The organism is Arthrobacter sp. AOP29-A2-19, assembly GCF_058138025.1.
This window is the reverse complement of the sequence record NZ_CM176894.1, coordinates 561,771-677,113: the sequence shown is the minus strand read 5'-3', so window position 1 is coordinate 677,113 and position 115,343 is coordinate 561,771. Positions and strand designations below refer to the sequence as shown.

At 68.2% G+C, this 115,343-nt stretch carries 95 protein-coding genes and 1 tRNA gene (2 of these 96 cut by a window edge); 24 read left to right on the top strand and 72 right to left on the bottom strand.

Translation table 11 applies throughout. The features are described from left to right. The 4 genes in view from AC3ZJJ_RS03085 to AC3ZJJ_RS03070 are tightly spaced (each overlapping or abutting the next) and all read right to left on the bottom strand, a layout consistent with a single transcriptional unit that may run on beyond the window. On the bottom strand, nt 1-103 hold the beginning of the coding sequence (locus AC3ZJJ_RS03085; RefSeq protein WP_489893796.1) for an LbetaH domain-containing protein. 476 nt of this gene lie to the left of the window's left edge; only the first 103 of its 579 coding nucleotides appear in the window; it begins with the start codon at nt 101-103; its stop codon lies off the left edge, out of view. Then, complete coding sequence (locus AC3ZJJ_RS03080; protein ID WP_489893795.1) at nt 100-1,464, bottom strand: O-antigen ligase family protein; 1,365 nt, start codon at nt 1,462-1,464, stop codon at nt 100-102. Before AC3ZJJ_RS03080 ends, AC3ZJJ_RS03085 begins: the two co-directional genes overlap by 4 nt. Further along, nucleotides 1,454-2,371 carry a glycosyltransferase family 2 protein gene (locus tag AC3ZJJ_RS03075; RefSeq protein ID WP_489893794.1) on the bottom strand — a complete coding sequence of 306 codons (918 nt, stop codon included), beginning with the start codon at nt 2,369-2,371 and terminating at the stop codon, nt 1,454-1,456. The genes AC3ZJJ_RS03080 and AC3ZJJ_RS03075 overlap by 11 nt, the downstream gene beginning before the upstream one ends. Then, nucleotides 2,371-3,549, bottom strand: coding sequence for a glycosyltransferase family 4 protein (locus AC3ZJJ_RS03070; RefSeq protein ID WP_489893793.1), 1,179 nt, complete (start codon nt 3,547-3,549; stop codon nt 2,371-2,373). Before AC3ZJJ_RS03070 ends, AC3ZJJ_RS03075 begins: the two co-directional genes overlap by 1 nt. A gap of 262 nt (nt 3,550-3,811) precedes the next feature. Between AC3ZJJ_RS03070 and AC3ZJJ_RS03065 the strand changes: the two genes are divergently transcribed. Together AC3ZJJ_RS03065 and AC3ZJJ_RS03060 are read left to right on the top strand one after the other, a co-directional pair. Then, nucleotides 3,812-5,233: a tyrosine-protein kinase domain-containing protein gene (locus AC3ZJJ_RS03065; protein ID WP_489893792.1), complete on the top strand. Its 1,422-nt coding sequence runs from the start codon at nt 3,812-3,814 to the stop codon at nt 5,231-5,233. Between the two features lie 38 nt (nt 5,234-5,271). Then, complete coding sequence (locus AC3ZJJ_RS03060) at nt 5,272-6,612, top strand: UDP-glucose dehydrogenase family protein (RefSeq protein WP_489893791.1); 1,341 nt, start codon at nt 5,272-5,274, stop codon at nt 6,610-6,612. Nucleotides 6,613-6,778: 166 nt separating this feature from the next. Here AC3ZJJ_RS03060 and AC3ZJJ_RS03055 read toward each other — a convergent pair whose 3' ends face one another. Continuing rightward, nucleotides 6,779-7,795, bottom strand: coding sequence for a hypothetical protein (locus AC3ZJJ_RS03055; RefSeq protein WP_489893790.1), 1,017 nt, complete (start codon nt 7,793-7,795; stop codon nt 6,779-6,781). A 434-nt stretch (nt 7,796-8,229) separates the two neighbouring features. Between AC3ZJJ_RS03055 and AC3ZJJ_RS03050 the strand changes: the two genes are divergently transcribed. Continuing rightward, nucleotides 8,230-9,723 (top strand): HNH endonuclease signature motif containing protein, encoded by a 1,494-nt coding sequence (locus AC3ZJJ_RS03050; RefSeq protein ID WP_489893789.1) that lies wholly within the window; start codon nt 8,230-8,232, stop codon nt 9,721-9,723. Nucleotides 9,724-9,868: 145 nt separating this feature from the next. Here the strand turns inward: AC3ZJJ_RS03050 and AC3ZJJ_RS03045 are convergent, their stop codons facing one another. The 8 genes from AC3ZJJ_RS03045 to AC3ZJJ_RS03010 form a co-directional block, all read right to left on the bottom strand. Continuing rightward, the gene (locus AC3ZJJ_RS03045) at nt 9,869-17,530 is read right to left on the bottom strand and encodes a malectin domain-containing carbohydrate-binding protein (protein ID WP_489893788.1); all 7,662 of its coding nucleotides are present in this window, start codon (nt 17,528-17,530) and stop codon (nt 9,869-9,871) included. Between the two features lie 147 nt (nt 17,531-17,677). Continuing rightward, nucleotides 17,678-18,847 carry a glycosyltransferase gene (locus tag AC3ZJJ_RS03040; protein ID WP_489893787.1) on the bottom strand — a complete coding sequence of 390 codons (1,170 nt, stop codon included), beginning with the start codon at nt 18,845-18,847 and terminating at the stop codon, nt 17,678-17,680. A 58-nt stretch (nt 18,848-18,905) separates the two neighbouring features. After that, nucleotides 18,906-20,564, bottom strand: a complete 1,659-nt coding sequence (locus AC3ZJJ_RS03035) for a sugar transferase (RefSeq protein WP_489893786.1) — start codon at nt 20,562-20,564, stop codon at nt 18,906-18,908. Between the two features lie 418 nt (nt 20,565-20,982). Next, the gene (locus tag AC3ZJJ_RS03030) at nt 20,983-23,736 is read right to left on the bottom strand and encodes a LuxR C-terminal-related transcriptional regulator (RefSeq protein WP_489893785.1); all 2,754 of its coding nucleotides are present in this window, start codon (nt 23,734-23,736) and stop codon (nt 20,983-20,985) included. Continuing rightward, entirely contained in the window at nt 23,736-26,501 is a 2,766-nt protein-coding gene (locus AC3ZJJ_RS03025) for a LuxR C-terminal-related transcriptional regulator (protein ID WP_489893784.1), read from the bottom strand. Before AC3ZJJ_RS03025 ends, AC3ZJJ_RS03030 begins: the two co-directional genes overlap by 1 nt. A gap of 128 nt (nt 26,502-26,629) precedes the next feature. After that, nucleotides 26,630-29,305, bottom strand: a complete 2,676-nt coding sequence (locus tag AC3ZJJ_RS03020; protein ID WP_489893783.1) for a LuxR C-terminal-related transcriptional regulator — start codon at nt 29,303-29,305, stop codon at nt 26,630-26,632. 9 nt (nt 29,306-29,314) lie between these two features. After that, complete coding sequence (locus tag AC3ZJJ_RS03015; protein WP_489893782.1) at nt 29,315-31,684, bottom strand: helix-turn-helix transcriptional regulator; 2,370 nt, start codon at nt 31,682-31,684, stop codon at nt 29,315-29,317. A gap of 376 nt (nt 31,685-32,060) precedes the next feature. Further along, nucleotides 32,061-32,534: a pyridoxamine 5'-phosphate oxidase family protein gene (locus tag AC3ZJJ_RS03010; RefSeq protein WP_489893781.1), complete on the bottom strand. Its 474-nt coding sequence runs from the start codon at nt 32,532-32,534 to the stop codon at nt 32,061-32,063. A gap of 163 nt (nt 32,535-32,697) precedes the next feature. On the opposite strand from AC3ZJJ_RS03010, the gene AC3ZJJ_RS03005 reads away from it, so the two are divergent. Continuing rightward, nucleotides 32,698-32,949 carry a hypothetical protein gene (locus AC3ZJJ_RS03005; RefSeq protein ID WP_489893780.1) on the top strand — a complete coding sequence of 84 codons (252 nt, stop codon included), beginning with the start codon at nt 32,698-32,700 and terminating at the stop codon, nt 32,947-32,949. A gap of 100 nt (nt 32,950-33,049) precedes the next feature. Here AC3ZJJ_RS03005 and rpsI read toward each other — a convergent pair whose 3' ends face one another. Both rpsI and rplM read right to left on the bottom strand, forming a co-directional pair. Then, nucleotides 33,050-33,550: a 30S ribosomal protein S9 gene (gene rpsI, locus AC3ZJJ_RS03000; RefSeq protein WP_489893779.1), complete on the bottom strand. Its 501-nt coding sequence runs from the start codon at nt 33,548-33,550 to the stop codon at nt 33,050-33,052. Between the two features lie 41 nt (nt 33,551-33,591). Continuing rightward, nucleotides 33,592-34,035, bottom strand: a complete 444-nt coding sequence (rplM, locus tag AC3ZJJ_RS02995) for a 50S ribosomal protein L13 (RefSeq protein ID WP_489893778.1) — start codon at nt 34,033-34,035, stop codon at nt 33,592-33,594. Nucleotides 34,036-34,613: 578 nt separating this feature from the next. On the opposite strand from rplM, the gene AC3ZJJ_RS02990 reads away from it, so the two are divergent. The 9 genes from AC3ZJJ_RS02990 to AC3ZJJ_RS02950 all read left to right on the top strand — a co-directional run bounded on the left by AC3ZJJ_RS02990 (nt 34,614) and on the right by AC3ZJJ_RS02950 (nt 43,641). After that, entirely contained in the window at nt 34,614-34,823 is a 210-nt protein-coding gene (locus AC3ZJJ_RS02990; protein ID WP_489893777.1) for a Flp family type IVb pilin, read from the top strand. A 105-nt stretch (nt 34,824-34,928) separates the two neighbouring features. Further along, complete coding sequence (locus tag AC3ZJJ_RS02985) at nt 34,929-35,312, top strand: TadE family protein (protein WP_489893776.1); 384 nt, start codon at nt 34,929-34,931, stop codon at nt 35,310-35,312. Further along, nucleotides 35,300-36,343, top strand: a complete 1,044-nt coding sequence (locus tag AC3ZJJ_RS02980) for a pilus assembly protein TadG-related protein (protein ID WP_489893775.1) — start codon at nt 35,300-35,302, stop codon at nt 36,341-36,343. The genes AC3ZJJ_RS02985 and AC3ZJJ_RS02980 overlap by 13 nt, the downstream gene beginning before the upstream one ends. Before the next feature lie 81 nt (nt 36,344-36,424). Then, a complete protein-coding gene (gene cpaB, locus AC3ZJJ_RS02975; protein WP_489893774.1) occupies nt 36,425-37,168 on the top strand; it encodes a Flp pilus assembly protein CpaB in 744 nt (247 codons plus the stop codon). Further along, the gene (locus AC3ZJJ_RS02970) at nt 37,165-38,364 is read left to right on the top strand and encodes a CpaE/TadZ family protein (protein WP_489893773.1); all 1,200 of its coding nucleotides are present in this window, start codon (nt 37,165-37,167) and stop codon (nt 38,362-38,364) included. The genes cpaB and AC3ZJJ_RS02970 overlap by 4 nt, the downstream gene beginning before the upstream one ends. Further along, on the top strand, nt 38,361-39,917 hold the full coding sequence (locus AC3ZJJ_RS02965) for a TadA family conjugal transfer-associated ATPase (RefSeq protein ID WP_489893772.1): 1,557 nt from the start codon (nt 38,361-38,363) through the stop codon (nt 39,915-39,917). Before AC3ZJJ_RS02970 ends, AC3ZJJ_RS02965 begins: the two co-directional genes overlap by 4 nt. 11 nt (nt 39,918-39,928) lie before the next feature. Beyond that, a complete protein-coding gene (locus AC3ZJJ_RS02960) occupies nt 39,929-40,867 on the top strand; it encodes a type II secretion system F family protein (protein ID WP_489895655.1) in 939 nt (312 codons plus the stop codon). A 10-nt stretch (nt 40,868-40,877) separates the two neighbouring features. Next, nucleotides 40,878-41,771 carry a type II secretion system F family protein gene (locus AC3ZJJ_RS02955; RefSeq protein ID WP_489893771.1) on the top strand — a complete coding sequence of 298 codons (894 nt, stop codon included), beginning with the start codon at nt 40,878-40,880 and terminating at the stop codon, nt 41,769-41,771. A gap of 277 nt (nt 41,772-42,048) precedes the next feature. Then, entirely contained in the window at nt 42,049-43,641 is a 1,593-nt protein-coding gene (locus AC3ZJJ_RS02950) for an HNH endonuclease signature motif containing protein (RefSeq protein ID WP_489893770.1), read from the top strand. 97 nt (nt 43,642-43,738) lie between these two features. Here the strand turns inward: AC3ZJJ_RS02950 and AC3ZJJ_RS02945 are convergent, their stop codons facing one another. From AC3ZJJ_RS02945 to AC3ZJJ_RS02780, 34 genes are all read right to left on the bottom strand, one after another. After that, on the bottom strand, nt 43,739-45,775 hold the full coding sequence (locus tag AC3ZJJ_RS02945; protein ID WP_489893769.1) for an SH3 domain-containing protein: 2,037 nt from the start codon (nt 45,773-45,775) through the stop codon (nt 43,739-43,741). 242 nt (nt 45,776-46,017) lie between these two features. After that, on the bottom strand, nt 46,018-46,902 hold the full coding sequence (locus AC3ZJJ_RS02940; RefSeq protein ID WP_489893768.1) for a hypothetical protein: 885 nt from the start codon (nt 46,900-46,902) through the stop codon (nt 46,018-46,020). 202 nt (nt 46,903-47,104) lie between these two features. Continuing rightward, nucleotides 47,105-48,058, bottom strand: coding sequence for a tRNA pseudouridine(38-40) synthase TruA (gene truA / locus AC3ZJJ_RS02935; protein ID WP_489893767.1), 954 nt, complete (start codon nt 48,056-48,058; stop codon nt 47,105-47,107). A gap of 162 nt (nt 48,059-48,220) precedes the next feature. After that, nucleotides 48,221-48,772 carry a 50S ribosomal protein L17 gene (gene rplQ / locus AC3ZJJ_RS02930; protein WP_489893766.1) on the bottom strand — a complete coding sequence of 184 codons (552 nt, stop codon included), beginning with the start codon at nt 48,770-48,772 and terminating at the stop codon, nt 48,221-48,223. An 84-nt stretch (nt 48,773-48,856) separates the two neighbouring features. Next, nucleotides 48,857-49,867: a DNA-directed RNA polymerase subunit alpha gene (locus AC3ZJJ_RS02925; RefSeq protein WP_489893765.1), complete on the bottom strand. Its 1,011-nt coding sequence runs from the start codon at nt 49,865-49,867 to the stop codon at nt 48,857-48,859. Nucleotides 49,868-50,035: 168 nt separating this feature from the next. After that, nucleotides 50,036-50,437, bottom strand: a complete 402-nt coding sequence (gene rpsK / locus AC3ZJJ_RS02920) for a 30S ribosomal protein S11 (protein WP_489893764.1) — start codon at nt 50,435-50,437, stop codon at nt 50,036-50,038. Nucleotides 50,438-50,479: 42 nt separating this feature from the next. Beyond that, nucleotides 50,480-50,854, bottom strand: coding sequence for a 30S ribosomal protein S13 (gene rpsM / locus AC3ZJJ_RS02915; RefSeq protein ID WP_373971189.1), 375 nt, complete (start codon nt 50,852-50,854; stop codon nt 50,480-50,482). A gap of 158 nt (nt 50,855-51,012) precedes the next feature. Next, entirely contained in the window at nt 51,013-51,126 is a 114-nt protein-coding gene (gene rpmJ, locus AC3ZJJ_RS02910) for a 50S ribosomal protein L36 (protein ID WP_030148013.1), read from the bottom strand. A gap of 78 nt (nt 51,127-51,204) precedes the next feature. Continuing rightward, nucleotides 51,205-51,426 carry a translation initiation factor IF-1 gene (gene infA / locus AC3ZJJ_RS02905; RefSeq protein ID WP_068731548.1) on the bottom strand — a complete coding sequence of 74 codons (222 nt, stop codon included), beginning with the start codon at nt 51,424-51,426 and terminating at the stop codon, nt 51,205-51,207. A gap of 245 nt (nt 51,427-51,671) precedes the next feature. Beyond that, entirely contained in the window at nt 51,672-52,502 is an 831-nt protein-coding gene (gene map, locus AC3ZJJ_RS02900) for a type I methionyl aminopeptidase (protein ID WP_489893763.1), read from the bottom strand. A gap of 109 nt (nt 52,503-52,611) precedes the next feature. Further along, complete coding sequence (locus AC3ZJJ_RS02895) at nt 52,612-53,205, bottom strand: adenylate kinase (protein WP_489893762.1); 594 nt, start codon at nt 53,203-53,205, stop codon at nt 52,612-52,614. Next, nucleotides 53,202-54,506, bottom strand: a complete 1,305-nt coding sequence (gene secY / locus AC3ZJJ_RS02890; protein WP_489893761.1) for a preprotein translocase subunit SecY — start codon at nt 54,504-54,506, stop codon at nt 53,202-53,204. Before secY ends, AC3ZJJ_RS02895 begins: the two co-directional genes overlap by 4 nt. A 202-nt stretch (nt 54,507-54,708) precedes the next feature. After that, on the bottom strand, nt 54,709-55,164 hold the full coding sequence (rplO, locus tag AC3ZJJ_RS02885) for a 50S ribosomal protein L15 (protein WP_489893760.1): 456 nt from the start codon (nt 55,162-55,164) through the stop codon (nt 54,709-54,711). A 2-nt stretch (nt 55,165-55,166) separates the two neighbouring features. Further along, nucleotides 55,167-55,373 carry a 50S ribosomal protein L30 gene (gene rpmD, locus AC3ZJJ_RS02880; RefSeq protein WP_489893759.1) on the bottom strand — a complete coding sequence of 69 codons (207 nt, stop codon included), beginning with the start codon at nt 55,371-55,373 and terminating at the stop codon, nt 55,167-55,169. A gap of 2 nt (nt 55,374-55,375) precedes the next feature. Further along, nucleotides 55,376-56,110 carry a 30S ribosomal protein S5 gene (gene rpsE / locus AC3ZJJ_RS02875; protein ID WP_489893758.1) on the bottom strand — a complete coding sequence of 245 codons (735 nt, stop codon included), beginning with the start codon at nt 56,108-56,110 and terminating at the stop codon, nt 55,376-55,378. Then, nucleotides 56,107-56,478 carry a 50S ribosomal protein L18 gene (gene rplR / locus AC3ZJJ_RS02870; protein ID WP_489893757.1) on the bottom strand — a complete coding sequence of 124 codons (372 nt, stop codon included), beginning with the start codon at nt 56,476-56,478 and terminating at the stop codon, nt 56,107-56,109. The genes rpsE and rplR overlap by 4 nt, the downstream gene beginning before the upstream one ends. Nucleotides 56,479-56,480: 2 nt before the next feature. Continuing rightward, a complete protein-coding gene (rplF, locus tag AC3ZJJ_RS02865; protein ID WP_489893756.1) occupies nt 56,481-57,017 on the bottom strand; it encodes a 50S ribosomal protein L6 in 537 nt (178 codons plus the stop codon). A gap of 19 nt (nt 57,018-57,036) precedes the next feature. Continuing rightward, nucleotides 57,037-57,435, bottom strand: coding sequence for a 30S ribosomal protein S8 (rpsH, locus tag AC3ZJJ_RS02860; protein ID WP_343900011.1), 399 nt, complete (start codon nt 57,433-57,435; stop codon nt 57,037-57,039). Nucleotides 57,436-57,497: 62 nt separating this feature from the next. Continuing rightward, nucleotides 57,498-58,067 (bottom strand): 50S ribosomal protein L5, encoded by a 570-nt coding sequence (gene rplE / locus AC3ZJJ_RS02855; protein ID WP_489893755.1) that lies wholly within the window; start codon nt 58,065-58,067, stop codon nt 57,498-57,500. Further along, the gene (rplX, locus tag AC3ZJJ_RS02850; RefSeq protein ID WP_489893754.1) at nt 58,067-58,429 is read right to left on the bottom strand and encodes a 50S ribosomal protein L24; all 363 of its coding nucleotides are present in this window, start codon (nt 58,427-58,429) and stop codon (nt 58,067-58,069) included. Before rplX ends, rplE begins: the two co-directional genes overlap by 1 nt. A gap of 2 nt (nt 58,430-58,431) precedes the next feature. Beyond that, on the bottom strand, nt 58,432-58,800 hold the full coding sequence (gene rplN / locus AC3ZJJ_RS02845; RefSeq protein WP_373971202.1) for a 50S ribosomal protein L14: 369 nt from the start codon (nt 58,798-58,800) through the stop codon (nt 58,432-58,434). Nucleotides 58,801-59,138: 338 nt separating this feature from the next. After that, on the bottom strand, nt 59,139-59,429 hold the full coding sequence (gene rpsQ / locus AC3ZJJ_RS02840) for a 30S ribosomal protein S17 (protein WP_435728591.1): 291 nt from the start codon (nt 59,427-59,429) through the stop codon (nt 59,139-59,141). Continuing rightward, a complete protein-coding gene (gene rpmC / locus AC3ZJJ_RS02835; protein ID WP_489893753.1) occupies nt 59,429-59,758 on the bottom strand; it encodes a 50S ribosomal protein L29 in 330 nt (109 codons plus the stop codon). The genes rpsQ and rpmC overlap by 1 nt, the downstream gene beginning before the upstream one ends. 3 nt (nt 59,759-59,761) lie before the next feature. Next, nucleotides 59,762-60,178 carry a 50S ribosomal protein L16 gene (gene rplP, locus AC3ZJJ_RS02830; RefSeq protein WP_435728593.1) on the bottom strand — a complete coding sequence of 139 codons (417 nt, stop codon included), beginning with the start codon at nt 60,176-60,178 and terminating at the stop codon, nt 59,762-59,764. Beyond that, a complete protein-coding gene (gene rpsC, locus AC3ZJJ_RS02825) occupies nt 60,179-61,009 on the bottom strand; it encodes a 30S ribosomal protein S3 (protein WP_489893752.1) in 831 nt (276 codons plus the stop codon). It abuts the gene before it with no gap. 1 nt (nt 61,010) lies between these two features. Beyond that, nucleotides 61,011-61,376 carry a 50S ribosomal protein L22 gene (rplV, locus tag AC3ZJJ_RS02820; RefSeq protein WP_489893751.1) on the bottom strand — a complete coding sequence of 122 codons (366 nt, stop codon included), beginning with the start codon at nt 61,374-61,376 and terminating at the stop codon, nt 61,011-61,013. Between the two features lie 56 nt (nt 61,377-61,432). Further along, nucleotides 61,433-61,714: a 30S ribosomal protein S19 gene (rpsS, locus tag AC3ZJJ_RS02815; RefSeq protein WP_435728596.1), complete on the bottom strand. Its 282-nt coding sequence runs from the start codon at nt 61,712-61,714 to the stop codon at nt 61,433-61,435. Nucleotides 61,715-61,726: 12 nt separating this feature from the next. Further along, nucleotides 61,727-62,566 (bottom strand): 50S ribosomal protein L2, encoded by an 840-nt coding sequence (gene rplB, locus AC3ZJJ_RS02810; protein ID WP_435728597.1) that lies wholly within the window; start codon nt 62,564-62,566, stop codon nt 61,727-61,729. 30 nt (nt 62,567-62,596) lie between these two features. Then, complete coding sequence (gene rplW / locus AC3ZJJ_RS02805; protein ID WP_489893750.1) at nt 62,597-62,902, bottom strand: 50S ribosomal protein L23; 306 nt, start codon at nt 62,900-62,902, stop codon at nt 62,597-62,599. After that, nucleotides 62,899-63,504, bottom strand: coding sequence for a 50S ribosomal protein L4 (rplD, locus tag AC3ZJJ_RS02800; protein ID WP_489893749.1), 606 nt, complete (start codon nt 63,502-63,504; stop codon nt 62,899-62,901). The genes rplW and rplD overlap by 4 nt, the downstream gene beginning before the upstream one ends. A gap of 1 nt (nt 63,505) precedes the next feature. Beyond that, entirely contained in the window at nt 63,506-64,159 is a 654-nt protein-coding gene (rplC, locus tag AC3ZJJ_RS02795) for a 50S ribosomal protein L3 (RefSeq protein WP_489893748.1), read from the bottom strand. An 18-nt stretch (nt 64,160-64,177) separates the two neighbouring features. Further along, nucleotides 64,178-64,486, bottom strand: coding sequence for a 30S ribosomal protein S10 (gene rpsJ / locus AC3ZJJ_RS02790; RefSeq protein ID WP_003803825.1), 309 nt, complete (start codon nt 64,484-64,486; stop codon nt 64,178-64,180). Between the two features lie 390 nt (nt 64,487-64,876). Further along, a complete protein-coding gene (locus tag AC3ZJJ_RS02785) occupies nt 64,877-65,302 on the bottom strand; it encodes a thermonuclease family protein (protein WP_489893747.1) in 426 nt (141 codons plus the stop codon). 185 nt (nt 65,303-65,487) lie between these two features. Beyond that, complete coding sequence (locus AC3ZJJ_RS02780; RefSeq protein ID WP_489893746.1) at nt 65,488-65,622, bottom strand: hypothetical protein; 135 nt, start codon at nt 65,620-65,622, stop codon at nt 65,488-65,490. A 115-nt stretch (nt 65,623-65,737) separates the two neighbouring features. Between AC3ZJJ_RS02780 and AC3ZJJ_RS02775 the strand changes: the two genes are divergently transcribed. Next, entirely contained in the window at nt 65,738-66,118 is a 381-nt protein-coding gene (locus tag AC3ZJJ_RS02775; RefSeq protein WP_489893745.1) for a VOC family protein, read from the top strand. 171 nt (nt 66,119-66,289) lie between these two features. Here AC3ZJJ_RS02775 and AC3ZJJ_RS02770 read toward each other — a convergent pair whose 3' ends face one another. The 8 genes from AC3ZJJ_RS02770 to AC3ZJJ_RS02735 all read right to left on the bottom strand — a co-directional run bounded on the left by AC3ZJJ_RS02770 (nt 66,290) and on the right by AC3ZJJ_RS02735 (nt 90,695). Continuing rightward, nucleotides 66,290-70,549, bottom strand: coding sequence for a hypothetical protein (locus AC3ZJJ_RS02770; RefSeq protein ID WP_489893744.1), 4,260 nt, complete (start codon nt 70,547-70,549; stop codon nt 66,290-66,292). 149 nt (nt 70,550-70,698) lie between these two features. After that, nucleotides 70,699-71,889, bottom strand: coding sequence for an elongation factor Tu (gene tuf / locus AC3ZJJ_RS02765; RefSeq protein ID WP_489893743.1), 1,191 nt, complete (start codon nt 71,887-71,889; stop codon nt 70,699-70,701). Nucleotides 71,890-72,125: 236 nt separating this feature from the next. Beyond that, on the bottom strand, nt 72,126-74,240 hold the full coding sequence (gene fusA / locus AC3ZJJ_RS02760; protein ID WP_489893742.1) for an elongation factor G: 2,115 nt from the start codon (nt 74,238-74,240) through the stop codon (nt 72,126-72,128). Nucleotides 74,241-74,324: 84 nt separating this feature from the next. Further along, nucleotides 74,325-74,795 (bottom strand): 30S ribosomal protein S7, encoded by a 471-nt coding sequence (gene rpsG / locus AC3ZJJ_RS02755; RefSeq protein WP_489893741.1) that lies wholly within the window; start codon nt 74,793-74,795, stop codon nt 74,325-74,327. Beyond that, entirely contained in the window at nt 74,795-75,169 is a 375-nt protein-coding gene (gene rpsL / locus AC3ZJJ_RS02750; protein WP_071894958.1) for a 30S ribosomal protein S12, read from the bottom strand. Before rpsL ends, rpsG begins: the two co-directional genes overlap by 1 nt. A gap of 411 nt (nt 75,170-75,580) precedes the next feature. Continuing rightward, nucleotides 75,581-79,471 carry a DNA-directed RNA polymerase subunit beta' gene (locus tag AC3ZJJ_RS02745; protein ID WP_489893740.1) on the bottom strand — a complete coding sequence of 1,297 codons (3,891 nt, stop codon included), beginning with the start codon at nt 79,469-79,471 and terminating at the stop codon, nt 75,581-75,583. Between the two features lie 137 nt (nt 79,472-79,608). Then, a complete protein-coding gene (gene rpoB, locus AC3ZJJ_RS02740) occupies nt 79,609-83,115 on the bottom strand; it encodes a DNA-directed RNA polymerase subunit beta (protein WP_489893739.1) in 3,507 nt (1,168 codons plus the stop codon). A 377-nt stretch (nt 83,116-83,492) separates the two neighbouring features. Next, entirely contained in the window at nt 83,493-90,695 is a 7,203-nt protein-coding gene (locus tag AC3ZJJ_RS02735) for a prealbumin-like fold domain-containing protein (RefSeq protein WP_489893738.1), read from the bottom strand. A 627-nt stretch (nt 90,696-91,322) separates the two neighbouring features. Here AC3ZJJ_RS02735 and AC3ZJJ_RS02730 point away from each other — a divergent pair. Beyond that, nucleotides 91,323-92,516 carry an acetyl-CoA C-acetyltransferase gene (locus AC3ZJJ_RS02730; RefSeq protein WP_489893737.1) on the top strand — a complete coding sequence of 398 codons (1,194 nt, stop codon included), beginning with the start codon at nt 91,323-91,325 and terminating at the stop codon, nt 92,514-92,516. A gap of 156 nt (nt 92,517-92,672) precedes the next feature. On the opposite strand, the gene AC3ZJJ_RS02725 is transcribed toward AC3ZJJ_RS02730, so the two are convergent. From AC3ZJJ_RS02725 to AC3ZJJ_RS02680, 10 genes are all read right to left on the bottom strand, one after another. After that, nucleotides 92,673-93,809, bottom strand: a complete 1,137-nt coding sequence (locus AC3ZJJ_RS02725; protein ID WP_489893736.1) for an acyltransferase family protein — start codon at nt 93,807-93,809, stop codon at nt 92,673-92,675. Nucleotides 93,810-94,229: 420 nt separating this feature from the next. Continuing rightward, nucleotides 94,230-94,604, bottom strand: a complete 375-nt coding sequence (rplL, locus tag AC3ZJJ_RS02720) for a 50S ribosomal protein L7/L12 (protein WP_489893735.1) — start codon at nt 94,602-94,604, stop codon at nt 94,230-94,232. A gap of 68 nt (nt 94,605-94,672) precedes the next feature. Then, nucleotides 94,673-95,242, bottom strand: a complete 570-nt coding sequence (gene rplJ / locus AC3ZJJ_RS02715) for a 50S ribosomal protein L10 (protein WP_489893734.1) — start codon at nt 95,240-95,242, stop codon at nt 94,673-94,675. A 425-nt stretch (nt 95,243-95,667) separates the two neighbouring features. Then, nucleotides 95,668-96,861, bottom strand: a complete 1,194-nt coding sequence (locus AC3ZJJ_RS02710) for a GNAT family N-acetyltransferase (RefSeq protein ID WP_489893733.1) — start codon at nt 96,859-96,861, stop codon at nt 95,668-95,670. 144 nt (nt 96,862-97,005) lie between these two features. Further along, nucleotides 97,006-98,664: a glycoside hydrolase family 10-like protein gene (locus tag AC3ZJJ_RS02705; protein WP_489893732.1), complete on the bottom strand. Its 1,659-nt coding sequence runs from the start codon at nt 98,662-98,664 to the stop codon at nt 97,006-97,008. Between the two features lie 204 nt (nt 98,665-98,868). After that, the gene (gene rplA / locus AC3ZJJ_RS02700; RefSeq protein WP_489893731.1) at nt 98,869-99,576 is read right to left on the bottom strand and encodes a 50S ribosomal protein L1; all 708 of its coding nucleotides are present in this window, start codon (nt 99,574-99,576) and stop codon (nt 98,869-98,871) included. Between the two features lie 145 nt (nt 99,577-99,721). Next, entirely contained in the window at nt 99,722-100,153 is a 432-nt protein-coding gene (rplK, locus tag AC3ZJJ_RS02695; protein WP_329860632.1) for a 50S ribosomal protein L11, read from the bottom strand. Nucleotides 100,154-100,283: 130 nt separating this feature from the next. Further along, nucleotides 100,284-101,192 (bottom strand): transcription termination/antitermination protein NusG, encoded by a 909-nt coding sequence (nusG, locus tag AC3ZJJ_RS02690; protein ID WP_489893730.1) that lies wholly within the window; start codon nt 101,190-101,192, stop codon nt 100,284-100,286. Between the two features lie 79 nt (nt 101,193-101,271). Further along, nucleotides 101,272-101,538 (bottom strand): preprotein translocase subunit SecE, encoded by a 267-nt coding sequence (gene secE, locus AC3ZJJ_RS02685; protein ID WP_489893729.1) that lies wholly within the window; start codon nt 101,536-101,538, stop codon nt 101,272-101,274. 124 nt (nt 101,539-101,662) lie between these two features. Next, nucleotides 101,663-101,735: transfer RNA gene (locus tag AC3ZJJ_RS02680), tRNA-Trp, on the bottom strand. A gap of 243 nt (nt 101,736-101,978) precedes the next feature. Between AC3ZJJ_RS02680 and AC3ZJJ_RS02675 the strand changes: the two genes are divergently transcribed. Further along, nucleotides 101,979-103,178, top strand: a complete 1,200-nt coding sequence (locus AC3ZJJ_RS02675) for a pyridoxal phosphate-dependent aminotransferase (protein ID WP_489893728.1) — start codon at nt 101,979-101,981, stop codon at nt 103,176-103,178. A 43-nt stretch (nt 103,179-103,221) separates the two neighbouring features. On the opposite strand, the gene AC3ZJJ_RS02670 is transcribed toward AC3ZJJ_RS02675, so the two are convergent. Both AC3ZJJ_RS02670 and AC3ZJJ_RS02665 read right to left on the bottom strand, forming a co-directional pair. Beyond that, entirely contained in the window at nt 103,222-103,872 is a 651-nt protein-coding gene (locus AC3ZJJ_RS02670) for a LuxR C-terminal-related transcriptional regulator (protein ID WP_489893727.1), read from the bottom strand. 9 nt (nt 103,873-103,881) lie between these two features. Next, nucleotides 103,882-105,150: an ATP-binding protein gene (locus AC3ZJJ_RS02665; RefSeq protein WP_489893726.1), complete on the bottom strand. Its 1,269-nt coding sequence runs from the start codon at nt 105,148-105,150 to the stop codon at nt 103,882-103,884. A 125-nt stretch (nt 105,151-105,275) separates the two neighbouring features. Here AC3ZJJ_RS02665 and AC3ZJJ_RS02660 point away from each other — a divergent pair, with 125 nt between their 5' ends. The 5 genes from AC3ZJJ_RS02660 to AC3ZJJ_RS02640 all read left to right on the top strand — a co-directional run bounded on the left by AC3ZJJ_RS02660 (nt 105,276) and on the right by AC3ZJJ_RS02640 (nt 109,474). Then, on the top strand, nt 105,276-106,775 hold the full coding sequence (locus AC3ZJJ_RS02660) for a PspC domain-containing protein (protein WP_489893725.1): 1,500 nt from the start codon (nt 105,276-105,278) through the stop codon (nt 106,773-106,775). Beyond that, nucleotides 106,772-107,086, top strand: a complete 315-nt coding sequence (locus tag AC3ZJJ_RS02655; protein ID WP_489893724.1) for a hypothetical protein — start codon at nt 106,772-106,774, stop codon at nt 107,084-107,086. The genes AC3ZJJ_RS02660 and AC3ZJJ_RS02655 overlap by 4 nt, the downstream gene beginning before the upstream one ends. Before the next feature lie 56 nt (nt 107,087-107,142). Then, nucleotides 107,143-107,388 (top strand): PspC domain-containing protein, encoded by a 246-nt coding sequence (locus AC3ZJJ_RS02650; protein WP_489893723.1) that lies wholly within the window; start codon nt 107,143-107,145, stop codon nt 107,386-107,388. A 154-nt stretch (nt 107,389-107,542) separates the two neighbouring features. Then, nucleotides 107,543-108,571, top strand: a complete 1,029-nt coding sequence (locus AC3ZJJ_RS02645; RefSeq protein ID WP_489893722.1) for a 6-phosphofructokinase — start codon at nt 107,543-107,545, stop codon at nt 108,569-108,571. A 156-nt stretch (nt 108,572-108,727) separates the two neighbouring features. After that, complete coding sequence (locus AC3ZJJ_RS02640; RefSeq protein ID WP_489893721.1) at nt 108,728-109,474, top strand: GNAT family N-acetyltransferase; 747 nt, start codon at nt 108,728-108,730, stop codon at nt 109,472-109,474. A 34-nt stretch (nt 109,475-109,508) separates the two neighbouring features. Here AC3ZJJ_RS02640 and ygfZ read toward each other — a convergent pair whose 3' ends face one another. The 3 genes from ygfZ to AC3ZJJ_RS02625 all read right to left on the bottom strand — a co-directional run bounded on the left by ygfZ (nt 109,509) and on the right by AC3ZJJ_RS02625 (nt 112,163). Then, entirely contained in the window at nt 109,509-110,582 is a 1,074-nt protein-coding gene (ygfZ, locus tag AC3ZJJ_RS02635) for a CAF17-like 4Fe-4S cluster assembly/insertion protein YgfZ (protein ID WP_489893720.1), read from the bottom strand. Next, nucleotides 110,583-111,182, bottom strand: a complete 600-nt coding sequence (locus AC3ZJJ_RS02630; protein WP_489893719.1) for a heme-binding beta-barrel domain-containing protein — start codon at nt 111,180-111,182, stop codon at nt 110,583-110,585. It lies immediately after the preceding gene. A 222-nt stretch (nt 111,183-111,404) separates the two neighbouring features. Further along, nucleotides 111,405-112,163 carry a hypothetical protein gene (locus AC3ZJJ_RS02625; RefSeq protein WP_489893718.1) on the bottom strand — a complete coding sequence of 253 codons (759 nt, stop codon included), beginning with the start codon at nt 112,161-112,163 and terminating at the stop codon, nt 111,405-111,407. Nucleotides 112,164-112,401: 238 nt separating this feature from the next. Here AC3ZJJ_RS02625 and AC3ZJJ_RS02620 point away from each other — a divergent pair, with 238 nt between their 5' ends. The 3 genes from AC3ZJJ_RS02620 to AC3ZJJ_RS02610 all read left to right on the top strand — a co-directional run. Beyond that, nucleotides 112,402-113,100: a winged helix-turn-helix transcriptional regulator gene (locus tag AC3ZJJ_RS02620; protein ID WP_489893717.1), complete on the top strand. Its 699-nt coding sequence runs from the start codon at nt 112,402-112,404 to the stop codon at nt 113,098-113,100. A gap of 40 nt (nt 113,101-113,140) precedes the next feature. Continuing rightward, on the top strand, nt 113,141-114,133 hold the full coding sequence (gene mshD, locus AC3ZJJ_RS02615) for a mycothiol synthase (RefSeq protein ID WP_489893716.1): 993 nt from the start codon (nt 113,141-113,143) through the stop codon (nt 114,131-114,133). Nucleotides 114,134-114,239: 106 nt separating this feature from the next. After that, a protein-coding gene (locus tag AC3ZJJ_RS02610) for an RNA degradosome polyphosphate kinase (RefSeq protein ID WP_489893715.1) crosses the window boundary here: on the top strand, nt 114,240-115,343 show its start. 1,113 nt of this gene lie beyond the right edge of the window; the window shows 1,104 of its 2,217 coding nt (coding positions 1-1,104); the start codon lies at nt 114,240-114,242; its stop codon lies beyond the right edge, outside the window.

Below are 115,343 nucleotides of genomic sequence, written 5' to 3'. Positions count from 1 at the left end.
CGGCGTTACGGTGCCAGTCCTGCCCGAGTCGCCCGGCCACCGTCGTCCGCGTGGACTCGCCCGCCGTTGGTGTCCCGGAACGCACCCCGGATCGCGCCGTCATGGCGACACCCGCCCGGAGTGTGCGCCAGTCGCCGTGCGGCGGCGTCCGTCCCAGCGCGGGACGGCCGGGAGGTCCGGGACGGCGGGGACGGCCGCCGCGCTGCCGCCCGGCGGATCGGCCTCCGGTGTGGTGCGCAGGCGGGCGTAGAGCAGGCCGAACACCACCGCGAGCAGGTACATGGCCGCGGTGTAGTCGGGCAGGTTGGATTCGGCGCCGTTGACGAGCATAAAGGCCACCAGGGCCAACATCAGCGCGCCCTCCCAGCGGCCGCGCGCGGTCCAGCGCGCGATGAACATCAGGATCGGCACGGCGGCGGCCAGGATGACCGCCGCGCCCACAAGCCCGAATTCGACGAGCAGCTCGATCGGCAGGCTGTGCGGCGGGCCGCCCAGCGGCATGACGTAGGTGGAGGTGCTGCCCAGCCCGTAGCCGAGCACGGGGCGCTCCGACCAGAGGTGCAGCAGCCGCTCCCAGTTGATGATGCGCCATTCCAGGCTGTTGGCGCTGGACCCGGTGGCGAGCGCCGCGGCCACATCCATCTCCTCGAACTCGGCGAGCCTCCCCGCGGCGCTGCTCGAGAGGAACGCGAACGTTCCGAGTAGCGCGGTGACAATCAGGACGGCGGCCTTCTGGATGGTCCGCAGCACCGCGGAGAAGAGGAGGAACACGAGCCCGCCCACGGCGAAGGCCAGGACCGCGCCAAGGGTTTGTGTCATGACCAGCCCCACGAGGCTGACGGCCGCGGACACCAGGGCCCACGGCGAGCGCAGCTGCCAGGCCACCACAATGAGCGTCAGGGCGGCGACGGCGAAGAACGCCCCCGCCGGACTCGGGTGGCTGAAGGTGCCCGCGAGGCGGCCGCCCGGGGAGAGCGCGAACTCCTGCCCGGAGACGAACCCGGCGAAGGAGAGGACGCCCGCGGGCAGGACGGCGAGCGCCAGATGGCGCAGGGGGTCGTTACCCCGGCCCCTGCCGAAGCGCGCCGCCAGCACGAACAGGGCCAGCATCGAAACGTACGCGGCGGCCTCGCTCACGGTGGTGGTGGAGAAGCCGGCGATGTCGATGGCCACCCAGCTTCCGAGCGCGAGCACAAACAGGATGGCGCCCACCACCGCGTGCACCGCGGGCCGCAGCGGTGTCCCCGAGGGCACGACCGCGGCGATCATGGCCAGGACGCCCAGCCCTGCGGAAGCGGCCACGAAGGCCGCCGGCCCCGTGCCGGTCGACGTCATGCCGAAATCGGTCAGCGCGCGGAGGGCGACGATGGCAAAGAGCACGGCGCCGGCCGGCACCGCCGGCAACACCAGCAGGACCAGGCCGGCGCAGACGAACACACCCAGTCCGAGCGACTCAACGTCCATCGTGGGTCACCCCTCCGGCCAGGACCGGGATGCCGTGGCGCACCGGTTCGGCGATGCGGACGTACCGCCGGACGAGCGCCCGGTCCAGCGGCGGGAGGCCCTCGGCGTGCGCCCGGACATGCCGCAGGAACTCCGCGACCTCGGCTGCCTCCGGGGCCGTCGCGGTGGGCCGGTGCAGCAGGTGGAAGACCCGAGGGGCCCCGCGCAGCACCTGGCGGCTCAGTTCGGCGTGGGAGTGGGCGGTGGCGGCGTCGCCGGCCGACGCGGCGAAGAAGTCCGGCCGCGCCGTGACCTGGTTCTCGTGACGGCGCAGGACGATGCCGGGCGTGCCGGTGCGGCGGAGCGCATATCCGTCGGCGCTGAGCCGCATCCAGAGGTCGTAGTCCTCGGATGGAACTTCGCGGTAGCCGGAGACGGCGTCCAGCGCCGAGCGGCGGGCCATCATGGTGGAGTGCGCGACCGGATTGCCCACCAGGAGCGCGGCGCGCACCCCGCGGGGCCCGAGCGGAAGCGGGGCCATGGGCCGCAAGCGGCCGGCATCGTTGTGCACCACGGACATAAAGACGGCGTCCGTCCGTGTACGTTCGATGACCGCCGAGGAAACGGCGAAGCGCCACGGCAGGACGACGTCGTCCGCGTCCATGCGTGCCACCAGCTCGCTGTCCGAGGCGCCGAGCAGTGAGTTGAGCGTCCGTGCGACGCCGCCGTTTTGAGGCGCCGCCGTCACCACCAGACGTTTCTCGGCGAAGGCGATCGGCTCGAGGACACGCAGCGTGCCGTCCGTGCTGCCGTCGTCCATCACGCGCAGCTCGGCGTCCGAGGGCAGCGCCCGCAGCGTTGACCGGACGGCTTTCTCCACGGTCGATTCCGAGTTGTAGGCCGGCATCAGCACCGATAGCCGCGGCATCAGCGGGCCCCGTTCTGGACGGGAGCGTTGAAGACGGATTGGACCAGTGTCTCGGCGCGGAGGTGCGCGACGGCGGAGACCGGTCCGTTGCGGTCCAGACCGGTGGCGTCGGCGATGCGCAAGGCCAGCTCGGACGGTTCCCGCCCGCAGGTGTATCCCGTGATGCCGTCGACCACAAGCCCGCCGGTGTCTGAACCGTGGGTGACGACGGCCGGCAGCCCTGCCGCAAGCGCCTCGACCAGGCTGCGCGGATAGCCCTCGTACCCGGGGTGGGACGTCATCAGGAACACCCCCGAGGAACAGGAGATCTCGGCGACCTCGCCCCGCTCCACCCGCCCGCGCAGCGTGATGCCGCTCCGCACGCCCTCGGGCAGGTCCGCCACCAGCGCCTGAACGGCCGGCAGCAACGTGCCGGACCCCAGCATCTCCAGCGTGTAGCCGGCGTCCGGGAACCGTTCGACGAGTTCTGCGTAGGCCGCGATCGCCAGCGCCGGGTCCTTGGGCGCCTCGAGCCGTCCCACCCAGACCAGACGGTGCGCATCGCGTGCCCCGCCCGCGGGGGCCAGGAGCTGCGGATCGAACCACTGGGGCATAAAGCGTGCGGCCCGGTTCCAGCGGGTGGCCTGCTTCGCGTAGTCGGCGTTGAAGACGATCACATCCGCGGAGCCGCGGACCACCCGTTCCTCGAGCTTTCCGTGCAGCGCGCCGGCAAATCTCCAGAAGGAATCTGAGTGGCCGCTGCGCAGGCCGGCCGCCTGCGTGTGGATGAAGTAGGTGACGGGGCGGCGCTTGAGCGTGCCGATCACCAGCGCCGTGTCCATGCGGTGCGCGTCGACGCGGACCGCATCGGGAATCCTTCGCCAGTACCGGGCCGTGCCGGCCAGCACCCGGAGGATGTGCGGCATCCTGCGTCCCGGCGCCGCCGGATCCAGCCGCGCCACAGGAAGGAACCAGAATGGCGTCTCGCCCAGGACGTGCCGTTCCCACCGGCCGAGGCGCCGCTCGGCGGGCCCCTGGCCGCCGTCGACGCCCACCACCGCAACGTCCGTTCCGGACGGCAGGTACTTGAGGATGTCCCGGATGCAACCGTCGATGCCGCCGGGCACGGGACTCACCGGATCGAACTGGTGGACCAGTAGTCTGCCGGTGCGTGCGGCCGGTGGCGCGGTGGTACTCATGTTGGCGTTCCTTCCCCGAGGTGGACGGCATTCCCCTGTTGTGCCGCCTCCCCACCGACACTAGGAAGCCGCGCCGGGACCGGCACGGGTACCCGGCACGCATTCGCACTACTCGCTTTGCCCACCGGGCGGCATCCGGGTACTGGACTCTGGGCTCTGGGGCCAAAATCGCTATCCAGGGCGGGGCACGCTGAACCAAGATGCTCGTATCGGGGGTCCTTGACACGCATGGGGCCGCAACAATCCACACCACTCTTGGAAGGTGATCACCTTGCATCTCAAGGACTATCTACGCATTGCGAGGCGGCGCTGGATCGCCATCGTCGTGTGCGCCCTGTTGGGGCTGGCCGGCGGCGGGGCCGCGGCCATGCTGACCACGCCGGTCTACACGTCGCAGACCCAGCTGTTCGTCGCATCGGGCTCCACCGAGACCATCCTGGAGCGGCAACAAAGCAGCCTGTTCATCCTGTCCCGGACGCACTCCTACGTGGGCATGGCAAGCACCCCCACGGTGCTGCAGCCGGCCATCGCGGAGTTGGGGCTGGACATGACCCCCAGCACGCTGGCCGAGCACGTCAACGCGTCCGTGGACTCCAACACCGTCCTGATCACGCTGGAGGTCACCGACGGCACGCCGCAGGGGGCGGCCGACCTGGCCACGGCGGTCTCGGAGAGCCTCGTGGCCGCCGTCGACGACGTCGAGGGCCTGTCCTCCGACGGCGACCCGCTGGTGTCCCTGACCGTCGTCACCCCCGCGACGCTCCCGGCGCTGCCGTCGCAGCCGAACGTCCCGCTCTCGCTGGGACTCGGCCTGCTGATCGGCCTGGCCGTGGGCATCCTCTCCATCTTCACCGCGGACGCCCTGGACAACCGTGTGCGCGGAAAGAAGGACCTGCTGCAGGTCACCGACGCGCCCGTATTGGGCGGCATCCCGTTCGACCGTGCCGCCACCAGGACTCCCATCCACGCGGCGGACGCGCTCCAAGGGCTCCGGGCGCAGTGCTTCCGCAAGATCCGCACCAACCTGCAGTTCGCGCAGTTCGACCGCCAGGTCAGTTCCGTCCTGGTCACGTCCTCCGTCGCGGACGAGGGCAAGAGCACGACGGCGGCCTCGCTGGCACTGGCGTTGGCGGACGAGGGCCACAGCGTGGTGCTCGTGGACGCCGACCTGCGCCGGCCGAGCATGGCCAAGTTTTTCGGCCTGCCGAACCGGACCGGACTGACCACGGCGCTGATGGGAGAGGAGGGCGTCGACGACCTGCTGCGGCCGCTGCCCGGCAACGCCCACCTGCGCGTCCTGACCACCGGGAAGGTGCCGCCCAACCCCAGCGAACTGCTGGCCAGCCAGGCCATGCGCCGACTGGTGGCCCACCTTGAGTCGGCATTCGACTACGTCGTTATCGACGCGCCTCCGCTGCTGTCGCTGACGGACGCCGCCATCCTGTCCCAGCAGGCCGGTGGCGTGGTGATGGTGGTCGGCAGCGGGCAGGTGCAGGCCGCCGAGCTGGAGGAGTCGATGTCCACGTTGCGGATCGCCAACGCCGAGCTCCTCGGCGTGGTGCTCAACCGGCTGCCGCGGCGCGGCCCGGACGCCGACCGCTACGGCTCGTACTACCTGGCCGAGGCCGCCTCAGCCGCCCCGGCGGCGAGGGCCGCCGAAGCCGACCAGCCCGCCGGCCTGTAGGCCACGGCGTCGGACCATCCGAACAGAAGGACTGACACATGCGTATTTCAGTGATCGGCTGCGGCTACCTCGGTGCCGTCCATGCCGCGAGCATGGCCAAGTTGGGGCACGACGTCGTCGGGATCGACGTCGACCGGCGCAAGATCGACGAGCTCGCCGCGGGCCGGGCGCCGTTTTTCGAGCCGGGACTGCCGGAACTCCTGGCCGAGGCGCAGGACACCGGCCGCCTGCGCTTCACCACGGACTTCGCAGAGGCGGCCTCGGCCGTCGTGCACTTTGTATGCGTGGGGACTCCGCAGCGCAAGGGCGAGTTCGCCGCGGACCTCGGATACGTGGAGGCGGCGTTCGGCGAGCTGGCCTGCCTGCTGAAGCCGGGCGACGTAGTCGTCGGCAAGTCCACTGTCCCCGTGGGGACCGCCGCACGCATGGCCGCGCTGCTGCGCGTCCGGGAGCCGGACGCCGTGCTGGCGTGGAATCCGGAGTTCCTGCGTGAGGGCCACGCCGTCCAGGACACCCTGATGCCGGACAGGTTTGTGTACGGGGTCCCGGACGGTCCCCTCGGCCGGGACGCCGTGGCGGCGCTGGACGAGGTCTATGCGGCCGCGCTTGCCGCGGGCACGCCACGCCTCGTGATGAACCTGGAGACCGCGGAACTGGTGAAGGCCGCCGCGAATTCGTTCCTGGCCACCAAGATCTCCTTCATCAACGCGATGGCGGAAGTCTGCGACGCCGCGGGCGGGGACGTCACGCTGCTGGCCGACGCCATCGGGCTGGACGAGAGGATCGGGCGCAAGTTCCTGAACGCCGGGCTGGGCTTCGGCGGCGGATGCCTGCCGAAGGACATCCGCGCGTTTATGGCGCGCGCCGGCGAGTTGGGGGCGGACCAGGCCCTGACGTTCCTGAAGGAGGTCGACTCCATCAACATGCGCCGGCGCACCCGCGTCGTCGAGATGGCACGCGAGCTGTGCGGGGGGTCGGTGATCGGGCGCAGGATCGCCGTCTTGGGGGCGGCGTTCAAGCCCGAGAGCGACGACGTCAGGGACTCCCCCGCGCTCAACGTCGCCGCGCAGCTCCAGTTGCAGGGCGCCACGGTGACCGTGACGGATCCGGAAGCGCTGGGGAACGCCGCGCGGCGTTTCCCGGAGCTGGGGTTCGAGGCGGATCTGGAGAGCGCGGTGCGCAACGCCCACGCCGTCCTGCTGCTGACGGAGTGGCGCCAGTACCGCGAGCTGGATCCTGTGTGGCTGGCCCAGCGGGTTGATCTGCCACTGATCCTCGACGCGAGGAACGTGCTGGATCCCGAGCGGTGGCGGGACGCGGGATGGACGTACCTCGCGCCGGGGCGGTCCCAGGTCCGTGCCGTGACACGCGTGGGCTGACCGCGGCACCCCGCCTGGCCCGCCGCCCCCGCCCGCCGTCCGTCGCCCGGGCTGCGGCAGGGGCGGGGTTGGGTTGGGTGCCATGGCCGGCCATCGCCCGGGCGGGGGCGGGGGCGGGGGCGGGGTTGGGCTGGGCTGGGTGCCGCGGCCCTCTGATATCCGGCTCCTATCCGGCCGAGACTTCCGGCAAGGGTGCCACCCTGCGGGTGCCGCCGCCCGCGACGTTCGTCTCCGTGTTGTTGGTGACAACGCGCAGCATGTTCTTCAGCTTTCCCCAATCGGCCTTCATTCGGGCGACCGCCGTGGCATTGGACTTGGGCTCCGCATAGATGGCCACGCCGCCTGAACGGTCCAGTACGTGCGCCCCGTAGTTCTGCAGCGCGCGGGCCAGCGCCTTGCCCTCGGGGCTGAGACCCAGCGAGTCGATCTTGACCGAGCCGGGCAGGGCGAACATCGTGCCCATGGGGATCGCACCGGCATACGTGCTGGCCGAGTTGCCGTCCTCGTCGTGCGCAGGCCACACCCCCGTCCCGCCGTTGACGCTCTTGAGCTGGTCGTTGTCGATGGCCATGGCGATGCTGTGTGGGATATTGAGGCTTGCCACTTCGTGGGCGCGGATGAGTCCGTGGAGCTGGCTGACGCCAGCCGCCCTCGTGCCTGCCTTGGTGCCCGTGCCCGTGATGTCGGTAGTCACCAGGTAGCCGGCCGACATGGTCGTGGTGGACGTCCGCTTGAGACCCCACAGTTCATAGGCGGTCTTGCCGTCGGGCTGGACGATCGTCATGTGCCCGTCCGTGCCCGTGGTCGTGGTCGCGCCGGAGGGCACACGCATGGATTGTCGCCAGTTCGCGTTGATGGAGACGGTCACGGTCGGATCACTGGCAGTGGCGCGGTAGACCGGGATCGACCAACTGTCGCGGTTGATGTTTGCGGAATGCTTCTGAAGGGCGACATTCCGCCGATCGGTGGCGGAACCGAAGATCGCGCCCGATCCGACGGAGGTGTTGGAGAATGCGCTGGAGCGGAACGGGTGGTTGAAGGCGATTCGCTTGGCGCTGACGGTGACGGCCGCCGGCACGGATGTGCCGACCTTCGTCGGGGCAGCGGCCGCCGAACCTCCCAGGCCCAAGACAAGCAGGGTTGCGGCGGCGGCCGCGGTGATGGTCGTCGTTTTGGTATTCACTTTTTGTGGCGTCCTTAGTAGTGATGACAAAGTCATCCCCCGGCACCCGGCAGCCCGCCCGGTAGGTCAGTCCGGTCGAGTGCGGCCCCCAGATGCCGAGACAAAGGTAACCGAAGTGGACGGCTTCACCTAGCCGAAGGAACAGCAAAACGGGTGTTGCTTTTGTGACGAGTGTGCTGCATGGGCACGTGGCGTCGATCCGGCTTAGGGTCGGCGCTTGAGTGCGACGCTTCAGGGCGGGGCTGGAGGTGGAGGTCGACGGGTCGGTCGGTTCGGGAACCACGCCTTCGGATGCGTTTCAAGAGAACGGCAACCGGATTGGAGTCACGTCCACGCTCGCGCGTCTTGTCCTCCACATGCCTCGCAAGCTGTCGTTCGTCCACCATCCCGGTTCCGGCCGCTTACTCGAACACACGTTCGATAAGACTGGGGGTATGGACTCCCCGACGCCAGACCACACGACCCAGGGACCGGACTTCCGGTCCCTGCGGGCGCTGGTCCGCGCCGGGATCGACGAGCTCCTCGCCCGCCCCGACAACCGGGACGAGCTCGCCGCGCTGCTCCCGACGATCGAGGACCTGCACCACGAGGTCCAGCGCGCCCAGCTCGTCGCGGCCCAGGCCGCGGACCGGGCGGGCATCGCCCTGATCGGCGCCCCCGGCGCCGGGCCGCGGCGCCCGGAGTACCGGTCCACGGCCGACTACCTCGCCCGGACCCTGCGGATCGGACGGGCCGAGGCCCGCACCCGGCTCGAGGTCGCCACCGCGGTCCTGCCCGCCCGGTCCCTGACCGGGGAGCCCGTCGCGCCCCGCCACCGCGCGGCGGCCGCGGCCCTCGACGCCGGAACCCTGTCGCTGGGCACGGCCGCGCTGCTGGTCCGGGCGCTGGACCGGGTCCGCCCGGCCGCCCGGCAGCTGCCCGGCGGGGGCCACCGCGAACTCGAGGCCATGGAAGCGAACCTCGTCGCCACCGCCGGGCAGGCCGGACCGGAGACCGTGCGCAAGGTCGCCGAGGTCTGGGAGCTGCGCCTGGACCAGGACGGGCGCGAGCCCTCCGAGGAGACCAAAACCCAGCTCCAGGGGCTCTTCGACTGCGGGCGCCGGTTCGGGCTGCGCGCGTTCCGGCTGTTCATGGACGACGCCCAGGCCGAGCGGCTCCTCGCCGCCGTCTCCCCGGCCGCGAACCCCCGCACCGGCCCCCGCCCCGACCCCGCCGCACCCGGCGCCGCCTGCCCCGGAACCGGGCGAGACCTCAACGCGATGACCCTTGACGGGGAGGCGGTCCCGGCCCCCATGGACCCGCGGACGAGGGCGCAGAAGCTCCTCGACGGGCTCGTCGGCGCGCTCGGCGTCGCCCTGTCCACGAACCGGCTGCCCCGCAACGGCGGGAACCGCCCCCAGGTCATGGTCACCATCGACCACCAGACCCTCCTGGACCAGCTCGCCCCCACCGCGGCCGGGCCCTCCGGGGCCGGGCCGACCGGAGCGCGGCGTTCCGAGGCCGTGCACGGCGGGACCATCCACCCGCGGCACGTCCGCCGGATCGCGTGCGACGCGGACCTGATCCCGGTCGTCCTCGGCGGGGACGGGCAGGTGCTCGACGCCGGCCGCGCCGAGCGGCTGTTCACCGAGGACCAGCGCCGGATCCTCTACGCCCGGGACCGCGGCTGCACCGCGCCCGGGTGCGCGGCCCCGGCCGACGGGTGCGAGGCCCACCACGTGTGGTGGTGGTCCCGCGGCGGGCCGACCGACATCGACAACGGGGCGCTCGCTTGCGCGTTCCACCACCACCTCGCGCACGCCGGGGACTGGGAGATCGAGGTGATCCGCGGGGTCCCGTACTGGATCCCGCCGGCCCACGCGGACCCGTCACGGCGCCCGCTGCGCAACACCTACTTCCACCCCGAACCCAGCCACGCCCCCTGCTAACCGGACGCGCCCCGGCACGCCCCTGACCCAGGGCCCGGGACCGCACACGGGCGGGGCGCCGATCCAAACGAACCGGCGCCCCGCCGCCCACTACCTCTTGCTTGCCTACCTGTCGCCCCAACAAGTGCGCCTGCGCTGTCGGACGTTAGGTCGGCGGACCCACGCGAACAACCTCGATGGCGCCGACCGATGCCTCGTCGATCGTGGACCCGAAAGCGAGGTTCAGTTCGCCATCTTCAACAACAACGTCACGGCTCTCGACACGCGCCGCCGCAGTTCCTGCCACCGCTCCGATGTCGAGCCCCGAGACGGCAGCTTTGCCACTCTCGATGTCGACGCTGAACACGCGCTTCCCCGCGCCGCCCGGAGCCCAGGCGAGACTTCCGTGCCAGATTTCCGCAAAGTGAAGCCGAACCCTGTAGGTTCCGGCCGGTACGGGGATCGCGTAGGCGAACGACGCCCCGCTGCGCTCGTCCAGATACAGGGCGTCTGCGTCGGTTCCCGCAATAGCGGTAACTGCGGGGTTCGTGAAGGACTTCCCTCCGGTGCCGAACGTGTCCGCCTGCCATTGAGTCCCCGCGACGACCACCGCGGGACCGCCGGCGTTGATACGGATCGCCTCAGCGTCCGGCTCCTCCGGCTCCGGGTCCGGGTCCGGGACAACCACCGGATCGTCGAGGTTCTCGCCCGTGACGGTGATCCAGTTGACCTTCGTGTTGGTTCCGGTGGGAACCAGCGTCAACCGGCCGTCGGACACGTCCACCGTGACGGCGACGGTCTTGAACGGCTGCGTTGCGCTGGGGACAAACGGCTCCATGGTCGGCTCCCCCTCGACCGAGACCGCGTGTGTGGAGTTGAGGTAGTTGGCGTCCCCGACGGACAATTCCACAGTGTAGGTGCCGTTGGCGAGGGCGCGTTCCCACACCCCGTCGACGACGCCGGCCCTGGTTCCGGCCTGCATGTGCATGGTGGTCTGCAGCAGCGGGTTTCCGGCGGGGTAGGTGATGCCGTTCAGTGCCGAGGCGCGGTAGACCGCGCCTTGGCGGTCCGCCGGGATCCCGCCGACCAGCCATCCGTGGCCGTCGCCATCGAATGCGCCACCGGAGTCGGGGATCCACCCTTCGATGGTCCCGAAGTCGGCCGGCTGGAAGCTGTACTTCGCCACGGGTGCCGTTGCCGGGACCTCGTCCAGGGCCGCGCCCTTGATGGAGACCCAGTTGATCTTCGTGTTGGTGCCCGTGCTGGTCAGCGTCAGCTTCCCGTCGGAGACCGTGACCTGGCGCGACCCCGTCTGGAACGGCGTCGCCCCGGTCGGGACGAAGGACTGGATCACCGGCTGACCCTCGGCCGCGATGCCGTGGACCGAGTCGAGGTAGGCGGAGTCGCCCACCGAGACTCCGACGAGATAGGTGCCGTTGGGCACCGCGTGTTCCCACGTCGCCGAGGCGAGCGCGGCCGTCGGCCCCATGTGGAGGTATCCCTGCAGCAGCGGCTCGTTCAGCGGGTAGTTGATGCCCGCCGTGGCCGCGGCCCGGTGCCTCGCGTAGGCCGTCAGGTTGACGGGCGAACCGCCGGAGAGCCATCCGCTGCCGCGGCCGGCGTCGTAGGGCAACCCGCTGTCCGCGAGCCAGCCCGCCGGCGTCGCGCTGGCCGAGGTCTGGAAGTTGACCTTGACCTGCGCGCCGTCCGTGGGATCGTCGCCCACCGCATCGGGAACCGGCACCACGTCGACGAAGCCGATCTTCGTGTTGGTCCCGCCGACGGCGTCGATGGTCAGGCGGCCGTCGCTCACGGCCACCCGCCCGGTGGCCGACGTCGAGCGCGCAGGGTTCCCGGGAGCCCCGGTGGGGACGAAGCGGCTGATCACCGGCTGGCCCTCGATGTTGATGGAGTGCTCGCCGGGCAGCGCCTGGAACGTTGGTTCGCCGACCCCGACCGTGACGTCGTAGACCCCGTCGGGCAGCGCGAGCTCCCACTTGGCGTAGGTGGAGACCCCGGTGAAGTAGGGGACGTCGGCGGACTGCATGTGCGTCAGCGACAGCTGGCGCACGTCGTAGTCGCCTGCCACCACACGCTCCCGCGCGGCGGTGGACATGTCGGTGGGGTTCCCGATGGCCTGGTTGAGCCAGCCGAAAGCCTGCCCGCCCTGGTCCGCGCCGGCCCGCGGGCCGAAGGCCTGGCCGGAGTCCCGGAGGTAGTTGGGAGCCAGCGCCCCCGCGGCCGTGGTGAAGTCCACCTTGATGGCGCCGGCCGGCTCGCCGTCGCCCGGATCCACGACCTCACCCGCGGGCCGGACGCCGGTCAGCAGGAACAGGTAGTCCTGGTAGTCGCCGTTGCTGGCGTCCTCGAACCCCACGAGGTACGTGTTCGGGATGGGCTGCCCGGCGCGGTCCTTTGCCGGGTAGACGCGCGCCCGGTGTGGCACGCCGCCGGTGTTCAGCCGGTCCTCCGTGAAGCCGAGCCGCTGGAAGGCGTTCGAGTAGTAGTAAAGGCCGAACGCCTCGTCGCCCGGGTCGAATGCGGCCGACGACCCCGCTCCGGTCGGGGGCAGCAGCGACTGGTAGCCGTCGATGTGGATGGAACCGACCTGGTGGCGTTGCGCGGTGGCGCCGTCTCCCGTGTACCAGCCGTAGGGAAGGTTCTCCCGCGGGGCGTACTGCGCCAGCGGCACCATGCCGACCGGTGCGTTGGAGGCGCGGACGAACAGCGGCTCCAGCACCTCCTCGCCCCTCGCACCGGGGTCCGTCCCGCCCGCCAGGACGTTGAAGCCCACGTCGACGCCGTAGCCGAGGACATCGACGACGCTCTGCAGCACGGGCTCGTTGTCTCCCTCGATGCCGTTCATCGTCAGCCCGAACAGGTCCACAGCGATGGATCCTGACCCGGTAGCCAGGACCAGCGACGCCTGCCGCTTGCCCACCGTGTTGCCCGGAGCGAACGCCACCGCGACGGCCGCCGTAGCGCCCGGCTCCAGCACGGCCCCGTTGCCGGAGACCACCCGGAAGTCCGAGGCGTTGGCGCCGGACAGCGTGGCGTCGAGCACCACGGCGCTGGGTCCGGCATTGGTGACGTCCACGGTCTTGCCGGCGCTTGTGGTCTGCTTGACCGCCGAGAAGACCAGCTCGTCGGCGGAGGACTCCAGCGGTGCGGCCTGCTGGCCTTCGGGCACCTTGAGCAGCCACATCTTCTGGTCGCTCCCGGAACGGTCGTACTGGTTGACGTAGAGGTTGCCGGTCCGCGGGTCCTCGACCACCTCGAGGGGGTCGTTGAAGCCGCTGACCCCGTTGATCATCGAATTGTCCACACCGGTGATCCCCACGGAGGTCTGCTGGCCCAGCACGTCCCCTGTCTCCGGATCCACCTCCAGGAAGAGCAGGTCGTTGTTGTTGGAGAAGCGCGTGACGATCAGCCGGCCCTGGAGCTGGCCCCCGAAGGCGTTCGATCCGTACTCGATGGAGCCGTTCGGGGACTTGTTGAACTCGAGGTCCCAGGCGATTCCTTCGTAGTCGGGATCCGCCAGCGTCCCCGCGGGGTACCTGCTGCCGCCCTGGCCCGCCGAGAGCGGCGGGTTGGCGGGGTCGTTGCCCTCGTTGAGCACCCATTCGCAGCGCTCGGGGTTCGGGTGGCCGTAGTAGCCGCCGGCGACGACGTCGAACAGCAGGTCCCGCTGCGTCGGCTGGTTGCCCACGGCCGGCACCGAGCCGCCGGTGTACCCGCGCCGGACGCACTGCTCGGTGACGTCCTGGCCGTTGACCGAGCTGAAGCCCGGGATGCCGCTGGCCGCGAGGCGGGTGTACGTGCCGTTCGCGTTGGCGCGGACGCCGGGGCTGTTGGCCCCGCCCGCGGTGCCGTTCGTGGGCACGTAGAGGTGCCCGTTCGAGTGCCAGACCAGGTCGTACGCGTTCCGGATGCCCGTCGCGTAGAGCTGCAGCGGCGCACCCGGCGCATTCGGGTCGTAGCTGCCGCCGTCGGACGTTTGGACGTTGATCGGGACCCCGGTCGCGATGGCCTGCTGGACGGCCGAGTGAGCGGGGTCGAAGACCAGGACGGCCGCGGTGAGAAGCTTCTCCCCGCGCTGGCCCCACGAGTTGTCGAGGTCCCCGGCGCCTTGGTTGGAGCCCTGGAGGAAATACAGGCGCCCGTCGGGGCCGTACTCGATGGAGTTGGTCAGGTGGTCGGCCTGCGAGCGCGGCAGGCCCTCGAACACGCGGGACTCGGTCTCCAGCGCGGGGCCGCTGAGCAGGCTGATGCCGGAGACCCATTCGCCGGTCTCGTTGAACACGTTGGCGGTCGTGGAGGTGATCCAAAGCCGCGGGTCCTCCGCCGTCGCGTTCTTATCAAAGACCAGGCCAATGATCGCGCGGCCGTAGTGGCCCAGGTCCTCGCGGTTCGTCAGGGTGCCGTCCTCGGCGACCGTAAAGCGGCTGATGCCCTGACCGATCGACGTGGCGTACATCTTCCCGTCCGGACCGAACGCCATGGAGGACCAGTAGAAGCCGTTGGCCTCCGTCTGTTCGACCTTCTCGAAGCCGACGCCGACCAGCGGCGTGTGCTCCTCGGGCGTCTCCTGGACGCCCGCCCCGGTGGTGAAGACGGAGGTGTAGGGAACGAACGGCACGCCGAAGTTGTCCTTGACGCCGGCAGTGACCGTGAACCGGTAGGCGGTGTTCGGCTTCAGGGCCGCGTCGGGTTGGGTGGAGATGACGTCGTTGCCGCCGGAGGTGCCGGTGCTGGAGGGAACCTCGGCCCCGGTCGCGACCTCGTAGAGGTGGACGTTCCCCGGCAGCGTGGTGGGGTTGACCCCCACGCCTGCGTAGGGGATGCGGATGGTGGCGGACACGCCGTCGAGCGGATCGTGGCCGCTGGCGCGGTTCTCGGGGCGCATGGTGTCCACGTGCGGGGCTCGGTCCACGCCGACGACGTCGATGAAGGCCAGCTTGGTGTTGGTTCCGCCCTGCGGCGAGATGGTGAGGGCGCCGTCCCAAACGCCGACGGTGACGGTGGTGGTCCGGTACTCGGTGGCAGCGGTGCCGCGGAAGGACTCGATGCCGGCCGCCGCCTCCACGTTCACCGCGTGCAGCGAGTCGTAGCTGTTGTCGCCCACCGCGACGGTGACCTCGTAGACCCCGTTGGGAACCGCGAGTTCCCAGATTCCCTCGGTCTTCACGCCGCTGGTTCCGGTCGCGTCGCCGTATTGGGCGTGGATGATCGAGTCGAGCCGCTGGTCGATCCCGGCGCGCCCGCGGTCGCGGCCGTTGCCCGCCAGGCTGAGCGGGTTCCCGTCCTGGGTGAGCCAGCCATAGACGTTGTCCGCGCCCTGCCCCGGGCCGGTCCGCGGACCGAACGCTTCTCCCCAGTCCGCAACGTAGCCCGCGGGGACCGCGCCGGTGGAGGTGGTGAAGTCCACCTTGACGTTCACCGTGTTGGGGATGTTGGGAACGGACCAGACCTCGTTGGACGGGCCGGTCTCCTCGCCGAACAGGTCGACGGCGGTGACGACGTAGAAGTAGGTGGTTCCGTTCGTGACCGTTTGATCGACGAACGTGGTCCCGGTGACGAGGCCCTCGCCGGTGAGCAGCTCTCCGGTGTCCAGGACCGTGGGCTGGAGCGAGCGGTGGATGCGATACCCGGCCACGCTGCCCGACGGTGCCCCCCACGAGAGGGCGACTGCCGTGTTGGCCCCGGTGGCCACGAGCTGGGTCGGCGCGTCCACGGCTGCGGTGGCCTCCACCGCGAGCGCGTCGACCTCGGCCGTGTTGGAGAAGTCCGAGATGTTGCCGTCAGCGTCAACGGCGACGACGGCGTAAACGTACGCGGTCCCGGGATCCGCTCCCTGGTCGGTGTAGGAGGAATCGACGGCTCCGAGGAGACCGCTCAGCGGTTCGAGCTCGTCGGCGGAGGAGCCCTCGGGGCCGCGGAAGACGCGGTGGTTGGCGGTGTCCTTCGACGCGCTGGCGTCCCAGCGGAGCTCGACGTTGCCCGCCTTGTCCTCGGCGGCCTTGTTCGCGCCCGCCGTGCCCGAGCCAGCGGTCTCCGCGGGATGCGCCTGCGCGAACAGGTTGGTGGGCGCGACGGGGGCCTCGGCGTCACCGCCCGCGTGTTCGTAGGAGACCCCGGCACGGGCGGTGCCGCCGGCCTGGAAGTACTCGACGACGACGTCGTGTGGTCCGGCCTTGAGGTCCACGGTTGCTTCAACGGAAGCCTGTGTGGGGGCTCCCCACCGGTCGATGACGGGTGCGCCGTCGACCAGGACCCGGATGCCGTCGTCGGCGCTGGCGGCAAACGCGTGTGCCCCGGCCTTCGTGTGGATGGTCTTGCTCCACCGGACGGAATAGGAGGTCGGGCCGACGCCCTCGGGGCCCTCGCCCACCGGATAGTCGTGCACAATGTCCACCTGGCAGTCCTGCTTCACCGGCGCTCCGAGGAGGCCGATGCCAGAGTAGTAGGTGGCGAGCCATTCGCCGGGTCTGCAGACGGGCGCGGCGTTTGGTTTGGTGTTCGGGCTCGCCGGCGCGGGCTTCGCCGGATCGGTGTCCTGCGTTGCGGGTTCCTCCGCGGCGGGCTCCCCCGCCGAGTCTTCCGGCGCGGGCTCCCCGGCAGTGGGGGAATCATCGGCCGGCTCCTCGGTCGCCGGCGCTCCGGTCCCGGGCGCTTCGGTCTCGGGCGCCTGGGTCTCCGGAGCTTCGGTCTCGGGAGCTTCGTTTTCCGGAGCTTCGGTCTCCGGGGCCCCGTTCTCCGGCGATTCTGCCCCTGGTGACGCACTCTCCGGGGCGCCCTCGGAAGGCGCTGCGCCGGCGGGGGTCTCCTCGGCAGGGTTCTCCTCGGCGGGATCTTCCGCGGCGGGCCCCTCCTCCGACGGCGCCCCACCACCGGTGGGGTCCGCCGTCCACGTGAATGCGTCGAAGGAGTACACGGCGGGATCCCCGGCTTCGGGGGCCGTCGCGCCTTCGCCGCCGGCGGCCCCGCCGCGGGCGTCGCCCGATGCGTACACTCCGGCGAGATACGCGGCGCCTGGAGCGTCGGCCACGGACCCAAGGAACGTGTCGGGAAGCTCGATTGCGGGCAGTTCGGTGGGCTTCCCGTCGCCGACCCGGTAGGACCCCGTGGCCCTCATGGTCTCTGGATCGATGTCCAGTGCCAAATGAATGGGTGCGTCGAGGGAGTCTTCCCCCAACTGGTCCGAGGACGGACTCGCGGTCGGGGCCTCTCCGCCGTCCTCGAGTTCAAGACGGACCTCGGGCGCACCCCGATTGGAGCGCCCCACGGCCAGGGTCAGCAGGTTGTCCTCGTCGGCGCCAATCCAGAGTCCCGCCTCGGCACCCACGGCAGAGGGAAGCGGAAGGGCGATCTCCGCCGTTGTGGCGAAGGGCGACGTCGGCCGGGCAAACGCGTAGCCGAGCGCGTTCTCCAGGCTGTCCCCGGCACCTGCGGCCGCCCCCGGGGCGGCCGTGATACGCAGCTGGCCCTCCGCCACGGCCAGCCGTTCCGGAACGTAGGAGCGGTCCTTCGCCGCCCCGGAGGGCAGCGCGAGGCGGAATCCGGTGCCGGTTCCCTCGGCGTCGAGCAAACCGTCGTCGCCCTCGAACTGCAGGTCCACACCGGCGTCGTCCACCGGATCCAACCCGTCCGGCAGCGGCGAATGCGCGCTCGGCCAGGCGGCTGCCCCGGAAGGCGTCCCGGAATGGGTCCCGGCGGCGGCGGCGGGCATCGTCCCGGATGCGACCAGACCTCCCGCAATGACGGCGGCCAGCACGGCCGCCCCCGCGCGCAGGCCAGTCCCGCTTGCTGACTGTGTCGGTGTTCTCATGTCGATCGATCCCCCAGAGTGATGTCGCGGGGCCCGCCCCGCATGTGGTGTGCAGCTGAGTGGGAGCCCCGCGTGGGCGGGGCTCCCGCCATTCCCGGCGGTCAACCGGGAATGGAAATTGGCGGCCAAGAGGCCTCGCGATGCGGGTCAGGACTGCCCGACGCCGGCCCTCCGCCGGTGGTGGACCGGGACCGTGACCGGAGCGTCGCCGGCCGGCGCGTCGCCGGTCGGTTCCGGGCCGGTGCCGGACAGGCGGATGACGGGGTCGTCGCCGGCCGCAGCTTCGACCCGAACCGCGGCGCCTGCGGTCGGCACCGCGGCCGCCGCCATGCCTTCCGCCCGCACAACTCCAGCCCCATCTCCGTCGTCGCGCTTGCGGACGCCGTAGCGGCAGGCCTCCGCGAACTCGCGGCCGGTCGGCCGGCTTAGGTCCAGCTCGATCGCCAGGCCGCGTGACACGATCTCGCGCGCGAGCTGCCCCTGGTGGTCGTCCACGTGCTCGTGCTCCACGGCTGAGCGCACGGCCAGGATGGGGATCTTGCCGTTCTCCAGCGCCTGCAGCACGGACCCGACTCCGGCGTGGCAGACATAGACGTCGGAGGAGCGGATCTTGTCTCCGAGCTCGCTCCAGGGAAGGGACTCGTGGACGTCGCCACGCAACCCCTCGCGTTCGGTGGCGCCGAGCTGCCATGTCACGTCCTGCTCCTCGGAGACGCGCTGCAGCACCGCGTCGATCAGGCGGTCGAAGCGGTAGGGCCGGATCGATCCGGCGGAGACCGTGACGTGGCGGATGGGCTCGCCCGTGTCCCGCTCGGTCCGCTCCCAACCGTCCAGGATGGTGCCGTCGTAGGACCATCCCGGCCGGGACCAGCTGCGGTATTGGGTCAGGCAGCGCACGCCGGGCATGATCTCCGCGGCGCGCCCGGTGACCGACGGTGCCGTCGTCCGGGTCAGGCTCTCGATGTAGGTGGCCTTGGCGCCGAACAGCCCGGCGAGCGGCAGGAAGGCGCCGGCAATGGCCGCCCCGGTCGTCACCACGGCGTCGTAGTGGCCCTTGGAGAGCAACCCGTAGGCCGTGGGCACCAGGCGGGCGGTTCCCTTGAAGTCGCGGGGCGAGACGTAGTCCACGAACTTGACGTTCTGCCCCTCGAGCATGGACCGCGACTGCGCGGTGTCGAACGTGACCCAGGTGGAGTCCTCGGACCAGGCGGGGCACATCTCGGAGATGATCTTCAGTTCGGCCAGGTGGCCCCCGGCGGTGGCCACCCAGAGGATCTTGCTTCCCGGGGCAAACAGCGTTGCGAACGACTTATCCATGTCCTTGCCTCTTTCCGTTGGTGGTTGCATTTCCTTCGTTGGCGAATGCGTGCGGGTGTCAGTAGGCGCCGACGGGGCGCAGGAGTACCTGGACGGTTCGCCAGATGATGTGGAGGTCGCCCAACGGGGACCAGTTTTCGACGTAGTAGAGGTCCAGCCGGATGCTCTCTTCCCAGCTGAGGTTGGAGCGGCCGCTGACCTGCCACAGGCCGGTCAGGCCGGGCTTGATGAAGAGGCGCCTGCCCTCGGGCCCGCTGTACTGGGCCACCTCGCCGGGCAGGGGCGGCCGCGGCCCCACCAGCGACATCTCCCCGCGGAGCACGTTGACGATCTGCGGCAACTCGTCCAGGGAGAAGCGGCGCATCCACTTGCCGGTGCGCGTGACGCGGGGGTCGTCGCGCAGCTTGAACAGGACGTCGTTGCCCTCGTTCGCCTCGCGCAGCCGCGCCAGTTCCTCCTCCGCGGTCAGCACCATGGAGCGGAACTTGAGGATGGAGAACGTTCCCCCGTTCCGGCAGACCCGCTCCTGGCGGAAGATCACCGGGCCCGGGCTGTCCCGCTTGATGAGGATGGCCAGGAGAGCGAACACCGGCGCCAGGACCACCAGCGCCAGCGCCGACGCGACGACGTCGAACGACCGCTTCACCACGTGCTTGGCACCGGTGAAGCGGGGCGGGTCCACGTGCATCAGCGGCAGGCCGTCCAGGGGACGCAGACTCAGCCGGGATCCGGCGACGTGTGTCGGCGCGAGGCCAAGCACCAGTTCTGCGCCGTACTGCTCCAGCTCCCAGGCGAGCTCCTTAAGGGACCGCCCGTTTCCCTCGAGGTGCCCGGCCACCAGGACCGCCTCGGCGCTGGTCGCGCGGACGGCCGCCCCGACGTCGTCGGCGGTTCCGACGACGGGCACGCCGGGGAGGTCCCAGACGGCCGGATCCCCACCGGCCAATTCCACGGCGGCCGGATCCACGTCCGGCACTATGCCGACGACCTGGTAGGCGGAGCCGCCGTGCCGGCGCAGGCGGTCGACGGCGTAGGCCGCCTCGACTGGCTTGCCGACGACGACGACGCGGGACAGGTGCCGGCCAGCGCGGCGGTGAGCATCCAGCCAGCGGCGCAGGCCCCAGCGTTCGACTGCCAACAGCACCGTCCCGGCCGGGATTGTGGCGGCCAGCGCGATGGCACCCTGCTGGAATCCGATCAGGAGAAAAACGGACGCCAGCAGGCCGAAGCTGGCGGCGCCGGCCTTCAGGACGCGGACGTATTCCGCGGCTCCGAGCGCCGTGGCCCGCCGGTCCCGCGTGCGGAAGACGGAAAGCAATCCGAGCCAAACGGCCGCGATGGCGATGGCCGGCAGCAGGGCCGATCCGGAAAGCTGGGAGCCCGGCAGGACGGAGCCGAGGGCAACGGTTCCAAGCACGACGGCGGTGTCGGCCAGGACCTGCCTGCGGAAGTAGGTGCGCCGCAATTGCGACGGTGCGTGGGCCCCCGGGGGCGATGCGAGCGCTGCCGTGAGGGACGGAGCCGCGGTGGGGGCCACCGGAGCGGCAGACTGCAGGATGCCGGGGACCGCCGGAGCGCGAAGCCCGGCGCCGCCGTTTCCGATCCGGTCCGTCGCCACGCGGAGCATGGCCTGGATGCCGAATCGATGTTGCGCCGGGCGGGGCAATGCGGGATTGTGCACCGTACCGCCGAAGACCGCTCGATCAAGCTGGCTCATGTTGACCCCTTTCCAAACACCTGGACCGCTGGAGAACCACCCGAAAGGGGCCGACGGACGGATGGGGGATGGAATCCTGACCTCAGTGACTCCTCCGCCGCCGACCCCGATCTGGGGTTGTGCCGCTGCCCGGGGGCTACGACCGCAGTGAGCGGACCTTGGGTGGCCACCCGCTTGGGATGGGTGGCCGACCGCTCGAGATTCAGATTAGGAACGGCGCGAGGGCGTCTCACGCGTGGGTTCTACGGGTCTTTCCGGGGGGCTACCCGCCGGGGGTCCCGGCGCCTACCTAGGCGTACTCGGTTCCGCGTCGGTGAGGTCCACGCCGGCGTCGGCGAGCGCACGCGGGAGCCGGCAAACGAAAGGGACGGCGCGGAGTGATCCGCACCGTCCCCTGGTCCCGTGGGCTGCCGTCGAGCTACCCCGCGGCCAGCCGATCGCGCAGCTCGTCGCGGCTGCGGATGTCCAACTTCTCGTAGATGCGGTAGATGTGGCCCTCGACCGTCCTGACCGACACACCGAGCCTGTCGGCGATGTCGCGGCTCTTGGCGCCGCCTCCCGCCAGGATGGCGACGTCCCGCTCGCGCTGGGTGAGCACGACGGCGGCGTTCGATCCGCGCGCGGAACCCGTTGACACGGGTGGGGCGCATTCGAACTCCCGGATCTTGCGCTCCATCACCCGGGCGGAGCGGTGGTTGCCGGCGCTGGTGTGGAACGTGGCCGCGCGGGTCGCGGCCTCCGCGGCGAGCAGGCCAAAGCCCTGGCTCTCGGCGAGTTCCACAACCGTGGCGGCCCCGTCTCCGCTTCTGGCGTGGAGGGCGCCGAGGTACTCGCGGAAGACCGCGGCGTATGTCCCGGTGGCCTTGGCCGCCGTGAGCCGTGCCGTGGTTCCGTCGTGCCGCTCGTCCAGCCGGACCATCATGCCGTGGACCAGAAGCTCCACGCCGAACAGGCCGCGGCCGTGCAGGGCGGCCGCGAGTTCGGAGAGCTCCTCCAGCGCGGTGGCCGTGCCGTTCCAGATCGCCCCCGCCGCGGCGATCCGCGCCCGCGACAGGTGCTCGTCGACGAACCCGTTCCCGTGGAACAGTTCCGAGAACTTCCGCGCGCGCTCCCGTGCCACCCGGGCGTCGCCCCGCAGCGCGGCGACGTATGCTCCCAGCGCCGTCGCGGACGCCCGGTGGCCCACGGGGTCGAAGACCCCCAGACCCGCCACCGCCGCCTCCAGCAGCATCGCCGCCCGCGCCACGCGGCCCCTCTTCAGCTCCAGCAGCGCCGCGAGGTACTCGATGCTTCCGCCGAGGAGGATCTGCGCGTGCGTCCAGCGGGCGCGGAACTCCGCCAGCTTGCTCCCGGCCCCGGCGAGGTCGCCGTCCATCACCAACACCTGGATGCACTTCACCATCAGCAGCTCGACCGAGAGGCGGGGCCAGAGCGGCGCGCCCTCCAGGAGAGCCCACGCCGCGTCGGCCGTTTCCGCCGCCCGCCGCGACTGTCCGGTGGCCGCGAGCTCCTCCGCGAGGAGCACCAACGCGATGGCGCGATGGCCCCGGGGCCCCTCCGCGGAGAGGTGCTCGAGCTCGCCTTCGCCGTTTGCACGCTTCCCGTCGAGATGGCGGGCATACGCACCGATGAGCCGCACGCAGCCGCCCAGGCGCTCCTCGCCCACGGTGCCCGACAGACGTTCCAGCGCCTCGGCGCAGCGCTCCTCCAGCTCGCCCACCCCGCCCACCTGGTTGCCGGTCATCATGTGCAGCTCAAGGGACAGGCCGGCGGCGTCCACGAGGACGGCCCCGTCGGTCGCGAAGTCCAGCAGTTCGTCCAGCACGGCCTTGGCCTTGGTGAACTGGCCCTCCCGCATGGCCGCCAGGGCCAGCTCCACGGCGAATTCGTCCGATCCCTGGTGGCTGGCGAGGACCATCTCCAGGTCCCTGGCCAGCGGCATCACGTGCCGGGCGTTCGCCTGCCGGGCGGCGGCCAGAATCACGCCGGACGGCACTTCCGCACCACACTCGGCCGCCAGCTGGGTATAGCGGACGGCGCCGTCCCCGTAGCGGGCACCGGCGTCGTCCCGTGTTTGCCGGGTGTCTCCGGCGGGTACGGGCAGCGAGCGGAACACCTGGCGCCGCAAGGACAACGGGGCCAGGGCGCGCAGCGAGCCGGCGTGCACGGCGGGCGTCAGGAAGACCCGCGGCGCCCCGCCGTCTCGGGGCGGGGCAACGTCCACAAGTCCGGCGTCCCTCAGCAGGGTCAGGCAGTCTTCGCCGACCGCGACGGGGTCGGCGCCCGCGGAATCGGCGCCCAGGAACGCGAGCGTCGTCAGGGCCCCCGCGGACCGCTCGGACAGTCGGGCCAACTCGTCGCGCGTCAGATCCACCAGCCGCTCGCAGGTCTCCGGCAGCGAATCGACCAACATCCACACGCCGCCGCGCCGCGCCAGGCCGCCCGTGCGGAGACCCTCGCCCACCAGGGCGCGCAGCACGCGCGGGCTCCCTCCCGAGGCGGCCGCGAGGACGTCGCAGGTGCCCGTGAGGACGTTCCCGGCAAGCCAATCGCGGCACATGGCATGCAGCTCCGCGTTGGTCGGCGGCGCCAGATCGAAGCGGGCCAGCACACCCTCGGAGACCATGTCGCCCAGGCCCGTGGGGGCCGCGCCGAGCGGCCTGGCCGCCAGGATCACGCGGACGTTCGAGTTGGAGGCGATCTGGACCAGCAGTTCGATGCTTGCCGCGTCCAGCGCGTCGGCGTCGTCCATCACGACGACGGGGCGGCGCCCCTTGGGCGTATTCCGTTCGATGTAGTCGGACACTGCGCGGAACATCCCGCCCGGGGCCTCGGCCGACCGCGCTCCGGGGCCGCCGATGAAGGCCAACAGGGCGCCGTAGGCGCCCGGGCCGGCGTCGACCCCGCCCGTGGTGCGGAAGAACTGGAACTCGTTCGCGCCGCCCTGCACCGCCTCGCCGATCAGGGTCGACTTGCCGCAGCCCGCGGGGGCGACCACCAGCGCGCCGGCGCCCCGCGTTCCGCGCAGGCTGTCCAGCACGCCCTTGAGCGTGGACTTTCTCCCCAGCAGGCGGTGCTCCGGCGTGCGGAGTCCGGACTGGCCGGGTTCGGGCCTGCGGGGTTCGGCCTGGCTCCGTCCGGGGAAACCCGATCCGGTCCGGTCGGCCGCCATCAGGCGTCCCCGGCGGCCAGCGCGGCACCGGAAACAAGCGGCACGATGCCCGCCTGCAGCTTGCTGTAGACCTTGTGCAGATGGCCCTCCACGGTGCGGACCGACACCCCGAGCTTCCTGGCCGCATCCCCGTTGCTCAGCTTGCGGGCCACCAGGTCGGCGATCGCCAGCTCACGATCCGTCAAAGCCTGGGGTCCCGTGCCTTGCAGGGCCGCGAAGTCGAAGCGTTCGGCGGCTCGGCGCAGGACACGCTGTGCGCCCCGCATGGCCGCTGTGTCGCGGGATTCGGCCGCGATCGACAGCGCGAGCCGCGAGGCTTCACGGGCCAAAAGCTGGTTTCCCCCGGCCTCGGCCCACGACGCCGCCTGCAACAGCAGGCCGGCGTTTCCCGCGAGGAGTCCGCGGCCGTAGGCGGACATGGTCCGGGCGAATCCACTGTCCACGTCGGCGGCGGCCGCGACCATACGGTGCAGCGCCTCCACGTTCCCCAACCGCGCGGCCCCGGCCAGCAGGCGCAACTCGTCGGCCCGGGCTCCCCCGCGGCCGGCCTGCGCGGCGTCGGACAGCAGCCGCGAGGCCGACTGCCCACGGTCCCCCAGCGCCGCCCCCGCCATGGCGCGGTAGTAGCCGGTGACGACGTCGATTCCCCGCGACTCGCGCCGCTCCGCATCGGCCGGACGGTCGAGGTGTCTCCGGGCCTTGGACGGATCGCCCGCCAGCACGGCAACGTACGCCGCCGCTGCGTGGACCAGGGCCCCGGGCAAGTGCCGGCGACCCGCCTTGACCTCCGCGGCGACGCGCTCCAGGATGGCCGCACCGTGTTCGGTCCGGCCGGACTCGGCCTCGTTGACGGCGTAGGCGACCACGGCCGTGGCGTTGGCGCCGTGCCGCTGGCGGGCGCCTCCCGGGCGGCGGCCCTCCAAAAGCACCCCGCATTCGCCCCACAGCTGCTGGCGCGAAAGGTTGTTCCACGAGCGAATCCAGGCCTCGTCCCCCTCGGTGCGCAGCGACGGGCCGGTCTCCGAGGCCATTTCCCGCGCCAGGTTGCGTGCCTGGTCCACCCGCCCGGTCGCGGCCAAGGCCTCGACCAGCAGGGCGGCGCCGCGGAGCCTCGTCGACAGGTCGGCGCCGTGCAGTCCGCGCGCCAAGGCTTCCGCCGAAACGTCACGGTACCGCCCCTCGAACAGGGCCAGTTCCGCGTCCTCGAGCGCCAGCCGCCGCTCCAACACCTGCTCCGCGCCCGTCGCCCGCGGACGCGGGTAGGGGCACGCGGCGCGCGCGACCGTCCCGCCCACGCCGTCCCCGCCCGCGGCATTCCACTCCGATTCGGTGCGCGCCAGAAGCAACTCCTGCCGTGCCGTCGACGCGGTGGAGGCGCTGGTCCTCGCAAGGTGGCTGCGGTAGACCGCGATGTCGACCCGCTGCTCCGGCCGCGCCACCCCGGCGTCGTCCGCGGTGGCCACCCTGGCCTCTATGCTGCCCAACGCGTCGGAGGCGTCCGCCCTGTGGTTGGCTCCCAGCAGGGCGCGGACCCGCAGCAGGCCGGACTCCACGGCGTCGACGGACGCCGGCGCGGCATCCAGCAGGCGCAGCGCGGACCCGTAGTGGGCGATCTCGCACGCCGTCCGCGCCGCGGCCAGCAGCCAACGGGCCTCGGGTTCCACACCTGAATCGACCATCCAACCGACCAGATCCACCAGCGCCCGGCGCAGCGGGAAGGAATCGCTCCACACGGCGAGGGACATCAGGGTCCACGGGTCGCTGCGTTGCAGGTCTGCGAGCAGCTGGCGGCTCCGGGCGGGCGAAATCCCGCGCCGGAGGACCTCGCGGATCAGGCGGCTTTGCAGCTGCACGGCCGCCCTGATGCCGGGAACGGCGGCCAGCAGCCCACGCCGGTAGAGGACGTCCATGTCGTCGTCGTCGCAGAGGGAGGCCGGGACAAGCACTGGGGCGGCACCCAGCATGGCCAAGGTCTCGACGACGCGGCGCTGCCGGTCCGTGAGGCCCTCGAGCTGCACCGGCCGCACGCCTGCCAGCTCGTTCCCCGGTACCGCGGTGTTGGCGGACAGGATCCACCACCCGCGGGACAACTCCAGGGTGCCGCTGTCCCGCCATTCGGAGGCGAGCACGCGCAACAGCAACGGGTTCCCGCCCGATGCCTCGTGGAGGGCCTGCGCGGCGTCGCCGGACACACGCTCCCCCAGCCAGCGGTCCAGCCAGGCGCCGGTCCGGGCCCGGGTCAGGCCGTGAAGGTCCAGCCGGCCCAGCGCCTGGTTGCGCCACATCCCGAGGAACGTGGCCGGAACGCCGGCGCTGTTGTCGCAGCAGGCCAGCATGCGCACCGTGCCCTCGACCGCCAGCTGGGACAGCGCCGCCGCCGATTCCGCGTCCACGAGGTGCGCGTTGTCGACGAACACCACAATCTCGCGCCCCTCGGCGCGGCGCCGCAGGACGGTGCCGAGCCCGCCCACAACGCGCAGCGGGTCGGCGGCGGCCTCGGGCGTCAGCTCGGACACCAGATAGCCCAACGCGCCGAACGGCTGGTTGGCGACGCCGGCGCTGCCGCGGATCCTCTCCACGTGGCGTCCCGGCGGCAGGGCGTCCAGCGCCGCGACCGCGAGCGTTGTTTTCCCGGTACCGGGTCCGCCCACGATCAGGGCCCCCCGGTGTGTGTCCGTGAGGAGACCGGCCACGGCCGCGAGCTCCTCGTTCGTTCCGTCCAACAGCCCCAAGCTGTCGACGGCGGTCCCCAAAGTTATCGTCATTGTGTTTCGCTTCCCCGTGCGATGTATTGACTTCACGAGCAGACTATGTGGCGGTTCCCCGTGTTTCATGCGTAGGGGCTACCCGCCCCGCGTACGCCCTACGCGATGGAAATTAGGTATGGGACAAACTAGGTGTGGCTGGCGACTCGCGCCGCCAGGTACTCGACCGTCAGCTCCTCCCGTCGCCGGATGCCAAGCTTGCCGAAGATCCGGTACACGTGCCCCTCCACGGTCCTGGTCGAGAGTTGCAGGTCCGCAGAGATCTCCGAGTTGCGCCTCCCCGCCGCCACCAGCCTGGCGATCCCCATCTCGCGGCGCGTCAGCAACGGCCGGGTAGTGCCGGCTCCCGCCGTATCCGCGCCGAGTCCGTCGCTCCCGGCCCCGGGGGCGTGCGCGCCTCCCGCCGCCGGACCATGGCCGGCGGCCAACCCCTCCCCCTCGAGCACGGCCAGAAGCTGGACCCATCCCTGGTCCGGCGACAGTGCCGCCTCCACGTAGCGGTTCAGGAACACCAGCGCCCCGTGGCCATGCGAGCCCCAATGATCGCCGGGAACGGCGCCGGAGTCCCGCGCCGCCGTCTCCCCACGGCGAGCAAACAGGCCCTCCGCGAGGCCCCGCCATCCCGCGGGCGTCGGGCCCTGAAGCGCGGCCGCGCCATCGACCAGGTCGGCGAGCGCCGCGTCGTCGCCCAGAAGGACACGCAAATGCAGGAGCCGCGCCCGGACGGTGATCCATCCGCGCGCCCCGGCCACGTCGCAGCACCGCGCCAGCTCCTCGGCGGGAAAGCCCACCTCCCCGTCCTGATGCCGCACCGCCAGGACCATGCCCCGCGCCAGCAGTGCCCACATCGGGGGTCCCGGGTGCAGGACGCGCCCGAACCGTACGGCGTAGTCGGCCGCGTCCGCGCGCGCCCCGGATGCCGCCGAGCACCAGGCGGCCTGGGCCAGGGCGAGCGGGTACAGCCGGCACGGATCCGCGGCGGCCAGCCCGGCAAGCCCGTCGCGGGCCTCCCGCAGCGCTGACTCGTAGTCGCCGGCGTCGGAGAGGGACATGGAACGGGCGAGCGATTCCGCGGCCGCCAGCGCGGGGTGTCCCGCCAGGGCCGGGGGCGCGCCGGCCCGCAGCAGGGCGGAGCCGCCGCTGTCCGCGGTTGTCGCTGTTGCCGCGGTTGCCGCGCCATCGGGCAGGGCGGAGCCGCCGCTGTCCGCGGTTGGCGCTCCGTCGAGCAGGCCGGCCCACGCGAGACCCAGCACGTGGGTGGTGGCGAGCGCGACGGCGTGGGGCCGGAGCCGCCGATGGCGTGCCGTGAGTTCCAGGGCCTCCGCGGTCGCCCGGGTTCCGGCCTCCAGGTCCCCGGCGGCAACCTGCGCGGTTCCCGCCAGCGCAAGCCGCGCGAAGTGGCTTTCGGCGCGTGCTTCCTCGCGGGTGTCGGCGCCGGTGAGCCCCGCGCCGGGTGCGTCCGGGTCCGGGACCTCGTCGCCGTCTGCACCAAGGAGCGTCAGTTGCGCCCCGGCGAGCGCGGCGCGCCAGCGTCCCTTGCGTCCCGGGAGCGATGCGGAGTGGACCCGTGCACTCGCGAGGGCGGATCCGGCGGAGTCGAGGTCGCCCGAATCGAGGATGCGGGCCACGGCCGTCTCAAGCCCCGCCTCGGCTTGCACCGACGGCTCGGCGATCCCGCCCACCAGCTGGAGGGCCCTCGCCGGTTCCAGCGAGTCGTTGGCGATGCGCGCGGCGCGAAGGAGCATGGCGTCGGGGAGCGTCCTGCCCGCCTCGAGCGACCAGAGGGCTCGCCGGGTCAGGGCCAGCGGGTGGACGGCCTCGCCCGTGCAGCCCGCGGCCAGCCTGTCCCACAGGCGACGGGATCGTCCGGTGGGAACGGTGTTGCGCAGCGCGGCCCCGTGGAAAGGATGAGCCGTCCGGACCATCTGCGCACCCGCGGAGCCGATCTCCAACAGCCCTTGGGTGGCAAGCGAGTCGATGGTGCCGGCGGGCGCTACCCGGGACAGCACCGCCAAGGGTAGGGGTTCGGTCAAGGCGACCGCCTCCAGGACCTCGTCCGCCTGGGCCGAGCCGGTCGCGAAGAGCCCCCCGAACCATGCGCGCGCCTCGCGGCCCGGCACCGGCTCGCGCAGCAGCACCCACCGGCCCTCGATCCGGGCCAGGTCGCCCGCGGCGCGGCCGTCCTGCACCAGGCGGCGCGCCACGCTGGGGTTTCCTCCGCTGAGGGCGTGGATGCGATCGCGCGTGGTCGCCAGCAGGGGGCCGCCCAGCAACGCGCGGCAGAACTCGCCGACCGCGTTGTGGTCCATGGGTGCGACGACGTGCCGCGCCATCAGCCGGTCGGACACCTGCGACCGGATCTCCTCGGGCACACGGCGGCGTAGCCTGGCCACGGCCAACAACTTGGCGCGGCCGGACGAGGCCAGTTGGCCCAGGATGGCGCCGCTGTGTTCGTCGAGGTGGTGCGCGCCGTCGACCACGATCAGCTGCGGGCGGCCGCCGGGATCGTCGAGCCGCTCGCGGAGCAGGCGGATGGCGTCGAGGAGCGTCGCCGCGGATCGGCCCAGCAGCGGCGCAAGCGCGCCAAAGGGGACGGCGGACAGGCTCTGGGATCCGTGGATCCACGTGGGCTCGAAGTCCCCCTCAAGAGCCTGGACCGATGCCGCCGCCAGAACCGATTTGCCCACTCCGCCCTCGCCCACCAACAGGAGGCCCGTCCCGTGGCCGAGCAGCGCCTCGCGCACCGTCGCCATGTCGGCCCCCCGGCCAATCAACCCGTGTTCCCGCTCCCCCAACGCGGCCATGTCCGGGGCCTAGCCCAAGACCTGGAGAAGTTCGCCACGACTGGAGACATGCAGGCGGTCGTAGATCCTGCCCAGATGCCAGTCGATGGTCCGCACCGAGAGGTGGAGCCGCCGTGCGAGCGAGAGGCTGCTGCTCCCGTGCGCCGCGGCGTACGCCAGCGAGTGTTCGAACTCGCTCAGGTCGCGGACCTGCTGCCTGATGCGGTCCTCCCCCGTGAGCCGGCGCCGTGCGGAGTTCATGGCGTCACGGGCCATCCTCCGCCGTCGCGTATCCGTGGTGGCGGACGGGACCGATTTGGCGCATTCGAACGCCAGCAGGTCGTTGCCCTCCTCCGCCGCGATCTGGGCCGCGCGCAGGTAAAGGTCCGCGTCGCCGTCGGCCCGCGCCCTGGCCGCGGCCATTTCCATCGCCAGCAGCGGCCACTTGCCGGCACCGCGTTCGCCCACACCACGTTCGTCCAGACCACGTTCGTCCAGGCTGCGCCTTCCCGGTCCGCGCCGGTCCAGCCCGGGAACCTCCAGGTCATGGCCGGCCCCGCCGTCGGCCGCGTGGAGCGCGGCGAGCATGTCGAATGCACGGGTGTCATCCGGGCGTGACGCCGAGTGCGCCAAACGATCCGACGTGCCGACGTACAGGGGTAGGAACCCGACCAGCCCCTCTGCCTGAAGCCGCTCCGCAGCGGCCATCAGCGCGGCTGCTGCCCGCGCGTGGTCCGCGCCGCACTCGGCACGGATCCGGAAGTAGTCGGCCAGCGCGTCGCCCGCCCGGTCGGCGTCCTGGGGTGGGCCGGTCGTGTCCGCCGGGCGCACGGCCACCCTTGGCGCGACCGCCACCGTCCCGGCAGCCCCGGTCGCGGCCCGCCCCGGCACGGCTGCCTCCTTCGCGTTATGGCGGAGCGCGTGGGCCAGCGCTGAGGCGGCCGCGGCGACGGCGGAGCCGGGATGGTTCTCGGCCGGAAACAGCTCATCCAGCAGTCCCTCGAGGGTCGCCCCGGCGTCGTCGGCGCACCCGTTGAGCAGCTGGACCAGCCCGCGCATCAGCTGCCGGACGTTCCCGTGGATGGGGTGCGGGACGGCGCCGACAACCATGGCGCCGAGCAATTGGTCGCAGCGGCGCCACTTCCCGGCGAGGATGAGGACCAGGAACACCCTGCCCCACGCGTCGTCCGCGGACTCCGGCGGAAGAGGGAGTTCGGGCAGCGCCGCGGCCACCGTCTCGGCGTCGTGGATCGCGTCCCCCATGTTTCCCGAGACTGCCCGCACAAGCGCGCGGAGCGAGAGGGCAATCGTGCGGCACTGCGGATGGGCCTCGCCGCCGACCGGGCGCGCCGCACCGCCGTCGAGAATGCCGGAGAGAAGGGCTTCCGCACTGTCGAACCTGCCCGCACGGGCATGTTGTGTGACGCGGTCGATTCCGGCCGCCGCGGCGCAAGGGCCGGCGTCGAGGTCGGCGCCATGGGTCGTGCCGATGGTCGTGCCATGGCTGGTTCCCGCCAGAACGGCGGCGCAGGGGCCTGGATTGGTGGCGGCGGGGGCGGCCCCGGCGTCGTCCGGCCTCCCTGTCCCGCGCGCCACCGCCATGCGGTTGCCCTCTCGCGAACCGGACCGCCGGAGTGCGCTCGGCCGTTCGGTCGATTCGGAACTCGCAAGCAGTCCGGCAAGATCGCCGGCGCGCGTGGGACCAACCGAGAGCGCGACCATGCGGGCTCCCGTCCCGGGAACCAGCCGCGCTTCGAGCCTCCCCTGACCCGGCAGCACGGCCAAGAGTCCGGCGTCCTCGAGATGGTCCAGGTCCGCCCCGGGCACAAACTCGGCGAGTTCGTCGTAGGGCATGGTTCCGGACAGCGCCAGTAGCTCGACTGCGGTCCTTTGCGCCTGCGTAGCACCCGGCAGGACCTCTGCCATGGCGTCAACGCCGTGGAGCGCGTCCGTTTCCGCGAGGCTCAGGGCCAAGGACCACGTGCCGCCGCTCTCGCAGAATGCCCCGCCCTCCCGCAGTCGATCCAGCAGGACCCCGAACAATCTGGGATTGCCATCGGTTTCCGCCCACAGCGAGTCGACGGCGGAGAAGGCGACCGTGCCGCCCATCGTGCTTTCAAGCAGGCGGCGCGCCTCGTCCCAGGTCAGGGCGCCAATCGTGTGTCCCTCCAGGCTTCCGGAGGACCACAGCTGCATCAACTCCTCCGGCCCGCGGGCGCCGGCGGGCAGCGACAACAGGAGCTTGGCGCGGCCGGTTCGCGCCAGTCGGGCGAGCGTTCCGGCGGACGCCGCGTCCAGCAGGTGGGCATCGTCCACCACAACGAGGTCGACCCCGGGGCCGGTGTCAGTGCCGGTGTCGGTGCAGTCCGCGTCGCCAGCGTTGAAGTGGCGGACGCTCATGGTGCGTTCCGATCCACGCGCGATGCGGCGCAGAAGCATTGACTTGCCGCTCCCACTGCCCCCTGTGAGCACGGCCCCCCACAGCCCGTCCGCCGATAGCGCGGCACGGATGTGCTGCTCAACCGGCCTTTTGATGGCTGGTGTCTTGTGTTTCGTGTTGTCCCGCGACCGACCGGTGACTTCTCGGTTTTGCACCTGGCCGCGCGCATGCAGTAGATCTGTCATTACGCCCCCATAGCCCCGGCATGCCCCCAAGCATTGCCATAGACGGAGGTTACCCACTAAGAGGGTGGCCTGAATAGGGCGTACACACTAAGTGACACAAGTCACAGGAGAATCACAGGTTCGCAGGGTGTGCCCGGAAGTTCGCTGCGGGCTATTCGTGGCCGGCGCGCGGGGTGTCATCGATCCCATCGCGCCATGTCGATGCGGGCGACACACTGAATCGGCGACCGCTGATCCCACCAACAAGCAAGCGAATGAAATTGTCCTTCTGACCGGGCTGCCACGGGAAAAGCTCCAGCGCCGCAGAATCAAGAACGTCCTCAATGCCGGTGATGGGTTCGGCTCTCGCGGTGGCCATCACGCTCCACGCCGCGCCGGTGACCTGATCGACCCCATCGGCCTCCAAGGCAACCTGCCTGCCGGAGAGCAGCGCCTCGAGCTTGGTGCCGGGGCCCGTCCGGAAGACCAGGGAGCCGTGGTCCACCACGTAGTTAATGGGGAAGATCTGCGGCACCTCGTCGACCGTGACGCCAAGCCGGCCCACGGACTCGCCCCGGAGGTAGGCCCAACACTCCTGGGCCGGGAGGACGTCGGCGTGCTGCCGGTCGGGGTTAGGGCTGGCCATGGAGCCGAGACTACGCCGGGGCGGCGAAACCGGCTAGGCGAGCGGGCGCCCCACCAGCGGCGACACGCGCGAGCGCATCCCAATCCGCATTCACGGGTGGCTTCTTGCCGGGCCGGGGTGCATCATGGGCCAACGCGCAACGTACGGCAGCAAGGAGAGACCCATGAAGAAAACCACGGCCCTCGCATCGTTTGCCGCAGCGGGCCTCATCCTGATGGCCCCGCTGTCGGCGGCCGCCGCCCCGGCTCCGTCCTACGAGGCGCCGCCGGACATTCCGGGCCTCTGCTTCGTTTACGTCGGGGGCGGGTGGTTGGGTGCCCCGTGCCCCGAGCCCGCCGAGCCGGTGACGCCGGATCCCGTCGCGCCGGCAGATCCGGTCGATCCGGTCACGCCCGTGGAACCGGTGGCGCCGTAGGGCCGCCGCGCGGCCGGGCGGCACACCGACGTCGTACCGGATCCTTAAACGCCCGAAGGCCCCGCAGCGAAATGCTGCGGGGCCTTCGGGGAAAGCGGGTTTAGCGCTTCGAGTACTGCGGGGCCTTGCGTGCCTTCTTGAGTCCGGCCTTCTTGCGCTCAACAGCGCGCGGGTCGCGGGTCAGGAAGCCGGCCTTCTTGAGGATCGGGCGGTTGTTCTCGCGGTCGATCTCGTTCAGCGAGCGGGCAATGCCGAGGCGCAGGGCGCCGGCCTGGCCGGAGTCGCCGCCGCCGTGGATGCGTGCGATCACGTCGTACGCGCCATCAAGATCGAGGATCTTGAACGGCTCGTTGACTTCCTGCTGGTGCAGCTTGTTGGGGAAGTAGTTCTCCAACGTGCGGCCGTTGATGATCCAGTTGCCGGTGCCGGGGACGACGCGGACGCGGGCCACGGCCTCCTTGCGGCGGCCAACGGCTGCGCCGGGAACGGTCAGTGCCGGGCGCTCCTTGACGACGGTCTCTTCGGCCGACGTCGACTCGGAGGTGTACGCAGCGGGTGCGGCACCTTCAAATTCATTCTGCTCTTCAGTGTTCTGAGCCACGATTCTCCTTGAAAATTAATCTCTTGTTTCGGGGCCCAGCGCTACTGCGCGACCTGGGTGATTTCGAACGTCTTGGGCTGCTGGGCGGCGTGCGGGTGCTCGGCGCCACGGTAGACCTTGAGCTTGTGCAGCTGCTGGGCAGCGATGGTGTTCTTGGGGAGCATGCCGCGAACGGCCTTCTCCACGGCCTCGACCGGGTTCTTCTCAAGCAGTTCCGCGTAGCTGACGGACTTGAGGCCGCCCGGGAAGCCGGAGTGCCGGTAGGCGCGCTTCTTTTCGAGCTTGGCGCCGGTCAGGGCAACCTTCTCTGCGTTGATGATGATGACGAAATCGCCCATGTCCATGTGGGGGGCGAAAGTCGCCTTGTGCTTGCCGCGCAGCAGCGTTGCGGTCTGGCTGGCGAGGCGGCCCAGAACGATGTCAGTGGCGTCAATGACGTGCCACTGGCGATCTGCGTCGCCGGGCTTCGGTGAGTACGTACGCACGTTAATTGCCTTCGTTTCCTTGGATACTGGTCAAGCGCTCCCCCGGCCTGCGGCGTTGAGATCCACCGGCGGGCTTGCACTGTGTTATCGATCTGCGCTGTACCAGTTCATCAGGTGAGGACTGACTCCAACCGGCCATCCCGTATTTGCCTGCAATCCCCGCAGACCAGGGCCCTGCAACTGGGCCGTCACGCGAAGAAGGTGTGTCAGGCATAGGACACGCACAACAGCTTTCAACGATACAGCAACGATGGGCTGGGGCCAAAAGTGCTGGACGGCGCCGGCGCCGTCCCCCGCTAAAAACTTTGGCCACTCTCTTCCCAAAGAATTGCTCAAGAATTCCCAAAGACGCAATTTTGGCGCAACTAGCTATGCAAATGAAAACTCGTGGGTCTAGTGTTTCCAGCAGATGCCGCGGTTGGGGAACCGCTTGGGGGCAAGAACTCGTTCGAGTCAGGCATCTATTGGGGGAACTTCATTCGAAGACCACACCATTCCCGGGGAAATCTCCACGTCAAATATCAACGGCGTGGTGCGCGTAATCGCGCCACATCTCTCGAATGAAATTGGGGCACATCATGGACACTCTCTTTGCAAACATCTACATCGCCATGAACACCGTCGCCGGCAAGCTGCGCCGCGAGGAGAAGGGCGCCACCGCCGTTGAGTACGGCATCATGGTCGCGCTGATCGCGGTTGCGATTATTGGGGCGGTGACGCTGCTTGGCGGCGGAATCGACGCGCTTTTCGATAAGGTCACCGCCAAGCTGGGCACCATGGGGGCATAGCCAATCGGTTGTTGCTCGCCGGGCACCGAGCCGCATCGGGCCCGGCGAACATCAGCACCCCCCGGGATGAAACCCATGACCAAATCATCGAGCCTAGGGGCAAACATGCAAGGTGCAACGAAGCGAGAAGAGGGCGCGTCCGCCGTCGAGTTCGCGCTTGTTCTCCCGGTCCTCATTGCGCTGGTCTTGGGAATCATCGAGTTCGGCTTTTTCTTCAACCAGCAGATCTCGGTCACCCAGGCCGCGCGCGAAGGCGCTCGCGCCTACACCATCGAATACAAGACGCCTGGATTCAGCCTCAACAACGTCGTACAGCAGGCTGCTCCCAGCGTCACCGGGATCACCGCCACGGCCGACAAGACCGGATGTCCCGCAGACACGAACGTCACGATCACGGCGTCCAAGAACTACACGTCCATCACCGGCTGGATCGACTTCGCCATGCCGGCCACAGTCCAAGCAAGGGCGGCCATGCGATGCGGCGGCTAAGAAGCACGTCAACGGACGAACGCGGCGCGACCGCAGTCATCGTCGCACTTCTGATGGTGGCGTTGCTCGGATTCGCGGCAATCTCCATCGACGTCGGCAAACTGTACTGGGAGCGGGCACAGCTGCAGAACGCCGCGGACGCCGGCGCCCTGGCGCTCGCGGGGATCTGCGGCAAGAACGAATCGGCCGCCGACTGCTCCAACACATCCGGCGTCCCATTGGGGCTGGCCACCGCCAACTCACACGACGCGCAATCGCTTGTTACGGGCATTACGGTCGACAAGCCGGCCAACACCGCCCTCGTGAAGACGAGCGCATCCGAAACCGGCGCGACGGCGAACTCGGTGTCTCTGTGGTTTGCCCAAGCACTCGGTTTCAAGGAGGCCCAGGTCGGCGCGCAAGCCGCTGCTTCGTGGGGACCGCCCGGCTCGCTCGACGCCAAGTTCCCGCTCGCGTTCTCCGACTGCGAGATCGATTCCAGTCCAGTGATGGACGGGCAGCTACAGTTCCTCCAAAGCCACGGCAGCGGCAACGTCAAGCCGGATCCGTGCCACCTGACGGGTTCCGGGCAGGAGGCGCCGGGCGGCTTCGGATGGCTCGTCCAAGAGCCAAGCGAGAGTTGCACGGTCGACACCGTCATCGGCGGATGGGAAGCCAGCGACACCGGCAACAACTTCAAGTCGGGATGCGAGGCACGCCTGAAGACTTGGCAGGACACCCTGAAGGCCGGCGGCGAGGTCATCGCATTGTTTCCCGTGATGAGCAAGTACAAGGGGTCCGGAAACAACACCGAGTACTACGTGTCCGCCTACGTTGCCTTCGACGTGAAGGGCTGGCATTTCAAGAACAACGACGCGCTGCTCGACTACCTGCCCGGGACCACGAGTGGCGTATTCGCCGCCGGCGGGTTCAAAAACTCGGATCTCGGTTTTGTGGGCAAGTTCGTCCGCTATGTCTTCAACGACGAAGAGGTCACGCCGGGAACTGGAACGTCTCCCTACGGCGCGAACATCGTCACCATGACGAAGTAGTCGATCAGCGATGGTTGCCCCTGGGGAGGGACGGCCGCCGAACCACAACTCAACATCATTTCAAGGCCTTGGGGGCACACAATGAAGACACGGCTGCTTGGGGGCATAGCGGCACTGGTACTGGCGATCGTCGGTACGGTTCTACTCCTCACCTACGTGCAGGGCGCCGACGCCCGCGCACAGTCATCGCTCGAACCCGTGAAGGTGCTCGTCGCCACGCGCGACGTCCCGGCCGGCACTCCGGTCGCGGACCTGGCCGGCGCCTTCAAGGAGCAGAGCCTCCCCGCGGTCGCCGTGCCGGAGGACGCGCTGGCCACCCTCGCCGACCAGGACGGCAGGGTCCTGGCCCAGGCGGTTGCCACGGGCGAGCAGCTACTCGCGGCCAAGCTCGTCGCCGAGGAATCGCTCCTCACCCCGGGAACGGTCGACGTCCCGAAGGGCAAGCAGGAGGTCACGGTCCTCCTCGAGCCCGAGCGCGTGGCCGGCGGCAACCTCCGCGCCGGCGACACCGTGGGCGTCTTCGGCAGCTTCACCGTCAAGGAGAAGGACAAGAAGGACGCCGACGAGGTCGAGATCACCAAGCTCCTCAACGAGCAGGTCCTCATCACCGCCATCCAGATCGCGGCGGGCGAGACGGAAAGCACCGCCGAGGGCGCGGCGACACTGCCGGCCGGATCCGCCTACGTGACGTTCGGCGTCGACTCCGCCCAGGCGGCCAAGATCATCCACACCCGCGAGTTCGGCCTGGTCTGGCTGACCAAGCAGAACGAGGACACGGACAAGGGCGATACCCGGATCTGGGAAATCAACCAGGTGCTGAAATGAGCCGCTTCCTGCTCCTGACCGACTCCGTCGAGTTCGAGCGCCGCGTCCTGACGGCCGTCAAGGGTTCGATGCCGGGCGCCGTCCAGCGCGTCGCCGCCGAGGCCGCGAACCTCTCCCCGCAGGATCTGCTCGCGCGCAGCATCGGCGAGCCCACCGACGTCGTCCTCCTGGGACCGGACACCAACCGCGACGCGGCCCTCCGGCTCGCCACGGCGCTGGACCTGATGAACCCGGACATCTCCGTGGTGCTCACGGCGGCGGCCGATCCGCAGCTCGTGGTGTTGGCGATGCGTGCCGGCGTCCGAGACATCACGGAGCCCGAAGCCGATCCGGCCACGCTGCGTGTTCTCCTCGAACGCGCCTGCCTCTCCACCGACGGGAGGCGGCGCAATGCCACCGGGGAAGGCGGGTCCAACGAACGACGCCGGGGCCGCGTCATCTCCGTTATGTCGCCGAAGGGCGGCGTCGGCAAGACCACCGTGGCGACCAACCTCGCCGTCGGGCTGGCCAAGAACGCGCCCATGGGGGTGGTCATCGTGGACCTGGACCTGCAGTTCGGCGACGTCGCCAGCGCCCTGAACCTGGACCCGGAGCACACCATCACCGACGCCGTCTTCGGGGCTGCCGCCCAGGACTCGATGGTCCTTAAGGCCTTCCTCACGGTCGATGACACCGGCGTCTACGCGCTCTGCGGGCCGAAAAGCCCTGCCGACGCCGACCTGATCCGGCCGGAACAGATCGCCGTCCTGATCAACCAGCTCGCGGCGGAGTTCCAGTACGTGGTTCTCGACACCGCGCCGGGCCTCGGTGAGCACCTGCTCGCGGCGCTCGAACAGGCGACGGACGCAGTGTGGGTCTGCGGCATGGACGTGCCCAGTATCCGCGGACTGAACACAGGGTTCGGCGTCCTCCGCGAACTGCAGCTCATCCCGCAGGGCCGGCACGTGGTGCTGAACTTCGCGGACCGGCGCAGCGGCCTCACGGTGCAGGACGTCGAGGCCTCGATCGGGGTTCCGGTGGACGCCGTCGTCCCCCGATCCCGCGCGGTTCCGCTGAGCACCAACAAGGGAACCCCGCTCCTGACCGACCGGTCGCACGACGCCGCCGCGCGCGGCCTCAGCAAGCTTGCGCACCGCTTCGACGCGGAGCAAACCACCAACAGCCGCAAGATCCACCGCAGGGAAGTGGTCCGATGAACCTCGCCAGCCGCCTCACGGCAGCGCGCCGCGGCGCGCCCGACATCGCGACGAAGCCTTCCGGTGGGATCCCGGACGACGCCGTGGCCTCGGCCCCGGTGGACACCGTCCCGGCCGCTGCCGCCTTCGACGGCGACGGAATCGACGTCGCGCCCTCGTCCGACGCCGACTTCGGCGCGTTCCCGGACGCGCCGCCAGCTCCGCCGTCGTCCGCACGCCGAGGGAGCGTCGACGCGCTCGGCGGACTCAAGGCCCGCGCGGCCGAGGCGCTCTTCGAGCGCCTGGGTGCGCGCATCACCGATCCCTCGCTGACCGAGGAACAACTGCGCAAGCTGGCCCGCGACGAACTCAGCCAGGTGATCGACGCGGAACAGGTGCCGCTCTCCCCCGAGGAACGCCGCCGGCTCATCCGCGACATCGGCGACGAGGTCTTGGGACTGGGCCCGATCCAGCGCATGCTGGACGACCCGGAGATCAGCGAGATCATGGTCAACCGACGCGACCAGATCTACGTGGAGCGCAACGGAAAACTCGAGGCGACCGACGCCACCTTCAGCTCCGAGGACCAACTGCGCCGCGTGATCGAACGCATCGTGTCCAAGGTGGGACGGCGCATCGACGAATCCTCGCCGCTGGTCGACGCCCGCCTGACTGACGGCAGCCGCGTGAACGCGATCATCCCGCCGTTGGCCGTGAACGGGCCCTCGATCACCATCCGGAAGTTCTCCAAGGACCCGCTCACGGTGCGGAACCTCATCGAGTTCGGGACGCTGACGCCGGACATGGCCCACCTGCTGGAGGCATGCGTCAAGGCGCGGCTCAACATCATCGTCTCGGGCGGCACGGGCACCGGCAAAACGACGCTGCTCAACGTGTTGTCCAGCTTCATCCCGATGGACGAGCGCATCGTCACCATCGAGGACGCCGTTGAGCTGCAGCTGCAGCAGGACCACGTGGTCCGGCTGGAGAGCCGTCCGGCCAACATCGAGGGCAAGGGCGCGGTCACGATCCGCGACCTGGTCAGGAACTCGCTGCGCATGCGCCCAGACCGCATCGTGGTGGGCGAGGTCCGCGGCGGCGAATCGCTGGACATGCTGCAGGCCATGAACACGGGCCACGACGGCTCGATTTCCACGGTCCACGCGAACACTCCTCGCGACGCCGTCGCCCGTCTCGAGACCCTGGTCCTGATGGCCGGCATGGACCTGCCGTTGCGGGCCATCCGTGAACAGGTCGCCTCCGCGGTGCACCTGATTGTCCACCTCACCCGGCTGCGCGACGGCACCCGCCGCGTGACCCACCTGACCGAGGTTCAGGGTATGGAGGGCGACGTGGTCACGCTTCAGGACGCCTTCCTTTTCGACTACTCGGCGGGCATGGATCCGCAGGGACGATTCCTCGGCAAACCGATTCCGACCGGCGTCCGTCCGCGGTTCCTGGACCACTTCCACGAGGTCGGCGTGAAGCTTCCCCCGGGCATTTTCGGGGCTCCGGGCGCATCCGGCGCCGGCGGCTCGGCGGCGCAGGCCAGCTCCAGCAAGGGGCGCTGGTAGCCGTGGAGGGGATGCTGCTCGCCGCCGGCCTGTTTGCCGGATTGGGCGCCATGCTGTTGCTGGTCCTGGTGGTGCTGAGGCCGGCGAGCTCCGAGGTGCCCATCGAACGACGCCGGATGGGCGACGCCGCCCTCCAGTCGCCGTCGCTGCTGAGCCGCTTCAGCGGCGCAACGGTGAAGGCCGTGCAACGGAACGCCACCGCGACGACGGGTGGTCCATTCGGTCGGGACGCCCTCCAGGCCGCCGGCCTCAAGCAGGATCCTGCCGAGTTCCTGGTCCTGGTCGGATCGGCCGCCCTTGCCGCCGGCGTCGTGGGGTTGCTCATCGGAGGAGCCGGTCTTGCAGTGCTCTTCGTTGTTCTGACGCCCGCCGGGGCGTGGGCGTTCCTCCAAGTGCGTGCCGACCGGCGTCGGACCAAGTTCGAGGATCAACTGCCGGACATGATCATGACCGTCTCCGGCAGTCTGCGGGCCGGACACTCCGTGATGCGCGCCCTCGACGGGGCGGCGCAGGAATTCGAGTCGCCGATGGCCGAGGAGCTGGGACGCATCGTGAACGAGTCCCGCGTCGGGCGCGACGCGGAGCAAACCATGATGCAGACCGCCGCGCGGATGCAGTCCGAGGACTTCTCCTGGGTGGCTGAGGCCATCCAGATCAACCGCGAGGTCGGCGGCGACCTGGCCGTGGTGCTGGACCAGGTGGGCGAGACCATCCGCGAGCGCTCTCAGATCAAGGGGCAGGTGCGGGCGCTGTCCGCGGAGGGAAAGTTTTCCGCCTACATTCTGGTCGGCCTGCCCTTCGGCATCAGCGGGCTGATGTTCGTGATGAACCCGACGTATATTGGCACACTTTTCAGCCACCCACTGGGCATCGGGATGCTTGTGGTGGGCGGCATCATGATGGCGATCGGCTCCTTCTGGATGAGCCGCATGGTCAAGATCAAGTTCTAGGGGGAAGACCATGGAAATCGCAGTCGTCGGATGGATGTCCATCGCCCTTGTGGTGCTGCCGCTGTCGTTCCTGGTGTGGGGTCTGGTCTCGGTCGACCGCAATCAGCTGGTGCTGGTGCGGCGCAACCTCTCGAGATCCGCCATCGCGCCGGGCGAGGAAATCAGGAGCAGCGGAGACAACGAGTTCGCCGCGTTGGCCAGGCGGCTGACGCCGGGCAGCTACTCGGCCAAAGTGGACCGTCTCTTGGCGACGGCTGGCCGCCCGGCCTCGTGGCCGCTGGACCGTGTGCTCATGATGAAGCCGCTTCTGGCGCTTGCCGGCGCACTGCTGGGGCTCCTGATGTTCTCGTCCAATCCGGGCACGGGGATCTTTGTGCTGGGCGTCGCGATGGCCGCCTTCGGCTATTTCCTGCCGGATCTCCTGGCCTACAACGCCGGCATCAAGCGGCAGCAGGCCATCCAACTGGAGCTGCCGAACACCCTGGACCAGCTGTTGATCTCGGTCGAGGCGGGGCTGGGCCTGGAATCCGCCATGGCGCGTGTGGCCGCCGGGGGCCAAGGTCCCCTGGCCGAGGAGATGGGGCGGACTCTGCAGGAGATGCAGGTCGGCCGCTCCCGCCGCGAGGCCTACGCCGCCATGGCGGACCGCTCCACCGTCGGCGACCTCAAGTCGTTTGTCCGGGCCGTCGTTCAGGCGGACAAGTACGGGATCGGCATCGCGCGGGTGTTGCGGACCCAAGCCGGCCAGATGCGCATCAAGCGGCGCCAGCGGGCCGAGGAGACGGCCATGAAGCTGCCGGTCAAGATCCTGTTCCCCCTGCTGGTCTTCATCTTCCCGACCCTGTTCATCGTGATCTTGGGCCCCGCGGCCATCAACATCATGAAGAGCGGAATCTTCGGCTGACGTTGGTCGGTCACGATACTTCCCTGTGGCGTCGCTGGATTGCGACGTCGGGGGGACCAAGCTGGCGGCCCCGGACCGTGCCCCTAATTGACCGGGGCCGCCTTTCAAGCTCTTCCCGGCCCGTGGTTGGTCGTTTACCGGGTGCGTCACCGCGAGATTGCATCGGCCCGCACGTCGCCTTGACGCACTTGCCCTCCACAAGCCTCTGCGGGCAGCGGCTGTCCACATTCAGCGGATCATCGAGTTCCTAGAACGCATGTTCTAGGAGAATTGGTCCATGGACTGGGAACCAGCGGTGGCGAGGGGATGCGACGACGGCGAACGCTTCGGCGCCGTCCGTTCCCTCGACGCTAACCCTCCGTTGTCCACGGCGGATCTCGCGCACGAATCCATGTTCTCGGCGACGACGGCGGCCGCCCTCGCCTCCCGGTTCGACGATCTTGGCGAGACGGCGTCCGATTTGGCGAGCGGCATGCAGGGCAGCTCTCTGAGTCCGCCCGAGGCCGCCGCGGCACTGCTCGCGGTGGAGCGATTGGCGCGAGCCGCTGAGCGGGCTCAGATCGTGGCAGCCCAGCTCGCGGATCGCGCCAACGTCTCCGGAGTGGGGATGCCCGCGGCCGCCGGCGAGGCGCGTTCCCCGTATCGGGACACGTCCGACTTCATGCGCGCGGTCCTCCACGTCACGCGCGCAACGGCCCGGCGCAGGCTCGACGCCGCGACCGCGTTGCTCCCCGACCGGTCGCTCACCGGGGAACCGACTGCCCCGGCATTTCCCGTCTTGGCAAGAGCGGTAGCCGACGGATCGGTCGCGGTCGAGACCGCGATGCTTGCCGTGCGGGCACTGCGCAAGGTGACTCCCGCGGCACGGCAACGCTCAGCCGGCGGCCGCCTCGAGCTGGCCGTGATGGAATCCAACCTGGCCGAGACGGCCGCACAGGGGGACCCGGAGTTGGTTCGAGCGTGCGTTGACCGGTGGGAGGCGCACATCGACCAGGACGGCACGGAACCGACGGACGCGGTCAAGCAGGAGATCCAAGGACTCTTCTACAAGGGCCGCAAGTTCGGGCTGCACCAATATCTCTTGAATGCAGACAACGCCCAACACGAAGTCCTCAAGACCGTTGCCGCCACGGAAACAAATCCCCGGGCGCGAAGCGCACATGGCTCACATTCTGGCTTCGATGCCAACGAGTCGGCCCGGCCGGAGGCTGATGCATCCGACGACGGCCAGGAGGGTCCCGAGTCGGCCACCACTGAGGACTTCGACCAGCGATCGCTCCCCCAAAAGTCGCTCGACGGCATCGTCAACGCGGCACGCATTGCCTTGTCAACCAACCGACTTCCCTCCACTGGCGGCCTTCGCCCCCAGGTCATGGTCACCATCGACTACCAAACGCTGCTCGGCCAGATCACCGAGAGCAGCGTGGGCACGGCTGAAGCCACGTACCAAGGCCCCATCAACCCCTCCACCATCAGAAGAATCGCCTGCGACGCCGACATCATCCCGATCGTCTTGGGCAGCGACAACGCCGTCCTCAGTCTGGGGCGCTCGCAACGCCTGTTCAGCGTAGAGCAGCGCAAGGCGCTCATCGCGCGCGATGGCGGATGCACCGGTCCGGGCTGCACAGTGCCTGGGTCCCTCACAGAGGCGCACCACCTGACTCCCTGGTCCCTAGGCGGTCTGACGAACGTCGACTCCGGCCTGCTCGTCTGCGGTTCCCACCACCACCTCATCCACGAGGGAGGCTGGGACGTCGAAATCAACGGCGGCACCGTCTACTGGAGTCCACCCGCACACGTGGACCCGAGGCGCCCGAGGCTCCGCAACACCTACTTCCGGCCGAACATCCAGGCAGCGCTGATCTCGTGACGCCACGCCCGGGACGTGGCGATGGGGAGAGCGGCCGCGGCCACTCTCCCCATCGATTCACGCGGTGCGGCTGATGCCAATCACCCGCGCGTGTGCCCTACTTCAGGTAGCTGGCGCTGACCCAGCCCGTCTTTGCGCCCAGCTTGATCTGGACCCAGGGACCGGACTTCTTTCCGGTCAGTGTCACCGTCTGGCCCTTCTTCACGACCACCACGACCGCGAAGGACGAACCGGCGCCCTTGCGCATGTTGACGTTGGTTGTCGCCTTCTTCGTCGTCGCCTTCACGGGAGTGGCTGCCGCCGGCTTGGCCTTGAGCGCGGATGCCAGGGTCCAGCCCGTCCGCGTCCCCGCCTTGACCTGGTACCACTTCGAGTCGAGCGTGACGACGCCCGTGGAGGTCACCGTCGAGTTCTTCTTCAGCGTCACGAGGACCTTGCCGGTGACGGCGGACTGCCGAAGGTTCAGATTCGTGGTGACAGTGAGCGCCTTGTTCTTGAGCGAGGCGACCGTCTTGGTCGTCGCCTTGGCCGGCGTTGCCTTGAGGGCGGAGGACAGGGTCCATCCGGTCTTGGTGCCGGACTTCACCTGGGCCCACTTGGAATCCACGGTGACGAGCCCGGTGGTGACGACCTTCGAGTTCCGCTTCAGGATCGTCAGGATCTTGCCGGAGACCGCGGTCTGCCTCAGGTTCAGGTTCGTGTTGACCGTGTGGGACTTGTTCTTCAGCGCGGCGACCGTCTTGGTCTTCGGCGCGGTCACCACGGGAGCCTTGACCGGAACGGCCTTCAGGTAGGAGGCGTCAACCCAGCCCGTGACGGTTCCCGACTTGACCTGGTACCACTTGGAGTCGGTCGTGACGAGTCCCGTAGTCGTCACGGCGGAGTTGGCGGGCATCGTCTTCAGGACGGCGCCGGTCTTGGCCGTCTTGCGGAGGTTCAGGTTCACCGTGACGGTGTGGGCCTTGCTCTTCAGGGCGGCCACGGTCTTGGTGGCCGGCGGCGTGACCACAGGGGCGGGGGCCGGCTTCACAACAACGGCCTTGAGGTAGGCCGCCGATGCCCAACCCGTGGTCGTCCCGTGCTTGACCTGGTACCACTTCTTGTCCGTGGTCACGACGCCGGTGGCGGTCACCGAGGAGCCGGAGGTCATCGTCTTGACGATCGCACCGTAGATGGCGCGCGAGCGCAGGTTCAACGCGGCCGTTGTGGTGTACTTCGTGTTCTTCAGCGCCGCGACCGTCGTCGTGGGGACCACGGTGTCGGCCACCGGTGCGAGCGTGACCTTGCCGGGGTTCAAGGCGTATCGGTCGATCCAACCGAAGACCCCGCCGATGGTGACGGGCACGTAGCCGTTGGTGAGGGTTCCCGGCTTGGACGTCAGCGCGGCGCCCCTGGCGACGGTGCTCAGGGTTGCCGACGTCGAGTACGGGGTGGCCTTGAGCGACGTGGCCTTGTTGGAGTAGTAGGTGCAGCTGATCGGAGTCGGGAACGAGTACACCAGATACGCATCGGCCTTGATGCTGACGCCCTTGCCGTTCATAAAGGCGACAGGATCGATGGCCGAGTTGAACAGTGCGCCGGTCCACACTTCGAAGTGCAGGTGGGGAGCGGTGGAAGGCCCGGAGTTGCCGACCTTGCTGATCTGCTGCCCCGCCGTCACCAACTGGCCGACCTTGACGTGGGTGGTTGCGGACCACATGTGGATGTAAGCGGTGTAGATCTTGCGCCCGTTGTCGTTGTGCTCGATCACGATGTAGCCGGACACATTGCTCGTGCCGCTGCGAAGAGTGACGACCCTGCCGTCGGCCGCCGCGTAGATGGGCGAACCCTCGGCCAAGGCCAGGTCCTGCCCCTGGTGAAGGGTGGATCCACCGACCACGGGGATGCAGCGTGGCCCGTACGTCGAGGAGAACCGGTAGCTTTCGGCCTTCAGCGGGTTGACCCACTTGGTGGCCCTTTTGATGGTGCTGTCCGCGACGGCACTCGGGATGGTCACCGCGGGAATCGAGGCGGCGGGTCCCGCGGCGGGCGCGACGACCGCCGCCGCGGCGGGAGGTCCGGCAACAAAGGCACCCAAGACAAGCGCTGCGGCCGCTGCCGCCGAGAGCAGCCCACGGGATTGTTGTACTGGCATGGTGCTGCTCCTTGATTGGTGAGGTGCGAGTGACCTGTAGATCACGGTGTTCATTGTGAGAAGAAAGTTCTACCTGAAGATCAAAGGTGCTGGTGTGGTTTGGAAGTTAGGAGTGTTTGACCCCCACCGACGGATGGGCTTCCGTCAGTGCGGTTCAGTGTTCTTGGTGCGTCAGGGGAAGGTCTCCCCTGGTTTGCCCCGCCTCTGGCTGGGGCGCGGATGCGGCTGCGGCGCCGCGTGCGCTACCCGGCGGGTACCGCCAGTCCGGTGAAGTACCAGCCGTCCTTGTAGGCCAGCTGCACGAGCGTTCCGGGAGCTATGGCTTCGGCCGAGGCGTCGGTTCCGTCACGGTAGGTGAAGAATCGACCAGTATCGATTGACGCCGTCGAAGCCGTGCCGGAGCCGAGGCCCGCTGCGTCCGCCTTCAGGGTCTCGCTGGCGCCCTCGATCACGTAGGGGGCAACGGTCTGATAAAACCTGATGGCCTGGGTGTGGTCCTCGAACCCTGCCTCGTCGGCGAGGGAACTCGTTTCGGTCGCGAGGAAGTCCTCGGGCGTCGAGTTGAGGCCGTCGAGGGCCGCGGCCGCGTCCCCGGCATAGACCGACTCGATCATAAAGGTCGCGTGCTGGTCGAGCGGCCCGAACAAGTCCCGCACAAAGGCAGCGGCCCCCAGTTCTGTCTGGGCGTAGGTGCGGACGTAGTCCGCCCCGTCCTTGAAGCCACCGGCCAGCGTGTCGGCGTCGTTGGCGCGCGGCGCGCTGAAGGCGAGCGGCGAATCCGCGGGCTCCGACGGCGCGGCGCTCTGGGTGGCGGTGGCCGAGGTCGTCGCGGTCCCGGTATTCGAGGGAGTGGCCTGCGACGAGGGCGCGGCCGAGGGACTACTCGAGGTGGCGGGCTCCGTGGGGGCGGCGCTGACGCTGACGTCGGCCGGCTCGCCGGAGGCCGGGGCGCTCGACGAGGCCGCCGCGGGCGTCTCGCTGGCGGCCGGAGCGGGTGTCGCGGCCAGTCCGCACCCGGACAGGACAAGTGTTGTTCCCAAGAGAACGGCCAGTGCCAGAGGACGCCTGTGCGCCTTCCGTGCAACTGCGTCGGCGGTCTCCGCGACGGCATGGTTCATCGACTTCAAAACGGCTTCCCCCCGATTGATTCTTCTCGGAGCGTAGCGCCAAATTTGGCGTTTGGCACGTCGAATGCACTAAGATCCGGCGTGTCGTAGGCGACTCGCCCAAAAAAAGTCGTTTATGGAGTGGCGTAGTTAATCTAGAGCAACCTATGCGAAGCAATGCACCAATCGTGATTGTTGGGCCTTTTGGGGCGCCTGTGACTCACTATGAGTCGATGTCGCCAAGCCGTCCAACGTCGTGCGGCTGGCGCCTCGCCCGCGTCAGTTCCGCCCGGTCCGCCACGGCGCCATCCTCCGGGTAGGCGACCTCCTCCAGCACCAGAGGATGTGGCGCGGAGAGGAAGGATTTGGCGTCCCGCACGCGCTCCCCCAGCCGCCGTTCCATCCAACCGACCGGCTGCCTGCCGTCCGCGACCATCAGGGCCGCACCAATGAGCGCGCGCACCATGTTGTGGCAGAACGCGTCGGCGCGCAGGTGCGCCACAATGATCCCGTCCTCGCCCCGGGAGAAGGCGAACTGCTCCAGGGTGCGGATGGTCGTGGCCCTCTCGCGCGGCTTGCAGAAGCTGAGGAAGTCGTGCCGCCCGGTCATCGATGTGGCTTCGGCGTTCAGTGCGGCGATGTCCAGGGGGCGGGGATGCCAGAGCGTGTCGTTGCGCGTGAGCGGATCCCAGCGCTCCTCACCGTCGGCGATGCGGTACGAATAGCGGCGCCACAGCGCGGAGAACCGGGCGTCGAAGCCCGTCGGCGCCAAGCCCGCCGCGTGCACAACAACGGATCCCCCGATCCTGGAGACCACTCCGCGCACCCGCCGCAGCAGCGCCACCTCGGGTGCCATGTCCTTGCCGCGGGGCAGAGCCGCGAACTCCGCCTCCGTGATGTCGAAGTGCACCACCTGCCCGCGCGCATGAACACCCGCGTCGGTCCGGCCGGCCACGACGGTGCGCACGGGCCTGCGGAACAGCAGAGCCAGGGCCTCCTCGAGCGCACCCTGCACGGTGCGGCGTCCTGGCTGGATGGCCCACCCCGAGAACGCGGAGCCGTCGTAGGCGACCGTCAGGCGAATCCGGACGGAGGCGGGCTCGGCCGTCGACGCATCTGGGACCGACACTCCCGCCAGCGCATGCGGATGTTCGCTGGCCGGCGGGGGGAATTCCATGCCCTCGATTCTAGGCGACATGTGTCCGGCTCCCACGCCGGTGTATCCACGGGTCCGTCTCCGCACACGAGTCCTCCCCGCACATGCCCCGGAACACAAAGAAACCCGCCGACCATTGGTCGACGGGTTCCTCGTGCGTTCGCTGGGAACGGAAGAGACAACCTACTCGGCGGTCTTCTTCGCGTCCTCGTTCGAAGCCTCGGTCTCCTCGGCTGCGGGAGCCTCGGTCTCGGCTGCCTCGACCTCGGCGGTCTCGGTCTCCTCGACCGGGGCCTCCTCGACCGGAGCGGACTTCGCGGTAGCCTTCTCGGCTTCCTTCACGACGGCCTGCTTCGGGGAAACGGGCTCCAGCACCAGTTCGATGACTGCCATGGGGGCGTTGTCGCCCTTGCGGTTGCCGATCTTGGTGATGCGGGTGTAGCCGCCTTCACGCTCTGCAACCAGCGGGGCGATGTTCACGAACAGCTCGTGGACAATGCTCTTGTTGGTGCGGCTACGCGATGCGATTTCGGCCTGAACACGACGGCGGGACGCCAGGTCTCCGCGCTTGGCGAAGGTGACGAGACGCTCGGCGTACGGACGGAGGCGCTTTGCCTTCGTTGCCGTGGTGGTGATGCTCTTGTGCTCGAAAAGCTGGGCGGCCAGGTTGGCGAGCATGAGGCGCTCGTGGGCAGCTCCGCCTCCGAGGCGCTTTCCCTTAGGGGGGGTAGGCATAGGTTTTTCTCCTCATATGGTGCCCGTGCCCCGCACCATCTCGGCGCGGAAACACGGGCAAAGTACATTACTTCGAAGGCGGCTTTAGACCTCTTCGTCGCCGTAGGCGGCGTCGTCCTCTTCAATGGCTGCGGCACGGGCGGCCAGATCGAACCCTGGAGGGGAATCCTTCAGGGAAAGACCCAGCTCGATCAGCTTTGCCTTCACCTCGTCGATGGACTTCGCACCGAAGTTGCGGATGTCCATGAGGTCAGCCTCGGAGCGGGCCACAAGCTCGCCTACCGTGTGGATGCCCTCGCGCTTGAGGCAGTTGTACGAGCGAACCGTCAGTTCCAGGTCCTCGATCGGCAGCGCCATGTCGGCGGCGAGCGCGGCGTCCGTCGGGGACGGGCCGATCTCGATGCCTTCTGCGGCCGAGTTGAGTTCGCGGGCCAGACCGAACAGCTCAACCAGGGTGGTTCCGGCGGACGCGACGGCGTCGCGCGGCACGATGGAATCCTTGGTTTCGACGTCGACGATCAGCTTGTCGAAGTCGGTGCGCTGCTCGACGCGGGTGGCCTCCACGCGGAAGGTCACCTTCAGAACTGGCGAGTAGATGGAGTCGACCGGGATGCGGCCGATCTCGGCATCGAAGCTCTTGTTCTGCGACGCGGAAACGTAGCCGCGACCGCGCTCGATGGTCAGCTCCATGTCGAACTTGCCCTTCGCGTTCAGCGTCGCGATGTGCAGGTCCGGGTTGTGGAACTCGACGCCGGCGGGCGGCGTGATGTCCGCAGCCGTGACGACGCCGGGGCCCTGCTTGCGCAGGTAGGCGACCACGGGCTCGTCGTGCTCGGAGGACACAGCCAGGTTCTTGATGTTCAGGATGAGTTCGGTGACATCTTCCTTGACACCCTGAACGGTGGTGAACTCGTGCAGCACGCCGTCGATCCGAACGCTGGTGACAGCAGCACCAGGGATGGAGGACAGCAACGTGCGGCGAAGCGAGTTACCCAGGGTGTAGCCGAAGCCGGGCTCCAGCGGTTCGATGATGAACCGGGAACGGTTGTCCGCTACTACTTCTTCGGTGAGGGTGGGGCGCTGTGCAATAAGCACTTACATTTCCTTTCAGCGAGCGTCCGCTATATGACGCAACACAGGGGGTGGAAACGACGTCTGCCGCGAAGGCGGTCGTCTTGGTCGGTCAGTGGGCCGCGTATGGCGCGCGCCGGCGTCGTGCCCCGTCAGGGGACACAACGACAACGCGCGCCGAACGTGGACTACTTAGACGCGGCGACGCTTCGAGGGGCGGCAACCGTTGTGGGCGCTCGGGGACACGTCCTGGATGGACCCGACCTCGAGGCCTGCGGCCTGCAGCGAGCGGATTGCCGTTTCGCGACCGGAGCCCGGTCCCTTCACGAACACGTCGACCTTCTTCATGCCGTGCTCCTGGGCGCGCTTTGCGGCAGCCTCGGCGGCCATCTGAGCGGCGAACGGGGTCGACTTGCGGGAGCCCTTGAATCCGACCTCGCCCGAGGAAGCCCAGGAGATGACGGCACCGGACGGGTCCGTGATGGACACGATGGTGTTGTTAAAGGTGCTCTTGATGTGCGCCTGGCCCAGCGCGATGTTCTTCTTGTCCTTGCGACGCGGCTTGCGCACCGCTCCACGAGTCTTTGGGGGCATTGCTTACTCCTACGAATGAATTGGCTATGGGATCCGCTATGTCTAGCGGGTCTTCTTCTTACCGGCGACGGTGCGCTTCGGGCCCTTACGGGTGCGAGCGTTGGTCTTGGTGCGCTGTCCGCGGACCGGCAGGCCCTTGCGGTGGCGAATGCCCTCGTAGGAGCCGATCTCGACCTTGCGGCGGATGTCGGCTGCCACTTCACGGCGGAGGTCACCCTCGACCTTGAAGCTGCCTTCGATGAAGTCACGCAGCTGGAGAAGCTCAGCGTCGGTGAGGTCCTTTACGCGAGTGTCCGGGGAGATCCCGGTCTCGGCAATGGTCTGTTCTGCACGGGTCTTGCCCACGCCGTAGATGTAGGTGAGCGCGATGATCACGCGCTTTTCGCGCGGGATGTCTACGCCAGCGAGACGAGCCATATTGGTTGTCTTCCTTACGTTAATCGCGGAGGTGTGGAGCAGCACATACCCTGTTGCCAGGTCCCCGGCCTCCGTGCCCGGGGGTGTGCGTCCCGCGTAGTGGACGCTGTGCTGCCGTAATTACTAACTACGCGCAGGTCTAGATTTCCGTGCGGAAATTAGCCCTGGCGCTGCTTGTGGCGTGGGTTTTCGCAGATCACCATGACCCGACCGTTACGGCGGATCACCTTGCACTTTTCGCAGATCGGCTTCACGCTAGGGTTGACCTTCAAGGCACTGTTCCTTTGCGGTTGCTGTTTTCAGTGGAGCTGTAGCTACCTTCGTCGCCCGGGGATCCGGGGAGTCGGGCTTTACTTGTAGCGGTAGACGATACGGCCGCGGTTGAGGTCGTACGGGCTGAGTTCCACCACTACGCGGTCCTCAGGGAGGATTCGAATGTAGTGCTGACGCATCTTTCCCGAGATAGTGGCAAGTACCACGTGTCCGTTCGGAAGCTCAACGCGGAACATCGCATTGGGCAGTGCCTCCGACACGGTGCCTTCTACCTCGATGACACCCTCTTTCTTGGCCATATCCTCCGCTAACGTTTGTGCCGGTCGCTTGTGCTTCCGGCTCGTATAGATTTCGGTTGTTCGACAACGCTGTCCAACACGGGTCCAAAGACTCGATGTTTTGGGCATAGACGTAGAGACAACCAACAAGCAAGCCTACCGGGTTCCGCGGGATAACGGAAATCGGCGCGGCGCCACCGAATGGGGCCACGGGCAACGCCGCCGGGCCGCGCCCGGGGACGCCCGCCTGGCCCGCAGCCGTCCCGCTAGCCCTGAAGCGGCGACGGGGTCACTCCAAACGGCGCCAGCCCCGCGGCGCCGCCGTCGTGCGCGGTGAGGACCCAGATGCCGCCGAGGTGCACGGCGACCGTGTGCTCCCACTGCGAGGCGCGGGCGCCGTCGACCGTGACCACGGTCCAGTCGTCCGCAAGGGTCTTCGTCTCCAGCGATCCACGCACCAGCATCGGCTCGATCGCCAGGCACATGCCCGGCTTCACGCGGGGCCCGCGGTGGCCGGTCCGGTAGTTCAGGACGTCCGGTGCCATGTGCATCTCGCTGCCGATGCCGTGCCCGACGTAGTCCTCCAGGATGCCGAGGGGCTCCCCCTCCTGCGCGGAGACGAAGTCGTCGATCGCGTCGCCGATCTGGCCGACGAAGCGGGCCTCGGCCAGGGCCGCGATCCCCCGCCACATGGCCTCCCGGGTGACGTCGGAGAGGCGCTGGTCGGCGGGGTCCGCCGTGCCCACGATGACGGTGCGCGCCGAGTCGGCGTGCCAGCCGTCCACGACCGCCCCGCCATCGATCTTCAGCACGTCCCCCTCGGCGAGCACGTAGTGGCTGGGGAACCCGTGCACCACCTCGTGGTTGACGGACGCGCAGATGGTCGCCGGGAAGCCGTGGTAGCCCTTGAAGTTGCTCGTGGCGCCGTGCTTGTCCAGCACCGCGGAGAACAGCGCGTCCAGCTCGGCGGTGGTGGTGCCCACCTGCGCGGCGGCGACCGCGGTGTCCAGCGCCTCGGCCAGGACAAGGCCGGCTTCGCGCATCTTCAGGATCTGCGCGTTGGACTTGTATTCGATCTTGGGCTGGCCGAACTGCATGCTGTGTTTCCTCCGGGTTGGACTGCGTTCCATTATCCAGTACGACGACGGCAGCCCCCGCCGGTGGGGCGGGGGCTGCCGTCGTCGCACCGCGTGCGTCTGGGTGCCGCTACTTCGTTGTGGCGGTCTGGTCGCCCGTGGGCTCGAGCGTGGCCATAACGCGCTCGGTGACGTCGTCGATGTCCCCGAGCCCGTCGACCGAGCGGACGATGCCGCGGTCGAGGTAGCGGTCCACGACCACCTGCGTCTGCTCGTGGTAAAGCCCGAGGCGGTGGCGGATGACCTCTTCGTTGTCGTCCGCGCGGCCCTCGATCTGCGCCCGCTTGAGAAGGCGCTCTACCAGCTCGTCGTCGTCGGCTGTCAGCTGGAGCACGACGTCGAGCTCCAGTCCGGCCTCCGCGAGGATGCTGTCCAACTCGTCGACCTGGGCCGAGGTGCGCGGGTAGCCGTCCAGCAGGAAGCCGTCGGCGACGTCCTCCTGCAGCAGGCGGTCCCGAACCATCTTGTTCGTGACCTCGTCGGGGACGAAGTTGCCGGCGTCGATGTACTTCTTGGCCTCGACGCCCAGCGGGGTCTCTTCCTTCACGTTGGCGCGGAAGATGTCCCCCGTGGAGATCGCCACAACGCCGAGGCGCTCCGAGATCCGCGCCGCCTGGGTGCCCTTGCCGGAACCCGGCGGGCCAATGATCAACAATCGAGTCATCGCAGTAGTCCTTCGTAGTGTCGCTGCTGCATTTGGGCATTGATTTGCTTGACGGTCTCAAGTCCCACACCAACCATGATGAGGACCGACACGCCGCCGAACGGGAAGTTCTGGTCGGCGTTGATGAGCACAAAGGCAATCAACGGTGTCAACGCGATCAGTCCCAGGTAGATGGCTCCGGGGAACGTGATGCGCGAAAGTACGTACTGAAGGTACTCGGCCGTCGGCTTGCCCGCACGAATGCCCGGGATGAAACCGCCATACTTCTTCATGTTGTCCGCGACCTCGGTGGGGTTGAACGTGATCGCCACGTAGAAGTACGTGAAGAACACGGTCAGGAGGAGGTAGACCACCATGTACAGCGGGCTGCTGCCGCTGAAGTGGGTCTGGAGCCAGAGCGCCCAGTCCGGGAGCGTGCCGTCGGGACGGACGTTGAATTGCACCAACATGCTCGGCAAGGCCAGCATCGACGAGGAGAAGATCACCGGGATGACGCCGGCCATGTTGACCTTGATCGGGATGTAGGTCGAGGTGCCGCCGACGGTGCGGCGTCCCACCATCCGCTTGGCGTACTGCACCGGGACGCGGCGCTGGGACTGCTCGACGAACACCACCAGGGCCACCACGACGAGGCCGATCAGGATGACGCCGGCGAAGACGCCCCACCCCTGGGTGTTGGCGATGGCGCCCATCGACGCCGGGAAGCCGGCGGCGATGGAGATGAAGATGAGGATGGACATGCCGTTGCCGACGCCGCGCTCGGTGACGAGCTCGCCGAACCACATGATCAGGCCGGTGCCGGCCGTCAGCGTGATCACCATCAGGATGATGTTGACGATCGATTCGTCCGGAATGATCGGCAGCGTGCACCCCTGGAAGAGGTTCCCGCTCCGTGCCAGCGAGACAAGCGTCGTGGCCTGGAGCAGGCCGAGGGCGATCGTGAGGTAGCGCGTGTACTGGGTGAGCGTCGACTGTCCGGCCGAGCCCTCCTTGTGCAGCTCCTCGAAGCGGGGAATGACCACGCGCAGCAGCTGCACGATGATCGACGCCGTGATGTAGGGCATGATGCCCAACGCGAAGATGGACACCTGCAAGAGGGCCCCGCCGCTGAACAGGTTAACGAACTGGTACAGGCCGCCCGTGGTGTTGCCCGCGGCAAGGCACTGCTGAACGTTCCCGTAGTCGACGCCGGGGGTCGGGATGAACACGCCGACGCGGTAGATCGCGATGATGGCGAGCGTGAACAACAACTTGCGTCGCAAGTCAGGCGTCCGGAAGACCCGGGCAATGGCGCTGAGCAAGCGTCCTCCTGAAAGATGTGGTTCCGGCCACAGGGCCGGGATTGGCTTCTGTGAGTCTACCGGTAGAAAGCGGCCGTCTTGCCACAGCAAGGCGTGCCGCACCGGCGTCGTACGCGCAGGGCATAGCAAAAGGCCCCCGACGGACCGGGAGGAACCCGGCCCGTCAGGGACCTTTCAGCCAAACCGTGAGAACACGGGGACCTTAAAGCTCGATCACCGAGCCGCCGGCGGCGGCAATCTTCTCTTTGGCGGACGCCGAGAAGGCGTTGGCCTTCACGTTCACCTTGACGGTGATGTCGCCGGTGCCCAGGACCTTGACGGGCTGGTTCTTGCGAACGGCGCCCTTCTCGACCAGGGCGTCGACGGTGACGTCGCCACCTTCCGGGAACAGCTCGCCGAGCTTGTCCAGGTTAACAACCTGGAACTCGACCCGGAACGGGTTCTTGAAGCCGCGAAGCTTCGGAAGGCGCATGTGCAGCGGCAGCTGGCCACCGGCGAAGCCGGCCTTGACCTGGTAGCGCGCCTTGGTGCCCTTCATGCCGCGACCGGCGGTCTTTCCCTTGGAGCCTTCGCCACGACCAACGCGGGTCTTGGCGGTCTTGGCTCCGGGGGCCGGACGCAGGTGGTGCACCTTCAGTGCAGTTTCCTTGATAGCCATGCTTACTTCGCCTCCTCAACCTTTACGAGGTGCGGAACCTTGTTGACCATGCCCACGGTCACCGGGTCGGCGGTCCGGACCACAGTGTGGCCGATCCGCTTGAGTCCGAGTGAGCGCAGGGTGTCGCGCTGGTTCTGCTTGCCACCGATGGTGGACCGGATCTGGGTGATAACCAGCTGGGAGTCGCTAGGGATAAAGTTCTTCGCCATAACTACGCACCAACCTTCTGGTTCTGCTGGTTCTGGATGTTGCGCAGCATCTGCGGCGAAACAACCTCGTCCAGGGGCAGGCCACGGCGTGCCGCGACGGCTGCCGGCTCTTCGAGCGCCTTCAACGCGGCCACGGTTCCGTGGACGATGTTGATCTGGTTCGAGGATCCCATGGACTTCGAGAGGACGTCGTGGATACCGGCGCACTCGAGGACGGCGCGAACCGGACCACCGGCGATAACGCCGGTACCCGGGGACGCGGGACGAAGCAGGACAACGCCTGCGGCGGCCTCGCCCGTCACCATGTGCGGGATGGTTCCACCAACGCGCGGAACGCGGAAGAACGACTTCTTGGCCTCTTCAACACCCTTGGCGATGGCCGCGGGAACTTCCTTGGCCTTGCCGTAGCCGACGCCGACCATGCCGTTGCCGTCTCCGACAACAACGAGGGCGGTGAAGCTGAACCGACGTCCACCCTTGACGACCTTGGACACGCGGTTGATGTTCACAACGCGCTCGAGGAACTTGTCCTTGTCGTCGTTGCGGCTGTCCTTGGAGTCGCGGCCGCCACGGCCACGTCCCTCTCCGCGGCCGCGGCCTTCGCCGCGTCCACGGTTGTCGCCGCGGTTGTCGCCGCGACGGGCACCGGCGTTGTCAGCCGTCACCGTCGTGGTCGACGAGGCAGCCTCAGTAGCTTCAGACACCTGAGTTTCCTTCTCGTTAGTAGCTTCGCTCACAGTGCCAGCCCACCTTCACGTGCGCCGTCCGCGACCGCTGCAACACGGCCGTGGTACTTGTTGCCTCCACGGTCGAAGACAACCGACTCGATGCCGGCGGCCTTGGCGCGCTCTGCGGCGAGTTCGCCGACGCGCTTTGCCTTGGCGGTCTTGTCGCCATCAAATGCGCGCAGGTCGGCTTCCATCGTGGACGCGTAGGCCACGGTGAGGCCCTTGCTGTCGTCGACAACCTGGACGAAGATGTGGCGGGCGGAACGGTTGACGACCAGGCGCGGACGCGCCTCGGTGCCTTCGATCCGCTTACGGACGCGCAGGTGGCGGCGGCCGCGAGCGGCGGCCTTGCTCTTACCCTTGATTCCGAGAGCCATGATTACTTACCAGCCTTTCCGACCTTGCGGCGGATAACTTCGCCTTCGTAGCGGATGCCCTTGCCCTTATAGGGATCCGGCTTGCGGAGCTTGCGAATGTTGGCTGCAACTTCGCCAACCTGCTGCTTGCTGATACCGGCGACGACAACCTTGTTGGCGCCCTCGGTGGTCAGCGTGATGCCCTCCGGAGCCTCGACCGAGACCGGGTGGGAGTAGCCCAGGGCGAACTCGAGGTTCGATCCCTTCGCCACAACGCGGTAACCCGTGCCGTGGATTTCGAGCTTCTTGGTGTAGCCCTCGGTGACGCCCTGGATCATGTTGGAGATCAGGGTGCGGGTCAGACCGTGCAGCGAGCGCGAAGCGCGCTCGTCGTTCGGACGCGAGACGGTGAGGGTCGACTCCTCGAGTGCCACGGTGATCGGGCTGGCCACTGCGTGGGTCAGCTCCCCCTTGGAACCCTTGACGGAGACAACCGAGCCGTCGAGCTTGACCTCGACGCCGGCGGGGACGGTGATTGGAAGACGTCCAATACGTGACATGGTTTCCTCTCCCTTCCCGTTACCAGACGTAGGCGAGGACTTCCCCACCTACACCCTTCTTGGCGGCCTGGCGGTCGGTAAGCAGACCGGAGGACGTGGACAGGATGGCGATGCCGAGGCCCCCGAGGACGTGCGGCAGGTTGGTGGACTTCGCATACACGCGGAGTCCGGGCTTGGAAATGCGGCGGACGCCAGCGATCGAACGCTCGCGGCTCGGGCCGAACTTCAGGTTGATGGTCAGCTTCTTGCCTACCTCGGCGGCCTCTTCGACGAAGTCGCCGATGTAGCCTTCCGCCTTGAGGATCTGGGCAACGCGGACCTTCAGCTTCGAAGACGGCATCGACACGGTGTCGTGGTATGCCGAGTTAGCGTTGCGCAGACGAGTCAGCATATCTGCGACTGGATCTGTCATTGTCATGTGGGCTTCTGCCCTTCCTCGCTACGGTTTCCGCACGACGGCGGACCTGTAACGTAGTTGATCTAGTTGTCGGTCTTGAACGGGAAGCCCAGCGCCTTGAGCAGCGCGCGGCCTTCGTCGTCGGTCTTGGCGGTGGTCACCACAGTGATGTCCATGCCGCGGACGCGGTCGATCTTGTCCTGGTCGATCTCGTGGAACATGGACTGCTCCGTGAGGCCGAACGTGTAGTTGCCGTTGCCGTCGAACTGCTTGGGGCTCAGGCCCCGGAAGTCGCGGATACGGGGCAGGGCCAGCGTCACCAGGCGGTCGACGAATTCCCACATGCGATCGCCACGAAGCGTGGCGTGTGTGCCGATGGGCATTCCCTCGCGCAGCTTGAACTGGGCGATCGACTTGCGGGCCTTGGTCACCAACGGCTTCTGGCCGGTGATGGCGGTCAGGTCGCGCACGGCGCCTTCGATGAGCTTGGAGTCCTTGGCGGCCTCGCCGACACCCATGTTCACGACAACCTTCACCAGACCGGGGATCTGCATGACGTTGGCGTAGGAGAAGTCCGACTTCAGCGACTCGCGGATCTCGTCGTTGTACTTGGCCTTCAGGCGCGGCTGAATCTTCACAGCTGCTTCAGTCATTAGAGTGCCTTCCCGGAAGCCTTGGCGTAGCGCACGCGCACGGTCTTCTCGACGCCGTTCTTGGTCGCGGTCTCGACGCGGAAGCCAACGCGGGTCGGCTTCTTCGTCTCCGGATCAACGATCGCAACGTTGGACACGTGGATCGGGGCCTCGACAACCTCGATGCCGCCGGTCTTGGTGCCGCGCTCGGTCTGGCCGGCCTTGGTGTGCTTCGTGACGCGGTTGATGCCCTCGACGAGGACACGCTCCGACTCCTTGAACACCTTCAGGACCTTGCCCTGCTTGCCACGGTCGCCGCCGCGTTCCTGCTTGGCGCCGGTGATGACCTGAACCAGGTCGCCCTTCTTGATATTTGCACCCATGGTTACAGCACCTCCGGAGCCAGGGAAACGATCTTCATGAACTTCTTGTCGCGAAGCTCGCGTCCGACCGGGCCGAAGATACGGGTACCGCGCGGCTCGCCATCACCCTTGAGGATGACGGCAGCGTTCTCGTCGAACTTGATGTAGGAACCGTCGATGCGTCGACGTTCCTTCTTGGTGCGGACGATGACGGCCTTGACGACATCGCCCTTCTTGACGTTACCGCCAGGGATCGCATCCTTGACGGTGGCGACGATGACGTCGCCGATGCCTGCGTAGCGACGTCCGGATCCCCCGAGAACACGAATGGTAAGGATTTCCTTAGCACCGGTGTTGTCGGCGATCTTGAGTCGCGACTCCTGCTGAATCACTTTTAACTCCTGTCGTCTCGCTGGTTCTCTCTGGGAGCCTTGCGGAACGGATATGGTCCACCTCCGGCTGTCGCTTACCCCCACCTCCAAACGGTGCGGAACCAAGGGGTTCCGCGACTGCTGGGGAGGCAGGGCCGAGGCGATGCGCCGGAGAGCCGTGCCGCGCGCCGGCGGGGTTTGACCCGATCGCCGCGCACGAGTGCCTACATGCAAGGTGGATAGTCTCGACATGCAGAGCGCACAGAGCACTAAGTCTACGTTAAAAACGGCAGGACCCGAAATCCTGTGCTATGCACATTCCTTCGGGTCCTGCCGTGTACTACTGGGCTCCGGGAGGGCTACTTGGCCTTCTCGATGACCTCGACCAGGCGCCAGTTCTTGTCCTTGGACAAGGGGCGGGTCTCCGCGATGAGCACGAGGTCGCCGATGCCGGCGATTCCGTTCTCGTCGTGGGCCTTGATCTTCTTGTTGCGGCGCAGGACCTTGCCGTACAGGGCGTGCTTAACACGGTCCTCAACGTCGACAACAATGGTCTTCTGCATCTTGTCGGAAACCACGTACCCGCGGAGGGTCTTGCGGTCACCGCGAGCTTCGGTAGCTTCAGCCACTGCGTTCTCCTTCTCGGTCATTACTTGGCTTCCTCGGTCGCGTCAGCGGCTTCGGTCGCGGCGGCGTCGTCGGCCTTCTTCGAAGACTTCTTGGTCTTCTTGGTGGTCTCCTCGACCGGCACAACGACTTCCTGGCGAATGCCGAGCTCGCGTTCGCGCAGCACCGTGTAGATGCGGGCGATGTCGCGCTTGACAGTCTTCAGGCGGCCGTGGGACTCCAGCTGGCCGGTGGCCGACTGGAAGCGGAGGTTGAACAGCTCCTCCTTGGCCTTCTTCAGTTCCTCGACCAGGCGGCCGTTGTCGTAACCGTCGAGCTGCTCGGTTGCGAGATCCTTGGATCCGATTGCCATTCCCTATTCACCACCCTCACGACGCACGATGCGTGCCTTCAACGGAAGCTTGTGGATCGCCAGGCGCAATGCCTCGCGGGCCACTTCGTCAGTGACACCGGAGAGTTCGAAGAGAACCCGTCCCGGCTTCACGTTTGCAACCCACCACTCCGGCGAACCCTTACCGGAACCCATGCGGGTTTCGGCAGGCTTCTTGGTCAGCGGGCGGTCCGGATAAATGTTGATCCAGACCTTGCCGCCACGCTTGATGTGGCGGGTCATGGCGATACGAGCGGCCTCGATCTGGCGGTTCGTCACATAGGCCGGTGTAAGGGCCTGGATGCCGTACTCACCGAAGGAAACCGTGGTGCCGCCGGTCGCAGCGCCCGAGCGGGTCGGGTGGTGCTGCTTGCGGAACTTGACTCGGCGTGGGATAAGCATTTAAGCCTGTCCTCCTTCTGCGGCCGCCGCGGCCGGAGCCTCGGTCGCCGGAGCGGCCTCGGTTGCCGGAGCGCCGGTGGGGCGTTCGGTACGACGACGGCGGTCTCCGCCGGCTGCCGGCGGGCGTCCGCCGGTCGGGCGGTCGCCACGGCCACGTGCCGGAGCGGCTGCGGCCTGGGCCGCGAGCTCCTTGGCGGTCACGTCGCCCTTGTAGATCCAGACCTTCACGCCGATGCGGCCGAAGGTGGTCTTGGCTTCGAACTTGCCGTAGTCGATGTTCGCGCGGAGGGTGTGCAGCGGCACGCGGCCTTCGCGGTAGAACTCCTTACGGGACATTTCGGCGCCACCAAGGCGGCCCGCGCACTGGACACGGATGCCCTTGGCGCCGGCGCGCATTGCCGACTGCATGGCCTTCTTCATCGCGCGGCGGAAAGCCACGCGGGAAGCAAGCTGCTCGGCGATGCCCTGTGCAACAAGCTGGGCTTCGATCTCGGGGTTCTTGACCTCGAGGATGTTCAGCTGAACCTGCTTGCCGGTGAGCTTCTCCAGCTCGCCGCGGATGCGATCGGCCTCGGCGCCGCGGCGGCCGATGACGATGCCCGGGCGGGCCGTGTGGATGTCCACGCGGACGCGGTCACGGGTGCGCTCGATCTCGACCTTGGCGATGCCGGCGCGCTCCATGCCAACGGTCATAAGCTCGCGGATACGAACGTCCTCGCGGACGAAGTCCTTGTAGCGCTGACCGGGCTTGTTGCTGTCGGCGAACCAGTGCGAAACGTGGTCGGTGGTGATGCCGAGTCGGAACCCATTCGGGTTGACTTTCTGACCCATATTACTTTTCCCCACCCTTCTCCGGGGTTGCGACGACCACAGTGATGTGGCTGGTGCGCTTGTTGATGCGGAACGCGCGACCCTGGGCCCGCGGACGGAACCGCTTCATGGTCGCGCCCTCGTCGACAAACGCCTCGCTGATGAACAGCTCGTCATCGTTGAACGCGACACCGTCGCGGTCTGCGGCGACCCGGGCGTTTGCCACGGCCGACGCAACTACCTTGAATACCGGCTCCGAAGCTGCCTGTGGGGCAAACTTCAGAATCGCCAGAGCCTCATTCGCTTGCTTGCCACGAACAAGGTCGACGACGCGCCGGGCCTTCATAGGCGTTACGCGGATATGACGCGCAATTGCCTTGGCTTCCATTGCTTTCCTTCTCTCGTCTATCGAAGAAGTGCTAAGCACTCGTTAACCCTCGCGGGTTAGCGGCGCTTGCCCTTCTTGTCGTCCTTCACGTGGCTGCGGAAAGTCCGCGTCAGAGCGAATTCGCCGAGCTTGTGCCCGACCATCGACTCGGTGACAAACACCGGAATGTGCTTGCGGCCGTCGTGAACAGCGATCGTGTGTCCGAGCATGTCGGGCACGATCATCGAACGGCGGGACCACGTCTTGATGACGTTCTTGGTGCCCTTTTCGTTCTCAGCAGCGACCTTAAGGAACAGGTGCTGATCGACGAAGGGGCCTTTCTTCAGGCTGCGTGGCATGTCTCCAGGCTCCTATCGCTTGTTCTTGCCGGTACGACGGCGACGCACAATGAGCTTGTCGCTTTCCTTGTTCGCGAGGCGGGTACGGCCTTCGCGCTTGCCGTTGGGGTTGACCGGGTGTCGTCCACCGGAGGTCTTGCCCTCGCCACCACCGTGCGGGTGGTCGACCGGGTTCATGGCGACGCCACGGACGGTCGGGCGAACGCCCTTCCACCGCATGCGGCCGGCCTTGCCCCAGTTGATGTTCGACTGCTCGGCGTTGCCGACCTCGCCGATCGTTGCGCGGCAGCGGACGTCGACGTTGCGGATTTCACCGGACGGCAGACGAAGCTGGGCGAAGCGGCCCTCACGGGCAACCAGCTGCACGGAGGCACCAGCGGAACGGGCCATCTTGGCGCCGCCACCCGGACGCAGCTCCACGGCGTGGATAACGGTACCCACGGGGATGTTGCGCAGCGGCAGGTTGTTGCCAGGCTTGATGTCGGCGCCAGCGCCGGCCTCAATCTGGTCGCCCTGCTTGAGCTTGTTGGGGGCGATGATGTACCGCTTGGTGCCATCGATGTAGTGCAGCAGCGCAATGCGCGCCGTGCGGTTGGGGTCGTACTCGATGTGAGCGACCTTGGCGGGCACGCCGTCCTTGTCGTGGCGACGGAAGTCGATCAGACGGTAGGCGCGCTTGTGTCCACCACCCTTGTGGCGGGTGGTGATCTTGCCCGAGTTGTTGCGGCCGCCCGACTTGGTCAGGGGGCGAACCAGCGACTTCTCCGGCGTCGACCGGGTGATTTCTGCGAAGTCGGCGACGCTGGAGCCGCGAAGGCCCGGCGTAGTCGGCTTGTACTTACGGATTCCCATGTTTTATTTCCTCGTTAAAGTGGTCTCCGCTTAAGAAAGCGGACCGCCGAAGATGTCGATCGTGCCTTCTTTGAGGGAGACGATCGCACGCTTGGTAGCCTTGCGGGTTCCCCATCCGAATTTGGTCCGCTTGCGCTTACCGGCACGGTTGATGGTGTTGACGGAGTCAACCTTGACGGAGAAAATCTTCTCCACCGCCAGCTTGATCTCGGTCTTGTTGGAGCGCGGGTCGACCAGGAAGGTGTACTTGCCTTCGTCGATCAGTCCGTAGCTCTTTTCCGAAACGACGGGCGCGATGACCACGTCGTGCGGAGACTTGGTGAGGGCGGCGCTCACTTGGAGTCCTCCTTGTTGACCAGGTAATCGAAGGCGGCCTTGGTGAAGACGATCTCGTCGGAAACCAGAACATCGTAGGTGTTCAGCTGGTCAACGTAGATGACGTGGACGTCTTCGAGGTTGCGCACGGACAGTGCGGCAACGTCGTTGGCGCGCTCGATGACGACGAGCAGGTTCTTGCGCTCGGTGAGAGCGCGCAGGGTGGCCAAGGCCTCCTTGGTCGACGGCGTGGTGCCGGCAACCAGGGACTCGATCACGTGAATGCGATCGTGGCGGGCACGGTCCGAGAGGGCTCCGCGCAGCGCGGCGGCCTTCATCTTCTTCGGGGTCCGCTGGCTGTAGTCGCGCGGCGTCGGTCCGTGGACCACGCCACCGCCGGTCATGTGCGGAGCGCGGATCGAGCCCTGGCGGGCGCGTCCCGTGCCCTTCTGCTTGAACGGCTTGCGGCCGGCGCCCGAAACCTCGGCGCGGGTCTTGGTCTTGTGCGTACCCTGGCGGGCCGCGGCCAGCTGGGCCACAACAACCTGGTGCAGCAGCGGGACGTTGGTCTGAACGTCGAAGATCGCGGCGGGAAGCTCGACCTTCAGTGCAGAGATAGCCATGTTACTTTGCTCCCTTCACGGCGGTGCGTACGAGGACGACCTTGCCGCGGGCGCCGGGAACGGCACCCTTGATCAGCAGGAGGTTCTTCTCGGCGTCCACGGCGTGAACCGTGAGGTTCATCGTGGTGGTGCGCTCGGCGCCCATGCGGCCAGCCATGCGCAGGCCCTTGAAGACGCGGCCCGGGGTGGACGCGCCACCGATGGAACCCGGCTTGCGGTGGTTCTTGTGGGCGCCGTGCGAGGCGCCAACACCGTGGAAGCCGTGGCGCTTCATAACGCCGGCGAAGCCCTTACCCTTGGACTTGCCAACGACGTCGACCTTCTGGCCGGCCTCGAAGAGCTCGACGGTGAGTTCCTGGCCCAAGGCGTAGGAATCCGCGTCGGCGGTGCGCAGCTCGACCACGTGGCGGCGCGGGGTGACCCCCGCGGCCTCGAAGTGGCCGGCGAGCGGCTTGGTGACCTTGCGCGGGTCGATCTGGCCGAAGCCGATCTGAACGGCGGTGTAGCCGTCGCGGTCCGCATTGCGGAGCTGGGTCACAACGTTGGAGTCTGCCTGCACGACGGTGACGGGGATGAGCTTGTGGTTCTCGTCCCAGACCTGGGTCATGCCGAGCTTCGTGCCCAACAGGCCCTTGATGTTACGGGTTGCGGTCATAGTTTCTCAGCACCTCCCCTAGAGCTTGATTTCGATGTTGACGTCCGCCGGCAGGTCGAGGCGCATCAGCGAGTCGACTGCCTTCGGGGTCGGATCGATGATGTCGATCAGACGCTTGTGCGTGCGCATTTCGAAGTGCTCACGGCTGTCCTTGTACTTGTGGGGCGAACGGATAACGCAGTACACGTTCTTCTCCGTCGGCAGCGGCACTGGGCCGACTACGGTTGCGCCTGCGCGCGTGACCGTCTCAACGATCTTCCGGGCTGAAACGTCAATGACCTCGTGGTCATACGACTTCAGCCGGATGCGGATTTTCTGTCCCGCCATGGCGTCATGCCTCTTTCTCGATAGCACTCTTCACGTACATTTCATGTGCCCTACGGGTCCGTGCGGACCGGCACTCCCCGCACGGGCTGAATCCGGACGAATCCGGGTTCCTCACCCCGCCGAGGCTCCGACCCCCGCGGTCGGGCGTGTCGCGAATTATCCGCTGCACAATCCGAAAGAATTGGGGGTGGGCCGTTTTGGTCCTCACCGTTTCAGTCGTATCCGCCCCTGCCCCGGGCATTATCCCGGGCGGGACGCAATCTCGGTCGAAACCGGCCTTGACTCCGCTATCGGTGGACCGAGCGGCGAGCACAAGACATGGAGAGGCGCTTGAACAACTTGTCTAGTCTGGCAGATTCCGGGCCCAAACACCAATCGGGCCGGCGAATCCTAGCAGGAACCCCACATGCCGGCTCCATCGCTTCTGGCGGCCTCCTCCAAGGACGAAAGAAGCGTGAAATATGTGGTGTTCGGCTCGACGGCGATCGCCCGGGCCGCCCCCGCGGCCACCAGTTCGGCGGGCACCAGGCGCCCGTCGTCGGTCCAGAGGTTCAGGAGGACGCGGCCATAGCGGTCGAAGGGGTCCTCGTCCGGTAGTGCCCAAAGCGTCGAGCCGACCGGGGCCAGCCGACGAAGCGCGGCGACGGACTCCTGGCCGTGGCACTCCGCCGCTTTCCCAATCTCGGGGGCGTCTATGCCGACGATTCGGGTGCTCTCGCGTCCGACGGCGGATCGCCACTCCCCCAACGCGCCCTCCGTGGCCTCGGGCGCGGAGAGCCGGAGCGTGTCGCCGTCGTGCACCGAATGGACCCGCACGCGAACGGCGCCCTCGGGCCGTGCGGCCGACGCGCCGGCTCCCGACGCCCCGGCGTGCACCGCACCGGTCCCGGGTGCCCCTGACCGGAGCAACCCGGCGTCTTGCGCAACCCATACCCCCACGGCGGCGGCCACAACGAGGAGGAGGCCGACGGCGCGAGGGCCTCGTCGCCCACGGGGCACGCCTAGCGGCCGTCTCCGTTGGCGCGCTTGATGCGCCGTGCGCGGTCGATCTCGTGGCGGAAGTACTTCCGGCCCCACAGAACCCCCGACACGGCCGCGACTCCTACGCCCACTACAATCCACAGCAGAATTTCCATGGGTTCGAGCCTAGCGTGCGTGGCCTCATCTTCGCCCGCCGCAGCCCTACTCCGGGCCGCCCTCCGGCCCTAACCTTGAGGTGTCCGGAACACTGCGATTCAAGGAAGATGCGCCATGCTGAGCACCACCAGACTCACCGCGATTCTGCCCGTCAAGGACTTGGAGCGCGCGAAGGGGTTCTACCGCGACACGCTTGGGCTGGAGCCAACCACGAAGCTCGACGACGGCAGCCAGCTCTTCTCGAGCGACGGCACAACCGCGATCGAACTGATGGTGAAGCCCGACGTGGACACGTCGGACCACACGTCGCTCAGCTTTGAGGTGGACGACCTCGCCGAAGAGATTCAGCGGCTTGAGGCCGCCGGGGTGACGTTCGAGGACTACGACCTTCCCGGCCTCAAGACCGAGAACCACGTTGCCACCACAGACCACCACAAGGCCGCCTGGTTCACCGACACCGAGGGCAACATCCTCTGCCTGCATCAGACGGTCTAGCCCTGGCTTCAGGATCGCAGGCCGCGCTTCGGCGGGTTCACCCGTCCGGGGGCCCGAGACCGCGTCGGCGCGTTGTTTTATGCCCGGCGTTGACTCCTCACCCCGAGGTTGGTCCCGTACAGCGGGGTTGGTTCCGTGCCGACCGACGCTGTCCCGCCGTGCGGCATGCCGCTATGTTCTGCCGCCCCCGATCTTGCTCAGCCTCCAGACGGCAACACCGATGAGCGCGACGGCAAGGAGCAGCAGGAGTAGGAACGTGTAACCGCGCAAGTACCAGAGAACGGCCAACCCGACACCGGCAGCTCCCCACACCACAAAAAGCCTACGGTTGGACAAGAGACCAAACGCGAGCAGGGCCGCATGGCCGGTGAGAGTCCAGATCTGCCGCTCCGCACCGCCCACAAAGACGCTGGTGAGGCCGGACGCCGAGAGGAGCCCGGCCCCAACACAGAGGAACGCCGTGCCGCGGGCCCCTCTCCGCGCCAGGTAGTGGAACGCCGCGGCCAGGGCGAGGACAACCACCCAATACTGCACCGCCCAGAAGTACCCCGCTCCTCCGACGGTGACCCACCAGGCACGATGGAGGCAGGCGGCCACCACAACATACGCGGCCTCGGCCGGTATGGTCCTGCGGCCCGAGGGCCATTCGAACACGGCGGCCACGGCCGATGCGGCGATCGTCAACAGGCCGACGTACACCAGCGGCGCCGACTCCCCCTGCGCCGCCAGTCCGCCGAGGCCAATGTTGGCCAGGCCCCCGCCCGCGCAAACCACCGAATGCCCCGGCGTCCACCACTGCGGAACCCATTCGCCGCTGATCCAGCGCCTTCCGCCCGCCCGGACCGTTCCCGCCGCGTAGAGCACAGCGCCGGAGGCGACCTGGGTGGCGAGGAACACGACCGGCTCGAAGGACAGCGCGTCCGGACCAACCGGTTGCACGAAGTGCACCACCCCCGCATACACGGCGGCCGGCAAGGCCAGGGCCGTCCCCAGCAGCAGCCACGGGATCCCCGACGTGGCGGCGAAAACGGCGAAGCCCGCGCCAATCATGACCAGAACCGGCGCCTTCCAGCCGGGTTCCCCGACCGGGGCGACAGCCAGTGCGGCCGCAAGCAGGCCCGCTGCCGCCGCGCCACGCGGCCCCGTGTAGGCTGCCGCCGCCCTCGACCGGGAGCGGTTCCACGCTTCGGCCACAATGGCCGCGGCCGCCAACCCGACCAGCAGCAGCACCGCAGCGGGTAAGTTCCACAGGGGATCGGGGAGCCATCCGCCGTCACGGAGAGACAACGCACCGGACGGCACCACGGCAATTCCCCCGGCGGCCAGCGCCACCGCCAGAACGGTCCAGCGGCGGCCGGCGTGACCGCGGACCCCATCGCCGTGGCGCCACCACAGGGTCGCGAACACTCCGAGGCAGATGAGCTGGACCAGGAGGGAGGCCTGGTCCACCCCGGGTTCGTAGCCGGCCAGATAACCGAAGTCCGTGCCCGTGGGCGCCGCGTTGGCCGCACCGTAGGCAAAAGGCCCGGCGGTCAGGAGGCCGAAGGTCGCCCAACCCATCAGGGCGTGCAGGCCGATTCCGCCGTGCGCCGGCTTCCCTCGCTGGAGAACAAGCCGGGCCGACTGTCCGGCGGCCAGCGTCAGCGCCGCGATGGCCGCGGTGGCGTGCGCATCGGCGTCGTGGCGCCCGGCAAGGTGGAGCGCAAAAGCGGTGAGGAAGAGCTGCCCGCCCGCCGCATACACACCACGGACCCAGGGACGCCCCGGCGAGGCGCACCGCGCGGAGCAGTACGCCAGCCCCAGGACCAATACGGCCTCGACGCCCCATTCCGCCCGGAAGGTCCCGCCCAACGCGACGCCCCCGGCCAAACCCAGAACACCCGTGGCGTGAGCGGCCCCGCGAATCCGGCGGCCCCGGATTCCACGGGGCCCCTCCGGTGCGGGCAGGCCCCGGATGCCCAGCACAAGCGTCGCCGCGACAATGGCCACGGCAATCGTTGCGCCGAGCGCCCATTCACTGGGCCACGGGGCGATCAGCCATGCCCGCGGGCCCAACACCTGCCCCGACGTGCCGCTGACGCCTAGCGCGCCGGCACCTTCGCGGGCCGCGCCTCCGTCGACGGACAGAGCGCCGTCAGCAAGGAGGACCAGTGTCGCGGTCAGGCCCATCGCGACGCCCAGCGGCAGGAGGACGGCCTCGGACGCGGCGCTGAGGAGCCTTCTTTCCGGGGTGTTTCCGCCGCGCAACCGGATCGCCGCCACCACGGTATTGGCCAACCAGGCGACCGCATACGCCAGCAGCCAGGCGCGCAGGACCGCGCCGCCTATCGTGGCGGCTTCGGTTCCCGGCCCGCCGCCCGCCGCGCCATGCGACGCGGATCCGGGCACCGCCCAGCCGGACGCGGCCCAACCGGCGACGTTCGCCGCGGCCACGGGTAGGAGCACCCGGATCGCGACTCCCTGGGCAAGTTGCGGCTGGCCGGGCTCACCCCGGGTCCGCCCGGATGGGTCGACGCCGCTCCTGATCACCGCGGACGGACCGGTGTCTCCCCGCTTTGGCGCAGACGTGCCCGCCGTGCCCTGGACGACGCGGGAGGCCAGGCTCTCCGGCCATCCCAGTACTCCCATGCGGCGCCCGATGGCGCCCGCCGACTTCCGGCGCGCCGCCAGAACGCCCTCCAACGCAACCAACAAGACGATTGCCTGACGCCACGGTGAGGGATCCCAGGGTTCCAAGAGGACCGCCACTCCCCCGGCAATCGGGATCCAACCGTAGCGACCGCCCTCCCGCAGGGCCGCATGGGTCCCTACCACGGCCACCAGCAGAAGCGTCCAGTTGAAGGACCACCAGGGGTGGGCGGCGCCCAGCCCCGGGCCGCCGCCCATCAGCCGTTCGTTGCCGAACGCGGCGCACAGGACGCCGCCTGCGAAGAGAACCAGCCCCTCCCCGACGACGGTTTCCGGTCCGGTGGCCCATTGACGGCGAACGTTCCGAGGCTGATCCGTCCGTGCTTCGTTGGCTCGTGCCTCGCCTCCTCGTGCCTGATCGTTCCGTGATTCGACACGCGCAGCTGCCTCCCGGCTTCCGTGTTCGGCCAGCCAGCGCGCGTAGGGCACCTTCGCGAGGATGACGGCCGTGCCCTGTACCAGCAGCAGCACCGCGGCAGTCCGGGAAAGTCCGGCGGGGCCCGCGCCCAGTTCGGCGGCCAGCGCGACGGCGGCCATCACCGACGTCGCCCGCCAGGCGTACATGTTGGGGATGCGGTCCCGCCGGAGCCCGAACGCCGCCGCCGCCGCGTAGTAGGCCGTCGCGGCGAGGAACACCAGGACGTAATCGGTCGAAGCCAAGGTGCCAACCAGCAGCAACGCGACCAGCAGGGTGGAGGGCACCAGGTAGCGGTGGGCCGCTGTGAAGGCCACGACGTAGACGTTGGCGAGCCAGCGCGGCCGGGCGGAGGCCGCTAAGGTGGCGACGCCCGCCAGCAGGATCGTGAACATGAAGTACCAGACCAGGCCGCGGTTCAGGACCGCGCCTCCGGACCAGGCCGTGGAGACGAGGAACGTCAGCGACAGTGCCGCCAGCACCTTGCTCTGGAGACGAGCCGCGGCATGGACAAAGGCGGCCGTTCCGACGATCGACGTGGCGAACCAGGCCACGGGCGCGCCGACCGTCATCAGGAGATGCAGGGCCAAGCCCGCCACGGGTATCAGCGCCAGCCCCGTGCCGGTGAAGGCGACCGCCGCCGGCCGCAGTCGTTCGCTGTGCGTGTGCACCGCGAGACCGCCGACATAGAAGGTCGCCGTCAGGAGCAGCAGTCCCGCGAATTTCACGCCCGGCGGGAACGCAATTCCGATGAAGAGGGACGCGGCGGCCACCAACAGCATCGACGCGACGTACAGCGTGATGTTGATGTTGCGGAGCGTTCGGCGCTCCGGATCGACGGGTGCGGGGGCGGCGGGCCCGTGCGCCTCGGCGCCGTCCTTCGGCGGCGGCTCGACGGCGCGGTCGATTGGCCCGGCGCCGGCCGGTTCCCGCCGTAACGAAACCGGCACGGCGCGCGGCTCGGCGGTGCCGTCCTGTGCCGCCCCGCCTTGAACACGCATCGGCTCCAGGCCCCTCTCCGACGGAGCACGATCGCGTGGAGCGCCGTCCGGGAAGGACCGAGCCGGGGAAAAGAAGGTGGCCGCGGCCTCATACCCCTCTTGCCACGCCCGCGCCAAGGCCGCCCGATCGTCGGCCGCAACCGGGGAGGACGATCCGACGTCGGGAAAGAGCGGGCGAGGCTCGGGAACGGAAAGGGAGCGGCGAAGCGCGCGGCGCCCCGCCCACCATCCGATCAGCACGCCGAGTGCCACGAAAACCGCGGGAACCAACAACGCCAACAGCACCAGCTCCATGCGCGGGCCACTCCATTCGTGATAATTAGTCACGACACTAGCCATATTCCGCGATTTGCCCAAGCGCACGTGCGGGCATGTGGACAGGACATGCCCGGCGCCACCCCGGCAGAACGCGGAAGGACCCCGCTGCATAAGCAGCGGGGTCCTTCCGTTGGACCGTCAGGTCAGATCGTCAAAAACTACTTGATGATCTTGGTGACGCGGCCCGAGCCAACAGTGCGGCCGCCTTCGCGGATAGCGAAGCCGAGGCCCTCTTCCATGGCGATCGGCTGAATCAGCGCAACGGTCATCTCGGTGTTGTCACCGGGCATAACCATTTCCGTGCCCTCGGGCAGGGTGATAACGCCAGTCACGTCCGTCGTGCGGAAGTAGAACTGCGGGCGGTAGTTCGAGTAGAACGGGTTGTGGCGGCCGCCTTCATCCTTGGAGAGGATGTAGACGTTGGCCTCGAAATCGGTGTGCGGGGTGATGGAACCCGGCTTGACGATAACCTGGCCACGCTCCACGTCTTCGCGCTTGATGCCGCGAAGAAGCAGACCACAGTTCTCGCCGGCCCATGCCTCGTCGAGCTGCTTGTGGAACATCTCGATGCCGGTCACCGTGGTCTTCTGGACCGGGCGGATGCCAACGATCTCGACCTCGGAGTTGATCGGCAGGGTGCCACGCTCGGCGCGGCCCGTAACAACGGTGCCACGGCCGGTGATCGTGAAGACATCCTCGATCGGCATCAGGAACGGCTTGTCACGGTCGCGGATCGGGTCCGGAACGTGCTCGTCGACCGCGTCCATGAGCTCTTCGACGGACTTGACCCACTCCGGGTCGCCTTCGAGTGCCTTCAGGCCGGAGACGCGCACCACAGGTGCCTCGTCGCCGTCGAAGCCCTGGGCGGAGAGAAGTTCGCGAACTTCCATTTCCACGAGGTCCAGAAGCTCTTCGTCGTCGACCATGTCCGACTTGTTCAGCGCGACCAGCAGGTAGGGAACGCCAACCTGGCGGGCGAGCAGGACGTGCTCGCGGGTCTGAGCCATCGGGCCGTCGGTGGCGGCAACCACGAGGATCGCGCCGTCCATCTGTGCGGCACCGGTGATCATGTTCTTGATGTAGTCAGCGTGACCCGGGGCATCAACGTGCGCGTAGTGGCGCTTCTCCGTCTGGTACTCAATGTGGGAGATGTTGATGGTGATGCCGCGCTGGCGCTCTTCCGGGGCGGAGTCGATAGCCGCGAAATCGCGCTTTTCGTTGAGATCGGGGTACTTGTCAGCAAGCACCTTGGAAATGGCAGCGGTCAACGTCGTCTTGCCATGGTCAACGTGACCAATGGTGCCGATGTTGACGTGCGGCTTAGTCCGCTCGAACTTTGCCTTCGCCACAGGTTCCTCCTAGAACGTATACAGAAGACTTACCCCGCCCACGCGGTTCGTGGGCGAAACTCATGCAAGTCTACTGTGGGCTGGTATTTTTCCTGAAATTGCGGTTTCCGTCAGGCCCCGCTATCGGGCCCCTCAGTCTGCCACGTGGAGGCCGGCCGTCCGGCTGGCGGCCAGCCGGCCTCCACGGTGCCGTTCCCCCGGATGACCGGGATCGCGGCAAGTTGTTGTCGAGGCGACTACTCGCCGCGGTTCTTCTGGATGATCTCCTCGGCGACAGCCTTGGGGACCTCCTGGTAGCTCTCGAACTTCATCGAGTACACGGCGCGGCCCTGCGTCTTGGAACGCAGGTCGCCGATGTAGCCGAACATCTCCGACAGCGGCACGGAGGCCTTGATGACCTTCACGCCGGCGGCGTCCTCCATGGACTGGATCTGGCCGCGGCGGGAGTTCAGGTCGCCGATGACGTCGCCCATGTACTCCTCGGGAGTACGGACCTCAACGGCCATCAGCGGCTCAAGGATGATCGGGGTGGCGCGGCGTGCGCCCTCCTTGAACACCTGCGAGCCGGCGATCTTGAACGCCATTTCGGACGAGTCGACGTCGTGGTAGGCGCCGTCGAGCAGTGTCGCCTTGACGCCCACCATCGGGTAGCCGGCCAGGATGCCGAACTGCATCGCAGCCTGGATTCCCGCGTCGACCGAGGGGATGTACTCGCGCGGAATGCGGCCACCGGAGACGGCATTCACGAACTCGTACGTGGCGCCGTCGGTCGTGTCGAGCGGCTCGAAAGCCATCTGGACCTTGGCGAACTGGCCGGATCCACCCGTCTGCTTCTTGTGGGTGAAGTCGACCTTGTCGACCTTCTTCTTGATCGTCTCGCGGTAGGCCACCTGCGGCTTGCCGACGTTGGCCTCGACGCGGAACTCGCGGCGCATGCGGTCCACCAGGATGTCCAGGTGGAGTTCGCCCATGCCGCCGATCTCGGTCTGGCCAGTGTCCTCGTTGAGGGAGACGGTGAAGGTCGGGTCCTCGGCGGAGAGCTTCTGGATGGCCGTGGAGAGCTTCTCCTGGTCACCCTTGGTCTTCGGCTCGATGGCCACGAAGATCACCGGATCCGGGAAGGACATGGACTCGAGGACGATCGGGGCGTCGACCGCGCACAGCGTGTCGCCCGTGGTGGTGTCCTTGAGGCCGATGGCCGCGTAGATGTGGCCCGCGTAGGCCTCGTCCACGGGGTTCTCCTTGTTGGCGTGCATCTGGAAGAGCTTTCCGATGCGCTCCTTCTTGCCCTTGGTGGAGTTGATCACCTGGAGGCCGGAGGACGCCTTGCCGGAGTACACGCGGATGAACGTGAGCTGCCCGAAGAACGGGTGCGACGCGATCTTGAAGGCCAGGGCCGAGAACGGCTCGTCGGAGGAGGGCGCGCGGGTGAGCTCGATCTCCTCGTTCTTCGGATCGTGGCCGATCATCGGCGGAACGTCCAGCGGGGACGGCAGGTAGTCGATGACGGCGTCAAGCATCGGCTGGACGCCGCGGTTCTTGAACGCGGAGCCACAGAACACCGGGTAGGCGCTGGAACCGATGACCATCTTGCGGATGCCGGCCTTGAGTTCCGCGATCGTGGGCTCTTCGCCCTCGAGGAACTTCTCCATCAGCTCGTCGGAGGACTCGGCAACGGCCTCGACCAGCTGGGCGCGGTACTCGACGGCCTTTTCCTTGAGGTCCTCGGGGATCTCCTGGATTTCGTAGGCGGCACCCATGGTGACGTCGCCCTTGGAGTCGCCGGGCCACACGAGGGCGCGCATCTCGATGAGGTCGACGACGCCGACGAAGTCGTTCTCGGAGCCGATCGGCAGCTGCATGACCAGCGGCTTGGCACCGAGGCGCTTGATGATGGTGTCCACGGTGAAGTAGAAGTCGGCGCCCAGCTTGTCCATCTTGTTGACGAAACAGATGCGGGGCACGTCGTACTTGTCCGCCTGGCGCCAGACGGTCTCCGACTGCGGCTCGACGCCTTCCTTGCCATCGAAGACGGCAACGGCGCCGTCGAGCACACGCAGGGAGCGCTCGACCTCCACCGTGAAGTCAACGTGGCCGGGGGTGTCGATGATGTTGATCTGGTTGTTGTTCCAGAAGGAGGTCACGGCGGCGGACGTGATCGTGATGCCGCGTTCCTTCTCCTGCTCCATCCAGTCGGTCGTCGAAGCGCCGTCGTGCGTCTCGCCGATCTTGTGGTTCACACCCGTGTAGAACAGGATGCGCTCCGTTGTGGTGGTCTTACCGGCATCGATGTGCGCCATGATGCCGATGTTCCGGACCTTCTTGAGGTCGGTGAGCACGTCCAGTGCCACGGTGTCTCCCTTATGTCTGTTGATCCAGTGCGACGGCGGCCGCTCCGCCTTGGCAAGGCGGCCGCCGTCGTACGGAAATCACGGTTACCAGCGGTAGTGGGCGAATGCCTTGTTGGATTCGGCCATCTTGTGCGTGTCTTCGCGACGCTTCACAGCGGCACCCAGACCGTTCGAGGCATCCAGGATCTCGTTCTGCAGACGATCGATCATGGTCTTCTCGCGACGTGCCTTGGAGTAGCCAACGAGCCAGCGAAGGGCCAGCGCGGTGGAGCGGCCCGGCTTGACCTCGACCGGGACCTGGTAGGTGGCGCCACCGACGCGGCGGGAGCGGACCTCGAGGGCCGGGCGGACGTTGTCCATGGCCTTCTTGAGGGTGGCAACCGGGTCGCTGCCGGTCTTCGCCAGTGCGCCCTCGAGGGCACCGTAGACGATGCGCTCGGCGGTGGACTTCTTGCCGTCGACCAGGACCTTGTTGATCAACTGGGTGACCAGCGGGGATCCGTAGACCGGATCGGAAACGAGAGGGCGCTTGGGCGCCGGACCCTTACGAGGCATTACTTCTTCTCCTTCTTGGCGCCGTAGCGGGAGCGTGCCTGCTGACGGTTCTTAACACCCTGGGTGTCGAGGGCTCCACGGACGATCTTGTAGCGGACACCCGGGAGGTCCTTCACGCGGCCGCCGCGGACGAGCACGATGGAGTGCTCCTGCAGGTTGTGGCCGACGCCCGGAATGTATGCGGTGACCTCGATGCCACCGGCGAGGCGAACACGGGCGACCTTACGGAGCGCGGAGTTCGGCTTCTTCGGGGTGGTGGTGTACACACGGGTGCACACGCCACGGCGCATGGGGTTGCCCTTCAGGGCAGGGGCCTTGGTCTTGTTGACCTTCGGCGAGCGGCCCTTGCGGACCAGCTGCTGAATAGTAGGCACTTTCGTGTCCTCCGGTTTCTTGGTTCTGCCGCGCCCTCTGCCGCTCTGCTGGCCGGGGCGTTGCGCTTTTGGTCGTTTTCCTCGCATCGTCTGCGGAATCGACCGTAGGCGTGCAAAAGTGTGGCATCTGTTGCGCAAGTTCCCCGCAACCCGGACCGTGTCCATTTGCCACACATAAAACAATTACTAATACCTTAGCACGCAGGGCCCTGCGCTCCGAATTGGGCTGCCGCACCGCCGCTCCCCCGCCGTGCGCGAACTCGCTGCCGCCGCTCCTCACGGCCGCCGGGCCCGAGATCCGGAACCCGCCGGCCGAAGCCCGCCGTTAAGCGGGCCGTGGCCGGCACCCCCTTGCGGGAGTGCCGGCCACGGCGTGTCGGTTCGGGCCCCGGATGCTACCGGGGACCGGACCTAGCGGAAGTCGCTTCCGAGGTCGTAGTCATCCATCGGGATGGCGTGGAACTCCGGGGACATCCCCGGCTCGACACCTTCGTAGTCGAAGCCGGTGAACGCGCTGGGACCGGTGAAGAGGTTGGCCTTGGCCTCCTCCGTCGGGTCCACGTTGACCTGGGTGTAGCGGTCCAGGCCGGTGCCGGCCGGGATCAGCTTACCGATGATCACGTTCTCCTTCAGACCCAGCAACGGATCCGACTTGCCCTCCATGGCCGCCTGCGTCAGGACGCGGGTGGTCTCCTGGAAGGATGCCGCCGAGAGCCAGGAGTCCGTGGCCAGCGAGGCCTTGGTGATTCCCATCAGCTCGTCGCGGCCGGACGCGGGCTGCTTGCCCTCGGACACGGCCTTGCGGTTCTCGTTGGTGAAGCGGGCGCGCTCGGCCAGCTCGCCCGGCAGCAAGCCGGTCTCGCCGGACTCGATGACCGTGATGCGGCGAAGCATCTGGCGAACGATGACTTCCACGTGCTTGTCGTGGATGCCCACACCCTGGGACTGGTAGACCTCCTGGACTTCGCGGACCAGGAACTTCTGGGCCTCGCGGGGTCCGAGGACACGCAGTACCTGCTTCGGGTCGATGGCGCCGGAGACCAGCTGCTGGCCGACCGCCACGCTGTCGCCGTCGGCGACGAGCATGCGCGCACGGCGCAGCACCGGGTAGGCGATCTCTTCCGAGCCGTCGTCCGGGGTCACCACGATGCGCAGCTGCTTCTCCGCGTCCTCGATGGTGATGCGGCCGGCGACCTCGGAGATCGGGGCGACACCCTTCGGGGTACGCGCCTCGAAGAGCTCCTGGATACGGGGCAGACCCTGGGTGATGTCCTCCGCGGAGGCGACACCACCCGTGTGGAAGGTACGCATGGTCAGCTGCGTCCCGGGCTCGCCGATGGACTGTGCGGCGATGATGCCTACGGCCTCGCCGATGTCCACGGTCTTGCCCGTGGCCAGGGAGCGGCCGTAGCACAGCGCGCACGTTCCGACGACGGACTCGCAGGTCAGCACCGAGCGGACCTTGATCTCGGACACGCCGGCGTTGAAGAGCTCGTCGATGAGGACGTCTCCCACGTCGGAGCCGGCCGGGGCCAGCACCTTGCCGTCGGCGCCGAGGACGTCGGTCGCCAGCGTGCGGGTGTACGCCGAGTTCTCGACGGTCTCGTGCATCCGCACGGTGCCCATCTCGTCGACCGAGGCGATCGGCACGGTCAGGCCGCGCTCGGTGCCGCAGTCGGACTCGCGGACGATGACGTCCTGCGAGACGTCCACCAGACGACGGGTCAGGTAACCCGAGTTGGCGGTCTTCAGCGCGGTGTCCGCGAGGCCCTTGCGGGCGCCGTGGGTTGCGATGAAGTACTCGAGAACGGACAGGCCCTCGCGGTACGAGGACTTGATCGGACGCGGGATGATCTCGCCCTTGGGGTTGGACACGAGGCCACGGATACCGGCGATCTGACGCAGCTGCAGCCAGTTGCCTCGGGCCTTGGAGGTCACCATGCGGTTGATGGTGTTCAGTTCCTCCATGCCGGCGCGCATGGCCTCGGCCACCTCGTCGGTCGCCTTGTTCCAGATGTCGATGAGCTCCGTGCGGCGCTCCTCGTCGGCGATGAGGCCCTTGTCGTACTGCGCCTGCACCTTGAGTGCCTGCTCCTCGTACGGCGCCAGGATCGCGGCCTTGTCCATGTTCGACGTGATGTCGGAGATGGCCACGGTCACGCCCGAGCGGGTCGCCCAGCTGAAGCCGGCGTCCTTCAGGTTGTCCAGCGTCGCGGCGGTGACGACCTTCGGGTAGCGCTCGGCGAGATCGTTGACGATCTCGGAGAGCGTGTCCTTGCCGGCCACACGCTCGACCCACGGGTAGTCGGCGGGCAGGGTCTCGTTGAAGAGGACCTGACCGATCGACGTCTCGATGAGCGCGGGGGCGCCTTCTTCCCAGCCTTCGGGAGCCGGCATCTCGGCGGACGGAACGAAGCCCTCGACGCGGATCTTGACGACCGAATTGAGGTGGAGAACGCCAGCGTCCAGGGCCATGATGGCCTCGGAGGGGGTCGAGAACACGCGGCCCTCGCCCTTCTCTCCGGGGCGCTTCGTGGTCAGGTGGTGCAGACCGATGATCATGTCCTGGGAGGGCAGGGTCACCGGGCGGCCGTCGGAGGGCTTCAGGATGTTGTGCGAGGACAGCATCAGGATGCGGGCCTCGGCCTGGGCCTCCGGCGACAGCGGCAGGTGCACAGCCATCTGGTCGCCGTCGAAGTCGGCGTTGAACGCGGCGCAGACCAGCGGGTGGAGCTGGAGCGCCTTGCCCTCGACGAGCTGCGGCTCGAACGCCTGGATGCCGAGGCGGTGCAGGGTGGGTGCGCGGTTCAGCAGCACCGGGTGCTCGGTGATGATTTCCTCGAGCACGTCCCAGACCTGCGGGCGGTAGCGCTCGACCATCCGCTTGGCGCTCTTGATGTTCTGCGCGTGGTTGAGGTCAACCAAGCGCTTCATCACGAAGGGCTTGAAGAGCTCCAGGGCCATCTGCTTGGGCAGACCACACTGGTGCAGCTTCAGCTGCGGGCCGACGACGATGACCGAACGGCCAGAGTAGTCGACGCGCTTGCCGAGCAGGTTCTGGCGGAACCGGCCCTGCTTGCCCTTGAGCATGTCGGAGAGCGACTTCAGCGGGCGGTTGCCCGGTCCGGTGACCGGACGGCCGCGGCGGCCGTTGTCGAACAGCGAGTCGACCGCTTCCTGGAGCATGCGCTTTTCGTTGTTGACGATGATCTCGGGCGCACCGAGGTCGAGCAGGCGCTTCAGGCGGTTGTTGCGGTTGATCACGCGGCGGTAGAGGTCGTTGAGGTCGGAGGTCGCGAAGCGGCCACCGTCCAGCTGGACCATCGGGCGCAGCTCCGGCGGGATCACCGGGACGGCGTCCAGCACCATGCCCAGGGGGCTGTTGGTGGTGGTCAGGAACGCATTGACGACCTTCAGGCGCTTCAGGGCACGCGTCTTGCGCTGGCCCTTGCCGTTCTTGATGATGTCGCGCAGCAGCTCCGCCTCGGCCTCCATGTCGAAAGTCTCGAGGCGCTTCTTGATCGCCTCGGCACCCATGGAGCCCTCGAAGAACAGTCCGTACTTCTCGCGCAGCTGGCGGAACAGGCCCTCGTCGCCCTCGAGGTCCGCGACCTTCAGGTTCTTGAACCGGTCCCAGACCTGCTCGAGGCGCTCGATCTCGGCGTCGGCGCGCTTGCGCACCTGGGCCATGGTCTTGTCCGCGAAGTCGCGGGCCTTCTTCTTCTCGGCCGCCTTCGCACCGTCGGCCTCGAGCTTGGCGAGGTCGTTCTCCAGGTCGCGGGCAATCGCGGCGATGTCGGAGTCGCGGTTGTCGACGAGCGTCTTGCGCTGCAGGTCGTGCTGCGCCTGCAGGTTCGGGAGCTCCGCGTGGCGGCGGTCCTCGTCGACGGACGTGATCATGTAGGCGGCGAAGTAGATGACCTTCTCGAGGTCCTTCGGTGCCAGGTCAAGCAGGTAGCCCAAGCGCGACGGAACGCCCTTGAAGTACCAGATGTGGGTCACGGGCGCGGCCAGTTCGATGTGGCCCATCCGCTCGCGGCGCACCTTGGCGCGCGTCACCTCGACGCCGCAGCGCTCGCAGATGATGCCCTTGAAGCGCACGCGCTTGTACTTGCCGCAGTAGCACTCCCAGTCGCGGGAAGGGCCGAAGATCTTCTCGCAGAAGAGTCCGTCCTTCTCCGGCTTGAGGGTGCGGTAGTTGATGGTTTCCGGCTTCTTAACCTCGCCGTAGCTCCATCCGCGGATCTCTTCCGCGGTTGCGAGGCCAATGCGCATAAGGCCGAATGAGGATTCGCTGGACATATGGTCCCTGTCTCTCTCGTCTGATTCTTAGAAGAAGTCTGTGCTGGGGCGGACGCTGGTCCGTCCCGGTGGTCTAGTACGTGTCCGGAGGGACGGCGGGGTGCCGGGCATCGCTGCCCGGCTCCCCGCCGGCCGTACTAGACCTCGTCGACGGAGCTTGGCTCGGCCCGTGAAAGGTCGATGCCCAGTTCTTCCGCGGCCCGGAAGACTTCTTCGTCCGAGTCCCGCATTTCGATCGTCGTGCCGTCGGTGGAGAGGACTTCCACGTTGAGGCAGAGCGACTGCATTTCCTTGATGAGAACCTTGAACGACTCCGGAACGCCGGGCTCCGGGATGTTCTCGCCCTTGACGATCGCCTCGTAGACCTTCACGCGGCCGTGGATGTCGTCGGACTTGATCGTCAGCAGTTCCTGCAGCGTGTAGGCCGCGCCGTAGGCCTCCAGGGCCCAGACTTCCATCTCGCCGAAGCGCTGTCCGCCGAACTGCGCCTTACCGCCCAGCGGCTGCTGGGTGATCATGGAGTACGGGCCGGTGGAGCGGGCGTGGATCTTGTCGTCCACCAGGTGGTGGAGCTTCAGGATGTACATGTAGCCCACGGAGACCGGGTCCGGGAACGGCTCGCCGGAGCGGCCGTCGAACAACCGGGCCTTGCCCGAGTTGTTGATCAGCCGGTTTCCGTCGCGCGTCACCGCGGTGTGGTCAAGGAGACCACGGATCTCGTCCTCCGCCGCGCCGTCGAAGACGGGGGTCGCGACGGTGGTGGATCCGGATTCACGCGGGAGGTTCGGAAGGTTCTTGATCCATTCCGGCTCGCCCTCGATCTTCCAGCCCTGCTTGGCGGCCCACGCGAGGTGGATCTCCAGGACCTGGCCCACATTCATGCGGCCCGGCACACCCAGCGGGTTCAGGACGACGTCGACCGGAGTTCCGTCCTCGAGGAACGGCATGTCCTCAATCGGAAGGATCTTCGAGATGACGCCCTTGTTGCCGTGGCGGCCGGCCAGCTTGTCGCCGTCCGTGATCTTGCGCTTCTGCGCCACGTACACGCGGACCAGCTGGTTGACGCCCGGGGGCAGCTCGTCGTCGTTGTCGCGGTCGAAGATGCGCACGCCGATGACGGTTCCCGACTCGCCGTGGGGCACCTTCAGGGAGGTGTCGCGCACTTCGCGCGACTTCTCGCCGAAGATGGCGCGCAGCAGGCGCTCCTCAGGGGTCAGCTCGGTCTCGCCCTTGGGCGTGACGCGGCCGACGAGGATGTCGCCCGCCTCGACCTCGGCGCCGATGTGGATGATGCCGCGCTCGTCGAGTTGCGCGAGGATCTCCTCGGAGACATTCGGAATGTCGCGGGTGATTTCCTCGGCACCCAGCTTGGTGTCGCGGGCGTCGACCTCGTGCTCCTCGATGTGGATCGAGGTGAGGACATCGTCGGAGACCATGCGCTGGGAGAGGATGATCGCATCCTCGAAGTTGTGGCCTTCCCAGGACATAAACGCGACCAGGAGGTTCTTGCCCAGCGCGAGCTCGCCGTTGTCCGTGGAGGGACCGTCGGCGATGATGCTCTGGTACTCCACGCGGTCGCCCTCGGACACCAGAACGCGCTGGTTGTACGCGTTTCCCTGGTTGGAGCGCGCGAACTTCATGATCGGGTATGCGGACTCGGTTCCGTCGTCGTTCAGGACGGTCACGAGGTCCGCGGAGACCTCGTTCACGACGCCCGGCTGGGCGGCGGTGATCGAGTCGCCGGCGTCGACGGCAACGTACTTCTCCATGCCGGTGCCGACCAGCGGCGACTCGGAGGCCAGCAGCGGCACGGCCTGGCGCTGCATGTTGGCGCCCATGAGCGCGCGGTTGGCGTCGTCGTGCTCCAGGAATGGAATCAGCGCGGTGGCCGCGGAGACCATCTGGCGCGGGGAGACGTCCATGTAGTCGATCTCGGTCGGCGGGACGAGCACGGGCTCGCCGCCGCCGCCGCGCTCGCGGCAGAGGACCAGTTCCTCGATGAAGGTCTGGTTGTCCGTCATCGGGGCGTTCGCCTGGGCGATGACGCTCTCGAGTTCCTCGTCGGCGGTCAGGTAGTCGACCTGCTCGGTGACCTTGCCGTCGACGACCTTGCGGTACGGGGACTCGATGAAGCCGAACGCGTTGATGCGCGCGTAGGTGGCCAGCGAACCGATCAGGCCAATGTTCGGGCCTTCAGGGGTTTCGATGGGGCACATGCGGCCGTAGTGCGACGGGTGGACGTCACGGACTTCCATGCCGGCGCGGTCGCGGGACAGGCCACCCGGGCCCAGCGCGGACAGGCGGCGCTTGTGCGTCAGTCCGGCGAGCGGGTTGTTCTGGTCCATGAACTGCGACAGCTGGGAAGTTCCGAAGAACTCCTTGATCGCGGCGACCACCGGGCGGATGTTGATCAGGGTCTGCGGCGTGATGGCCTCGACGTCCTGGGTCGTCATACGCTCGCGGACAACGCGCTCCATGCGGGACAGGCCGGTGCGGACCTGGTTCTCGATGAGCTCGCCGACCGCGCGGATGCGGCGGTTGCCAAAGTGGTCGATGTCGTCGACCTCGACGCGGAGGTCGACGGTCTCGCCGTTGCGCGTGCCCTGGACGGTCTTCTCGTTGGCGTGCAGAGCGACCAGGAACTTGATCATCGCGACGATGTCGTCGATGTCGAGCACGGAGGCGTCGGCCGCGGACAGCGGCTTGTCGACCCCGAGCTTGCGGTTGATCTTGTAGCGGCCGACCTTCGCGAGGTCGTAGCGCTTGGAGTTGAAGTAGAGGTTGTCCAGCAGTGCCTCGGCGGCGTCGACCGTCGGCGGCTCTCCCGGGCGAAGCTTGCGGTAGATGTCCAGCAAGGCTTCTTCCTTGGTCTCCGTCGCGTCCTTTTCGAGGGTGGCGCGGATGGAGTCGTACTGGCCGAACTCCTCAAGGATGCGGCTCTCGGACCAGCCGAGGGCCTTCAGCAGCACGGTAACGGACTGCTTGCGCTTGCGGTCGAGGCGAACGCCGACCTGGTCGCGCTTGTCGATTTCGAGCTCGAACCAGGCACCGCGCGACGGGATGATCTTCGCCGTGAAGATGTCCTTGTCGCTCGTCTTGTCCGGGGTGCGCTCGAAGTAGGCGCCCGGGGAGCGCACCAGCTGCGAAACAACGACACGCTCGGTGCCGTTGATGATGAACGTTCCCTTGTCCGTCATCAGCGGGAAGTCGCCCATGAACACGGTCTGCTGCTTGATCTCGCCCGTGTTGTTGTTCATGAACTCGGCCTTGACGTACAGCGGCGCGGCGTACGTGGCGTCGCGGTCCTTGCACTCGGCCATCGTGTACTTCGGGTCCGCGAACTCGGGCTCCGAGAAGCTCAGGGACATGGTGCCCTGGAAGTCCTCGATCGGCGAGATCTCCTCGAAGATCTCGGCGAGGCCGGAGGTGGACGCTACGCCCTGGATGCCTTCGGCGATGGCCTGCTCGAGGCGGGCCTTCCAGCGCTGGTTGCCCACGAGCCAGTCGAAGCTCTCCGTCTGGAGCGCCAGCAGGTTGGGCACGTCCAGGGGTTCGTGGATCTTTGCGAATGAGATTCGGCCGGCAGCTTCCGCTGTGCGGGCCGAACTAGCGGTTTCTTGATTAGAGGTGCTCGAGGCGACCAAGATGGATCCTTCCACAGACCGTCAGGTTTCCGGCGCCGACCCCCACCCGGGATGAGGAACCCGGGAGACCACCGTTTAATCAAGCCCACCGCTATATGAAGGCCGAAGGTAAAGAGGGAAGACGCAAACTCTCATACTACACTGGCACACCTACCATGTCTAACCCGGGGAAACAAGCGTGTCGACGGGGTGTGGATCCGCGTGCGGACCAAGCGCGCTCCCCCGCCCCCGGGACCGGGGCCGGAATGGTCCGCGACCACCCCGGCCCCGGCCCGGGACATGGGTCCCGCAGCCAGGAGCGGGACCCTGCCCTTAGGACGCGCGCCGCGCGCCCTCCTTCGGTGCCGGTGGCAGCGGGGGTCTGCCACCTCGTCACCTCAGGCTTCGTGGCGCCGCCTCCGGCCGGCGCCGAGTGCCAGGATTCCGGAGAGGAGCAAGGCGAGCGCCACCCACAGAATGGCCTGGATGTTGGCGCCGGTGTTGGGAAGCGGCTCGCCGGACGTCGTGTCCGGGGCGAGCGGCTGTAGTGGCGCCGCGATTCCACAGACCCTCACCGTGGCGGAGTCCGACGCCCCGGTCTCCACCAAGGTCGCCGTGTTCGTGTATTCCCGGCAGCTGCCGGGCTGGGCCGTGAGGTCCAGCGTGTACCCGAACACCTTGGGCTCGCCCTCCGCGTTCCAATCGGCGGTGCCGAGCACCCGGGCCTCCCCGTCGGGGTTCGCCTGGTCGTCGGTCACGGTCACGGTGGCGTTGTGTTCCTCGTCGAGGCGGAACACAACGTCGGCTTCCGCGTCGACGCTCCGCGCCTCCCCGTCCGCGTCCTCCCAGGCGAGCGTGGCCGTGCTTGTGCCGGCGGTGTCCGGTTCGGCGCCGAAGTCGCAGCCGAACGGCAACGCCAGAAGCTCTCCGGGACCGACGAGGATCTCCTTTGCGTCCTCCGCGTCCAGCGCGCACGTTGCGTCGCCGCCGAGTGTGTTCTCCAGGTCCACCGCGATGGACATCGACTTGTAGTCGTTCGGGTTGTGCACGGAGACCGTGCCCCCGAGCGTCCGGGCCGAATCCTCGAAGCCGTCCGGCGTGACCGCGACCGTGTAGGTTGCGGGCTTCTTCCCTGCGCCCATCATGACCGCCTCGTTCCCGGCCGTCTTGTCGATGTCCCACAGGTACGTCCTGTCCATCCCGGCCCACGCGTCGTGCTCCGCGGTCGGATCCGACTCGATGCACACCTCGACGTCCGCCGACGCGCTCTGGTCGGTCTCCTCGAGGCTCGCCTCGTTCGTGTAGTCGACGCAGGTGCCGGCCGTTCCGTCGAGTTCGAGCGAATAGTCGAAGGTGGACGGTTCACCGTCCTCGTTCCACTCTGCGATCCCCAGGATCTCGGGATCGGATGCGGGTTCCGCAAGGTCGTCGAGGACCGTGACCGTGCGGTCGGTTTCCTCGTCGAGTTCGAACTCGACGTCCGCCGTCCCCTCGGCCCGCGCCGTGGCGCCGTCATACGCTTCCCACTCCGCCGTGGCGGTGTTGGTCCCGCCGTACTCCGGCTCCTCATCGAAGTCGCACTCGTAGCCGAAGGTCTCCGAATCGCCCGCGCCGATCGTGGCCTCCCTGCCGCCCTCCACGGTGCATTCGGCCCCGCCCCCGACGTCGACCTCGTCCAACACCGTCACCACGACGTCCTTATAGTCGTTGGGGTTCTCCACCGTGACGCTGCCGGCGAGGGTCCACCCGGAGTCCTCGTAGTCGCCCGGGGTCGCCGTGACCTTGTACTTCGCGGTCGCCCCGGCGCCCTCGACGGTCTCGATTTCGTCCTCCTCCGCCGTCTTGTCGATGTCCCAGAGGTACTGCCGGTCGAAGCCCGCCTCGGCGTCCTTCTCCACCACCAGCGGCGCCTCCGAGCAGAGCTCGACCTCCGCGTCCGCCGTCGGCTGGCGGTGCTTACCGGCACGCCAGTCGCCGCCACCCTGGGTCGCGAGGGACGCGGTGTTTGTGAGCACGCCGCATGTCCCCGGGTCAACCTCGAGGCTCAGGCCGTACCCGAACGCCGTCGCCCGGCCGTCGCTGTTCCACCGTGCGATGCCGAGCAGGCCCGGCGCGTCGAGGTCCACCATGTCGTCGTGGACGGCGACCGTCTTGTCCGTCTCGTCGTCGACCCGGAACCTCACCGGCGCCTGGGCCTCGACCCGGCCGCCGTCCCATTCCACGAGGGCGGTATTGGTCCCCCGGTAGTCGGGCTTGCCCTCGAAGTCGCATTCGTAGCGCAGGACCTTGGTCCCCCCGGGCGCCACGGTCACGGCATCGCCTCCGTCAACGTCGCAGACGACGCCCGCCCCGACGTCCGCCAGATCCCTGACGGCGGCCGTGATGGCGCCCTCCGAGTAGTCGTTCGGGTTGGTCAGCGTGATCTTCCCCTCGAGCTGCCAGTCGCTGTCGCGGTAGCCGTCGGGGATCGCCTCTACCGTGTAGTCGAAGATGTGGGTCCCTTCGGGTCCCGTCTCGACCTTCGTCTCCGACGCGCTCTTTCCGATGTCCCACAGGTAGGTGCGGTCGAAGCTGGCCTTTGCCGTCTTGGCGACGACCAGATCGTCCTCCACACACAGCGTGACGGTTTCCCGGGCCCGGGGATCCTCGCGTTCGGACCCGTCGGGCCCGTCCACGGCGACCCACGCCGTGTTGGTCGAGTCCACGCACGTCCCTGGGACACCCTCGTGCGTCAGCCGGTAGTCGAACTCGGTGGGAACACCCGTGGCGTTCCACTCCGCCTCGCCCAGGAGGGCGGGTTGCGCCGAGCCGTTCGCCTTGTCGTCGTAGACCTTGACCGTCCCGTTGGCGGTGTCTCCCGTGCCGAATTCGACTGGCACGGCGGCCGTGGCGGAGCCGCCGTCCCACGCGACGGTCGCGGTGCCCGTTCCCTTGGCCGCCGGGGCGCCGGTGAAGTCGCAGTCGTAGCGAAGGACCACAACGCCGGTGCCGCCGCCGGTGCGCGCGGGCACCTCGACCTGGAAACCGTCCGCACCGGGATCCGCATCCGCCGCGCCGCCGGGCCCGGTGACGGAACACACCGCGCCGCCGCCGACGTCCACGGATTCGGCCACGGTCGCGGTGATGGCGCCGCCGTCGAAGTCGTTTGGGTTGGTCAGCGTGATCTCGCCGGACAGCGTGTGCCCCGAGTCGGCCGAGCCGGCGGGAGTGGCCGTCACGGTGTAGCCGAACGTCGCCTCTCCGGAATCGGTGACCTCGAGCGTGGTGGCGTCGGCCGACTTGTCGATGTCCCAAAGGTGGGTCCGGTCAAGCTCCGCGGCCGCCGACTGTTCGGCCGCCAAGCCTCCCTTGACACACACCGTGACGGTTTCGTGCGCGTCGTGATCCTCCGTGCCCTCGCCCTCGGCGTCAAGCAGGGCGGTGTTGGTGTGGTCGACGCAGGTGCCCGGAACCCCGGGGAGCGGCAGCGAATACGTGAACTCGGTGCCCTCGCCGTTTTCCGTCCACTCGGCCTCACCGAGGCGGACGGGGGCATCGAGGTTCGAGACCATGTCGTCGAACACCGCGACAGTCCGGTCTTTGACCTGGTCCGCCTCGTAGGAGACGGGCGCCGCCGCAGTGGACGTGCCGCCGTCCCAACGAACATTCGCAGTGTTCGTGCCGGTATAGTCCCCGTCCTCCGGAGTTCCCGTGCACTCGTAGCCAAGCGTTAGGACACCGCTGTGTTCACCGAAGTTGGCGGGGACAACGACCCGCAAGGCGTTGCCGGCGCCCGTGTAAGTGCCGTCGACGGTGCAGACCACGCCGGCGATATCGATCGAGTCGGCCACCGTCGCCGTGATCGCACCTCCCGCGAAGGTGTTGGGGTTGGTCAGCGTGATCGTTCCGGTCACCCGGTGGTTCGAGTCCGTGTAGCCGTCGGGCACGGCGGAGACCGTGTAGTCGAAGTTCGCCGTTTCGCCCTCGTCGACGACGGCCCGCGCCTGTTCGGCCACCTTGAGGAGCTGCCATCCGTAGTCGCGGTCGTAGCGGGCGCTTGCCGTCTTCGTCGCGGTCAGGCCCAGCGTGTCGCAGACAACAACGTCCGCCGTGTCCGTGGGGCCCTCCGCCAGGTTCTCAAGTTCCAAGGACGCCGTGTTGCGGTACGCGGCGCACTCCCCCGGCTTCCCGTCGAACGCGATCGACCGCTCGAACGTGCGCGACCAGTCGCCACGGGGGTACGTGACGTCCTTCCACTTGACGCTTCCGATCACGCCGGGCTCTTGCGTACCCGCGAAGTCGTCGACGACGTCGACCTCATCGTCGATGGAGTGGCGGATCTTGAACGCGACCTTCTCGACGTCGGACGTGGCGCTGCGCGCCCCGCCGTCCCAAGTGGCCGTTGCCGTGTTCCTTCCGGTCGTCGACGCCGTCGCGCCGTCGGTGGTGCACGTGTAGTCGAGCGTCGCCATGGCGCCCGGCGCGACGTCGAACCTTCCGCCGCCGTCGACGCTGCAGGCCAGGCCGTCGATGTCGATGGTGTCCGTCACGGTGCCGCGGATGTCGCCGCCGTCGTACGTGTTCGGGTTGGAGACGGTGATGGTGCCGCCGAGGACGAAGTTGGAGTCCGTGTAGCCGTCGCTCGTGACCACCACGTCGTAGTCCACGGCTGACGTGGAAGCCGTTCCGGTCTCCACGGTGTCCTCCTGGCCCTCGGCCAGTTCCTTGTCGATGTCCCACAGGTAGGTGCGGTCGAAGGTCGCCTCCACCTCCTTGGAAATCTTGGGCGGCGCCTGACGGCACGCCTTGAGGCGATCGGCGTCGGAATCCAGCGCCGGGCCCGTGTCCTCGCCCGCGGCTGAGATCGTGGCGGTGTTGGTGAATTCCCGGCAGGTGCCGGGCTCGTCCACGGTCCAGGTGCGCGTGTAGGTGCGGGACTGCGGTTCCATGCCGCGGGACCAGGTCACCGTCCACGCCGGATCAAACGTGTGGAAGTCGTCCGTCACCACCACCGTGTTGTTGACGGGGGTCTGGCCCCAGGTGCCCAGCGTCACCGGCGCGCGATAGGCGTCGGTGCCGGACGTTGTGCTTGCCCCGGCGGCATCCCACGTTACGGTCGCCGTGTTGGTGCCCGTGTAGTCCGGCTGGCTCTCAAAGGTGCAGACGTACGCGAGCTCCGCCGCCTGACCGGCGGGGATCGTGGTCTGGAAGCCCGCTTCGGGGCCGCGGTCTGCGATCGTCGTGCCGTCGGGCAGCGTGCCGGAGGTGACCGAACAGACGGCGCCGCCGCCGATGTCCGCCGCGTCGGCCACGGTCGCCCCAACGGCCTGCCAGTCGTTCGGGTTCTCGACGGTGATGGTGCCGATCATGGCCCAACCGCTGTCCCGATACCCGGTCCCGTCGTCCGTCGTGCGCGGTTGGACGGTGACCTCGTACTCGACGGCCACCTCTCCGGTCTCCGGATCCGCCGTGTAGGGCCCCGATCCCGTGCGTACCTTTTCCACGTCCCAAAGGTAGGTGCGGTCAAAGCTGGACAGGACGTTTTTCGTGACGGACAGGTCCGCCCCGAGGCACAGTGTCACGTCCTCGCTGGCCGTGCCGGTTCCACCGTCCGCCTCCTTGTAGGAGGCGTCGTTCGTGTATTTCGTGCACGTTCCCGCCACTCCGGGCCAGGCGAGTGTGTACTCGAACGTGCGGGGGGCATCGGACGCGGCGACCACATTGCCTCCGGGCAGCGCAGCCAGGTCGATCTCCCGATCCGTGACGGTGACGGAACCGTCGGTCACGGTGGGAGTGGCGGCCGCGAAATCGTACGACGCCGTGGCGCCCGCTTGTCCGCCGGTCCCGTAGTAACTGGGAGCGTTCCAGGTGGCCGTGACCGGGAAGGTTCCTTCGCTGGCGGCCGTGGTGCCCCTGGGCAGCGAGCATTCGTAGGTGTACGTCGCCCCGCCCGCCGGGACGGTAACGGCACCGGTGACGGGGTCGCCATCGGCATATCCGAGGGTGCAATCGGCTCCGGAAAGGGTGCCCGTCACGGTCACCCCGCCGATCGCCACACTATTGGGGTTCCCGACGACAATCTTCCCCGTGAGCTTGAAGCCACCGTCCTTCGCGGGGCCCGCGTCGACCACCACCCGGTAGCCGAAGCCGACGTTTCCGGTCGCCGATTCGATGCGGTCGACCGGCGCCGTCTTTTCCATGGACCAGTCGTAGTCGCGAACGTAGGAGGGCCGCGCCGTCGTGGATACCGTCAGGTCCCGATAGGTCCTCTTGGTGTTGGTGAAGTTGCACGTCACGCGCGCGCCGTCCGCCACCGGAATGGTCGCCGTGCCGGACTCCAGGTTGGTGGCGACGGTGGCGCCCGTGCAGACAAGGGCAGTCAGCGACCAGCCGGCGGGCAGCGATTCCTCGGAGACTGTGGCGCTGCCGGGCGCCACCGTGTAAGTGGCGCCCGCCGGGAGATTCGTCGCCCCGCTGTCGCCCGCCACGCTGTCGTCGAGCTTGAACTCGACCGTGTCGTCCGTGGCTGGGACCGCCAGGTGGAAGCCGAAGTCGGTGCCGTCGGCGGGGTCCGCATCCTTGACGATCGTCAGCGTCCCGTATTGCACCTGGTTGGCGGAGATCTGGTTGTCCATACTGCCGGTGGCCTTGCAGTTCAGGCTGTCGAGGACAACGTGGTAGGCCGAGCCGTTGATGGACCCGGCGCCCTGGCCGGGCCCGTGGTCCAGCGAGGAGGCGATGTGCGCGCTGAAGAAAAGCTGCGCGCTCTCCTCCTCCGACGCCGTGTCGGCGACGTCGAAAGTCAACTTCACGGTGTCGACCCGATTCTCGCCGGATCCCTCAATCGTCTGGACCCTGACGATCTCGGCCCCGGTCATGGAGAAGTTGTCGAGATAGTCGTAGGCGAAGACTCCGTTGTACTTGACGCGGTAGGTGAAGGTGAGCTCGTTCTCGCCGGGATGAAGGCTCCCAATCCGCACCCGCTGGTGGGTGTAGCCGCCTTCGACGAGCCCCCGCGACAGGTTTCCGTTGGCGAACTCCGTGACGTCCGAACGCTGCAGAAACGAATCGACCTTGCCGGTGTTCGCGTTTGTGTCGCACACCCCGGGAGCGCCCGCCAGGGTTGCCGGTGCTTCCGCACCCACCCCAGCGACTGACTCGGTCGCCGGCGCCGGAGACGCCGCGCGCCCACCGGTTGTGGATCGTGCTCTTGCTTGTTTCTCCGGGCGGTCCGCCTCGGCCAGGGCCGCCGCAGCGGACGCGGGAACGTTGGGCGGCCGGACGGGTGAAGCGGGCGCCACTGCGGGCGACTGTGCGTCCGGCGCGTTGGGCGCCGCCTCCGGTGTGGGGCGCGCCCCGGTGCCCGGCGCGTCCGCAGCGTCCTGCGGTTCACCCGCCTCCACGGCTGCGGGCTCGGCACCGGCAGCCGACGCAACCGCGGATGCCGGCGCCTCGGCGACCACCTCCACCGCGGCGGACTCCCCTACGGGAGGAGCCTCGGCGGCGACCGCGCCCGAGGCCAGCGCCCCGGTCAGCACCAGGGACGACACGGCGATGGCCGCCGTCGTCTTCCTGAACCATCCCCAACGACCGCGAGTCCCGGGAGCGAAAATGCTCCACATGCGCTGCGCCACGACGACCCCAATTCCGGCGGCCCCAAGACCACCACAATCCGCCTGCTGCACCGGTTGCCGGGAGCCCCCAAGGCCCCCGGAACCGCTGCGTTCCCCCAGGCGGTTACTTCCGAGTGTGTTCCCCTGTTTCGACTGCCCCATGAAGGTCAGACGAAAAAACCCGCGCCGGGGCGCGGGTCATTTTGTCAATGCACGTGTTCAACAGGGGACCCTCCGGTGTCAATCGGATGTCATGTGCCACGCCGGCGGGAATCGTCCCTCCCCCAAGCAAGAGACGAGCCGCACACGAGCGTTGCGTTGCGCAACATGTCCGAGTCCCCACGCCCAGATCACCCCCCAGATTCCCCAGATTTTTTGGCTGCCGAACCCCCTCGGCGGCCATGCGAGCACTATAACCATGGCAACGCCGGATAGTGAACCCCCGCGACCTTGGATATGACAAGAATTTTATGTCCCGCATGTCAAATACGGTGTCACAATCGGTGGACACCGCTGGCATCGGATGGGTCGGTCGGAAGCCTCTCCATGGCGTGGTGGGCCCGACGTGGATGTGATGCCCCTCACGCTAGAGTTGGGGCAAGGACAATTTTTCCGAAGGAAAGCGGGCAAATCATCATGGCAACCGAGCGGGATCCCGTCATTGTCGGCGGGGCGCGGACACCTTTTGGCCGGCTCAACGGGCAGTTGGCGGCCCTGAGCGCGGTCCAACTCGGGGCGGCGGCCATTGGCGGAGCATTGGAAAGGGCGGGCGTCCCGGCCGGCGACGTCGATGCCGTGGTCATGGGACACGTGGTTCAGGCCGGCTGCGGCCAGAATCCCGCCAGGCAGTCCGCCATCGGCGCCGGCATCGGTTGGGACGTCCCGACAATCACCGTCAACAAGGTGTGCCTCTCCGGGTTGGCCGCGGTGACGGACGCGGCACGCCAGATCCGACTCGGCGAGGCCGAGGTGGTCGTCGCCGGAGGCCAGGAGTCCATGACCAACACCCCGCATCTGCTGCCCGGAAGCCGGCAGGGTTGGACCTACGGGAACATCACGGCCGTCGACTCCGTTGCGCACGACGGGCTCACCGACGCCTTCGACGGGCAGTCCATGGGCGCCAGCACGGAGGCGAAGAACTCCGTGCTGGGCATCGGACGTGGCGCCCAGGATGCGGTGGCGGCGGCCTCACACGCCCGTGCCGCGGCGGCACGGGACGCCGGCGTCTTCGACGACGAGATTGTCCAGCTGAAGATTCCGCAGCGGAAGGGATCGCCACTGTCGGTCGCGACCGACGAGGGGATCCGGCCCGGCACCACCGTGGAGTCGCTCTCGGGGCTCCGGCCGGCTTTCGACAAGGAGGGGACCATCACCGCCGGCAACTCCTCGCCGCTCTCCGACGGCGCCGCCGCCATCGTCGTCACCTCGCGGGCCTACGCGGAGGCGCACGGACTGGAGATCATCGCGGTCGTCGGCGAACCCGGACAGGTCGCCGGACCGGACAACTCCCTGCACTCGCAGCCGTCCCGCGCCATCGAAGCAGCGCTCTCGCGGGCCGGCTGGACGACGTCGGACCTCGACTTCATCGAGATCAACGAGGCCTTTGGAGCTGTCGCGGTCCAATCGCTGGAGGACTTGGGCTACCCGCTGGAGAAGACCAACATCCACGGCGGGGCCATCGCATTGGGGCATCCGATCGGCGCGTCGGGTGCCCGCCTGGCGCTCCACGCCGCGCTGGAGCTTCGGCGCAGGGGCGGCGGCAAGGCTGCCGTCAGCCTCTGTGGCGGAGGAGGCCAAGGCGAAGCGCTGCTTCTGTCCCGAGAGGCCTAGTACCGGGACTACCGGCGGTGTCGGGCAACGGGCTCCGGCGGTTCCGCGCCGACAGCCCATCTCGGGGAATCATCGTGGCCATGTCGCGTTCGCGGAGGCGGAAGCACTGCCGGCCGGCATCGGTGCGCGCATGGCCGGCATCGGCGGCGCGCGCACCTACCGCGCGGACTTGAGTGCGCGCCGGTCCCAGACCACGCCCTGAGCGGGCTGTGCCGATTCCACACGGGTGGCAAACGCGCGGGCACGCTTGCGATACACCAGCAGGGATTCGACCAGCGAGGTGGTCTTATTGCCCAACGTCCGACCGAAGCGCCGTTCCACGAGACGGTGGACCAGATAGGCGGCGGCACCCACAACGGCGAGAACCAGTCCCAGCACCACGGGTCGCGGAAGGTGGGGGCTGAGGTTGTCGATCAGCCACCAGCCCCACACCTGGTGAAGCAGGTACAGCGGATACGTCAACGCGCCGGCCAGCGCCATGCCCGGGAGGCTGACCCGGCGCAGCGGGGTGAGGGAGAGCAGCGCGATCGCCGCGAAGATGCCGACGACGATCGCCCAATACGCCTGTTCGGGAACCGCATAGCCAACCAGCTCTTGCGCCTCGCGCGCCGCGGAGGCGCCGGTGTGGTGCGCGGCCAGGACAACGTTCAGCAAGAGTACGGCCCAACGGAGCGGAGTGTGACCGAAGCGGTAGAGCAGGAACAGCGCCATGCCGCCAGCGAACAGCGGGGCATACTCAGGCATCAGCGCCTGGGCCGCGAAGTTTCCCGGCGCCAGCGGCGCGGCCAGCGCGGCAACCGGCCAGATGCCCGCGAAGGCCAGCAGCCGTCCCGGCGTCTGCCAACCGAACAGCATCAGCAGCAGCACCAAGGCGTAGAAGCGCAGCTCCGCCCACAGGGTCCAGTAGACGCCGTCGATGTGCGGATTTCCGGTGCCGCCCTGGAGCATGGTGAGGTTGACTACCCAGTCCCAGACGTTCAGGTGGCTGCCGAGGGCGGGCCAAATGAACAGGACCAGAGTGCCGGTGAGCAGGACGGCGACCCAGTAGGCCGGGAACAGCCTGCCCACCCTCGAACCGATGAACTGGGCGGGACTCTTACCGTAGCTGGAGAGCAGGATGACGAATCCGCTGATGACGAAGAAGAGCTGGACTCCCATGTTGCCGAAAACGGTGATGCGGGAGAGCCAGGGCCACGCGTCCTTGGCGGGCTCGACGCCCCAATAGCCGTGATGCCAGGCCGTGTAGTGGTACAGGACCACCAGAAGCGCGGCCGCCAGCCTGAGGCCGTCCAACAGGGCCAGCCGAGGCGCGCGGCGCTTGGTTGCGGGCGCCGCGGCGCGCGTCTTGAGTTGGGGTTCGCCGCCGGGGGCGGAATCGGTCGTCTCGTTGCTGCGGGGCGTGGGCCGCTCCGTGCTGATCGTGGCTGTGATTCCTCCGCCCTCCCTTCAGGCACCTGCTTGCGTTACCTATTCGTTACCATTCAATATAGCCCAAGCTTCGGGCCCTTTGCCCGCCACTGGGACGAAGGCCACCTTTCGCAGGGAATTCACAGGGCCGCCGCGCGCGATACGTGCGCGCATGCCATCCTCGCCACGCGCGATACGCGCGCTGATCGCGATACGTGCGCGAATGTGCTCTTGCCCCCGCGGAAACGGGCACGCAAAAGCCCCGCCCACCTGTGGTGGACGGGGCTTTCGGGAAGCAGTCGTTGACTACTTGACGGTGACCGTGGCGCCGGCGGCCTCGAGGGCCTCCTTGGCCTTCTCTGCGGCTTCCTTGGTGGCGCCTTCGAGGACGGCCTTCGGGGCGCTGTCGACAACGTCCTTGGCTTCCTTCAGACCCAGCGAGGTAAGCGCGCGGACCTCCTTGATGACTGCGATCTTCTTGTCGCCAGCCGCCTCGAGGATGACGTCGAATTCCGTCTTCTCCTCCTCGGCCTCGGCTGCGCCACCGGCGGGGCCTGCAACGGCAACGGCGGCGGCGGTGACCTCGAAGGTCTCCTCGAAGGTCTTAACGAACTCGGAGAGCTCGATGATGGTCATTTCCTTGAATGCTTCAAGGAGCTCTTCAGTGGTGAGCTTCGCCATGGGGTGGCGTCCTTTCCCTGGGGCGGCGCCACGAGGCGCCGCGAGATTTTGGTGGGGTGAAAAAGCCCTTAGGCTTCTTCGGTGGCAACTTCGGCAGCGGGTGCTTCCTCGGCCTCAGCGGTAGGAGCTTCGGCCTGGGCCGGGGCTGCGCCACCTTCTTCTTCGAGCTTGATACGCAGCGCATCGATGGTGCGGATGGCGGCGGCGGCGGGGGCCTTGAGAATGCCGGCCACGCGGGCCAGCTGGAACTCGCGGGACTCCAGAGCGGCCAGAGCGGCCACCTCGCTGGCGTCCATGGCCTTGCCCTCGAAGTAGCCGGTCTTGATGACCAGCTGGTTGTTCGACTTGGCGAAATCCGTGAGGCTCTTGGCCGCGGCAATCGCATCGCCCTTGATGAAGGCGATGGCGGTCGGGCCGGCAAGCTGGCCATCGAACGCGTCGATGCCCGCTTCCTTGGCTGCGATACCCGTCAGAGTGTTCTTCACAACCGCGTACTTGGTGTCCTGACCAAGCGAGCGGCGCAACTCCTTGAGCTGTGCAACGGAAAGCCCACGGTATTCGGTCAGGACAGCGGCGTTCGACTCCTTGAAGTCGGCAGTGATTTCCTCAACTGCGGAAACCTTGATCGGCGTTGCCATAACCCTCCTTCCGGGGATTGATTCTGAGCCGGTATCCCGGTCCCGAGGCCTGGTGGCCTACACACAAAAAACGCCCCGTGCAGATGCACGGGGCTTTACCTTCGGGTTCCGGTCTAGCCGGAAGCCATGGGTCAAGTTCGTTCACCTGCGTGGGCCGCCCTTTGTGAGGGACTTTCGGATGATTCCCCGCACAAGGCAAGGAAGTACATCGACCGACGGTCTTTGGTTATTACAGCGTACCGCGCCAGGGAGGAGGCGCCAAATCGACCTTAACGGCGAAACCGAGCCGCTCCGCGCCACTTGGGGGACGGCGGGAGCGACCCGGCTTCAATTCGCTACGGTGCGGCTTGGGGGAACGCACCGTAGCTGTTCATCGCACCGGATAGCTTGGGGAACATCTCCGGCACGGACGACGCGTTGCCACGTCACTCGACAGAATCATCTGCCGACAAGTCAAGATTAGCAGTGCATGGGTCCCCTGTGGCAACCACATTCTGTGGATTCTTCCGGGTTTTTTTCTCCCAGGCCCCCTCGGACTGGGCGCCCCGGAAGCCCATGGACACGTTAATGGCCAGCATGTGCGCGTTTTCCTCGGCATTCCACGTGTAGATCCGCCGAACCGTGGGCCAGGCCTCCCGGATCCTGACGAAATTCGCCGTCTTGACGAGCAGCCCCAACTTGTGCCCACGGTGCCCCTCCAGAACCAGCGTGTCCTCCTGGAAAGCTGCCTCCGGGGTGTCGCGGGCGACCTCGAGCGCGGTGAACGCCACCAACTGCCCCGTCCCCCGGTGCACCGCGCACGAATGGACGGTAAAGCAATCCCGCCGCGACGCCCGCTCTTCGGCCACGCGTAGCCGCGCCTCGTCCCACACCGACTGGTCCCACTCGAGCCCCCCGGCCGGCGTGTCCGTGTCCATCTTCTCGATCATGCGGCAGTATCCCTCGACCGCCCACCCGGGCACGGGACCGACCCAGCCGACGACGTCGTACTCACCGTCCGACGCCCGCTTGGCCTCCAGCGCCAGCGCGTCGACCCGCCGGGCACTGGAGACGACATCCAGCCGGCTCACGCGTTCCACCTGCCGCAGGTCCATGCCAAGCGCGCGGGCAAACCGCGTGGCCGGAAGGTCCTCGGGGACCGCCCCGTCCCCCTTCGACGGCAACACAGCGCCGCCGCCCGGCAATCCGCCCGACTCGCGGCCGGGGAGCGGCGGGAGCGGATAGTTGACCCAAGAGTTGAGCTTCTCCCTGCCACGCCGCGCGGCCTCGGCCTCCACCTCGCGGAACAGCCGTGTTCCGATACCGCGCCGCCGTGCAGCGGGAGCGACGGCGATGTCGACGATCGCCATGTCCGTATTCTCCGCGAGGGGAAGCCACACGGACGCCGTCCCCAGAATCCTGCCGTCCACGTCTCCGCGGGCAACGCAGCGAACCTGCATCCCGTAGTCGCTGGGCTGGGCGCGCTCCAACCTGCGGGGAGCACTTTCGCAGAAGTCCCGGTGGCCGAGCACCTCCGCCAAGGCGTGGTCCTCGAGCGTTGCGGCCGCCGCGTAGTCCGCTCCCCCGTCCGCGGCGAGCGTGGCGGGCAGGGGAAGCCATTCGATGCGGATGCCTTCCATGGCCCGCTCCCGTCTGAATTGTTCCGGCCTGGGGAACGTGACCCGGACGGGAAAAGTGATTGACTTACCCCAATCAGAGTAGGGGCGAACGGCGGCGACCGCAATGGCGGCGCGGGAACGCGGGCGGGCGGACGCCCCTGCGGCTCACGCCCGCACGAAGATCGCGGTGGCATTCCCGGAGTCGACGCCGGTTTGGCTGATTGCCTGAATCATGAACCAGTAGAAATGTCCCCTAGTGACGCCTTTGTCGAGCCAACTTTGGGTGGTCGAGCCCCGGCGGACCACGGCGCGCAGGTAGGTGCCCGTCGACTGGATGTGGGGCACAACCGATCCGGTAGATTCCCAGCGCCAGATGGCGATCAGCCGCGCCGGCTCACCGGTGCCGCCGGACGTCCACGTGAGCCGGACGCCGGTCCCGTCCCAGACAGCTCCCCGGATCACGGGCGTGAACGGCCGGGTGGCCCGGAGGTTCGGCATGGGAACGGGCAGCGCGCGCCGGGCATAGTGTGCCACGGCCAGGATTCCGACGGCGTTGAGCTTGTTGGCCCTGAAGGCCGTGGTGTTGTAGAACGCCTGGCCCGCAACGGCCGGAACGGAGCGGCACTTGGCGATGTGGTCACGGAGTTCCGCTGGATCCCGCCACGCCGCGGTGGCGGGATCGCCCACGCGGTACGCCGCCTCCCCGGTGTAGAACCGAACCCTTGTCCCGGCCACCTGGGCGGCCCACCAGTTGACGAGCACATCGTAGTTCGCGGCCGGGAAACCCTGGTGCCAGTACAGCTGCGGCACTATGTAGTCCACCCAACCCTCCTTGACCCACCGGCGGCTGTCCGCGTAGAGGGCCGAGTAGCTTTCCAGCCCGGAAGTGGCCGACCCCAGGGAACTCGAAGTCCTGTTGCGCCAGATCCCGAACGGGCTGATCCCGAATTGGACCCGCGGCTTCGCCGCCCTGATCGCGGCCCGGGTGTCGCGGATGAAGACGTTGATGTTGTTCCTCCGCCAGTTGGCGACGGATGTGAAGGAACCCTTGTGGGCGGCGTATGCGGCGGAGTCCGGGATGGCCGCGCCGGCCACCGGATACGGGTAGAAGTAGTCGTCGAAATGGACGCCGTCCACGTCGTAGCGCTTGACCAGGTCGACCACCACGCCGCGTATGTACGTGCGCACCGCCGGGATACCGGGGTTGTAATAGCGGCGTCCGCCGTACGCGAAGCTCCACGTGGGATGCGTGCGCGCGGGGTGGCCGACGACGACGGAGTCGAGACCCGGTTGCATCGAGACGCGGAAGGGATTCACCCAGGCGTGGAGGGCGAGGCCGCGGGCGTGCGCCTCGGTGACGGCGAACGCCAGCGGATCGTATCCCGGGCTGCGCCCTTGGACGCCGGTGAGGTACTTCGACCACGGCTCCCCCAGCGCCGACACCCACATGCGGTCGGCCGCGGGGCGCACCTGGAGCAACACGGCGTTGAGGTTCCGGGCCACCGCGAGGTTCAGGATGGAGCGCAGCTCCGCCTGTTGGGCCGCGGCGGTGAGTCCCGTGCGGGACGGCCAGTCCACATTCACAACGCTTGCGGTCCACAATCCGCGGAACTCGGAACGGGGGTAGGTCCGCGAGGTTGCGGTATTGCGTCCGGACACGGTGTAGACCCGGTTCCGCACGACGGCGGCGGGCAGTGCCGCGGCGGCCGGGGCCGCGGAACCCGGCCCTGCGGCCACGGCAAGCCCCGCTAGCGTGGCCAGGGAGGCGGTCAGCACCGTCCGCCGGGTTGGTTCGGCTCCGCGGGCCAATCGGTTGTTTCCCATGGGTGCTCCCGCACTTCCACGCCCGGGACACACGAACCCCGGGGAGATCGTGCCCCCACGGTACGCCCGCCAGGTACGGCGCAGTAGTGTCGCGCGGTCACGGTTCGGCACCAAAGGCGGGCGCTCGGCGCAACGCCGCGGAAAGGGAAAGGGACCCGCCCGGCTGGTGCCGGACGGGTCCCTGATCCTGCTGTCTCGGGGGAACTAGCCCTCGATGACGACCTTCGTGACGTTCGGGTCGACTTGGATGCCCGGGCCGAACGTGGTGGCCACGGTGGCCTTCTGGATGTAACGGCCCTTGGAGGAGGACGGCTTCAGGCGAAGCACCTCTTCCAGGGCGGCGGCGTAGTTCTCGGCCAGCTTGTTCTGGTCGAAGGAAACCTTGCCGATGATGAAGTGGAGGTTGGAGTGCTTGTCGACGCGGAAGTCGATCTTGCCGCCCTTGATGTCGTTGACGGCCTTGGCCACGTCCATGGTGACCGTTCCGACCTTCGGGTTCGGCATCAGGTTGCGCGGGCCGAGGATCTTGCCCAGGCGTCCGACCTTGCCCATGAGGTCCGGCGTCGCCACGGCGGCGTCGAAGTCGGTCCAGCCGCCGGAGATCTTCTCGATCAGGTCGTCCGAGCCGACGAAGTCGGCGCCGGCAGCGATGGCGGCCTCAGCCTTGTCGCCGTTCGCGAAGACCACAACGCGGGCGGTCTTGCCCGTGCCGTTGGGCAGGTTGACCGTGCCGCGGACCATCTGGTCCGCCTTGCGCGGGTCGACGCCCAGGCGGAATGCGACCTCGACGGTGGAATCCGTCTTGGCCGAACCGGTCTCCTTGGCCAGGTTGATTGCCTCGACCGGCGAGTAGAGCTTGTCGCCGTCGATCTTGGCTACAGCTGCCTCGTATGCTTTGCTGCGCTTTGCCATCTGCTTGTTCTCCTTATGCAGTCGTGGTCCGTATGGGTCGCGCTCGACCCTGCCACTGCGACGGCGGTGGCGCGCACCGGGCGGTGCGTTTCGCCGTCGTTCTTGGATGATTGGTGTGCTTCCCGAGGGAGGCGGGTGTTGCTGGTTAGCCTTCGACCGTGATGCCCATGGAGCGGGCGGTGCCGGCGATGATCTTGGCCGCGGCCTTGATGTCGTTGGCGTTGAGGTCTTCCATCTTGGTCGTCGCGATCTCTTCGACCTGCGCCTGGGTCAGCTTCGCAACCTTGTCGGTGTGCGGGGTGGCGGAACCCTTGGCGACGCCTGCGGCCTTCTTGATGAGCTCGGCGGCCGGCGGGGTCTTCGTGATGAACGTGAAGGAACGGTCCTCGTAGACCGTGATCTCAACAGGGATCACATTGCCGCGCTGTGCTTCAGTCGCGGCGTTGTAGGCCTTGCAGAATTCCATGATGTTGACACCGTGCTGACCAAGTGCCGGACCGATCGGCGGTGCCGGGTTGGCGGCGCCTGCCTGGATCTGCAGCTTGATGAGGCCGGTGACCTTTTTCTTCGGGGCCATTTCGGGTCCTTCTTCTCATTGCGGTTCCCGCCGCACAGGAGCGTGCACCGGGGGTTTGGCCGCCGTGGCGCGGCGGCCGGATCGTCCCCTGTCCGGTAAAGCGGCCGGCGCGGGACGAAGACTGGAGGAGCTACTGGATCTTGGTGACCTGGTTGAAGGACAGGGTCACCGGGGTCTCGCGTTCGAAGATCGAGACGAGGACCACCAGCTGCTGGGATTCGAGCTTGATCTCGGAGATCGTCGCGGGCAGCGTCTCGAACGGGCCGTCGTTGACCGTGACGGACTCGCCGACGGCGAAGTCGACGTTGACCTGGGTGATCGGTGCGCGGCCGGGCTTGCCGGACTCGGAAGGCTCTGCCGTGACCACGGTGTGCTCCAGCATGGAGTAGACCTCGTCGAGGCTCAGCGGCACGGGATCGTGTGCGTTGCCCACGAAGCCCGTGACGCCGGGGGTGTGGCGCACGGCGCCCCACGAGGCGTCGGTCAGTTCCATGCGGACCAGCACGTAGCCGGGGATGCGGACACGGCGGACGATCTTGCGCGTGGTGTTCTTGATCTCCACGACCTCTTCCATCGGCACCTGGATCTCATAGATGAAATCCTCCATGCCGAGGGTCTGGATGCGGGTCTCGAGGTTCACCTTCACGCGGTTCTCATAGCCTGCGTAGGAGTGGATGACGTACCAGTCGCCGGGCTGGCGGCGCAGCTGGGTGCGGAAGGCCTCCAGCGGATCAACCTTGGGCTCTTCGCCCTCGGCGGACTCGTCGGCGCCTTCGGGGGCCTCTGCGTCGTCCGCCTCGTTGTCGTCGTCGTCCGACTCGTCGTCGTCGTAGTCGTCCGACTCGTCGTCGGCGTTCTCCTGCTCGGAGTCGGCGGCCTCAAAGACCACCTCGGTGTCCGCGGCGTCGGAGCCCGCATCGTCGGCGACCTCGACGTCCTCGGAAACGACGGAATCGGCCGGCGCCTCTAGGGCATCGGCCTCGGTTGCCTGCTCAACGACGTCGTCGTTGGCCTGCGCTTCGAGTTCCTGATCGGACACTGCGGTTCCTGCTTTCATTGACTGGTACACCAGAACTATTCAACGGCGGCGCCGTCCTGAGGGGATGGGCGCGCTGGGGCTACTGCTCCGGCTTGTCCGTAAAGACGAAGATCGAGCCGTTTCCGATCACGAAGTCCAGCGCGCTGACAATCAGCATCACCAGGACGACGAACCCGAGAACCATCAGCGTGTAGTTGACCAGTTCGCTGCGGGTCGGCGTGACGACCTTCTTCAGCTCGGCGATCACCTGGCGGAAGAACAGCGCGAGGCCGGCAAAGATGCCGCGCTTCGCGGGCTTCTCGCCCCTCGGCGCGCCCTGTGAGCTGCTAGCAGCCGTTTCGGTCACTGTGCCTCGTTTCGCGTTCTGCCGTATGGAAACAATCACGGTGCACCGCAGCCTTTCGACCGCAACACACCGTGACGTGGATTTCGCCGAGCACGCCACGCTGTTCGCGTGGATTGCCACTGCGCAGGGCAGACAGGACTCGAACCTGCAACCTGCGGTTTTGGAGACCGCTGCGCTACCAATTGCGCCACTACCCTTTGGGCTTGAATCCCCCTGAACCTCACGAACTTGCGGGCAAGCGCGCTTCATCAGGGCGTATTCGAACACCGAGGAAACAGTCTACGCAATCGGTTCGCACAAGTCGAACCGGCCCCGCGGGAAGCTCCCGCCACACGGACGAGGCGCCGAAACACCCCGGCACGCGTATGTGTCCGGCCGCTTCCGCTTGGCTAAGCTTGGGGCGTCAGGCGCACGCCCCCCGACTCCCAGGAAGCGACACCATGCCACGCATCTCCCGACGCATCGGGTCCATTGCAGAATCCGCCACCCTCGCCGTCGACGCCAAGGCCAAGGCCCTGAAGGCGGCCGGGCGGCCTGTGATCGGCTTCGGCGCGGGGGAACCGGACTTCCCCACGCCGGACTACGTCGTCGAGGCCGCCGTCGCCGCGGCAAGGGACCCCCGGTTCCACCGCTACTCCCCGGCCGCCGGGTTGCCCGAGCTGAAGTCCGCCATCGCGGCGAAGACCATGCGGGACTCCGGCTACGCGATCGAGGCCTCGCAGGTCCTGGTCACCAACGGCGGCAAGCAGGCCGTGTACAACACGTTCGCCACGCTGCTGGATCCGGGCGACGAGGTCTTGGTGCCCACCCCCTACTGGACCACGTATCCGGAGGCGATCCGCCTCGCCGGCGGCGTTCCCGTGGAAGTCTTCGCCGGCCCGGAGCAGGGGTACCTGGCCACGGTCGACCAGCTGCAGGCCGCCGTCACGGAGAAGACGAAGGTGCTGCTCTTTGTGTCCCCGTCCAACCCCACGGGGGCCGTCTATCCGCCGGAGCGGGTCGCGGAGATCGGCCGTTGGGCGGCCGAGCAGGGACTCTGGGTCGTCACCGACGAGATCTACGAGCACCTGACGTACGACGGCACCGAGTTCACGTCCATCGCCACGGCCGCGCCCGAGCTCGCCGACCGCGTCGTCGTCCTGAACGGCGTCGCCAAGACCTATGCCATGACGGGCTGGCGCGTGGGCTGGATGGCGGGGCCGGCCGACGTCATCAAGGCCGCCACCAACCTCCAGTCGCACTCGACCTCCAACGTCGCCAACGTGTCGCAGATGGCGGCCCTCGCCGCGGTCTCCGGGCCGTTGGACGCTGTCGCCCAGATGCGTTCGGCGTTCGACCGCCGCCGCAAGGCGATGGTCGCCGCGCTGAACTCCATCGACGGCATCGAGTGCCCCGTCCCGCAGGGCGCGTTCTACGTCTATCCGGACGTGCGGGGGATCCTGGGCCGCGACATCGACGGCGTCCGCCCGGCCACGTCGGCCGAGCTGGCCGCCCTGATTCTCGAGAAGGCCGAGGTGGCGATTGTTCCGGGCGAGGCCTTCGGCCCGTCCGGATTCGTTCGCCTGTCCTACGCGCTGGGCGACGCGGACCTGGCGGAGGGTGTGGGCCGCATCCAGGAACTTCTCGGCCGCGCCAAGTAGCGCCCCGCAACCCCGCGGGAGGGCGTTCCGGCGGCCCGGTGGGCTACAGGATCCTGCGGTCCACGGCCCAGCGTGTCAGCTCGTGGCGGTTGGAGAGCTGCAGTTTGCGCAGCACCGAGGAAACGTGCGTCTCCACGGTCTTCACGGAGATGAAGAGGTCCTTGGCCACCTCCTTGTAGCTGTAGCCGCGCGCGATCAGCCGCATGACCTCGAGTTCGCGCGCCGACAGCAGATCCAACTCCTCGTCGGCGCTGACGGCCGCCTGGGTGCCGAACGCGTCGAGCACAAAGCCCGCCAGCCGCGGGGAGAAGACCGCGTCCCCGCCGGCGACCCGTTCCACGGCGTCTGAGATCTCCCTCCCCGAGGCCGATTTGGTGATGTAGCCGCGCGCCCCGGACCGGATGACGGTCACCACGTCCTCTGCCGCGTCGGAGACGCTCAGCGCGAGGAACTTCACCTCGCCCAGCAGGCCGGCGCACTGGGCCAGGACCTCGGCGCCGCCGCCGCCACGGCCGCCCGGAAGGTGGACGTCCAGGAGCACGACGGCGGGGCGCAGCTCCTGCACGGCGCGGACGGCTCCCTCGACGGTCGCGGCCTCGCCGACGACGCGAATGCGTTCGTCAAGGTCCGCCTTGAGACCGGAGCGGAAGATGGCGTGGTCGTCGACGACAACGACCGTGATCGGTTCTGTCATGGCATGTCCCTACTGGTTGTCTTCGGAAGCGGTGTGCGGCATGGACAGGTGGACCTCGGTGCCTCCGGACCCGCTGCGGATGCTGGCTGAGCCGCCGTTGCGCCGCATCCGACCCACGATGGATTCGCGGACGCCGAGGCGGTCCTCGCCCACGGCGTCGACGTCGAATCCGCCGCCGCGGTCGCGGACAAAGACGTCCACCCCGTCGGCGCGGGCCTCGACATACACGGCAACCGTCCCTCCGGCGTGCTTCGCCGCGTTGAGCATGGCCTCGCGCGCCGCCTGCAGGAGGGCGTCGTGGCCGGGAAGTCCCGTCAGCTGCCCCACGGAGACGACCTCGATGGTGGCCGCGTGCACGTCCTCGAGGCGCGCCGCCTCGGCCCGGACGGCCTCGGCTATCTCGCCCTCCACCACGGCCTCCTGACGGTAAAGCCACTGCCGCAGCTCCCGCTCCTGGGCGCGGGCCAGGCGAAGAACCTGGCCCTCGTCGTCGGCGCGCTTCTGGATCAGGGCCAGCGTCTGGAGCACGGAGTCGTGGAGGTGCGCGGCGATCTCGGCACGCTCGGCGGCGCGCACCCGCGAGGAACGTTCGGACACGTAGTCGCGCCAGAATCCCAGCCCCCACGGCAACAGGACCAATACGACGCCGGCCAGCACCGCCAGCGAGACGAGCGCGCCGGACCACATGGACTCCCAGGACACCGCGCCGGAGATCAGGAACACGAGCCCCGTGACCACCAGCGCCATGCCGCCGATCAGGCGCGCCAGGCCGGCCGCCCGGTCGGCCCCGGCCCGGCGGCGCAGGCCCTCCCGGCGCACGGCGTCGAGCTGGATCCACGCGAGAATGGCCCCGGCCACGATCACCAGCGTCGGCCAGACCAGATGCCACGCGATGGCGACCCCCTGCAGCTGGGCGATCAGCAGCACGCCCACGACCAGGAGTCCGGACCCGACGAGGACTTCTCGGCCCTCGAAGCGCACCCGCCCCCGCGCGTGGGTCCGGGCGGCGCGCTCGGCCCGCAGGTTGCGGGTAATCGAGACGGGCTCGCCGGCGGCGGAGCGTGCGGCCTCCCGCGCCGCGTCCTCTTCGCTGGGCACGAAGATCCACAGCCACGCGTAAAGCAGAATCCCCGCGCCTCCAAGCAGGGACGCGAACGCCATGCAGATGCGCACAACGCGGACTTCCAGAGCCAGGTGTACGGCGAGTCCCGCGCAGACGCCCGCCAGTACGCGCGGGCCCCCGCGGACCAGCGGGGGGCGGAAAGGTTCTGCGCTCATGATCCAATCCAAGCACGCCCAGGGGCCGGCGGCCCACGATCCGGGGTCCAACCAGCGGATGTTCAGGGACGGTTCAGGGTCGACCCCCATAGCGGCGCCGCCGGCACACCGGAAGCATGGTTGGTATGAACAACGCACCTGTTGAGAACCCCTTCTTCCGCTGGGTCCGCGGCCTGGGCGTGCAGCGCAGCGCGAACCGCTGGATCGGCGGCGTGGCCGGCGGACTCGGCCAACGCTTCGGCATCGATCCCATCCTCGCCCGCGGCATCGTCCTGGTCCTCGCCGTGTTTACCGGCGTCGGCCTCCTGCTCTACGGGCTGGCGTGGGCGCTCCTGCCCGAGCCCGACGGCCGCATCCACGCACAGGAGGCGGGGCGCGGTCGGTGGACCTCCGGCATGACCGGCGCCCTGGTCTTTTTCCTGCTGGGCACCTTCGGCCGTCCCGGCCCCTTCGACGGCTGGTCCGGCGACGGCCGGTGGAACTCCTGGTGGGGCGGCACCTTCTGGGTCCTGGCCATCATCGGCGGCGCCATCTGGTTCTCCGTCGCGCGCGGCAAGCGGCGCGGAGACGAACCGGTCGGCAACTCCGGCGCCGCCCACGGCGCCGGCCCCGGGGGCCACGGCGAAGCGGGAGGCTACCCGGCGTCGGGCGCGCCGTTCCCCTCCGCGCCGTCCGGGCAGCACGGCGACGCCTACCGGGCCGACGCCGGCCGGGGCAGCGACCCGTCCGAACCCGCCGAGGGCACCCACCCGGGGACCGGCGCCGCCTCCGCCGACAGCGACAACGCCACCGCCCCCATCGACGCGTGGGGAGGCACCTACCCAACAACACCCATCGACACCTCGACTGGCACCTACCCCACCGCCCCGATCGGCTCCGCGCCCTCGGGATACGGTTCGCACGCCTTCGTCGGCGGAGCCGCGCCGCGCACCGCCCACGCGCCCGGCGGCCCGTCCGACGCGCCCCGGCAGCAGGCGCCGGAGCGCACCGGAAACCCCCTGCCCGGGCACACCGCGGCGATTGTCCTTGGTGTGGCCATCCTGGTCGCGGGCACCACGGTGCTGGCCTCCATGCTCGGCTGGATCGACCTTGGCGGGCACGCCGCCGCGGTCACGCTGGCCGCCGCGCTGACGGTCGTCGGCTTCGGGCTGGTCGGCGCCGCGCTCAGGCGCCACAGCGGCGGCGCCCTGACCGGTTTCGCAATCGCGCTGCTCGTGCCCACGCTGGTGTTCGGGGGCGCAGCCGTCAACCGCTCCGCCGATGCCAGGTGGTTCGGACCGGTCCAGGTCCACGAGGGCAACGAGTACACCTACGTGTTCAGCGACGCCACGCTGGACCTCAGCCCACTGGGCGAGGATCTCCGGGCGGATACCGCGGTCACCATCAGCAATGTCTTCAGCAGCCTGGATCTCACCGTCCCCGACAACGTGCCGGTGGTCATCCACGGAGACAGCGCCTTCTACTCCATGGAGGTCGCCACGGATACCGGAACAACCACCTATTCGGGCATCGGCAGCGACGACGGGGTTCAGGTGAACCCCGACGCGACCGGCCCCACGCTGACCATAGAAATCAACGGCGCCTTCAACAGCGTCGACGTAGCGACCAAGGAGGTAGCGCCGTGAGCGAACCGACCAACCACATCCAGCGCGGGGAGCCCGCGTACGCGGCGGACACGGAGGCGTCAACCTCGGACGGCACCTTCGGGACAACGGACACCACCGAAAACGAACCCGTGGCCCGCAAGGTCCCGGTGGGCACCCTGGTCTTCGGGCTGGTGCTAGTCGCCGTCGGCCTCATTCTCCTGGCCGGCATCCTCTACGGCCTGACGCTGGACCCCGGCGTCGTCGCCGTCGGCATCGTTGTGGGGGCGGGCCTCCTGCTCATTGTCGGCGGACTGGTGGCCGGGCGCAGATCCGCCGGCACGGGGACCTGATTCCGCCTTCGAACGCCCAACTGTCACTACCGGCCAACACGTGAAAGGCTTCACCCATGGACAAGTTCTACGCAACCCTCCGATCAATCCCGCTCCGCCGGGGCCCCAAGCGCATCCTGGGAGGCATCGCGGGCGGCATCGCCGACAAGACCGGATGGGACGTGACGCTGGTTCGCATCGGCGTGCTGCTGAGTTTCCTGCTCCCATTCATCGGCGTCGGACTGTACCTCGTGCTCTGGCTGCTCATCCCGCTCCACGACGACTCCATCGCGCTGGAGCGCCTGGTCGGCGATCGCCGCTAGCCACCTCCTTCCCGGGGCCCCGCCACCGGCGGGGCCCCGCTGCGCGTGGTGGCCGTCACCCTGCGCTCTTGCTAGCATCGATTCCCGGGCCCAGAGACGTGCTCCCTCCAGGTCCCGCCGTGCGGGACGAGCACCAGACGAAAGCTGAGCACGCATGCGCATCGGTATCCTGACCAGCGGCGGAGACTGCCCCGGGCTGAACGCGGTGATCCGCGGGGCCGTCCTGAATGGGATCAAGTCCTACGACCACGAGTTCGTCGGCTTCCTCGACGGCTGGCGCGGCGTGGTCGAAGGCGACTTCGTCGACCTCCCCCGCGAGCGGGTTCGCGGCATCTCCAAGCAGGGCGGCACCATCATCGGGACATCGCGGACGAACCCGTTCGAGGGCGAGTACGGGGGTCCACAGAACATCGCGGCCACCCTCCAGCGCATCGGCGTCGACGCGGTCATCGCCATCGGCGGCGAGGGAACGCTCGCCGCAGCCAAACGACTGACCGATGCGGGGCTCAGGATCGTCGGCGTCCCCAAGACGATCGACAACGACCTCGACGCCACGGACTACACGTTCGGCTTCGACACGGCCGTCCAGATCGCCACCGAGGCCATCGACCGGCTGCGCACAACCGGCGAGTCCCACCACCGTTGTATGGTCGCCGAGGTCATGGGGCGGCACGTCGGGTGGATCGCACTGCACTGCGGCATGGCCGCCGGCGCCCACGCCATCCTGATTCCGGAGCAGGGCGTCAGCATGAAGCAGGTCAACGAGTGGGTGCAGGAGGCGCACGAACGCGGACGCGCGCCGCTGGTGGTCGTGGCCGAGGGATGGGTCCCCGACGACGCCGACGAGGCGTACTCGGACCGGGGCCTCGACGCGTTTGGGCGGCCGCGTCTCGGTGGCATCGGAGACCAGCTCGCCCTGCGGATCGAGGACGGCACCGGCATCGAAACCCGCGCCACCGTCCTCGGCCACATCCAGCGCGGAGGGGTCCCGACCGCCTACGACAGGGTCCTTGCGACGCGTCTGGGCATGGCTTCGGTCGACGCGGTCGACGACGGCGCCTGGGGAAACATGGTGGCGCTGCGCGGGACGGGCATCCACCGCGTCCCCTTCCAGGCCGCGCTCAACAACCTCAAGCGCGTCCCGCAGCACCGGTACGACGAGGCCGCGATCCTCTTCGGATAGGCGGGGGTCGCTCGGCGCGGGGCCCTCGGCGGCTACCGCGCTCCCGCCTCCCACACCTCGCTTCGCTCGGCGCGGGGCCCTCGGCGGCTACCGCGCACCCGCCTCCCACACCTCGCTTCGCTCGGCGCGGGGCCCTCGGCGGCTACGCTTAGGGCCATGGAGCTGGAGACTGGTACCCGCGCGATCATTTCGCTGGCCTGGGCGAGGAAATTGGGACTGCCGGACTCCGCCCTCCACTTCGCTGCGATGGGGGAAACCGCCTCGCGCGTCCTGGCCCCGAACGACGACGCCGAGACGGTCGTTTTCCTCCGCCTCCTGCGCGGCTCGGCCCTCGCCGGACCCGAATGGCTCCTGGAAGCCGCCGCGGAGGTCGGCGACGACGAACTGGCCCAGGAATCCACGCTGGTCCGCCTCATCCGCGACAACATCGGCAGCCACGACGCGCGCGGAACGGGCGAATTCTCCCTCTACTACCTGGACGAGCCGCTGGACGTGGTTCCGTCCGAGTCCACGGTGGTGTCCTTCGACGTGGAGCACGCCAAGGCGCTCGAGTCCGAGTGCCCGAGCGACGACCTGGCAGGGGTCTTGCTCTCAAGGCGGGAACACACCTTTACCCTGCTCGCCGAAGAGGGGCACGCCCCCCTGGCCGGCGCCGGCTACGACATCTGGGAGGGCCTGATCGCAGACGTCGCCTCAATCACCGTCCCGTCGCTTCGCCGTCACGGCCTGGGGAGCTACATCTCCGCGGTCGCGGCCGACGAGGCGCTGACGCAGGGTCTGGTGCCGCAGTGGCGCGCCGGCCTCAGCCACCGCGCCGCCCACCAGACGGCGGACTCGCTGGGGTTTGTCTTGGCCGGCTCGGTCACCGGTGCCCGCATCGGCTCACCGCCGCCGGGCCGGTAGTCCGGGGCCTCCCGCCGGGAAAAGCCGACGAAACCTACCGGGGACCTCTCAGGAAGCCCTGCTGGCGGCCCACGACCTGACCGGCGTCGGTGGCCACGATGGTCTCCTGGGCCGCGGCATAGGCCTCGTCGCCGTCGACGACGGACAGCGTGGCCGCGGGGTCCACGTTTCGCTTGACGACCGCCAAGGCGATCGGGCCCGCCTCGAAGTGGAGCGCGGCGGACGTCAAGCGCCCCACGACCTTCTCCCCCAGCCGCACCTCGCTGCCCGGTTCCGGCAGGGTGTGCAGGCTACCGTCCAAGTGCAGGAAAACCAGCCGCCGGGGCGGGTGGCCCAGGTTGTGTACCCGGGCAATGGTCTCTTGGCCCTTGTAGCAGCCCTTGGCCAGGTGCACGGCGGTGCGCATCAGGTCCAATTCGTGCGGGATCGTCTTTTCATCCGTCTCCGCGCCCATCCGCGGACGCCATGCGGCGATCCTCAACGCCTCCACGGCCATGGTGCCCGAGAGGCGAAGGCCCTCGACGGCGGACTCGAGCTCCGGTGCGGGCACCAGGTACTCCAGCCACGTCCGGCCCGCCGCCGGGTGTTCGCCGGCGGAATAGGCGAAACCGCCCTCGTTGACGCCCGGCCACGGATCCCGCCAAACGGTGCGCTCCCCAAAGCCCGGAAGTTCCGTGGAAGAGCCGACGACGGCCCACTGCGCGCTGACGTCGGCGACGTCGACCCGCAGCATAAAGCGCATGGAAGTCAGGAAGGCGGCGAGCGGCGCCGCCTCGAAGTCCTCCACCAGCAGCCACGTGGTCTCGCCGTCGTCGACCACGCGGCAATCGTGCTCGATGCGGCCCTGCACGGTCAGGAAGAGCGCCTCGCTGGAACCGCCCGGCGCCAGGCCTAGCAGCTGCTGGGAGGAGAGCGTGTTCAGCCAGGACAGCCGATCGGGCCCGGTAACGGTCACAATCCCGCGATTGGACAGGTCGGCGACGGCCAGACCCATGGCCAGCCGGCGCTGCTCGGGCAGGGGTTCGCCGTAGTGCGCGGCGACACCGGCATCTGCACCGGAGCCCGCAACGGCTCCGGGTCGGCCAAGAAGGGGGGACGGGGTGGCCATCTACTCGCTTTTCTTCAGGGCGGCGGAGGCGTGGGCGGCCAAGGACTGGCCATTCGCCGCCACGTCCCAACGCCAATAGAGGTCACCGTTGACCAGACCGTAGATGCGGGTCGCCGACGCGTAGTCCTTGGAGTTGGTTCCGCGCATCACCAGATCAGTGGCGAGCTGGATTTGCGGTCCCTTGATGGACCCGTAGTAGAGCTCGCTGATGCCGCCCGGATGGACGATGTTGACCTGGAGGTCGAATCCGCCGTCGGCGTTGCGCAACTTCTCCACGTCGTCGGCCGTCCTCAGGGCGGGGACGATTTCCGCCGGGGACATGCCCGGCCCGCCGTCCGCCTCGACCATCGGCCGGTCGAGCGCCCAGAATCCCGTCTCGATCGAGAGGGGCCTCAAGCGTGTGCCCTCCTCGTCCGCCAGCCAGCTTTCGGCGCGGTATTGGAGGTACGGCAGCCCATTGTGCGTGAACTCGACCCGCTGCTGGAAGTGGGCATCCTCGCCCTCTCCAGCGCCCAGCCGGCCGGAGCCCTGCCAAACGCCGAGCAACCAGGACAGCGGAACGAGTTCCGGCGTCAGGTCCGTAGGTATCTCAATGGGCATGGGGTGGTGTCCCCCGCCTACTTCTGGCCCTTGAACAGGCGCGACACAACCAGCGCGGCGAAGCCGGCCATACCCAGTCCGGCCACCGCAAGGAGGCTAATGAAGAAGATCTCGAGCGCCAAGTAGTTGGATTCCATGCGTCCATACTATCCAAAGCCCGGAGCGCATTTGGCACGGCCCGAAACATTGCGCCCGGTCGCGCCGAGGCGCCTGCGCGACCACTCAGCGCAGGAGGAGCCGCTCGACGTAGTAGGCCAGCGTGCCGGCCGCGAGCACGGGCGCGATGCCCGTGGCGATCGCCGCCATGGTTCCCCGTGGCCCGCCCTCGGCAACGAAGAGCACCCGGCATCCGACGACGACGGCGCCGAGGACCGCGCCGACCGCGACGGCCGGGAGGATGGGGACGTTGGTCCCGACCACGCTCCCGACCCCGCCGACCAGCGCGGCCACGACCAATCCGAGGGGCGCCGTCACCCGGTCCGGCCAGCGAATGGTCCCGATCAGCACGGCGGCCGCGATGCTGAGCCCGGACACGAGCATCATCGAGGAGTTCGAGGCGTTTGGGGCGAGCCGGTCAACCGCCACCCAGCCGGCGCCGAATCCCGCGACCACTGTCCCGCTGACCCCCGCCACGGTGGATTCGAGGCGCTGGCGTTCGCCGGTTCCGCGCATCAGTTGCCCGACGAAGACCACGATCACTCCGACCGCCACGCAGGCGGCGGTCCACTTCATGGGCACGGGCATGGCCACAACCGAGGCCAGCGTTGCCGCCGACCATCCGGCGAGCGCCATCGGGACGGTTGCCGACAGTCCCGCGGGGAGGCCCATCATCCGCGGCCACCCGATGGCAAACAGGAGAACCAAGAGGGACACGGCCGCCCAAACCAGCGGGTGGGCGGAGCCCGCCGTGCCCGCATAGCTGGCGGCCACAACCGCGGCGGTGGCGGCCAGTGCTGATCCTGCAACGGTTTTGGTCCTCACCCCTCCATCCTGCCCTATCGCGACTGCCGGCCGGCCCCCGGGCTGCGCGGGGCCCGTTGGGGCGGGAAGCCGCCGATGCGCCGGAGCGTGGCCGGAGCGGCCCGTGTTTCCTTCGCGATTGGCGCGTGTTTCGTATTCGTGACGTGGGTCCCACGGCTTCGGGGCCCCGCACATTTATACTTGTACGAACCCGGTCCCAACGACGCGCTCGGATCCACATGCTTTGAGGAGGCCCGACATGGCCAGCATTATGCTTCTGACGAACGCGTCCGGCCCGTCCATCGACGTGCTTCCGGCGCTCGAACTGCTGGCGCACGAGGTGCGCATATTCCCGGCCGCGGCCACCGCCCTGCTGGACGCCGACGCGGCCGACGTCGTGATGGTCGACGCTCGCAAGGACCTCTCCGGCTCCCGCTCACTGTGCCAGCTGCTACGGACCACCGGGCTGTCCGCGCCCATCATCCTGATTCTCACGGAGGGCGGCATGGCGGCCGTGTCCTCTCTGTGGCAGGCCGACGACGTGGTGCTGGACAGCGCCGGCCCGGCGGAGGTCGAGGCGCGGCTGCGGCTCGCGACGGCGCGCCCGGCGAATGCCGGCGACGACTCCACCGAGATCCGCGCTGCGGGCGTGGTGATCGACGAGGCCAGCTACACCGCCAAGGTGCACGGCGAGCCCCTGAACCTGACCTATAAGGAGTTCGAGCTCCTCAAGTACCTGGCACAGCACCCGGGCCGCGTCTTCACGCGCGACCAGTTGCTGCACGAGGTCTGGGGCTACGACTACTACGGGGGCACACGGACGGTCGACGTGCACGTGCGGAGGCTTCGCGCCAAGCTGGGCGCCGACCACGAGCAGCTCATCGGCACCGTCCGCAATGTCGGCTACCGGTTCACCAGCACGCGGCACAGCGACGCGGACGAAACCGTCGAGGCCTGAGCGGCTCCCAAAGCCCGCGCCCCGGCGCTATGTTGGTTTCATGAGCGCACCCGAGAGCACCGACTGGACGATCAGCACCCTCAAGGGCATGCCCGAGGCCGACGTGCTGGGCAGGATCAGGACACTGGCCTCCGCCGCCGAGGAATCGGACGGCAATCCCCCCCTCAGCGAGCAGACGCTGGTGGAGCTGAAGACCAACGACGATCCCGACGCGCTGCTCGGCGCCTACGCCTACCTCTCCGACGGCGAGCTCCACGACTCGGCCGAACTCCTGGGGCTGGCCGTGGCCCTTCAGCCGCGCTCCTCCGGCGGAAGCGGGACGTTGGAGATTGTGGTGCATCCCGACTACAGGAACGACGGAATCGGCGCGGCGCTCCTGTCCGCGGTCGGTGCCCGGACGGACCTGGGCGGCCTCCACGCGTGGTCTCACGGCAACCACGAGGCCGCGGCCAGGCTGGCTGAGGAAAACGGCTTTGTCCCCGTCCGGGAGCTTTGGCGGATGCGCCTGGTGCACACCAGGGACGCCGGGGCCGCCCGCCTGCCCGATGGCGTGTCCATCCGCCCGTTCGTCCCCGGTCGGGACGAGGACACTTGGCTGGCCGCCAATGCGGCGGCATTCGCCGCGCACGCCGAGCAGGGCTCCATGACGCGGTCGGACCTGGACGCGCGGATGGCGGAGGACTGGTTCGACCCGTCCGGCTTCCTGCTCGCCGTGGACCGCGAGGACCGGATCCTGGGCTTTCACTGGACCAAGGTGCACCCTGCCGTCAAGAATCCGCGCACCGGCGACCACCAGGCGCTCGGCGAGGTGTACGTCGTCGGCGTTCTTCCGCAGGCGCAAGGAACCGGGCTGGGCAAGGCGCTGACGCTCGCGGGGATCGAGCACCTCCGCGCCAAGGGTCTGGAGGCGGTCATGCTCTACGTCGATGCGGACAACACCGCCGCCGTCGAGCTGTACAGGAAGCTGGGATTCACCCGGTGGGACGTGGACGTCATGTACGCCGCCGCCCCAGCCGCGGCCACCGGCGCATAACCCGCGCCGGGTACAGTGAAACAGCAACATCAGCAGGCCGAATGGGTTGGTCGTTGCACCCGAAAGCTGCCACGTTAGCGGCACAGTAACCGTTAGGACACGCCCGATGGACACAACACCGGTGAGCTCCACCACCTTTGGCGACAGCGACATGCCGTCGGCCCGGGCCACGCAGGACCGGATCGAGCTGCCCGAGTTCGAGCCGGCGCTCCTTCCCGAGGGCGACTTCTCCCAGGACCGGTTCCTGGACCGCGAACTCAGCTGGCTGCACTTCAACGCGCGCGTCCTCGAGCTGGCGGAAGACGAGGACCTCTACCTGCTGGAACGGGTCAACTTCCTGTCCATCTTCGCGTCCAACCTCGACGAGTTCTTTATGGTGCGGGTGGCGGGCCTCAAGCGCCGCATCGCGACGGGCCTGGCCGTCCCCTCCCCCGCCGGCATCAGCCCGATCGACCAGCTGGACCACATCCTGGAGGGCGCGAAGCAGCTCCAGCGGCGCCACGCCCACGTCTTCGCCGAGCAACTTCGCCCCGCCCTGGCGCAGGAGCAGATCCTGATCAACCGCTGGGACGAGCTGGACGACCGCGCCAAGGACGAGCTGCGCCGCTGGTTCGCCGACCAGGTCTTCCCCGTCTTGACCCCCCTGGCCGTCGACCCGGCCCACCCCTTCCCCTACATCTCCGGCCTTTCGCTGAACCTGGCCGTGATCGTGCGCAACCCGATCAGCGGGAAGGAACTGTTCGCGCGCCTGAAGGTGCCGGACGTCCTGCCCCGCCTGATCTCGGTGGACGGCCCCCGCGCCGGCAATTCCCCCGGCCGCGTGGCTCGCTTCATTTCGCTCGAGGACGTCATCGCCGAGCACTTGGACCTGCTGTTCCCGGGCATGGAGGTGGTGGAGCACCACTCGTTCCGCGTCACCCGCAACGAAGACCTCGAGGTGGAGGAGGACGACGCCGAGAACCTGCTGCAGGCCCTCGAAAAGGAGCTCCTGCGCCGCCGCTTCGGTCCCCCCGTCCGGCTCGAGGTCGCCAACGACATCAACCCCGCCGTGCGCGCCCTCCTGGTCCGCGAGCTCGGCGTGGAGGAGGACGAGGTCTTCGCGCTTCCCGCCCCGCTGGACCTGCGCGGGTTGAGCATGATTTCCGGCATCGACCGCGCGGACCTGCACTACCCGAAGCAGCTGGCCCACACCAGCCGCGACCTCAACGAG

Bases quoted from the DNA above. Each gene is read 5' to 3' on its own strand.
- rplJ (WP_489893734.1), bottom strand. From the start codon at position 95,242: ATGGCAACGCCGATCAAGGTTTCCGCAGTTGAGGAAATCACTGCCGAC.
- AC3ZJJ_RS02650 (WP_489893723.1), top strand. From the start codon at position 107,143: ATGGACAAGTTCTACGCAACCCTCCGATCAATCCCGCTCCGCCGGGGC.
- AC3ZJJ_RS03020 (WP_489893783.1), bottom strand. From the start codon at position 29,305: ATGGCCGCGTTGGGGGAGCGGGAACACGGGTTGATTGGCCGGGGGGCC.
- rpsG (WP_489893741.1), bottom strand. From the start codon at position 74,795: ATGCCTCGTAAGGGTCCGGCGCCCAAGCGCCCTCTCGTTTCCGATCCG.
- AC3ZJJ_RS02705 (WP_489893732.1), bottom strand. From the start codon at position 98,664: ATGGGAAACAACCGATTGGCCCGCGGAGCCGAACCAACCCGGCGGACG.
- infA (WP_068731548.1), bottom strand. From the start codon at position 51,426: ATGGCCAAGAAAGAGGGTGTCATCGAGGTAGAAGGCACCGTGTCGGAG.
- rpsS (WP_435728596.1), bottom strand. From the start codon at position 61,714: ATGCCACGCAGCCTGAAGAAAGGCCCCTTCGTCGATCAGCACCTGTTC.
- rplE (WP_489893755.1), bottom strand. From the start codon at position 58,067: ATGACTGAAGCAGCTGTGAAGATTCAGCCGCGCCTGAAGGCCAAGTAC.
- AC3ZJJ_RS02620 (WP_489893717.1), top strand. From the start codon at position 112,402: ATGGCCAGCATTATGCTTCTGACGAACGCGTCCGGCCCGTCCATCGAC.
- AC3ZJJ_RS03075 (WP_489893794.1), bottom strand. From the start codon at position 2,371: ATGCCGCGGCTATCGGTGCTGATGCCGGCCTACAACTCGGAATCGACC.
- AC3ZJJ_RS02970 (WP_489893773.1), top strand. From the start codon at position 37,165: ATGAGCCGCTTCCTGCTCCTGACCGACTCCGTCGAGTTCGAGCGCCGC.
- rpsC (WP_489893752.1), bottom strand. From the start codon at position 61,009: ATGGGTCAGAAAGTCAACCCGAATGGGTTCCGACTCGGCATCACCACC.
- rplV (WP_489893751.1), bottom strand. From the start codon at position 61,376: ATGGAAGCCAAGGCAATTGCGCGTCATATCCGCGTAACGCCTATGAAG.
- AC3ZJJ_RS02640 (WP_489893721.1), top strand. From the start codon at position 108,728: ATGGAGCTGGAGACTGGTACCCGCGCGATCATTTCGCTGGCCTGGGCG.
- rplR (WP_489893757.1), bottom strand. From the start codon at position 56,478: ATGGCTCTCGGAATCAAGGGTAAGAGCAAGGCCGCCGCTCGCGGCCGC.
- AC3ZJJ_RS02895 (WP_489893762.1), bottom strand. From the start codon at position 53,205: ATGACTCGATTGTTGATCATTGGCCCGCCGGGTTCCGGCAAGGGCACC.
- rpsM (WP_373971189.1), bottom strand. From the start codon at position 50,854: ATGGCTCGTCTCGCTGGCGTAGACATCCCGCGCGAAAAGCGCGTGATC.
- AC3ZJJ_RS02990 (WP_489893777.1), top strand. From the start codon at position 34,614: ATGGACACTCTCTTTGCAAACATCTACATCGCCATGAACACCGTCGCC.
- AC3ZJJ_RS03035 (WP_489893786.1), bottom strand. From the start codon at position 20,564: ATGAGCCAGCTTGATCGAGCGGTCTTCGGCGGTACGGTGCACAATCCC.
- AC3ZJJ_RS03025 (WP_489893784.1), bottom strand. From the start codon at position 26,501: ATGACGATAACTTTGGGGACCGCCGTCGACAGCTTGGGGCTGTTGGAC.
- AC3ZJJ_RS03040 (WP_489893787.1), bottom strand. From the start codon at position 18,847: ATGGATAAGTCGTTCGCAACGCTGTTTGCCCCGGGAAGCAAGATCCTC.
- AC3ZJJ_RS02665 (WP_489893726.1), bottom strand. From the start codon at position 105,150: ATGAGCGCAGAACCTTTCCGCCCCCCGCTGGTCCGCGGGGGCCCGCGC.
- rplX (WP_489893754.1), bottom strand. From the start codon at position 58,429: ATGGGTGCAAATATCAAGAAGGGCGACCTGGTTCAGGTCATCACCGGC.
- AC3ZJJ_RS02950 (WP_489893770.1), top strand. From the start codon at position 42,049: ATGGACTGGGAACCAGCGGTGGCGAGGGGATGCGACGACGGCGAACGC.
- AC3ZJJ_RS03030 (WP_489893785.1), bottom strand. From the start codon at position 23,736: ATGGCGGCCGACCGGACCGGATCGGGTTTCCCCGGACGGAGCCAGGCC.
- mshD (WP_489893716.1), top strand. From the start codon at position 113,141: ATGAGCGCACCCGAGAGCACCGACTGGACGATCAGCACCCTCAAGGGC.
- rplQ (WP_489893766.1), bottom strand. From the start codon at position 48,772: ATGCCTACCCCCCCTAAGGGAAAGCGCCTCGGAGGCGGAGCTGCCCAC.
- cpaB (WP_489893774.1), top strand. From the start codon at position 36,425: ATGAAGACACGGCTGCTTGGGGGCATAGCGGCACTGGTACTGGCGATC.
- AC3ZJJ_RS02670 (WP_489893727.1), bottom strand. From the start codon at position 103,872: ATGACAGAACCGATCACGGTCGTTGTCGTCGACGACCACGCCATCTTC.
- rplK (WP_329860632.1), bottom strand. From the start codon at position 100,153: ATGGCCCCGAAGAAAAAGGTCACCGGCCTCATCAAGCTGCAGATCCAG.
- rplB (WP_435728597.1), bottom strand. From the start codon at position 62,566: ATGGGAATCCGTAAGTACAAGCCGACTACGCCGGGCCTTCGCGGCTCC.
- AC3ZJJ_RS02960 (WP_489895655.1), top strand. From the start codon at position 39,929: ATGCTGCTCGCCGCCGGCCTGTTTGCCGGATTGGGCGCCATGCTGTTG.
- rpmD (WP_489893759.1), bottom strand. From the start codon at position 55,373: ATGGCGAAGAACTTTATCCCTAGCGACTCCCAGCTGGTTATCACCCAG.
- AC3ZJJ_RS03045 (WP_489893788.1), bottom strand. From the start codon at position 17,530: ATGAGAACACCGACACAGTCAGCAAGCGGGACTGGCCTGCGCGCGGGG.
- rpsK (WP_489893764.1), bottom strand. From the start codon at position 50,437: ATGCCCCCAAAGACTCGTGGAGCGGTGCGCAAGCCGCGTCGCAAGGAC.
- AC3ZJJ_RS02735 (WP_489893738.1), bottom strand. From the start codon at position 90,695: ATGTGGAGCATTTTCGCTCCCGGGACTCGCGGTCGTTGGGGATGGTTC.
- AC3ZJJ_RS02660 (WP_489893725.1), top strand. From the start codon at position 105,276: ATGAACAACGCACCTGTTGAGAACCCCTTCTTCCGCTGGGTCCGCGGC.
- AC3ZJJ_RS03080 (WP_489893795.1), bottom strand. From the start codon at position 1,464: ATGGACGTTGAGTCGCTCGGACTGGGTGTGTTCGTCTGCGCCGGCCTG.
- rplO (WP_489893760.1), bottom strand. From the start codon at position 55,164: ATGGCTATCAAGGAAACTGCACTGAAGGTGCACCACCTGCGTCCGGCC.
- rplC (WP_489893748.1), bottom strand. From the start codon at position 64,159: ATGACCGCAACCCGTAACATCAAGGGCCTGTTGGGCACGAAGCTCGGC.
- AC3ZJJ_RS02945 (WP_489893769.1), bottom strand. From the start codon at position 45,775: ATGCCAGTACAACAATCCCGTGGGCTGCTCTCGGCGGCAGCGGCCGCA.
- AC3ZJJ_RS02780 (WP_489893746.1), bottom strand. From the start codon at position 65,622: ATGGAAATTCTGCTGTGGATTGTAGTGGGCGTAGGAGTCGCGGCCGTG.
- rplP (WP_435728593.1), bottom strand. From the start codon at position 60,178: ATGCTTATCCCACGCCGAGTCAAGTTCCGCAAGCAGCACCACCCGACC.
- AC3ZJJ_RS02630 (WP_489893719.1), bottom strand. From the start codon at position 111,182: ATGCCCATTGAGATACCTACGGACCTGACGCCGGAACTCGTTCCGCTG.
- AC3ZJJ_RS03050 (WP_489893789.1), top strand. From the start codon at position 8,230: ATGGACTCCCCGACGCCAGACCACACGACCCAGGGACCGGACTTCCGG.
- AC3ZJJ_RS02775 (WP_489893745.1), top strand. From the start codon at position 65,738: ATGCTGAGCACCACCAGACTCACCGCGATTCTGCCCGTCAAGGACTTG.
- AC3ZJJ_RS02710 (WP_489893733.1), bottom strand. From the start codon at position 96,861: ATGGAAGGCATCCGCATCGAATGGCTTCCCCTGCCCGCCACGCTCGCC.
- AC3ZJJ_RS02745 (WP_489893740.1), bottom strand. From the start codon at position 79,471: ATGTCCAGCGAATCCTCATTCGGCCTTATGCGCATTGGCCTCGCAACC.
- AC3ZJJ_RS02955 (WP_489893771.1), top strand. From the start codon at position 40,878: ATGGAAATCGCAGTCGTCGGATGGATGTCCATCGCCCTTGTGGTGCTG.
- AC3ZJJ_RS02965 (WP_489893772.1), top strand. From the start codon at position 38,361: ATGAACCTCGCCAGCCGCCTCACGGCAGCGCGCCGCGGCGCGCCCGAC.
- rpsJ (WP_003803825.1), bottom strand. From the start codon at position 64,486: ATGGCGGGACAGAAAATCCGCATCCGGCTGAAGTCGTATGACCACGAG.
- ygfZ (WP_489893720.1), bottom strand. From the start codon at position 110,582: ATGGCCACCCCGTCCCCCCTTCTTGGCCGACCCGGAGCCGTTGCGGGC.
- rplL (WP_489893735.1), bottom strand. From the start codon at position 94,604: ATGGCGAAGCTCACCACTGAAGAGCTCCTTGAAGCATTCAAGGAAATG.
- rpsH (WP_343900011.1), bottom strand. From the start codon at position 57,435: ATGACAATGACAGATCCAGTCGCAGATATGCTGACTCGTCTGCGCAAC.
- AC3ZJJ_RS03015 (WP_489893782.1), bottom strand. From the start codon at position 31,684: ATGAGCGTCCGCCACTTCAACGCTGGCGACGCGGACTGCACCGACACC.
- AC3ZJJ_RS02980 (WP_489893775.1), top strand. From the start codon at position 35,300: ATGCGGCGGCTAAGAAGCACGTCAACGGACGAACGCGGCGCGACCGCA.
- rplA (WP_489893731.1), bottom strand. From the start codon at position 99,576: ATGGCAAAGCGCAGCAAAGCATACGAGGCAGCTGTAGCCAAGATCGAC.
- AC3ZJJ_RS02645 (WP_489893722.1), top strand. From the start codon at position 107,543: ATGCGCATCGGTATCCTGACCAGCGGCGGAGACTGCCCCGGGCTGAAC.
- AC3ZJJ_RS03060 (WP_489893791.1), top strand. From the start codon at position 5,272: ATGCGTATTTCAGTGATCGGCTGCGGCTACCTCGGTGCCGTCCATGCC.
- truA (WP_489893767.1), bottom strand. From the start codon at position 48,058: ATGGAATTCCCCCCGCCGGCCAGCGAACATCCGCATGCGCTGGCGGGA.
- AC3ZJJ_RS03010 (WP_489893781.1), bottom strand. From the start codon at position 32,534: ATGGCCAGCCCTAACCCCGACCGGCAGCACGCCGACGTCCTCCCGGCC.
- AC3ZJJ_RS02985 (WP_489893776.1), top strand. From the start codon at position 34,929: ATGCAAGGTGCAACGAAGCGAGAAGAGGGCGCGTCCGCCGTCGAGTTC.
- AC3ZJJ_RS03070 (WP_489893793.1), bottom strand. From the start codon at position 3,549: ATGAGTACCACCGCGCCACCGGCCGCACGCACCGGCAGACTACTGGTC.
- rplD (WP_489893749.1), bottom strand. From the start codon at position 63,504: ATGGCTATCTCTGCACTGAAGGTCGAGCTTCCCGCCGCGATCTTCGAC.
- rpsQ (WP_435728591.1), bottom strand. From the start codon at position 59,429: ATGACCGAGAAGGAGAACGCAGTGGCTGAAGCTACCGAAGCTCGCGGT.
- AC3ZJJ_RS02730 (WP_489893737.1), top strand. From the start codon at position 91,323: ATGGCAACCGAGCGGGATCCCGTCATTGTCGGCGGGGCGCGGACACCT.
- rpmC (WP_489893753.1), bottom strand. From the start codon at position 59,758: ATGGCAATCGGATCCAAGGATCTCGCAACCGAGCAGCTCGACGGTTAC.
- AC3ZJJ_RS03005 (WP_489893780.1), top strand. From the start codon at position 32,698: ATGAAGAAAACCACGGCCCTCGCATCGTTTGCCGCAGCGGGCCTCATC.
- AC3ZJJ_RS02675 (WP_489893728.1), top strand. From the start codon at position 101,979: ATGCCACGCATCTCCCGACGCATCGGGTCCATTGCAGAATCCGCCACC.
- map (WP_489893763.1), bottom strand. From the start codon at position 52,502: ATGCAGTTCGGCCAGCCCAAGATCGAATACAAGTCCAACGCGCAGATC.
- rplF (WP_489893756.1), bottom strand. From the start codon at position 57,017: ATGTCACGTATTGGACGTCTTCCAATCACCGTCCCCGCCGGCGTCGAG.